This is a genomic window from Homoserinimonas sp. A520 (assembly GCF_054489245.1).
In genome coordinates this window covers 451,479-562,816 of the sequence record NZ_JBTMWX010000002.1, presented here as the reverse complement: position 1 = coordinate 562,816, position 111,338 = coordinate 451,479, and the positions used below count along the sequence as shown (strand labels likewise).

Here is a 111,338-nt window from a genome sequence, read left to right as displayed (position 1 = left end):
CGACCCTCGCTGTAACTCTTTCTCGCCCCACCCTCGCCGATCGCGTCATCTCGCGCAGCCTGGCCACCGATGTCGTCCTGGTCGCCGCGGGCGCCGCCTTGACCGCGGGTGCCGCCCAGCTCGCCATCCCGCTCTGGCCAGTGCCGATCACCATGCAGACGCTCGCCGTACTGCTCGTCGGCAGCAGCCTCGGTGCGACCCGTGGTGCCGCCTCGATGGCCCTGTACCTGGTGCTGGGTGCGATCGGCCTCCCGATCTTCAGCGACGGCGAGGCCGGGTTCGCCGTACTCTTCGGCTCAACCGGCGGATACATCGTCGGCTTCGTGTTCGCCGCAGCACTGACCGGCTGGCTTGCCCAGCGCAACTGGGACAAGAAGTTCCTCGGCGCAGGATTGTCGTTCCTGGCCGGCACCGTCGTCATCTTCGCGTTCGGCCTGGTGGGACTGTCCCTCGCACTCGGCGGAACCCTGGAGCAGACGCTCGCCTGGGGCCTGTACCCGTTCATCATCGGCGGCATCGTCAAGGCGGCCATCGCCGCCGCCCTGATCCCGGGAAGCTGGAAGCTCGTCAACTGGCTGGACAGCCGCAAGAAGTAGTCACTTCTTCGTAACAAACGGGTCGCAATCGCGCTGATTGCGGCCCGTTTGGTTTCATCTGCGTCAATGACGGTGAGAAAACCCGTAGCATTATTGGACTGAGTCAAACAATCTCCCGTCACCCGTCAAGGAATTCCATGCCGTTGCACACGCCTGCCCACACCCGTCGCCGCCTCATCACCACCGCCGCAGGGCTGGCCGCATTCGCACTGCTGGCGACCGGATGCTCGGCATCGCCTACCGCGTCGAGCGAACCCGTCGCAGGTGGCACGCTGGTGTACGCCACCGGAGACGCCGAGCCCACCTGCCTCGATCCCCATGTCGGCGGGAACTACCCACAGGCACTGGTGGCCACGCAGTACCTGGAATCGCTGGTCTCGAAGAACGCGGACGGGGAGATCATCCCCTGGCTGGCAACCGAATGGACTCCAGCTGAAGACGGCTTGAGCTGGGAGTTCACGCTCCGCGACGACGTGTCGTTCACCGATGGCACACCACTGAATGCGGAAGCAGTGCGGGCCAACGTCGCGCACCTCCTCGACCCGGCAACGGCATCCTCCACCGGCTATCTGGCCCTCGGGAAGGTCGCATCCACCGAGGCCGTCGATGAACACACCGTTCGCTTCAACCTGAGTGCGCCAGACAGCGCGCTGCTCGACTCCCTGTCGATGCCGTGGCTGGCAATCCAGTCTCCCGCCGGCATGGAGCGTGGCATGGAGGCCAACTGCGAGAGCCCGATCGGCACCGGGCCGTTCGTGGTCGATGGGTGGGCCAAGCAGGACTCAATCACCATGGTGCGGAATGAGGATTACAACTCACCTCCCGAAGATGCCGCCCACGACGGTGTCGCCTGGCTCGACGAGATCGTCTGGCGTTTCATCCCCGACTCGGCCTCACGCTATTCCGCTCTGCAGGGCGGGCAGGTCGATGTCATCGACAACGCCCAGCCCAGCAACATCGCGGCGGCGGAATCGATCGGGACCATTACCGAGTTGGATGCCCCGAGGCCAGGTGCATCCAACCGCATCGAGCTGAACTCCGGTAAGGCTCCGTTCGACGATGTGCGCGTTCGCGAAGCATTCATCCGTGCCGCCGACGTCAACGACGGCATCGATAGCCTGTTCTTCGGCACCGCAGGGCGCTCGTACTCCGTGCTCTCCAGTGTCGAGGCGCTCGGAGTTTCTGGCGAGGAACACTTCTCCGTGAACCTCGATGAGGCCAATGCGCTTCTCGATGAGGCCGGCTGGACCGAGAAGGACAGCGAAGGCTATCGGGTCAAGGACGGCGTGCGCCTGAGCCTCGACTTCCCGGTGAGCACCAACCAGTCGATCCCCGCCGAGCAGTCCTTATTCGAACAGATTCAGGCAACGGTGAAGGCGGTCGGCTTCGAGGTCAACCTCAAGCCACTGGATCTCTCCAGCTGGTATGGCGCCCTCTTCGTGAACGAGTACAACCTGGTGAGCGCGCCGTATACCAAGGTTGGACCAGACGTGCTGCGCATCCTGTTCCACTCCGACTCGATCGTGCCGGCACCGAGCGGATACTTCGCGAACCTCTCCCAGTTGAGCGACCCTGAGGTGGACGCCCTCCTCAGCAAGGCCAGCCAGGTCTCCGACCCCGCAGAGCGTGCCAGCCTGTACGAGGAGGTGCAGCAGCGGATTCTCAGCGGCTATTACGTACTGCCGCTCTACGACCAGCAGAACCACTTCCTGGTCGGCGATGCAGTCAACGGCTTGCGGGCGATGCCGACGGTGTCCACCCCCACCTTCTACGACGTCTGGCTGAGCCGGTAACGTGCGGTGGGTCGTCAGCCGTGTGCTCGGCGGCGCCTTCGTGCTGTGGGCGGTCGCCACGCTCATCTTCTTCGGCCTGAGGCTGATCCCGGGCGATCCGGCTGAGGCCATCCTCGGCGGCCCGGGTTCCCAGGCTTCGCCGGAGGCCCTGGAAAAGGTCCGCAGGGACTACGGACTCGACCAGCCGCTGCTCGTCCAGTATGTGCAGTCGATGCTCCGGTTGCTCAGCGGTGACCTCGGGTCGTCCTACGCCTTGAAAGCCGATGTCGCGGCCCTACTGGGGGAACTGTTCTGGAGCACGCTGGTGCTGACCGCCTTGTCCCTGATCGTGGCCTGGGCGCTCGCGCTGGTGTTGGCCACCTGGGCGACCCGCGGCGGCAGGGCGGCCCGCATGGTCGGCTCCGGCATGGAGATCGTTGCCGCCGCGGTGCCGCACTTCTGGCTGGCGTCGCTGTTCATCCTGTTGTTCAGTTCGGCGTTGCACTGGCTGCCGCCGATCAGCGTGCCCGGGCCGCTCGGCCTGGTTCTCCCGGTGCTGACCCTCGCCATCCCGCTCGCCGGCTTCCTCGGCCAGGTGATGCGGGAGTCGCTGGCGGATGCGCTCGAGTCGCCTTTCGTGCTCTCCGCACGGGCCCGCGGCGAGTCGGAGACCGGTGTTCGCTGGAGGCACGCCATCCGCCATGCCGCCCTGCCGGCGATCTCGCTGTCCGGCTGGGCATTCGGGTCGCTCATCAGTGGCGCGGTCGTGGTTGAGACGGTGTTCGCGCGCCCCGGTCTGGGTCGCAGCCTGCTGAACGCGGTCACCATTCGCGATGTGCCGATGGTCACCGGGGTGGCGCTGGTCTCGGCTCTTGCCTTCGTGCTGGTCACCATCGCCACCGACGCGGTGGACCGCATCGCCGACCCGAGGCTGAGGTCGTCATGAGCCTGACGGATGCGGAGGCGACACAGAGCGGCACGGTGACACGCCCGACCACGAAGGCGCGGCCGGGATCCCGCCCCACCGTTGGCGAGGTCGTGTCCTTCGCCGCACTGGCGTTCCTCGCCCTGTCCGCCATCGTTCCCGAGCTGTTCACTTCGGTGGACCCGCTGGCGATCAGCCCGCGGGAGGCGTTCCAGTCGCCGAACGCGGCACACTGGTTCGGCACCGACGAGTCCGGTCGCGATGTCTTCTCGCGGACCATCCACGGTGCGAGGCCGTCCTTACTGATCGGGGTGGCGGCAACTGCCATCGGGATCGGACTCGCGCTGATTCTCGGCATCCTGGGCGGGCTCGGGCCCAAGCCCGTCGACTACACGGTCACGCGCATTGGAGAAGTACTGTTCGCCCTCCCCGGTCTGCTCCTCGCGCTCGTCTTCATCGCGATCGTCGGGCCCGGCATCGTGACTTCCACGATCGCCGTCGGCATCTCGGCCGCACCGGGCTACGCGCGCATCATCCGCTCCCAGATTCGTGCTGTCCGTGGCGCCCCCTATGTCGAGGCGGCGACTGTGCTCGGCAGGTCGCGGTTCACCATCCTTCGGCGGCACATCCTCCCCAACGCGGTGGCACCGGTGTTCGTTCTGGCAACGCTGGGGGTCGGGCAGGCGATCGTCTGGGCGTCGTCGCTCAGCTATCTCGGACTGGGCGCGGTTCCACCTGCCGCCGAATGGGGTGCGATGCTCTCGGCCGGGCGCACCTACATCTCGAACGCGTGGTGGCTGACCGTGTTCCCTGGGTTGTTCATCGTTCTTGCCGCCGGAGCGGCAACCTCGCTGGGTCGCAGCCTGCAGGCCAGGACCAGGCAGGTGGAGCAGTGAACCCAGTTGTCTCGGTGCAGAACCTTCGGGTGGCGTTCGGCCAGTCCGCCCGGCAGGTGGTGGCGGTCGACGGCTTGTCGTTCGAGTTGGCTGCCGGGGAGTGCCTGGCGCTGGTTGGTGAGTCCGGTTCGGGCAAGAGCGTTACTGCGCGATCTCTGATCGGTCTCGCTGGCGCCGGAGCGCGGGTCTCCGCCGACCGGTTGCAGGTGGGCGAGCACGCGATCCTTGAGCTTCGGCAAGGCGAGCTCCGCAGCATCCGTGGCAAAGAGGTCGGGTTGGTGCTGCAGGATGCGCTGGTGTCCCTGGATCCGCTGCGGCCGATCGGTCGCGAGATCGATGATTCGTTGCGGCTGCACACCTCCCTGTCGCCGGCGGCGCGGCGGACGCGGGTATTGGAGTTGTTGGAGTCGGTGAGCATGCCGCAGCCGGAGCAGCGGATGCTGCAGCGCTCAGGTGAGCTGTCTGGCGGGCTCCGTCAGCGGGCGTTGATCGCATCCGCTATCGCGCTGAATCCGGGGCTGCTGATCGCCGATGAGCCGACGACGGCGCTCGATGTGACGATCCAAGCCCAGATTCTTGACCTGCTGGCGGAGTTGAAGAATGCCGGTACGGCACTGTTGCTGATCAGCCACGATCTCGCTGTGGTCAGTGGTGTCGCCGACCGGGTCGCGGTCATGCAGGATGGCCGAATTGTTGAGCAGGGGGCGACGGCCGAGGTGCTGGGCTCCCCCGAGCATCCGTACACGCGGGCGCTGATCGCTGCTGTGCCGTCGGCGCATCGGCGGGGCGAGCGGTTGTCTGCCGAGCCGGCCCGGACATTGGAGGCGGATGTTCGGCCGAAGGCCTCCTCGCAGCCTGGGTCGCTCGTGCTGGAGGCGACGGACCTCACCAAGGAGTTCGCGCTGCGTCATGGGCGTCGGTTGCGGGCCGCTGACCAGGTGTCGCTGCAGTTGCGTGCTGGTGGGACTCTCGGCCTGGTCGGTGAGTCGGGTTCCGGCAAGACCACTGTGGCGCGGATGATCCTCGGTCTGACCGAGCCGGATGCCGGTGCCGTGACGCTGTTGGGTGAGCCGTGGGTTCCGCTTCTGGAGCGTGAGCGGCGTGGCCGGCGGGCGCTGCTCGGTGGGATCTACCAGGATCCGCTGAGCTCGTTCGATCCGCGGCACACCGTCGAGCAGGTGCTGACTGACGCGGTCACCTCGGGTCGGAGCATCCGTGATGCCGGTGCGCGGAAGCGTGTCGGGGAGTTGCTGGATGCGGTGGGCTTGCCTTCGACCGTGGGTTGGAGGCGTCCGTTGCACCTGTCCGGTGGGCAGCGGCAGCGGGTGGCGATCGCCCGGGCTCTCGCGGCGAATCCGCGGATCATCGTCTGCGATGAGCCGGTGTCTGCTCTGGACGTCTCGGTGCAGGCGCAGGTGCTCGACCTGTTGACTGACCTGCAGCGTGAGCTGGGTCTCAGCTACTTGTTCATCTCCCACGATTTGGGTGTGGTTCAGCACATGAGTGACACAGTGGCGGTGATGCGGGATGGCCGTATCGTCGAGACCGGTGTTGCGGCGGAGGTCTTCGACTCCCCTGCCCACGATTACACCCGCCAACTCGTTGAAGCAGCCCCACGTCTGCCCGAAAGGACCGAGTAATGAACAATGTCCCAGCCGCCAGAGGGCGACCGCAGTCGGCTTCGCGGGAGTTGCTGCAGGAGGCGGCGCTCGAGTTGTTCCTGGAGAACGGTTTCGCGGGTACCACTGTTGAGCAGATCACCACGCGTGCCGGGGTGAGTCGTAACACCTTCTTCAACTACTTCACCGCCAAGGGCGACGTTTTCTGGGTGGAGCTGGACGATTCGCTGAGCAGGCTGGCGGATGCCCTCGCTGATGGGGCCACGGATGGGTCGCCGATGCAGGCGGTGCTGGATGCGATCATCCGCTTCGGGCGCGAATTCGGCCCCGATCGCGTTCCGCTCGCCCTGACCCAATACGAGTTGATCGGGAGCGTCAACGAGCTGCAGGCGTCCGCGTTGACACGATTCACCCGGCAGTCGGCTGTCATTCGCAGTTTCCTGGTGTCACGAGGGTTCGACCGGTTGCTGGCCCAGACGGCGGCTTACGCGGCGCTCGGTGCGGTGATCGCGGCTGGTCTGGAGTGGGCGGATGCCGGGACGAGTCGTGGCGAGGTTGAGCCCTATCTTCGTGCGGCGTTGGCCCCGGTGGTCGCCGGGTTTGACAGCATGGGGTGATGACCCAGAAGAACGTGCGGACCTGGTTGCGGGAACTGCCTGTATTTCCGGATGCTGTCGCGCCTTTCGACACAGCGACCTTGCCCCAGGACCCCACCACCCTGTTTCTCGACTGGCTCGAGAATGCGGCTGCTGCCGGACAACTTGCTCCCCATGCCGCTTGCCTGTCGACGAGCCGTGCTGCAGCAGTGCCGAGTGGTCGGTTTCTGATCCTCAAGGACGTGGACGATCGCGGTTGGCAGTTCGCGTCGCATCGCACCAGTCCGAAGGGGCTCGACTTGCGGGAGAACCCGGTTGCGTCGCTGACGTTCTTCTGGCCCGCGACGGCGAGGCAGGTGCGGGTTTCTGGTGCGGTGAGCGAGTTGCCTGCGGAGGAGTCGGCACAGGACTTCCTCGCCCGCCCCATCGGTTCGCGGGCTGCGACGCTCGTCGGGCGCCAGAGTTCTCCGTTGGCTGACCCGGATGCGTATGGTGCTGCGCTCGATGCGGCGCTCCGGGAGCTCTCCGGGAACCCGGAAACGGTCGACAGCGACTGGACCTTGTATGCGCTGAACCCGTCCCGCGTCGAGTTCTGGCAGGCATCCGCCGGTCGTGATCACACGCGGGTTCTGTTTGAGCGGCGCGATACAACGTGGGAGAAGACGCTCCTCTGGCCGTGATTGCACCACACCATGGAGAGTCCGTTAGGGAACGTAATACTTTTTGCCGTCCTGGCATCCTTGGTCCTGGCGACAGCCGTACCCTTCCTTTTCTTCTCGAACCGTGTGAGGAACATCTATTCGCGGATCTTTCCTGATGAGCCAAAGCATTTTTGGAGTGTTCGGGCGCCCGGGATTGCCGTCATCCGTTTCGGCGGGGTCTTGATGGCAATTAGCGGCCTCGTGGCACTGTATGGATCGATCTACTGGGCATCCAAGCTCGAGAAGCACCTATCGCCCGAGCCACCCGCATCGGAAAGCAACCGCAGCTCTACAGCAGATCCGCTCGCCGGGTTTTCGACTTGGTGGCGACTCTCCACGGGCTATCCCATTCGATCCAGGGTGGTGCCTTGATTTGGGGGACGCCGGCGACCATCCGGATGAGCCATCCGGAGGTCTCGATACTTCGATGGTGGAACCAGCACAACAAGACACCGTTGTCTGTATGAGTGGGGCCACCCTCCGCATCCGGGAGCACGTGGTGGATCTCCGTCCAACAGGCGGGAATATTGCACCCGGGGATGATGCATCCGCCATCCCGAAGGGTGATCGCCTTGCGTTGGGCCGGTGTGAAACACCGCTGCGGCGAACCGAGCTCGATAATTCGACCCGTTTCATCGAACCGGACCGTCTGGGTGCCTCCGGTGCAGATCGCCTGCTTGACCGTGCGGAACGAAACCGGGGAGTCAACCCCGTCGATCCAGCCTGCACCACGGCCGCGCGCCAGGTCTGACTCCCGAACGCTGACCAGCACTGTCGGCGCGGCGCCACCGATCGTCGGCGCCTCACCACTGCGGGCGAACGAGTCGACCATTGCAGCCACCACATCGTGACGCAACTGTTCCGGCGTGCGAGGGTCTGCCTCGAGCTTCTCTTCCGCGAACTCCTCATCGCGAAGGAACGCCGGTGCTGACTTTGGCGACTGGCAGGCATCGAACATCCGGATGAACTTGCCACCGATCTCGGGCATCAATGCGTACGTTCCGCACAGGAGCCCACCGCGCTCACGCGGAAGGCTGAAGCCTCGCTTGCGCATCATCCGTTCTTCTGAAGGCTCGAGGCCGTCGGGATCGAGAACCGACTTCCACACCTGCGCCTGCGCACGGATCTCATCGGCGGGACACGGTACGGGAGAGTCCGGCGAAGCCCCAGTCGCGGCCGCCACCAGCTCGGCTTCGGCGGCGCCGATCTCATCGATTGCAGCGTTGTCGATGATGGGAACCAAACCGGCCAGAATCGCGTGCGCCGAATCGAAACCGAGGGTGCCCGCCTCCAGTGCCGCCGCGATCCGAGGGAAACGAGGTGAGAACTCAATGCCCGAAAGGGAGAGCTGTGAACGCGTCTGCTCGCCGAGCTTGATCCGGCCGCGAGCGGATGAGGCGGATATCCGGGTGACGCGGGTCACAAGTTCTGCCGCACTGGCGCAGCCCTTCTTGGCAGCCAGGGAGTCAGACCCGAGCGACGCCCGCGAGCGCTCAGCGAGTTCGCCGGCGCACCCCACACGAAGCGCATCCACCTGGCGTCCCAGACGCTCGGTGGAGGCCGTTGTGGTCAAGAGAGCAGTGTCGTCGGTGGAGCGCACAGTAAATGGGAGCACTTCGGTGAGCGCAGCCGAAATCGCGTCGACACACGCGGCGGGACCATCCGCGGTGTCGAACCTGATTACGATTTCTGGCATATCAATATTCTCTCACTGTCGTTGTTAATTACGAAGGGATCTCAGCAATCTGTGGAGAAGATCTTGACGGTTGGGTTGTGGAGGAGAACATGTGATGACCGGTCGCTTCAGGGTGCCAAGTATCCGGTTCGCTAGCATGGAGACAACCCCACACTCAGGCACCTCAGTACATGACACGGTGCCGCACATAGAAGACCGGAGAACCTCATGGCCGACGCCATCCCAGAAAAGCCCGCCCTCGAAGGGCTGGAAGCCAAATGGGACCAGGTCTGGGAGGGCCAGGGGACATACCGGTTCGACCGCGATGCGGCGGTTGCGCAGCGGGTTTCGACAAGCTCAACCAGCTTAAGTAGCGAAAGCGCCCTGAGTCGCCAGGTCTTCTCCATCGACACTCCCCCACCAACGGCCTCCGGCACACTCCACATCGGGCACGTCTTCAGCTACACCCACACCGACGTCATCGCCCGTTTCCAGCGGATGCGCGGCAAGACGGTCTTCTACCCGATGGGCTGGGACGACAACGGCCTCCCCACCGAGCGCCGCGTGCAGAACTACTACGGCGTGCGCTGCGACCCCACCCTTCCCTATGACGCCGACTTCACGCCGCCATTCGAGGGCGGAGACAACAAGTCGAGCAAGGCCGCAGACCAGCTGCCGATCTCCCGCCGCAACTTCATCGAACTGTGCGAGACGCTGACCGTCGAAGACGAGAAGCAGTTCGAAGACGTCTGGCGCAAACTCGGCCTCAGCGTCGACTGGAAGCAGTCGTACCGCACCATCGGCGACGAGGCCCAGCGGGCATCCCAGCGCGCCTTCCTTCGCAACCTCGCCCGCGGCGAGGCTTACCAGGCGGATGCGCCCACGCTGTGGGACATCACCTTCCGTACCGCGGTCGCCCAGGCAGAGCTCGAGGACAAGGACATGCCGGCCGCCTACCACCGGGTCGCCTTCCACAAGCCTGACGGCACCGACGTGCAAATCGAGACGACCCGCCCGGAACTGCTGGCCGCCTGCGTTGCCCTGGTCGCGCATCCGGATGATGAGCGTTACCAGGCACTCTTCGGCACCACTGTGACCACCCCGGTTTTCGGCGTCGAAGTCCCGGTGCTCTCCCACCACCTCGCCCAAAAGGACAAGGGCTCCGGTATCGCCATGATCTGCACCTTCGGCGACGTCACCGACGTCGTCTGGTGGCGCGAACTCGACCTGCCCAACCGCACCATCATCGGCCGCGACGGCCGCATCATCAGCGAAGCACCGGATGTCCTGGCCACCGACCAGGCGAAGGACGCCTACGCACAGCTCGCCGGTAAGACGGTCTTCTCGGCCAAGGCCGCCATGGTCGAACTGCTGAAGGAAAGCGGCGACCTGATCGGCGACCCCAAGCCGATCACCCACCCGGTGAAGTTCTACGAGAAGGGCGAGAAGCCGCTCGAGATCGTCTCCACCCGCCAGTGGTACATCAGCAACGGCGCGCGCGACGAAGAGTTGAAGGCGCGGATGCTGCAGGCCGGTACCGACATCAACTTCGTCCCCGAATTCATGCGGGTGCGCTACGAGAACTGGGTGGGCGGCCTCACCGGTGACTGGCTCATCTCCCGCCAGCGCTTCTTCGGCGTTCCCATCCCGCTCTGGTACCCGCTCGACTCCGACGGCAACCCGGTGTTCGACCAGCCGATCGTGCCATCGGAAGACTCACTCCCGGTCGACCCGTCCTCGGCGGCCGCGCCCGGCTACGAGGAGTCACAGCGCAACCAGCCCGCCGGCTTCATGGGCGACCTCGACGTCATGGACACCTGGGCCACCTCCTCCCTCACCCCGCAACTCGCCGGCGGCTGGGAGCGCGACCCTGAGCTCTTCGACACCGTGTTCCCCTACGACCTGCGCCCGCAAGGCCAGGACATCATCCGCACCTGGCTGTTCACCACCGCCCTCCGCTCGGCGCTCGAGCATGGCGTCGAGCCGTGGAGCAACGCGGCGCTCAGCGGGTTCATCGTCGACCCTGACCGCAAGAAGATGTCCAAGTCGAAGGGCAACGTCGTCACCCCGGCCGCCATGCTGGATCAGCACGGCTCGGATGCTGTGCGCTACTGGGCGGCATCGTCCCGCCTCGGCACAGACGCGGCTTTCGACCCGGAAAATCCGAAGCAGATCAAGATCGGGCGCCGGCTCGCCATCAAGGTGCTGAATGCGGCCAAGTTCGTGTACTCGTTCGAGGTCGCCGGCGGGGTTTCGACGGGCTCAACCAGCCAAACGGGCTCAACCAGCGAAATCGAGAACAACGCGGTCACGCATCCGCTCGACCTGGACATGCTGGCCGAGCTGCACAAGGTCATCGCGACGGCAACCACGGCGTTCGATTCTTACGACCACGCCAGGGCACTGGAGACGACGGAACAGTTTTTCTGGACCTTCTGCGACGACTACCTGGAACTGGTGAAGGAGCGAGCCTACGATTCCTCCGCGCCTGAGGCACAGGCATCCGCCGTCCTTGCCCTGCGCAGCGCGATCGACGTTCTGCTGCGGTTGTTCGCTCCATTCCTGCCCTTCGCTACCGAAGAGGTCTGGTCGTGGACCCACGACGGCTCAGTGCACGTCGCACCCTGGCCCACCGCGCCCGGCAACGACCGGCCGAGCGGGCTGCTGCCGGCCGTCAGCGCCGCACTCATCGGGATCCGCCGGGCGAAGTCGGATGCGAAGGCCTCCCAGAAGACTCCGGTCACCTCCGCGACCATCGCCGCCCCGGCGGCTACGCTGGCGTTGCTCGAGCAGGCCACGGAAGACCTGAAAGCGGTTGGCCGAATCGAGACCCTTACGTTGTCAGAGGGCGCAGAGCTCGCTGTCACCGATATCGTGTTCGCCGAACAGGAGGCCTGATGGTCGACATCCGCCCGATCGATCCTCGCGACGCCACCCGGTGGCGCGAGCTATTCACCGACTACGGCACCTTCTACAAGACCTCCTTCAGCGACGAGGTGCTCGACGGGGTGTGGGCGTGGTTGCTCGACCCGCTGCATCCGGTGAACGGCCTGGTCGCCACCAACGATGACGGCGTCGTGGTCGGGTTCGCCATTTATCGCGAACAGCCCGACACCTTCAGCGCCGGCCCGGGGATGTACCTTGACGACATCTTCGTCGACCCGGCAGCCCGTCGCAGCGGGGTTGCCGGCGCGATGCTGAGTACGTTGCGAGAGCGGGCACGCGCGAAGGGAGTCAGCCAGATTCGCTGGATCACCGCTGCCGACAACGTGCGGGCCCAAGCGGCATACGACCGCATCGCGCGGAAGACCGACTGGGTCACCTACGAGATGGACGCCTGATGCAGCTTGGCACGCGCTGGAAGGTTGGCGATGAACCACCGGCACTCCCGGCATCGGTGGTTCAGGCGGTTCGCCAAGTCGAGGCAGATCTTGCGGGCGTTGACACCAACCAGTGGCGGTGGACCCTCACCTGGCTGGAAGGCAGGCCGGTCGTCGAGCTCGATGACGGCACCACCATTCGCGTCGGCGGCGATGGCACCGTCGTGGTGTCCGAGCCCTAAGGCTGAGCTCGGCGGCCGGCGGTCAGCCGATCACGTGCCAGTTCGCACGACTGGCATAGGCCTGGTCGCGCAGCCGGCTCGCCTCACGATATAGCTCCGCCCGCTCACTGTCGCTGAGCGCGGACAGCGGATGCCGAGTTCGTGCGATCGCTTTCTGGTCGGCGCGATTGCGTGCCCAACTGGCCAGCGCCATCCCGATAACCAGCACCAGACGGTGCAGGCCCTCAGGCCTGGCCCGCCTCGTCGCAGCGCGCGAATCGGGGCACGCCAGTGTTGTTGCATCCAGTGTTGTTGAAGACATTGATTTCACCTCTCCCAAGCTGTCAATCTACGGGCAACCACTGACATTCCTGCGGCTGCCGAAGTGGCAGGATTCGTCCGGAAATTCACTGTTTTTCGTCGCTCCCCGGAGTCATTTCACCGTCCATGATCGGGAACGCGTTGAACTGGATCTGAACCGGCCGGGAACCGGGAACCATCTGGCCGCGGAACTTGTCGAGAAACTCGTCGACCATGGCCATATAGCGGTCCCGGAAGTCGGCCAACTGCTCGACAGTCAGCCTCAGGTTGCTGGAGGTCACCATGCTGGCCTCCACCCATTCAGCCGGGAGCTCGTCGTAGCCGCGCTCCTCGAACGCCCTCAGCAACCGCTCCCGTGCGGCACCCCACTCGCGGATGACCATTCGCGACGCTTCGCGCCCGATCGGGCTGTCGGCGAAGTCTCCCGGCTCGACCGTGATGCCGCCTGGAGCCCGCTCCCACCAGCGCTCGCGCCCGGTCCCCTTGCCGACAACCTCGCGCACGAAAGCATGCTTCTCCAGTTGCCTGAGGTGGTAACTCGTGGCGCCGCTCGACTCCCCCAGCCGTTCCGCCAGGCCGCTTGCCGTGGCGGGACCATACATCGAGAGGGCCTCGAAGAGCTGCACCCTGAGTGGATGTGCCAGCGCCTTCAGCGAGGCAAGGTCGACGACGCGATCACGCGGTGCTTCGGGCTTTCTGTCCATGCCCCAAGCCTAGACATGCAAAGCTTTCTTTGCAACTCCTTCTTTGCAACTTTGTCTTTGCATCTGTTTCTTTGCAACGATCCATTGGCACAGCCAGGGCTCCGGCTCCCGCTGGGCAGCGAGCCTCCGCAATAAGCTCAGATGCATGACCAACCCGTTCTTCGCCCCGAGTCCGCTCTCCTACGGGCTCCCCCCGTTCGCCGAGATAACAGATGACCACTATCGCGCCGCGTTCGAGAGGGGCATGACCGACCAGCTCGCCGAGATCGAGGCGATCACCACCAGCCGGGACGAACCGTCGTTCGCCAACACCCTGATCCCCCTGGAAGCGAGTGGCCAGCTGCTCGATCGGGTGTCCGCCGTCTTCTACAACAAGGCATCCGCCGATTCGAACGACTTCACCAACGAACTGGAGGAGGAGATCGCACCGCTGCTGGCCGCCCACCACGATGCCATCGTGCTGAACCCTGAGCTATTCGGGCGTATCGCCCACCTTCACGAGCGTCGCCTGCAGCTGGGACTGGATGCCGAGAGCCGCTACCTGCTGGAACGCTACTCCACCGAGTTCGCGCTCGCCGGCGCCGGCCTCGGCGACGACGAGAAGGAACGCCTCAAGGTGTACAACCGCGAGCTCTCCACTCTCACCACCCGCTTCGAGAAGAACCTGCTGGCGGACACCAACGAGCTCGCGGTGGTCTTCGACGACGCCGCCGAACTCGATGGGCTGGACGCAGGCGAGCTGTCGTCCGCGGCCGAGGCCGCCGCGGAGCGCGGGCTCGACGACAAGTTCCTGGTGACGCTCGTGCTGCCTACCGGCCATCCGTACCTGTCCCAGCTCACCGATCGCCGTGTTCGGGAACGCCTGATGACTGCGTCGCGCTCCCGCGGAACCCGCGGCGGTGACCATGACAACCGGGAGCTGGTTCTCCAGATCGCCAGGCTGCGCGCAGAGCGGGCATCCCTGCTCGGTTTCACCAGTCACGCAGCATGGGTAACGGCGGATGAGACGGCCGGCACCCCGGAGGCCGTCACCCGGATGCTGGGCAGGCTCGCCCCCGCGGCGGCACGGAACGCCCTGGCCGAACAGGCCGACCTCGAAGCGCTGGCCGGGCATCCGATTTCAGCCTGGGACTGGGCGTTCTACAGCGAGAAGGTGCGCCAGGCGAAGTTCGATGTCGACACCGCGTCGATGCGTCCGTATTTCGAGTCCGAGCGCGTGCTCCGCGAGGGGGTCTTCTTCGCGGCGACGAAGCTGTACGGCGTCACCTTCAGCGAACGCGACGACCTGGTCGCCTACCACCCCGACGCCCGTGTCTTCGAGGTGCGCAATGAGGACGGTTCCGGGTTGGGGCTCTACCTTCTCGACCTCTACACACGCGACTCGAAGCGGGGTGGCGCCTGGATGAACCCGCTCATTTCGCAGAACCGGCTGCTTGGACACCCGACCGTCGTGGTCAACAACCTCAACGTGCCGAAACCGGCCGCGGGCGAGCCGACGCTGCTCAGCTACGACGAGGTGAACACGCTCTTCCACGAGTTCGGCCACGCCCTGCACGGGTTGTTCGCCCAGGTCACCTACCCGAAGTTCGCCGGCACGAACGTTTTCCGCGACTTCGTGGAGTTTCCCAGTCAGGTCAACGAGATGTGGATGCTGTGGCCCGAGGTCCTGGCCAACTACGCGATGCACCACGAGACTGGCGAGCCGATGCCACAGGAACTGGTCGACAAGCTGCACGCGTCCGAACAGTTCAACGAGGGGTTCGCCACCAGCGAGTATCTGGGCGCTGCTTTGCTCGACCAGGCCTGGCACCTGATCGCAGCGGATGCGGACATCACCGACGTTGCTGCGTTCGAGGAGGCCGCGCTCGCCTCCGTGGGCCTCGGCAACCCGGCGGTTCCGCCGCGGTATTCGAGCACTTACTTCGCCCACACCTTCTCGGGCGGCTACGACGCCGGCTACTACTCGTACATCTGGAGCGAGGTGCTGGATGCCGACACCGTCGAGTGGTTCAAGGAGAACGGCGGGCTCACCCGGGAGAACGGCGACCGATTCCGCTCACGGCTGCTCGGCGTCGGCGGTTCGAAGGACCCGCTGGAGGCGTTCCGCGACTTCCGTGGGCGCGACGCCGTCATTGATCCGCTGCTGAAGAGGCGCGGGCTCGGGTAGCGCGTCGGCTCAGGAGCGTTCGACGCTCAGCGCCGTCGGCCCCAGCTCAGCCAGAGCATGAGCACGCCCCCGGCAAGCAGCCCCCAGAGCGCCGAACCGATCCCGAGAATCGTGATGCCGGATGCTGTCACCAGGAAAGTGGCAATCGCCGGCACCCGGTGCATCGGCGCCTCCAGCGCGCTCGTGATCGACGTGATGAGCGCGCCCAGTACCGCGAGCCCCGCGACGGCGATGATCAGGATGGTCGGGGCCGCCGCGACGAGGGCCGTCGCCACCCCGGCACCGAGCCCCAGCAGCAGGTACACAACCCCGGCCGAGAAGGTGGCAATCCATCGTTTCGTCTTGTCCGGATGCGCCTCCGGGCTGGCCATGATCGCTGCGGTGATTGCCGCGAGGTTGATGGCGTGGCCGCCGAAGAACGCGCCGGCCGCTGTTCCCACCCCGGTGCTGATCAGTGCCGGGCGCGCGGGCGTCTCGTAGCCGAAGGTCTTCATCACCACGAACCCGGGAACGTTCTGGCCCGCCATGGTGACGATGAACAACGGCAAACCGAGGCTCACCATGATGACCGGATCGAACACCGGCGCCACGAACGTCAACTGCGGAGCGATCGTCGCGGACTGCAACCAATCGTCCCCGGCGTACAACGCGATCGCCACCGCTGCTGCGACCATGGCCGCCGGCACCGCCCAGCGCGGAGCGAGCCGGTAGAGGATCGCCCACACCAGGATGATCGGCCAGGCCAGCGCGGGCACCTCGATCATCGCCGTCACCGGCGCAAGACAGATCGGAAACAGGATGCCGGCCAGCATCGCGCTTGCCAGCGGGGTCGGAATGCGGGTGATCAGCCGTCCCAGCGCCGGCCACAGCCCGCAGAGGATGATCAGCGCGCCACACAGGATGAAAGCGCCCACCGCAGCCGCGAAATTCGCGTCATCAATGCCGGCCGCCACCAGGAGTGCGGCACCGGGCGTCGACCAGGCCGTGGAAATAGGCATCCGGTACACCCAGGCGAGCACCATCGACGTGATGGCTGTCGTCAGGCAGAGCACCAGAAGGCCCGACGAGGCCTGCCCGTTGGTGGCGCCGACTGCTTGCAAGCCCGCGATGACGAGTGCGAACGAGGTCGCAAAGCCGCTGATCGAGGCGACCAGGCCCGCTGAGACAGACTGGAAGATGGGGTATCGGGCCTTTCTCGACCCGAAGGTCACCGTCGCGAGCAGCTCCAGCCTAGGGGCAGCCACGCCGCCTGCCCGCTCAGACGCTCTGTGCCCGGCTCAGGAAACGGCGGACTCGAGCAGCCGGAACCGATCATCGACCGGATCCAGTTCTGCAAGCACATTGTGCGGCAGGATCCACTGCGGGTCGATGTGCCCGAAGTCGGCTCCAGCGAGCACGGGGATATCTGTGACGCCCCACTCGCCGAGCCGCTCCACGATGATCCGGTCCAGCTCCCGGGTCTGGTCGGCGGTGTAGCCACGAGGACGCCCGAACACCAGACCGCTGATGCGGTTCAGGATGCCCTGGGCTCCGTAATTCCTCAGCCAGAAGCCGACCTGCGCCGGCGTCGGAACGTCCTCCGACGTTTCCAGGAAGAGAATCCGGTCGTCGAAGAACGGGGCAGCCGGCCACCATGGGGTCCCGATCATCATGTCGAGCACCTCAATGCAGCCGCCGGCCAGCCTGCCTCGCGCCGGCGCGGACCCCTGCAGCCAGCGCCAGCCGGCATCCGGCATCCGCTCCCCCGCCTGGTCGCCCGGCTGGTCTGCCCAATCCGGTGCGTCGCCGAGGCGGTAACCGTACGGCCGGTAGTCGTAACTGCCCGCCGGCTCGAACAGGATCGCCCGGATATGTTCCTCCACCCCCGGCTGGCTTCCCAGCTGTGCGAGGCCGGCCATGACCGCCGGGCCGTTGAACGTGGTGAGGCCGGCGGAGGCGAGAGTCAGGAGCTGCGTCGTCGTATCCGAGTACCCCAGGAGCACCTTGGGGTGCGCGATGGCAGCGTCGAGGTCGAGGTGCGGCAGGATGCGAACGGAGTCGTCCCCACCGACCACCGTGAAGATCGCGGCGATCTCCGGGTCGGCGAAGGCGCGATTGAGGTCGGCTGCCCTCGCCTCGGGCCTGCTCCAGGCTTCCTTCGGGGTGAACCTGGTCGACGGGTACTCGACCACGTCAAGGCCGAACACGTCACGAAGCGTTCGCAGGCCATGCTGGTAGACCTTGGGGAACACCGACGACCCGGGCCAACTGGTAGCAACCACGGCGACACGGTCGCCGCGGTGTAGACGGGCTGGGCGCAGACGGGGAGGCCGCAGGGTCAGGCTGACTTCTCCCGGCGCTCCGGCTTGCGCGGCACGATGGTGGGTGCCGCGTTGTTGAGCACCGCTTCCCTGGTGACGACGACGCGCCCGATTCCGTCATCCGACGGCACATCGAACATGATCGAGCCGAGCACTTCCTCCATGATCGACCGCAGCCCGCGGGCACCGGTCTGGCGCAGCACGGCAAGGTCGGCGATGGCCTCGAGTGCGTCAGGCTCGAAGTCGAGTTCGACGTTGTCCAGTTCGAACATCCGCTGGTACTGGCGCATCAGGGCGTTCTTCGGCTTGGTCAGGATGTCCATCAGGGCGACCTGGTCAAGCGGCGTGACTGTGGCCACGACCGGCAGGCGCCCGATGAACTCCGGGATCAGGCCGAACTTGTGCAGGTCTTCCGGCAGCACCTCGCTGAACAGGTTCACGTCGTCGCCCTTGCTGTGCAGCGGAGCTCCGAAGCCGATGCCCTTCTTACCCGCACGCTGGGAGATGATCTCCTCCAGCCCGGCGAAGGCACCCGCGACGATGAACAACACATTGGTGGTGTCGACCTGGATGAACTCCTGGTGCGGATGCTTGCGCCCTCCCTGAGGGGGAACGGATGCGACGGTTCCCTCCAGGATCTTGAGCAGTGCCTGCTGCACGCCTTCACCCGACACATCGCGGGTGATCGACGGGTTCTCGGCCTTGCGGGCGATCTTGTCGATCTCGTCGATGTAGATGATCCCGGTCTCGGCCCGCTTGACGTCGTAGTCGGCGGCCTGGATGAGCTTGAGCAGGATGTTCTCGACATCCTCACCGACGTAGCCCGCCTCGGTGAGTGCCGTGGCATCCGCTACCGCGAACGGAACGTTCAGGCGCTTGGCGAGGGTCTGGGCGAGGTAGGTCTTGCCGCAACCGGTCGGGCCGATCAGCAGGATGTTCGACTTGGCGATCTCGACATCGTCGATGACGGCGTCTGCCGAGGTGATGGTGTTGCGTGCGCGGATGCGCTTGTAGTGGTTGTAGACCGCGACGGAAAGGGCCTTCTTCGCCGGCTCCTGGCCGATGACGTACTCCTCGAGAAAGCTGAAGATCTCTTTCGGTTTCGGGAGCTCGAACGAGCCGGCCGTCTCTTCGCCGGCCTCAGCCAGGCGCTCTTCGATGATCTCGTTGCACAATTCGACGCACTCATCGCAGATGTACACGCCAGGCCCGGCGATCAACTGCTGCACCTGCTTCTGACTCTTGCCGCAGAAGGAACACTTGAGCAGGTCGGCGCTCTCGCCTATCCGAGCCATGTGAACCTCCTTGTGCGGTGAAACCTGGTGCAACGAAATGCTGGTATCGAGCCTAACCCGATACTCCGACACTGTTATGCACCGGAGGCGAATTGTGACCGGCGCGCCGAATGGCCGGCGAGGCGCCAATGCGCGACCAGTCCGATGGCCGGACCGCTCCGAATAGACTGGGATTACAGGTTCCGGTCTGGGGAGAGCATGACGAAACGTTGGGCACGCGTGATTCGCGGCCAGGCCGTCGCAGTTTTCGCCACCTTCGCTGCAGCCTTGTCCCACGGTGTTGCGGATGGCGGGCATCCGCCTATCGCCGCCATCGCATTGGCCCTGGCGTTCTCCAGCGTCGCCTGCGTTGTCCTGGCCGCCAGGCACTTCTCGCGGCGGCGCCTGGCAGCATCCGTCGCCATCAGCCAGCTGATCTACCACGGACTGTTCAGCTTGTTCGGTACGGCAGGGTCTACACCGGGCGCTGTCGTCGTGGGTCACCACGGTTCACTGTCTTTCGCTCCAACCGCTTCAGGGCAATCCCCCGCAGCGCTATCACACGCGGTGTCATCAGACCTGTGGATGCTGGCGGCCCACCTCGGCGCAGCGGTACTCACGTTCGCGCTGGCGGTGCGCGGTGAGCGCTCCCTGATGGCCGTGCGTCGCGTCGCGGAACTGGTCGTTGCTGCGGTGTTCGTTGGGACTCTGCGCTGGCCGCTGCCTCACATTCCCGACCGAGTGCCGGCCAGCAGACGCTTTCCGACCGGCCAGCGGGCCGAGATTCCCCACCGACAACTGATCCTGACCTCGTCGCTGACCCACCGCGGTCCACCCGCAGGCCTGCGGTTTGCGTAACGCTCGCGCGCGAACCAGACGAGTTCACCTTCTCGGCCATCAGGCCACTAGTTAAGGATCATGTGTGAAGAAATCAACCCCGGTCAAGGTCGCGACCGCACTCGGTGCGGCGGCCCTGCTGGCCGTAGCAACCCCGTTGGCCGCCAACGCCCACGTCACCGTGGACCCGACCAGCACCGCAGCACCGTCGTACTCGGTGCTCACCTTTTCGGTCGGACACGGATGCGAAGGGTCACCAACCACCGCCCTCACCTTCTCGGTCCCGGAGAGCATCCAGTCGGTCACCCCGACCGTGAACCCCGGCTGGACCATCGCCCAGCAGGGCAATCAGGTCGTCTACTCGGCTGATCAACCGCTGATCGACGGGCAACGCACCACGTTCGCACTGTCGGTGAAGCTCCCCGACCTGCCGGCCGGCGAGAAGCTCGTCTTCCCTGTGCTGCAGGAGTGCGAGGTCGGATCGACCGATTGGTCCGAGGCGCAGGCCGACGGGGAGACTGAGCCGGAGCATCCGGCGCCGTCCCTCGTGCTGAGCGAGGCGACCGCCGACGGCCACGGGCACGCGGATGCGGCAGCTGCCGGTTCCGATCAGCCGCTTGCCGCCGGGCACTCCGACAGCGAAGCTCTGAGCGCGAGCGTTGAAGACCCGCTCGCCAGGACGCTCGGCATCGCCGGACTGGCGCTCGGAGCGGTCGGCCTGATCATGGGTATTGCATCACGTCGGAAGGAGGTCGGCAAGTGACCACGGTTGCACGGCGCACAGCGTCGCTGGGAGTTGTTGGCCTGCTCGCGCTCGGGATGTCGATCGGCGTCGCGACACCGGCCAGCGCCCACAACTATCTGGTTTCCTCGACACCTGCTGAGGGTGATGTTCTGACCGCACTTCCAGACGAGTTCGTCATCACGACCAACGACGACCTGCTCAACCTGGGTGCCGACGCCGGCGGCTTCGCGCTTCAGGTGCAGGATGCCGACGGGTTGTTCTACGGTGACGGCTGCGTGGCGGTCGATGGACCGTCGATGACCGCGGTCGCCGCGCTGGGCGCACCCGGCTCCTACCTGCTCACCTGGCAGGTTGTCTCCATCGACGGTCACACCGTGTCTGGTGAGATTCCGTTCGCCTGGACCCCGGATGATGTCACCGAGTCGAGCGAAGGATCGGCAACACCGCCGGTGTGCGGTGAGGCGGCCCAGCAGGAGCCGACGCCCGAACCGGACGTCACAGAAGAACCGATCGCGCCGGCACCGGAAGAAGCGGAGGCGCCGGCGCCGAGTGACCTGCTGTGGATCGGGGGTGCCATCGCCGCCGTCGTGATCGCGGCAGCGACCACCATGCTGGTGCTGAGCCGCAGGAAGAAGTAGACAGCGAAAAGCTGGTCGAGCTCGTCGAGACCCGTCCCGAGTAGCTCGGGTGCGGAGGTCTCGACGAGCTCGACCAGCTAAGCGAGCTCGACCAGCTTGAGAACGCTAGCCTGCGATCGCGGGAAGCCCCTTGCGCGAGGTGAGCACCTGGTCGACAAGCCCGTACTCCTGGGCCTCGGCGCCGCTCAGGATGTTGTCGCGGTCGATGTCCTTGTTGACCTGCTCCTTGGTGCGGTTGGAGTGCTTGGCGATGGTCTCTTCCAGCCACTCGCGCATGCGCAGGATCTCGCGCGCCTGGATCTCGATGTCCGACGCCTGGCCGCGGCCTGAGTCACCGGCCGACGGCTGGTGGATGAGGATGCGCGCGTTCGGCAGCGCCAGGCGCTTGCCGGGCGTGCCGGCCGCGAGGATCACTGCCGCAGCGGATGCCGCCTGCCCGAGAACCACGGTCTGGATCTGCGGGCGCACGTACTGCATCGTGTCGTAGATCGCCGTCATCGCGGTGAACGAACCACCCGGTGAGTTGATGTACATGACGATGTCGCGGTCCGGGTCCTGGCTCTCGAGCACCAGCAGCTGGGCCATGATGTCGTCTGCTGACGCGTCGTCGATCTGCACGCCGAGGAAGATGATGCGGTCCTCGAAGAGCTTCGCGTACGGGTCCTGGCGCTTGTAGCCGTAGGCCGTGCGCTCCTCGAAGGTCGGCAGGATGTAGCGGGACTCTGCAGGGCGCGCGACTCCGCCGGCCTGGTGTAGCGAAGCCTGCCCTGAGCGTGTCGAAGGGTTAGTGAATTCCATGTGGTTTATCTACCGATCCCTAGTTCTTGTCCTGGTCGTCGTCGGACGCGGCGGCCTCAGGAGCGGCAGCCTTGGAGGTTGTGACATCAGTTCCGCCGCCACCGGCCACGTCGGATGCGAACTCGCGAAGGTGGTCGACGAATCCGTACTCGAGCGCCTCCTGCGCGGTGAACCAGTTGTCGCGGTCGCCGTCGATCAGGATCTGCTCGACCGACTTGCCGGTCTGCTCGGCAGTCAGCTCAGCCATCCGCTTCTTCATGTCGAGGATGACCTTGGCCTGCGTCTGGATGTCGGCGGAGGTTCCACCGAATCCGCCGGACGGCTGGTGAAGCAGGACGCGTGCGTTCGGGGTGATGTACCGCTTACCCTTGTTGCCGGAGGACAACAGGAACTGTCCCATCGAGGCGGCGAGGCCGATGCCGACGGTCACGATGTCGTTCGGAACGAACTTCATCGTGTCGTAGATCGCCATGCCGGCCGTGATGGATCCGCCGGGTGAGTTGATGTACAGGTAGATGTCGCGCTTTGGGTCTTCTGCGGCGAGAAGAAGTATCTTCGCGCAGATCTCGTTGGCGTTGTCATCGCGCACCTCTGACCCGAGCCAGATGATGCGATCCTTGAGGAGTTGGTCGAAAACACTGCTGACCAATGCCGGTTGGGCCATTGCCTACGCTCCATTTCAGTTATCGCGTATGTCGAATCTATCCGAGCGGGCGGGCCCATTCGGCCGCGTTCGCTGTAGGCAAAGAATGCGGGTGCTGCTCAGAGGTTCAGTGCCTCGGCCAGGATGCGCTGCGTGCGCTCGATGTGCTCCCGAACCATTGCCTGGCTGCCCTCGGAGTCGCCGGCCTCGAGCCTGGCGATGATCTCCCGGTGCTGGTCGTTGGCGATCTTGTTGTCTTCGGCGCTGACCAGGTTCTGGATGGTGAAGTTCCAGTAGCTGATGCGGGTGCGCTGGGAGAACTGGTCGAGCAGGAAGTTGCGGCCTGCCGCGGTCACGATCGTATGGAAGCGCTTGTTGAGTTCGTTGAGTTGGGTGCGCGTCGTGCCGGAGTGGTCGATCTGCTCAACGATCTGCTTGAGTTCGGCGATCTCGTCGGCCGTGATGTTCTTGGCGGCCAACGCCGCTGCAGCACCCTCGATCGCGGCGCGCGCCTCAAGGATGCGCAGGAACTCCTCCGGCGCGTGCTCACGCACGATCCAGCCGCGCGAGCGCTGCACCAGGCCTTCCTGGGTCAGCCTCAGCAGGGCCTCCCTCACCGGGGTGCGGCTGACCCGCAGCCAACTGCCAAGTTCTTCCTCGACGAGGCGCATGTTCGGCCGCAGTTCACCACTCAGGATGGCGTCACGAAGTCTTTCGTGCACCGTGTCTGCGGCCACTGACACCGTCAGCGGCTCAGGCGAGAACTTGAGCGGGTTCGTCACTGCCGGGCCTTTCTGGCCGGATGAAGTCGCGGATGGGTGCTGGTGTGCACCGCGGACGCTATTTGTGGTCGTGTCCGTAGTGCTCGTGGCCTGGGGCGCGGCCGTGACGGTCCTTGCCGCCGTCGGCCGGGGCCTCAGGGGCGATGGCTTCGACGAAATCGTCGCCACCATCATCCGTTGCCGTGAAATCGGTCAGGTCTACTGCCTTGCCCTTGCCGTCGACAACCTTCGCCTTGCCGAGAACGACCGCGAGCGCCTTGTTGCGGGCGACTTCGGCGATCATGCCGGGGATCTGGCCGTTGCCGTCGAGCACCTGGATGAACTCGCCCGGCTCCATGTTGTACTGGGCGGCACCCTGGATCAGGTACTGGGTGAGCTCGTTCTGGCTGACCTTCACGCCTTCCGCCTCCACGATGGAGTCGAGCAGGATCTGCGTGCGGAACGTCTTCTCGCTGGACTCGGTGACCTCGGCGCGGTGGGCGTCGTCCTCGAGGCGCTTCTCGTTCTCCAGGTGGCGGTGCACCTCGTCTTCGACCAGCTTTGGCGGCACCGGGATGTCGACAGTCTCGAGCAGCTTGTCGACGACCTGGTCGCGAGCCTGTGCGCCCTGGCCGAAGACCTTGGATTTCTCGACCTGCTGCTTGAGGTCGGCCTTCAACTCGTCGATCGTGTCGAACTGGCTGGCGATCTGGGCGAAGTCGTCGTCTGCTTCGGGAAGCTCGCGCTCCTTGACGGCGATCAGCGTGACGGTGATCTGGGCGGCCTCGCCCTCGTTCTCGCCGCCGAGCAACTGAGCCTCGAAAGTGGTGGTCTCGCCGGCGCTCAGAGAGTCCAGCGCCTCGTCGATGCCATCGATCAGCTCGCCGGAGCCGACCTCGTAGGAGATGCCCTTCGCAGTGTCGACCTCTTCGCCGCCGATGGTGGCGATCAGGTCGATCTGGGCGAAGTCGCCGGTCGTGGCCGGGCGGTCGACCGTGACCAGGGTGCCGAAACGCTCGCGCAGGCTGTTCAGCTCGGTCTCGACGTCTTCATCCGTCACCTCGACGGTGTCGACGGTCAGCTTCAGGCCATCGAGCTTGGGGAGGGTGAACTCGGGGCGAACGTCGACCTCCACGCTGACCTCGAGGTCGCCAGAGAAGTCCTTCAGCTCGGGAAGCGTGGTGACGTCAGCCTCTGGGCGACCCAGCGGGCGGATGCTGTTCTCTTCGACCGCCTGGCGGTACACCTTGTCGAGGGCGTCGTTGACAGCCTGATTGAGCACCTCGCCGCGGCCGACGCGCTGGTCGATGATGGGTGCAGGAACCTTGCCCTTGCGGAAGCCCGGAATGTTGATCTGCCCGGCGATCTGCGTGTACGCCTTGTCGATGCTCGGCTTGAGCTCTTCCGGCGTCACCGCGATGACAAGCTTGACGCGGGTGGGGCTCAGTTTTTCAACCGTGGTCTTCACGAGGTGGGACTCTCCTGTTTGATCGTTCGCGATTGCGACGCGTGGTGTTCCAATGGTTCACAATTCTGGGTTTTGTCGGGGCGACAGGATTCGAACCTGCGGCCTCTCGGTCCCAAACCGAGCGCTCTACCAAGCTGAGCTACGCCCCGGGTTCGCTGCGAAAATCTCACTGCGGATGTGGCCCCACCGACGTACAAGCTCGTCGCGGCGAAAATGGCCTTGGTAAGTCTAGCTGAGTTGTTCGGCTCGGCTGTCCCCGAGGCCCGCGCGACCTGTATTAGGATTGCAGCGCACTTCTGGCCAACAAGCCGGAAATTGCGGGGATGTAGCTTAATGGTAAAGCCTCAGTCTTCCAAACTGATTACGCGGGTTCGATTCCCGTCATCCCCTCCAGGCCTTCCGCAACGCTCGCGTAGCGCGGCCCCCATCCGAGTTCCTGCCTCGCGAGCTGGTTCGACACCTGCATGTTGACCCGCGTCATCATCATGCCCGCGTACGGGGCCACAGCTCGCAAGAGGCCATCCGGGAGCGCAATCGGCTTTTTCGTTCGGTACACCCGCGCGACGGTCTCGACGAACTCCCGCCAGGACACCGGCGTGTCGTCGACGATGTTGTACGCCCTCCCGGCGGTGCCGCGCTCGAGGGCGGCGACGGTGGCCGCAGCAGCGTCCTCATGGTGGATGAACCCGAGCGTCCCCCGCCACTTGGTGGGCACCGGGAGCGACCAGCGGTTCAGCATGCCGACCATGGTGGCGGCATCCGCACCGTAGAACAGGCCGTACCGCAGCGCGATGCCGTCGATGCCCGGGGCGTGGAAGGCCTGTTGCTCGGCCGACACCATGGCCTGGATCGGCTCGTCGGTCGCATCGCCGGCGGGCTCGCCGAATGGGGCACCTTCGTCGACACTCCCGACATCCTGGTATCCGTAACCGAAGATGATCGACTGGGTCACGAACCGCGTGGCGCCGACCGAGCGAGCCGCCTCCAGCAGGTTCGTGCTGCCCTCGATGCGCAGGCGATTGGTCTCGGCCATATCGGAGAACCTGGCCGGGGCCTTCTTCAACGCGGTCAACTCGTGCAGCACTGCATCGGCACGGACGCCATCGACCGCACGCAGAAGGGCATCCCGGTCCATCACATCGGCGATGACCGCCCGGCCACCGCGTTCATGCACGACCGCCGCGCTCTTCTCGGAGCGGGCGATGCCGATAACCTCGTGCCCGGCATTCCGCAACGCGTGCAGCAGCGGGCCCCCGAGGGTGCCGGTAGCTCCGGCTACAAGTACCTGCATTTCTTCATCTCCTCCAATGGAGCGAGGTCGGATCACGCGCCCGTTGCCGTTGAGGCCCTCTGGCTAACTGAAAGCGTAACCGGGCCGTAGGTCCAGAACAAAAGTGCGACAGACAGCACGGTCCATCCCCCAGCACTTTTCAGGCTAACCCCCCTCCTTCCCTTATAGGACGGGGATCGAAGAGTTGAGTTATTCACGAAAATGTACCCCGACGCCTATTGCAATGTCCCCCGGAGAGGGGGCTAACATCAGAGCTACCCCATCCGATATGCCCGGCACCCGACGGGCACGTCCCCTTCAGGAGTCATCCCCGTGTCTCTCGCAACCGAAACCCAAGCACCCGCCGGCTGGTACCACGACCCGCTCGGTCTCCCCCAGGTCCGCTGGTGGAACGGCATGATGTGGACCAACGACGTTCAGGCGCCCCGCCCCGAGATCCAGGTCTCGTCGGCGTACCGCACGGAGTTGGTAACCGCCCCGTAACTATTCAGCGCCGGCAACGGCGCGAACACAGCCTGCGAAGCCGTCGCCAGCTTCGCGAATGGAGCCCCCACGAGGGGGCTCCATTGTTGTTTCGCCGGCCCTTCAGCAAGGTTGTCCCCAGCCTGGGCCTGACCTCCCGGCTACGGCGCGCCTCTCCACTAACCTGAGCGCAGACCAACTCCAGAGGGGAAACCAGTGCCGCCTGCTGACAACTACGCCGAGTTCAGAAACCACGCCGGCACCGTCCTCTGGCCGACCAGCCCGGGCGCATTGACAGACACCACCCGGTGCCCGGCATGTTTCACCCCGCTGAAGGCCATCGTGTGCACCAAGTGCGGCCTCGACCTCGGGCATCCGGCTGCTGCCGAGCTCGCCGCTGCCTCGCAGGACGCATCCGACAGCCTCTCGCAACGAGTCGCCGTCATCGGACGCATCCGCTACGAAAGCTCCCAGCCGCGCGTCCCTGCTGAGACGGTGCCCGCCGCGGCGACCACCTTCCCGACAGTTGCAGCCCCGACAGCTGCAGCCCAGACACCGGCAGCCGCGGCGCCAGCAGCCGCCGAGCCAGGGACCACAGCGCCGGAGTGGTCACTGCCCACTGCAATCGAGCTTCAGCCAACCCCGCCAGTCAACATCCTGGCACCGGCAGCGGATGCCCCGCAGCAGCCGGGTGCGCCACGGCGTTCCGGCGTTCAGGTGGCACTGCTGATCGCCGGCGTCTCGCTGCTGTCGATCTTCGCCATCTTCTTCCTCGTCTACGCCTTCATCAATTACGGGATCGTCTGGCGGTCGGTCATCATCGCCTCGATCACTGTCGCGGCCTTCGTGTCCGCTTCCCTGCTCAGGCGCAAGTCCCTGATTGCCAGCGCCGAGGGCCTCGCCGTCTTCGCCCTGGTCTTGGTCTACCTCGACGCGTACGCGCTGCGGGCCAACGACTTCTTCGGCCTCGGAGGCGCCGACAGCGCCGTCTATTGGGGCGCCACCGTCTCGATCGCCAGCGTGTTCTTCATCGCCTGGCACCGGCTGTCCCAGGTGCGAGCGGCGAGCATCGTCGGATGGGCCGGAATTCCGGTCGGCATCGGAATCCTGCTCTGGGGACTCATGGATGGCGCGGAGCCGGCGACTCGAGTCTTCACCGCCTTCGCCGCCACCGCCGTCACCGGTCTCGCGCACGGTCTGGTCCCCCGCCCGCCCTTCCACGGCACGCTCGAGCGGATGCTGGTGGTCTCGACCTCCTCGTTCGCATTGCTGGCAGCGTTCATGGTGTCCTGGGCGGTCGAACCGTTCAGCGATTGGGGCGGAACAATGGCCTGCGCCGCGGCTGCGTTGATCGCCTTCGCTCTCGCTGCCTCCGCCACCGCGGACCGCGCGTCCACCCCGGCGGTCCGGGCATTCGGCCTGGCGTTCGCCACCATCGGCGGAGTCGCTGCCGCGTCCGCCGTTTCCGTCGGTGCACTACGCGTCGCGGCAGACGACACCGGCTTCGCGATCTTCGTTCCCGTGATCGCCGCTGCCGCAATCGCGCTGCTGCTCGAGGCATCCGCTGGCCGCTGGTCGGCCACCCGTTTTCGCGCGCCATCGATCTTCGCAACCTGGGGAGCAGCCGGGGTTCTCGCCCTGACCGCGTTGCTGCCGCTCGCAACCGCCGCGATGCCCATCGGCACCGGACTGGTTGCCGGCCTCGGGCATCCGTGGACAGCGGAACCATCACTGAGCCTGACAATCACCGAGCCTCCCACCGACCTCGCCGTGCTCGCACTGGCCTGCGTGGTCGGCCTGGCGGCAGCCGCCTGGCTCTTGACCGGATCAATGCGCCAACGCGGAACAGCATTGGCGTGGGGAACCGGTGTCGTGCTGATCCTGGCAGCAGCCCAACTCCCCCAGCTGTGGCTCGTGCTGGCCGGATGGCTGGGCATCGGGATGGCAGCCTTCGTGCTGCTCCTTCGCACCCGTGCGACGACGGTTCCCGCGGGCTACCGCGTCTCTTTCGCCAGCGTGCTTGTTGCGGCCACCACGCTGATGTTCCTGGTCGGGTGGGCCTCGCTGGACACCTGGTTGTTCACCACCGCAGCAACGATCGTCACCCTGCTGGCCTCGCGTGCGCTCACGGCAAAAGCGGAGTGGAAAGCGATCTTCCTCGGCCTGGCCACCGTGCTGTTGTTCGTCGGTGTCGTCGCAACTGCCCGGTTCGCAACCTGGGAGGAGGGCGCTCCGTGGGAGCTGGTGCTGATCAACGAGACCGTCCTGCTGACGCTGGTTGCGACAATCGTCCTCGCCGCCGCGGCCATCGACTACCGTCGGTTCGTCAGCACCCTGGACCGGCAGACAACATTCTGGATCGCGGGCGTCGTCGCCGGGGCATCCGCTTTCATCGCCCACAACACCGTTGTCGACACCGCAATCAGCCAGCCGGTGCTCATGCTGCCGCAGCCGGTCACCAGCCTCGTCTCGGCCGCGCTGCTGTTGGGCGCGCTCCTGCTGTGGGTCGGCCTGCGGGTCAACGCGTCGCTGCGGCCCGAACGGATCGTCGCATCGATCGCGCTCGCACCGGCGGTGTTCTGGCTTGTCGACTCCTTCGCCCGCGTGCTTGATCTTTCGGAGTTCGCGCAATCGGTGGTTCCCATCACGGCTGCCCTGCTCAGCGCGGCCGGCGCGCTCACCGTGACACTCCTGCGGCCGACCGGAACTCCGCGCTGGGCGCGCGAAGCCGGGGTCGCGATCGTCGGTGTCCCCGCCGTCGTGGCCGCAATCTACATCGACGCTCCGGCCGGCTGGCTGGTGTTGGTGCTCGCCGGTGTCACGCTGCTCCTGATCGCAATCAGTCCGGACGGGCTGTTCGCATCCGGTTCCCCGCGACGGCACCTCGGCTGGGCAGCCCTCGCGGTGGCGACGGCCGGCCTGTGGTGGCGGCTCTCCAGCGCCCAGGTCGAGGCATTGGAACCGTATGTGCTGCCGTTGGCCGGGGCGCTCCTGGCGATCGCCTATCTCATCCATCGCGCCGCGCGGCGAGCCCAGACCACGGGCAAAGCAGCGCCGATCGTCGCACTCTGCGGCCTGCTCGTGGCGATCCTGCCGTTGGCGGCGAACTCCGTCAGCGGCGATCCGACGCGGGCGATCGTGATGTTCGCAGTCTGCGCGGCGCTCCTGCTCGTCAGCAGCCTGGTCGTTCGAAGCGCCGCCCAGCCGTTCCTTGACGCGATGGCGCTCTCGGGTGCAATCGGCGTGCTCGTCACGGCCGGCGGTCGGGCTTCCCTCGCATCGCACCGCGACCTTGAACCGGACGGCTGGATCATCGCGGCCCTGGCGGTGTTGCTCATCGCCGCGTTCGGCCAGTCCAGGGAACGAGCCGATGCAAGCGCCCGTGCGCGACGGCTGGTCGGCCAGGCGCTGGTGATTGTCGGAATGGTGTCCCTTGCGGCCATTGAGACGGAAGGGTTCTTCGACGAGACCCTGGGAACAATGCGAGCCATCGCCACCGTCGCCCTGCTCTGCGCGATCCACATCATCGCCTACGCCTTCGACAGTGCTCCGCTCACCCGCCTCGTCGCAACCGTCGCGGTCGTGGTCGCCTCCCTGGCCGCTCTCATGGGCTTGGTGGTGCAGGCGCTCGATCCGATCGAGCTGGCGTCCGTGCCCATAGCGATCGCCCTGCTGGTGACTGGTCGCATCCGCCTGGGCTCGGAACCGGATGCCCGCAGCTGGCGTTCGCTCGCACCAGCACTCGCCGTCCTCATGGTGCCGAGCCTCCTGAACTCGTTCACCGAGCCCGAACTCTGGCGCCTCGTCGGGCTCGGAGGTGTCGCTGTCACCGTGTTGGTGGTGGGAGCGGTGCGGCGCCTGCAAGCGCCGTTCCTTCTCGGCCTGGTAGTCGCGCTCATTCACGGGTTCGCGACCTTCGCACCGCAGATCCGCGCCGTCTACGAGTCACAGGAGTGGTGGCTGTGGGCGGGCCTCGCCGGAGTGCTGCTGGTGATCCTCGCCATCCGCTACGAGAAGCGCATCCAGAACCTGAAAGACGCCGTCGGAAGGATCGCCGCGCTCAGGTGAGCGAGCGGTGGGTGAACCGGCCGCCGAGCACTGTTGCTGCGACCGGCATCGACCGCAGTTCATCCGGTGTTGACGTGAACGGATCCCGCTCCACGACTGCGAGATCGGCCACCTCGCCGACAGCCACCCGCGTGCGCGTGGAGGCCGCAAGCGCTGCATCGACACCGATAGCCTGCTCCGGATGCCAGGCATCCCGCCCGTCGCGGGCACGGCCGACCGCTGCAGAGATGGTCACCCACGGATCGAGCGGAGCGACCGGGGCATCGGAACCGAGGGCCAGCTCCGCGCCGGCGTCCAGCAGGCTCTTGAGTGCGAAGCTGCGTCCCGTCTTGCCACCCCAATACCGGTCGGCGACATCGCGGTCATCCATGGCGTGCTCTGGTTGCACGCTGGCCACCACGCCGAGCTCGGCGAAACGCTCGAAGTCACTCACGTTGAGCAGTTGCGCGTGCTCGATGCGGCCGCCGCGGCCCAGCTGCTCGAAGGCGTCGAGGGCCAGGGTGTTGGCCAGGTCGCCGATGGCGTGCACGTCGGGGATGATTCCGGCATCCGATGCGCGTCGCATCAATGGCAGAAGCTCGTCGGGCGTGATGGTCTGCAAGCCGTGCGAATCCTCCTGCCCCTCCAGGCCGGGGTACTCGTCGTGGCAGAACGCGGTACGGGTGTTGAGCGAGCCATCCGTCAGCACCTTGTACATGCCGACGGTCACGAGATCGTTGATGGCTCGTCCGGTGCGCAGGCCGAGCTCGATGGCCCGGTCGAGGTGCTGGGTGTAGATGCCGAACTCGACCCGCAGCGAATCGAACCCGGTAGCGGTGCGCCTGGTCCAGTTCTCCAGATTCCACTGCATCTCCAGGTCGATCACCCCGACAACGCCCCGCAGTGCCGCCTGTTCGCCGGCGGCGATCGCCCAACCGTCGAGAGTGGCATCCGGAACCGTGTTGATGCGCCGGGTCACCTCGAACGCGTCGTCCTCCTTGAGCAGCCCGGTTGGATGACCGGCGTGGCCGTACCGCTCGAGCGCCGCCGAGTTCAGCCAGGTGGCGTGGAGGTCGGCGCTCACCAATACGACGGCTGTGGAGCCCGCGGCCTCATCGAGCATGGCCCGGTTCGGAACATCCGGCCACAGTCCGTCGCGAAAGCCGAAGCCGATCAAGGGCCCGTCTTCGCTGGCTGGACGGGCGACGGATGCTGTTGCGACCTGGGCTGCTACCACTGCAGCAGACTCAGCGCCCGAGAGATCAAGCCATTGCTGCACCATCGACCATTGGCTGAAGTGCACGTGGTTGTCCCAGAGGCCGGGGACCAGCCAGCGGCCGTCCAGGTGCACCTCTTCGGCCGTGCAGTCCACTGCGGAGCCGATCTCGGTGATCGTCCCGTCTTCGACAAGCACGTCGAGGACGTCGTTGCCCAGGCGTGCGTTCCGGAAGATCGTGCTCATCGGTCGTGCACCTTCCGCATCTCCGCAGCCAGCCCCGGCTGGGCGTAGACGGGGTTGTGCTCGAGTTCGTCGATCACATTGGAAACGACCTCCTCCGACTTGTTCTGGCTGAGCTTCGCCCGAGCGTCGAACCGGGTGACGACCAGGCGGAAACCGACCGTGCCGGAGAAGATCTCGCGCCCGTACTCCTCGTTGTCGGAGAGGCGGTTCGGATGCGGAAGGTGATCCTCGAAGTGGTCGACCAGTTCGCCGAGCACCCGCCAGTTCTCCTCATCGCTCAGGATCTCTGGCGTGCCGTACAGGTGGGCGGTCACGTGGTTCCAGGTCGGGACGTTCGGGGTACCGTCGTACCACCCGGGAGAGACGTAGCCGTGCGGTCCCTGCACGACCACGAGAACCTCAGCGCTTCCGAGTTCGAGGAGCCGGTCATCCGGTCGCCCAACATGGCTGACGATGCTGATGTCGTCGCGGCCCTCCTCGAGCACCACCGGGTAGTGCGAGGCGACCAGGCCCTTCGCGGTATTGGCGACGATGGTCACCCACGGGTTCTCCCTGATGAGGCGCTTGACCTCATCCGGATCCTCAAGAAGATACGACGGCGTATGTCTCATGTTCCTACTCTGGCACGAGATCAGGGCCGCCTCAGGCGCTCAGGTTCCCTACGCCTGGCACCGGGGGCACCAGTACAGCTTTCGGGCTGCCGCAACCTCCATGACGATGTGGGTTCCGCACACCCGGCAGGGCAGTCCTCCGCGGCGATACACCCAGTGACGGTCGTCGCGACTGGCCAGCGCAGCACGGTAGGCGTCGCCCTCCAGACCGTCCATGGTGAGCATCTGCCCGGTCTCGACGCCGATGGCGAGCAGGTGGGCCCAGTCGCGCCAGAGCTGGCGCAGTGTGTCTTCGGGGATCAGCTTCCCAGGCGTGTGCGGGTTGAGGTTCGCGCGGAACAGCAGCTCTGCCCGGTACACGTTGCCGATGCCCGCGACCACGCTCTGGTCCATCAGCAGCAGGCCGATCGGCGTCGGCTTCTTCCGGACTACCTGGACGAACCGGTCCTCGCCCTCGGCATGATCGGTGGTCATCGGGTCGGGGCCGAGCCTGGCGATGAGAAGGTCGGCTTCGCCAGGGCTCAGCACCTCGCAGGCGGTAGGGCCCCGGAGGTCGGCGACCGCGGCATCCGTCAACAACCGCACCCGCACCTGACCGATCGGCTCCGGCGGGAAGGTGTCGAGTTCCTCCCCCAGCTGTTCCTGCTCCGCCATGCGGAGGCGAGTTCGACGAGGTGCCCCAATGCTGCCCAGCGAGTCCTCGTGCTCCCCCACGACGGTACCGTGCATGGCCGTTTGGCCCATCCGACCGGTGGCGGATGCTGTGGTGGCATCCGCTGTAATGTCGCCGGCGAAATCCCACGCCCCATAAATGCCCAGGTGGACCCGGAGCACCCGGTCGTGCTCGAAGTCGAGGTACAACTGCTTGCCGACTGCCTTCGAACCGGTCATGACGTGGCCGTCGAGCTCGGCGGCTCCGGCAGCGAACCGCCCCTGTGGCGACGATGCGGCGACTCGATGCCCCACGAAGTGCAGGGCGAACTGCCGCGCGATGCGGTGGACGGAATGACCCTCGGGCATCGGTTAGACGATCTCGTGCCCGGCGATGGCACCCGTCGTCTCGTACTCCGCCAGTTGCGCTATGCGGCGCTCATGCCGCTCGTCCCCGGGGAATTCGGTCGCAATGAAGGTGTCGATGAACAGGATGGCCTCATCGACGGTGTGCTGGCGTGCACCGATGGAGATGACGTTCGCGTTGTTGTGCTCGCGGGCAAGCTTGGCCGTTGACACATTCCACACCAGGGCGGCCCGTGCACCCTTGACCTTGTTGGCCGCCATCTGTTCACCGTTCCCGGAGCCGCCGAAGACCACGCCGAGCGCCTCGGTGCCAGCCGACTGGTCCGTCACGACCGCGCGGGCGGCGTTGATGCAGAAGGCCGGATAGTCATCCACCGGGTCGTACGACTGCGGGCCATGGTCGAGGACGTCGTGGCCCGCATCGCGCAGGTACGACTGGAGCCGTTGGCTGAACTCGAGGCCGGCATGGTCGGTGGCGATGTGGATGCGCATGGTTCCAGCTTAGAACGGCGCAATCGGCCGAGGTGGCTACCCCTGGATGAACTCTCGCAGGCCGGCGAGGAGCCTGTCCACCTCATCCGCCGTGCTGTACGGGGCGAGGCCAACGCGCAGGCCGCCGGCATCGCCCAGCCCGAGGTGGCGGGACGCCTCCAGCGCGTAGAAGTTGCTGGCCGGGGCGGAGACCTTCGACCTGGCCAGGTGAACGTAGGCATCCTCGGCGTCACGACCGTCGAAGCTGATGAGCATCGTCGGCGTCCGGTGCTCCGCACGGGAATGCACAGTCACGCCGGCAAGCTCGGCGACGCCGGCCTCCAGTCGGGCTCGCAGCGCGTCTTCGTGCTCACCGAGAGCGCGGTACGAGTTGACAAGACGCTGGCGCCGTGTGGATGCCGTGCTTCCGGACAGTTCGGCCAGGTAGCCGACGGCGGCCGTCACTGCGGCGAGGTGCTCGTACGGCAGCGTGCCGAACTCGAACCGCTCGGGCACGTCATTGGTCGACGGCAGCAGCTTGTCCGGGCGCAGGCCGTCCAGGAGTACCGGGTCGGCGACCAGGATGCCGAGGTGCGGCCCGAGGAACTTGTACGGCGAGCAGGTGTAGAAGTCAGCGCCAAGCTCCCCGACATCGACCGACTCGTGTGCCGTGTAATGCACGCCGTCGACGTAGACCAGTGCACCGAACTTGTGCGCGAGCCGGGAAATCTCGGCAACCGGCGGCATGGTGCCGATGAGGTTGGATGCCGCGGTCACGGCGACCAGGCGCGTCCGGTCACCCAGCACACCGGCCAGCTGGTCCAGGTCGAGTTCGCCGGTCGCCGGGTCGAAGTCGATCCAGCGGATGGTGGCACCAGCCCGCTCGGCGGCCTGCACCCAGGGGCGGACGTTGGAATCGTGGTCGAGCTTCGTCACGACAACCTCGTCGCCGTCGCGCCAGGAGGCTGACAGCATCCGGGAGAAGTCGTAGGCGAGCTGGGTGGCGCTGCGTCCGAAGACGACACCCTGCGGGTCGCCGGCAACCAGGTCGGCGACAGCCAGGCGTGCGTCGGAGACGATCCGTTCGGCGTTCTGCTCGCCCTCGGTGATGGTGCCGCGATTGGAGAGCGGCCGCGCCAGCGCATCCGTGATCGCGTCCATGACCTGCACCGGGGTCTGTGTGCCACCTGGCCCGTCGAAGAAGGCCCAGCCGTTCTTCAGCGCCGGGAAGTCCGCTCGGATGCGTTCAATGTCGAAGGTCATGAACCCACCATATTGAGTTCGGCTGCACCAGGCCGCGCGCGAAAGCAGGAGAAATACCGCTCACGCCGCGAAAAACTCCTTCATTCGATGCGGATGGCGTGAAAGGTCCCTCAATTCGGAGAGGGATTCGGAGAGGGAGAAGGGACGTCGGTCAGGAGTCGAAGCCGAGGCCCACCGCGTCCATCGTGCGGAGGAACGCGTTTCGCTTGCCCTCGTTGTGGTCGGCACGGTCGAGCGCCCACTTCATGGCGGCGACACCGACGGATGCTGCCGGTTCCGGCGGGAACGGAAGCGGCATTTCGCGGACCATCGCCAGCTGCGTGCGCTCGGTCTCCTCACCGGACAGGTGGTCGAGCATCACGTTGGCGGCGAACCGGGTGGCGCCGACGCCCAGGCCGGTGAACCCGGCTGCGTAGGCAACGCGACCCTGCCTGGCCTGCCCATAGAAGGCACAGAACCGGGTGCTGGTGTCGATGACACCAGCCCAGCGGTGGGTGAACTTCACGCCCTCCAGCTGGGGGAACGTGGTGAAGAAGTGGCTGGCCAGCCGACGAAAGCTCTCGGTGCGATCATCGTATTCCCGGCGGATCCGGCCCCCGTAGTGGTAGACCGCGTCGTAGCCGCCCCAGAGGATGCGGTTGTCGGCGCTCAGCCGGTAGTAGTGGAACTGGTTGGCCGAGTCGGCAACGCCCTGCCGGTTCTGCCAGCCGATGCTCGCCAGCTGCACGTCGCTGAGCGGCTCGGTCATCACCACGTAGTCGTACACCGGGACGGTGTGCAGCCGATAGCGCTTGAGGAGCGACGGGAAGGCATTCGTCGCGACGGCGACCCGATCGGCCGTCACGAAACCGCCGGGTACGGTCAGCGTGACCGGACCCGTCTGCTCCTTGCCGGCAGTGTCAGAGTCCAGTTGCGACACCGGTGAGTTCTGGAAGATCTCGACCCCGGCATCCGCACAGGCCCTGGCCAGTTCGGCGACCAGCTTGGCCGGGTGCACCAGCGCCGTCGCCTTTTTGCTCCAGAGGGCGGCGAGGTAGGTGGGCGAGTTCAGCTCCCGTCTGGCCGCGTCAGCGTCGAGGAAGAGCTCGTTCTCGCCGTCGTGGGCTTCCCGCAACTCCGCAACCTGGTACTGCTCGACCGCGACCGTCAGCGAACCGGGTCGCTCGAAGTCGCAGTCAAGGGAGAGCGCTGCAACGGTCGCCTCGATCTCGTCGAGATTCTCCCGCCCCAGCCGCTGGAGCTGAGGGAGCTCGGCCGCGAACCGGTTCTGCCCGTTCACGTCCCCGTGGGTCAGCGTCTCCTCGCAGAATCCGCCGTTGCGACCGGATGCCGCCCAGCCGACGTGACGCGCCTCGATGAGCGCCACCCGCGCATCCGGGTCCCGCTGCTTGGCCTGCAGGGCGGTCCACAAACCCAGGTAGCCGCCACCGACCACCGCCAGGTCGTACCGGGCGGACCCGGTAAACCGTGGCCAGGTCGGCGCCTGGACGTCATCGACCCAGAACGGCTTCAGTCTGCTGCCCGAAAGCGAATCGTCGATGATCCTGCTGTCGGGACGGGAACGCTCGAAAACCGTGGAATGCACGGCCCCAGCATACTTTCAGGCCCAGCTGCCGGCCGGATGCGCTTAGAACTGCGGGTCGCGGGTGCGGCTTCTCTTCAACTCGAAGAAGCCGTCGTAGCTGGCAGCTGCCACCACGCCGTCCCAGAGGGCCAGTGCCTGCTTTCCCTCGGGGGCTGGCGAGATCACCGGGCCGAAGAACGCCGTCCCGGCCACCGCGATGACCGGGGTGCCGACATCCTGCCCCACCCGGTTGATCCCGTCGAAGTGGCTGGCCCGCATCTGCTCGTCGTACTCATCTGATTCCGCGTACCGGGCGTACTCGGCGTTCAGCCCCACCTCGGCGAGCGCAGCGGGAATCACCTCGTCCGGGTTCTTCGACCCGCCTGGGTGGATGAGGATACCGAGCGCGTCGTAGAGCGGCTTGACCACCTGTTGGCCTTCCAGTTCGGCGACGGCAGCCACCAGCCTGGTGTACTTCAACGCTCGCGGGAAGAACGCCCGGTACGCATCGGAGACCTCCTTGTCCTCATTCAGCACGGCCAGGCTCATCACGTGCCAGGTAACGTCGAGGTCGCGGTACCTGGCCACTTCATCCACCCAGCGGCTGGTCATCCACGCCCACGGGCAGGAGGGGTCGAACCAGAAATCGACGGCGGTTGGCTGAGCGGCTGAATCAATGGTGTCCATAGCTTCATTCAACCCCATGCCCAGATGACAGCTTGCCGAGAACACTGGCATTGCGTCGCGAGTGGGGGGACACTGGATGCACGTGGTTTCCGTGCGTTTGGAGGCACTGATGTCAACGACCTATACGCCAGAGTTCACCGGCTCGCCGGACGTCATGCCGGTGCTGTCCCCCGGTAAACATCGCAACCCCCGCCAGGGCGCCTGCTTCATGGAGTTCGCGTCTTACCTCGCCGGGGAGCGCTGGAGCGATCATCCGCCCTGCACTCACCCGCTGCTGGCCTTCCTGGCCAGGGGGGTGAATGACTTCACCTCGGACGCAGCCAGAGGTCGCCTGGTCCCGTTGATCCCCTCCGTAATCGGCCTGAGCGGGAGCGATCCGAGAATCGACCTGATGGTCGCGCTGCGGTCCGCCGCCTGTGCCATCCCGGTCGCGAGCGAGAGCCGTCAGCGTGCGCTGGCCACCGGCCTTCTCTCGTGTGAACAGATGCTGGATGAGCTGGGGATGACGGACGACACCGCCGTCGTCCGCCGTATTTCCGACTCGCTCGCCATGGCACCGCACGCACGCGAGTGGGCGCAGGACTTCGAGGCTCTGCGCGGCAAGCACCGTCGCAGCCTGTCGTTCACTCGCGCGGGCAGGGCGATCGTCAGCACTGCTGTCCTGGGGATCGCGCAGGCCTGCATCGATGATGCGGATGACCGGTTGTACGAACTACTGTCCCTGTCCATCGACGACACTGCCCAGCTGGTGCAGCCCCGCACTGCCGCTCCGATTACACCCCCATCAGCGGCGATCCCAGAATCCGTCACTCGCGAGCCGGTGGGCGTCCGCTAGCCGCACCCTGTCGCGCAGCCGGGTCGGTCGGGTCAGTCACTCCAGCCAGTGGAGTGCCCGGCCGTGAGGCTGCGCGAACGCGATAGGCGTGCCGTCCAGCGCCAGCACGAAGTCTGAGGGCGCACCAGCCTGCCCGCTGTAATGGTCCAGCCGCTCCAGCACGCCTGGGACGATTCCCTGGGCTTCGTTCGCCAGCCAGGTGACCGGCAGGCGTCCCACGATGTCGGCGAAGTCCTTGCGGGCATCCTCGTCGAGGTACGCCAGCACGGCGGTGTGGAAGACCACAACGGATGCCCCAGCCGGCGCCCGGGCGACCAGCGACTCGATGGCGGCCACCAGGTCACCGCGCACGAACTCCACCGGCTCCGCCCTCGCCACTTCAACCGCGGCGTTCAACCGCACCCGACGGTCGTCGTGCTCAGGCCAGATGAGGGCATCAAGCCAGGCAACGTCATCCGCCCTGCTCACATCGAGCGGGTTCAGGTCGATGCCGGCCCTCCAGACAACCTCCGGCATTACATCGGGAATGGGAACCGGCCCGGTCACCTCGCACTCCAGCACCACGGGACTCGGCCCGGCGGCCGGGTCGAGCATCCGCTCGCCGTCAGGAAGCCGGTAACGGTAGCTGTACCGGTCCGGGTAGAGGCAGAGGCCCGCGGATGCGCCCACCTCGATCAGGGCGAGCGGCCCGGGGATGGCGGCGAGCGCGGGGAGCAACGTGGCGCAGCGACCAGGCTCGTTCGTCTGCGTGGCGTGGGACAGGCAGACGGCTTCGACCTCCGCCCAGTGCGCGACAAGCCACTCGGCGAACTCGGGGAAGTCGGTCATCGGGGCACCCACGAACCGGGCGGCGCTGAAGACCAGGTTCGGCTGGCGCTTCGGCGCCGGGAGCCGGTCGATCATGGCGACGACGCCGTCATCACCGGCAACTCCGAGCGCCCAGGACTCGTAGCGAGCGCTCATCCCGTGGGCTTCCACCTCGGCGAACGCCCGGTAGCGTTCCGCCGTCGACACTGCCGGGTCGGTGCTGCGCTTCATGAGTCGAGGTTAGACCGCGCCCGCACCGCAATCATGGTTAAGCTTGACAATCGTGCAACGGCGCCACGAGTGCCGGTCGAGAACCAGATGGAGAACACCAGTGCCAGGAGACAACCTCACCCGCATCGAAGCGCAAGAGCGTAAGGCGATCGTCGACGTGTCGAATTACGATGTCACGCTTGACCTGACCAGCGGAGAGGAGACATTCCTCAGCACCACCGTGGTCACCTTCACCGCGACACCAGGGGCCTCAACGTTCATCGATGCGATCATCCGCACCGCCCGCTCGGTGAACCTCAACGGGGTGGATCTTGACCCTTCGGTGGCGGACGGCGTGCGCATCCAGCTCGACAACCTGGCCGCCGAGAACGTGCTCACCGTCGTCGCCGACGCCGAATACACGAACACCGGCGAGGGCCTGCACCGTTTCGTCGACCCGGTCGACGGCGAGGTCTACCTGTACACCCAGTTCGAGGTTCCGGACAGCCGTCGGGTGTTCGCCGTCTTCGAGCAGCCCGACCTCAAGGCGACATTCACGTTCACCGTCACGGCGCCCGCCTATTGGCAGGTCGTCAGCAACTCTCCGACACCCGAGCCGGTGGTGACCGGAGACTCGGCCACCTGGAGCTTCGCTCCGACGCCCATCCTCTCCAGCTACGTCACCGCTATCGTGGCCGGCCCATACGAGTCGATCCGCGGAGAGCTGACCAGCCGTGACGGCCGCACCATCCCGCTCGGGATCTTCTCGCGCAAGTCGCTCAGCCAGTACGTGGACGCGGACTACATCTTCGAGAAGACCCGCCAGGGTTTCGCCTACTTCGAGGAGAAGTTCGACTACCCGTACCCGTTCGAGAAGTACGACCAGCTCTTCGTTCCCGAGTTCAACGCCGGGGCCATGGAGAACGCCGGAGCGATCACGTTCACCGAGACGTACGTGTTCCGGTCGAAAGTGACGGATGCCGTCAAGGAACGTCGCGTCGTCACCATCCTGCACGAGCTCGCACACATGTGGTTCGGCGACCTGGTCACCATGAAGTGGTGGAACGACCTGTGGCTGAACGAGTCGTTCGCCGAGTGGGCGTCCACCATCGCGGTGGCTGAGGCGACGGAGTGGACCGAGGCCTGGACCACGTTCCAGGCGATGGAGAAGAGCTGGGCGTACCGCCAGGACCAGCTGCCGTCCACGCATCCGGTGGTCGCCACGATCAACGACCTCGAAGACGTGCAGGTCAACTTCGACGGAATCACCTACGCCAAGGGCGGATCGGTGCTCAAGCAACTGGTCGCGTGGGTCGGTCGCGACGCCTTCTTCGGCGGTGTCGCCGCGTACCTGAAGAAACACGCCTGGGGCAACGCTGAGCTCGCCGACCTGTTCACTGAGCTGGAGGCCACCAGCGGCCGCGACCTCGACTCGTGGAAGAAACTCTGGCTGGAGACCGCCGGAGTGAACACCCTCCGCTCGGAGGTTCAGACTGACGCTGCGGGCACGATCACCGGCTTCGCAGTGCTGCAGAGTGCCGCAACCGACTACCCGACCATCCGGCCGCACCGCCTGGCGATCGGGCTGTACGACTTCGACGGCGACAAGCTGGAGCGCGTGCACCGGGTCGAGATCGACGTGGACGGCGAACGCACCGAGGTGCCGGAACTCGTCGGCCGGAAGCGCACTGCGCTGATCCTGGTGAACGATGACGACCTCGCCTACGCCAAGGTGCGCCTGGACGATGAGTCCCTCGCGGTTGCCATCGAGCACCTGAAGAGCATCGAGAACCCGCTGGCCCGCTCCATCGTCTGGGGATCCGCGTGGGACTCGACTCGGGACGCCGAGGTCGCTGCCAGCGACTACGTGCGCCTCGTACTGGGCAACATCGCCAGCGAGACCGAGAGCACGACCATCCGCACCACCCTGAACCAGCTCGCGCTGGTGGCGAGGCAGTACGTCGACCCGTCGACGCGTGCCGAGACGATTACCCGCGTCGGCGACGCCCTGTGGGCGCTGGCCCAGAAGGCGGAAGGCGGGTCGGATGCCCAGTTCCAGTTCGTGAAGTTCTTCGCTCAGCTCGCATCGACCGAGGAGCACTACGCGACCATCACGTCGCTGCGTGATGGCGAGACCTCCCTCGACGGACTCGAAATCGACACGGACCTGCGTTGGGAGCTGCTGGAGGGCCTCGCGCTCGGCAACAAGGCCACCCACGCGGACATCGACGAAGCGCTGGCCGCGGACAACACGGCGAACGGTCAGCAGGCCGCAGCCAGAGCCAGGGCGACCTTCCAGACAGCTGATGCCAAGCTGGCCGCCTTCTCGTCAGTCGTCGATTCGGACACCCTGCCGAATGCCATTGTGCGCAACACGGCGCTGGGCTACCAGCACGTCAACGACGCCTCCGTGCTGGCACCCCTGGTCGAGCGCTACTTCGCAAGCATCAACGGCCTGTGGGAGTCGCGAAGCTACGCGATCGCCGAAGCGCTGGTCGTCGGACTGTACCCTGCGCCGCTCGCCAACCAGGAGCTGGCGGATGCGACGAAGGCCTGGCTTGACGCCAACCACGACACCCCGGCGTTGCGCCGCCTCGTGGTCGAGAACCTGGCCGGCGTCGAGCGGGCGCTGAAGGTTCAGGCCCGCGACAGGCAGAAGTAACCGCACCTGTGGGTTGAGTAGGCCCGCCAGGGCTGCGCGGGCTACTCAACCCACGAAAGCGGCTAGTTGTAGAGCATCCCGCCGTCGACCAGGAGCACCTGGCCGGTGACGTAGTCGGAGTCAGGACCGGCGAAGAACGACACGACCTTCGCGACATCCTCCGGGGTCTCGATGCGTCCGAGGGCGATGCCCTCCACGTTCTCCTTGAGGTTCTGCCCCAGCGGTTTGCCGTTGATCTTGCTCAGTTCCTCGTCGATCAGCTCCCACATGCCGGTACCGACGATCCCAGGGGCGTAGGCATTGACGGTGATGCCCTTCGGTGCCAGTTCCTGGGCAGCGGCCTGCGTGAAGCCGCGCACGGCGAACTTGGACGCCGAGTACGCGCTCAGGATCGGGAAGCCCTGAATCGCCGCAATCGAGGCGGCCGAGATGATCTTGCCGCCGTGGCCGAGTTCCTCGAATTTCGCTGCCGCCGCCTGGATACCCCAGACGACGCTGTTGACGTTGATCTGGAAGATCTTGTTCAGCTCATCCTCGGTGACGTTCAGCAACGGATTGACCTGGGCGATGCCTGCGTTGTTGACGATGACGTCGAAGCCACCGAGCTTGTCGGCTGCCGCATCAACAGCGGCCACGACCTGGTCACGCTGGGCGACATCCGCTGCGACGAAGATGGCTTTGCGACCCAGTGCCTCGATCTCGGTGACGACCGACTCTCCCTTGTCCTTCTGGAAGTCGAGGTCGGCGACCGCAACGTTGAATCCGTCTGCTGCCAGCCGCAGCGCAATCGCGCGCCCGATTCCCTGGCCGGCTCCGGTGACGAGTGCAACCTTGTCTGTGACAGTCATTGTGTTCTCCTTCGCTCGTGACCGCCGCGCTGCTCGCGGCAGTTCGACGGTCCAACCGTGACGTGCGAGCTTCTGCCCACCGCCACTCTTGTCTCCTACAACCGCCCCGACCACCGGAAGATTCCATACGTACGCATATATCGGGATCCGGGCTGCGCTGAGCGCACGCAAAGATGCGCTCAGTAGACTTGGCTGGACATGGATGACACTGCCCCCGCCTTCGACTGGACAGCCTTCTGGGCAGGGGTGTCTTCGTTCATCGACTTATGGCCGGTCAAAGTGGCCCTGGTCCTCGTGGTGGCCGTGCTGCTCAACTGGGTGCTGCGCATCCTCATCCGGCGCACCGTCGATCGTGTTGTCAATGGCGCCAAGAAGAAGCATCGGGTCGACGACACCCAGGCGTTGATCTCCTCACCGCTGGCAGCCGCCCGGATCGTGCAGCGCACGCGGGCACTCGGCACGGTGTTCAACAGCGCGGTAACGGCGATGATCACCATCGTGGTCGTGCTGCTCATCGTCTCAATCGTCTTCCCGAACGCCACCGGGGCTTTCGCCATCGTCAGCGCAGCGATCGGTGCCGGCCTCGGTTTCGGCGCCCAGAACATCGTGAAAGACGTGCTCAACGGCATCTTCATGGTCGCAGAAGACCAGCTCGGCGTCGGCGATATCGCCGATCTGGGCGAAGCGACCGGCACCGTGGAGGAGGTCGGCCTGCGCATCACCAAGGTGCGCTCGGTCGACGGCACCCTGTGGTTCGTGCGCAACGGCGAGATCCTGCGGGTCGGCAACTTCTCCCACGACTGGGCTCGGGTCATCATCGACCTTCCCGCTCCGTACACAGCGGATGTCGCTGCCATCCAGGAGAAGCTGCTGCAGACCGCGAACACCATGGCGAACAGCGCCGCCTGGCGGTCGAAGGTTCTCGAAAAGCCGGAAATCTGGGGAATCGAATCGGTCTCTGCCGAAGCCATCGTCATCCGCCTGGTGATGAAGGCACGGCCGGCCGAACAATGGGCGGTCGCGCGCGAACTGAGGCTCCGTCTCAAGCTGGCGCTCGACGAGATCAACGTCAACCTGCCTGCCCTCAACCGCGTGGTCATCGACAACCGCGGTGCCTCAGCCAAGGTGGATCCGATTCCGGCGAAGACGAAGCCCCTGCCAACGACCGAGGGCAAGCCGGCCGCTGAACGCGAGCCCGCAGCCGAAAGCGAGAAGCGCACGTGACGGATGCGAGCGGCCAGGTGAACCCGGTCACGCTACGGGTCAGCGAGAATGGCCCTGCTGCTGGCGGCAGCCTGTTCGAGCAGATCGGTGGGCACGCCACATTCGAGCGGCTGGTGCGCGCGTTCTATGAAGGCGTGCGCCATGACCCGGTGCTCTGGCCGATGTACCCGCAAGAAGACCTCGAGGGCGCCATCCATCGCCTGACGATGTTCCTGGAGCAGTACTGGGGCGGACCAGGCACCTACAGCGAACAACGCGGACACCCACGGTTGCGGATGCGCCACGTCGCCTTCAAGGTGAACCCCGAGGCCCGGGACCACTGGTTGTCCCACATGCGCGCTGCACTCGACACCCTCGAGCTCAGCCCGTTGCACGACGCCACCCTCTGGGGGTACCTGGACCGCGCCGCGCACGCCCTGGTGAACACCTTCGAGGACTGATCGAAAGGCTGGTCGAGCTCGCCGAGACCCACTGACGAACTTGCTCGCATTGGGTCTCGACGCGCTCGACTGGCTTAGGTATTCAACGCCGGAGCCGCGGCCAGGGTTTCCCGCAGCGGCGTGGTCGGGCGGCCGATCAGGGCGCTCAACTCGCCGCTCGTGTCTGACAGCGCGCCGTTTCGGGTGTTCCCATCGAGCGTGACGACGAAGGCAGCCTGCGCCATCGGCACTCCGGCCTCGGTCAGGATCTTCCGGTGCTCCTTAGGGGACACGCGACGGTACTCCACCTCCCGGCCGAGCAGCTCACTGAGTGTGGCAGTCAGCTCGTCGTAGCCCCAGGCAGTGTCTCCGGCCAGTTCGTAGACCTTGCCCTCGTGGCCGGCACTGGTGAGCACCACCGCTGCCGCCTCTGCGAAGTCGCGGCGGCTGGCGCTGGCGACCGTCCCGTCACCGAGGCTGGCGATGACCAGCCCGGTGTACTGCGCCTGCTCCAGCACCTGGAAGTAGTTCTCGGTGTACCAATTGTTGCGAAGGAACGCGAACGGGATCCCGGAGTCACGGATGAGCTGTTCGGTCGCCTTGTGCTCCGGCGCCAGTGCGAGCTCGGTGCTGTCGGCCTTCGGAGCGCTGGTGTACGCGATGAAGCCGACTCCGGCATCCGTTGCAGCCTTCAGCACGTTGGTGTGCTGTGCGACTCGCTGTCCCACCGCGCTGCCCGAGATGAGCAGGAGCCGGTCGACGCCGTCGAGGGCTGCAGCCAGGGTGTCAGGCTTCGTGTAGTCGGCGACGCGAACCTGCACGCCGCGGGCTTCGAGGTCGGAGAGTTTCCCCACCTGCCTCCCGATGGCCACGATATCTCCGGCCGGAGTGCCGCGCTCAAGCAGCGATTCGACGACGAGGCGGCCGAGTTGGCCAGTGGCACCGGTGATGGCAAGCAGCATGAAGGGTCCTTTCGCGGGGTTCGCTGGGAACAAGTCCTCCCAGCTCGTCAGCATTCCCGGTGCCCGATGGGTGGTCAGATCACCCGGTGGATCAGGGGAACGCCGGCGCGCTGGAGCTTTGGCAATCGCGCCAGCGATTGCGCGACGCCAGCGCCGACTGAGCCTGCGAAGTCGGTGGCTCTGGTCAGATCACCCGGTGGATCAGGGGAACGCCAGGACGATACGCCAGGTGCACATAGCTGGGCGCATCCAGGATGACCAGGTCGGCCTTCTTCCCCACCGCAATCACCCCGACGTCTTCTCGCCAGAGCGCCTTCGCTCCCCCGGCGGTCGCCGCCCATAGTGCTTCGGCCGGTGACATCCGCATCTCGCGGACCGCCAGGGCGATGCAGAAGGGCATCGATGACGTGAAACTTGATCCGGGGTTGCAATCACTGGCGATCGCCACGGTCACTCCGGCGTCGATCAGCCGCCGGGCATCCGGATAGGGCTGCCTGGTGGAGAACTCCACGCCCGGCAACAGCGTGGCCACCGTGCTGCCGGATGCCAGCGCATCAACGTCGGCGTCGCTCAGGAAGGTACAGTGGTCGACGCTGGCGGCGCCAAGCTCGACCGCGAGCCGCACCCCGTCCGATTCGCCGAGCTGACCGGCGTGCATCCGCGCAGCCAGGCCGCGAGCCTTGCCCGCGTCCAGGATGGTGCGTGCCTGGTCGACGTCGAAAGCGCCGTCGTCGCAGAACACGTCGATCCACTTGGCGCGGGATGCGCACGCGTCGAGCATCTCCCCGGTGACCAGGTCGACGTAGCCGGCCGGGTCATCGGCGAACTCGGCCGGCACGACGTGCGCACCAAGGAAAGTGGTGTCCTCGGTGAACTGACCGGCGATGGCGAGGGACCGAGCCTCATCGATCGTGCTCAGCCCGTACCCGCTCTTGATCTCCACCGTTGTGGTGCCCTGAGCCCGCATCTCGGCGATCAGGCGGGCCGTGTTCTCGGCGAGTTCGGCATCCGTAGCCGCCCTGGTCAACCCCACGGTGCGACGGATGCCGCCAGCGGCATACTTCTCGCCGATCATCCGGGCCTCGAACTCGTCTGAGCGGTCGCCTGCGAACACCAGGTGACTGTGACTGTCGACGAAGCCGGGGATGACGCAGCGTCCTTCAGCGTCGATGCGGGTGTCGGCCGACGGCGCGTCAGCCGCGTGACCGACCCACGCGATCCTGCCGTTCTCGATGACGACCGCTGCATCACTGCGTTCGGCTGTCAGGGATCCGTGGGACTCATCGTTGGTGACCAGCAGTCCGATGCGGTCGATGATCGTGCTTGTCATGCACGCAACCTTAAGCCCGCAGCGTGTTCTTTCACTCTGTTTCCTTCATCGGCACCCGGACGCCGAGCCGGTCAGCGACCTCAGCGGCATCCTCGTAACCGGCGTCCACGTGGCGGATCACGCCCATTCCCGGGTCGTTGCTGAGCACCCTGGCGAGCTTCCGCGCAGCCAATTCTGTGCCGTCGGCGACGGTCACCTGTCCGGCGTGGATGGAACGGCCGATGCCGACACCGCCCCCGTGGTGGATGGACACCCAGGTCGCACCGGATGAGGTGTTCACCAGCGCGTTCAACAGCGGCCAGTCGGCGATCGCATCCGAACCATCCTTCATTGCTTCGGTCTCGCGGTACGGCGAGGCGACTGAGCCGGAGTCGAGGTGGTCCCGGCCGATCACGATCGGAGCCGAGATCTCGCCGGATGCCACCATCTCGTTGAACTTCAGCCCGGCCTTGTCACGTTCGCCGTAGCCCAGCCAGCAGATGCGCGCAGGGAGACCCTGGAAGTGCACCCGCTCCCCCGCCATCTTGATCCACTTGGCCAGCGACTTGTTCTCCGGGAACAGCTCGAGGATCGCCTTGTCGGTCGCGGCAATGTCGGCCGGGTCGCCACTGAGAGCAGCCCAGCGGAACGGCCCCTTGCCCTGCTCGAACAACGGGCGGATGTACGCCGGCACGAATCCGGGGAAGGCGAACGCGTTCTCGAAGCCGGCGGTCTTCGCCTCGGTGCGGATGTTGTTGCCGTAGTCGAAGACCTCGGAGCCGGCATCCTGGAAGCCGACCATCGCCTCCACCTGCTTGCGCATGGAATTGCGGGACTTCTCGGCGAAACCAGTCGGGTCAGCCTCGCGGGCCGGGATCCACTCGTCGAAGCTGTACTCGAGCGGCAGGTAGGCCAGCGGGTCGTGGGCGCTGGTCTGGTCGGTGACGATGTCGATCACTGCCTTCATCTCGAGGAGGCGCGGGAAGACATCCGCCGTATTGCCGAGCAGTCCGATGCTCAGGGGCTCCTTCTTGTCACGCGCCGCGTAAGCCAGCTCGAGCGCGTGCTCCAGGGAGGTTGCCTCGACGTCGAGGTAGCGGTGCTCGATGCGCCGGTCGATGCGGCTCTGGTCGACGTCGACGCAGATCGCTACGCCATCGTTCATGGTGACGGCCAGCGGCTGGGCGCCGCCCATGCCGCCGACACCACCGGTCAGCGTGATCGTTCCGGCCAAGGTGCCGCCGAACTTCTGCTCAGCGATGGCCGAGAAGGTCTCGTAGGTTCCCTGCAGGATGCCCTGGGTGCCGATGTAGATCCACGAGCCGGCGGTCATCTGGCCGTACATGGTGAGGCCGAGCTCCTCGAGGCGGCGGAACTCGTCCCAATTCGCCCAGTCGCCGACCAGGTTGGAGTTGGCGATGAGCACGCGCGGAGCCCACTCGTTGGTCTGCATGACACCGACCGGCTTGCCGGACTGCACCAGCATGGTCTCGTCATTCTTGAGGGTCTTGAGCGTGCGCACCATAGCGTCGAAGCTCGCCCAGTCCCTGGCCGCCTTGCCGGTTCCTCCGTAGACGACGAGCTTGTCCGGGTGTTCGGCGACCTCCGGGTCGAGGTTGTTCTGCAGCATCCGCAGCACCGCCTCCTGCTGCCAGCCGAGCGTGTTCAGGGTGGTGCCGCGGTAGGCCCTTACGGGACGCGGTCCGTGCTGTTCGGTCATACGAGTTCTCCTCCTGCTTCAGAAATGACGGATGCTGCGGCAGCCAGAAGGGAGCCGTCAAGCACCATGGAATGGGCTGCTGCAATCTCGGGGGCCAGGTAGCGGTCGCCACCGGCCGGGCCTTCGACGGCGGTGCGGAGCTGGGCGCGGACCGCGGAAGCGACCGGGCCCGGCTCGACGGGTGCCCGAAGGTCCATGGCGCGAGCCGAGGTGAGCAATTCGATAGCGACCACGCGGCTGAGTCCGTCGATGGAACGACGCAGCTTGCGGGCGGCACTCCAGCCCATCGACACGTGGTCCTCCTGCATGGCCGACGACGGGATCGAGTCGACGCTCGCCGGATTCGCCAACCGCTTCAGCTCGCTGACGATGCCCGCCTGCGTGTACTGGGCGATCATGTGCCCGGAGTCCACGCCAGGGTCGTCCGCGAGGAACGCGTTCAGCCCGTGGTTGCGGGCGACATCGAGGAACCGGTCGGTGCGGCGCTCGCTGATGCTGGCCAGGTCGGCCACCGCGATCGCCAGGAAGTCGAGAACATAGCCGAGTGGTGCACCGTGGAAGTTGCCGTTCGACTCGAGTCGGCCGTCGGTGGTCACCACCGGGTTGTCGATGGCGGAGGCGAGCTCGCGCTCGGCGACGGATGTCGCGTGGCTGATGGTGTCGCGCACCGCACCGTGAACCTGGGGTGCGCAGCGCAGGGAGTACGCATCTTGAACCCGGGTGAAGCCTTCCGGCTTGCTGATCATGGTCGAGCCCTGCAACACAGCGCGCATGTTGGCAGCGGAGTCGCGCTGGCCGGGATGCGGGCGAAGCGCCTGCAGGTCGGCGGCCAGGACGGCGTCCGTGCCGGTCAGGCCCTCGATGCTCATGGCTGCGGCCAGGTCGGCGGTGCTGACCAGGGCGTGCAGGTCGGTGATAGCGAGGATCAGCATCCCGAGCATGCCGTCGGTGCCGTTGATGAGGGCGAGTCCTTCCTTCTCGCGCAGCTCGATGGGCGTGATGCCGGCCGCCTTCAGCGCATCCGCTGCCGGCATGAGCGTGCCGTTCGCGTCGCGCACCTCTCCTTCGCCCATCAGCGCCAGGGCGCAGTGGGCCAGCGGCGCCAGGTCGCCGGAGCATCCGAGACTGCCGTACTCGCCGACGATGGGCGTCACGCCGGCGTTGAGCAGGTCGACGTAAGCCTGGGCGACTTCCGGGCGGACGCCGGTGCGCCCGGTGGCCAGCGTGGACAGGCGCAACAGCATGGTGGCCCGCACGACTTCACGCTCGACCTCGGGGCCGCTGCTCGCGGCGTGACTCCGCACCAGGGAGCGCTGCAACTGCGCGCGACGCTCGAAAGGGATGTGCTTGCTGGCGAGGGAGCCGAACCCGGTGGAGACGCCATAGTGCGGCTGCGGGTCGCCGGCGAGCGCCTCGATGATGGCGCGGCTTGCGGCGATCGCCTCCAGGGACTCGGTGCTCAGTTCGACCCGGGCGCCGTTGCGGGCAACGGCCACCACTTCGGCGAACGATGGGCCACCGACCCCGAGTGCCACGGTGTGTGGGGTCGCGGTGCCTGGGGTGCGGGCGCCTCGCGCAGTGTTCACAGTACTCATGACTCTCATTAGAGCCTGTCGACGCCTCAAGTGGACGACCTTTGCAGGATATGCTGTCTGGTATCCCAGACACTCGCACGGAAGGAGCCGGATGAGCAGCGTTCCTGCCGCCACGGACACCCTGCGGGTCATCAAGTACCTGGCTGGGCACAGCGGGCCCGTGCGCGCGTCGACGGTGAGTCGCGACCTGGAGCTGCCACGATCATCCGTCTACCACCTGTTGCGGGTGATGCAGGATGAGGGATTCGTGGTGCACTCGCCCGAACACCAGGGCTATGCGCTCGGCCCGCTGATCGCCGAGCTCGGGTCCTCGGTGAGCGCCTCCGACACCCTCGCCCGTCTCGCGGGGCCCGTGCTGGGACGCCTCGTCGGTGAGACGAAGCTTCCGCTAGTGGCACACCTCGGGGTGCTGCAGCACAGCGATGTGGTCTACGCGTCGAAGGTTGCGGCCGCCCGAGCGCCGGCAGTCGTCACCAGCATCGGCGTGCGGCTGCCCGCTCACCTGACGGCTACCGGGCGCGCGATGCTCGCTGCGCTGCCAGAGGCGCAGTTCGCTGCTATCTACTCCCCCGGCGAACCGCTGCCGCTGCGCACGACGACGGGACCCGCGGATGTCCCCGCCCTTTCGGCATTGCTGGCGGATGCGCGGGAGCGCGGGTGGGCGGTGGAGGACGGCGACATCAACCTCGACTACGCCTCCGTCGCGGCCGTCGTACTCGACCACAACGGGTACCCGGCGGCATCCGTCGGGCTGACTTTCCGACGCACGATCGTCGACGACGCCGAACTGTCCCGCCTCGGGCGTGCGGTGCGCTCTGCAGCAGACACCCTCACCCGGCGCATCCGCGGCCGGCTGTAGCGACCGGTCCTGCCCCGTCAGGCTCGCTTCTGCTGATGCGCGAAGATGCCAGCGATGACCAGCACCACGCCCACGAGCTCCAGCCAGCTCGGAATCTGGAGCAGAACGATGATTCCGATGACCGTAGCCGTTGCGGGCAGCAGCGAGAGCATCAGCGCGAAAGTCGCCCGAGGGATCCTGGCCATCGCCAGCTGATCGCAGACGTAAGGGATGACCGAGGAGCAGACCCCGACACCGACGGCGGCAAGCAGCAAGAACGGGGCGGTGACCGTCGCGAACGCGTCGACGATCCCGAACGGGGCAACGACAATCATGGCGATCAGCATGGCGGCCCCCAACCGATCGATGCCGGACGCTCCCCCGTTCTCCGCCAGCCGATGGCCGAGAACGACATAGACGGCGAAGAGCGCACAGTTCGCAAACGCGAAGAGAAGGCCCAGCGGTTCTGCCTCGAAATGGACGTCGGCCAGAAGGTACACCCCCGCCACGGCCAGGGCGAGTGCCGCGACGTTGCGAAGCGAGCGGATGCCGACGGCTGCCAGGAAGATCGGGCCGAGGAATTCGATGGCGCCCACCGTGCCGAGCGGCAATCGTTCGATCGCCAGGTAGAACACTCCATTCATCGCTCCGAGCACCACACCGAGGGCTACAAGAAGTCGCCGCTGCTGCCAGTTGGACGAAGCCCAGACCCGCCAGGGCCGACGCCAGAGCGCGAAGATCAGGGCAGCTGAGGCGATTCGGAGCCAGGCGACTCCCATGACGTCGATACTCACGAACAGGAGCACAGCAAACGCCGGGCCGAGATAGTGGAACGTCGCACTCGTGACGAAAAACACCGGGGCGGGCACTCGGTCGGTCAGCGCGCTGAGCTGTACCGGGGTTGCGGATGATGTGCTGGACATACCTCAATGCTGCCAAGCAGCAACGGGTCACGACCATGACGAACAATCGCTGCGGAAGCCTTTGGCTTTGCGGATCGTAAGTGCTTTGTGCGTATTCTTTTATGATGACAGAACTCGACCAACTCGATCGATCGATCCTGCGCCAGCTTGACTATGCACCACGGATGCCGGTGGCAGAGCTCGCCAGGCAGGTAGGTGTCTCGGTCCCGACAGCCCGCGAACGGCTGCGGCGGCTCGAAGAGTCCAGGGCGATCAGGGGCTACCGCCTCGACGTGGACCCTGCGGCGTTGGGGCTTCCCGTTGCCGCGTTCGTCCGGGTCAAGCCAGGGCCGGGTCAGCTGCCGAAGATCGCCGAACTCGCGAAGAGCATCCCGCAGGTGAGCGAATGCCACCGCATCACCGGCGAGGACTGCTTCCTGATCAAGGTGCACGCCACCAACCTGACGACGTTTGAGGAAGTGCTCGACCAGTTCTTGCTGTACGGGCAAACAACGACGTCGATCATCCAGTCGACACCCGTGCCGCCGCGCACACCGGGTATTGCTACACCCGTCAGTTAGCGACAGGCCTGCACACGCCCCCGCGGCGCCTGTGTCCGGAACTGACGGGTGAGGGCCGGGTGGCCCGCTTCGACAAGCTCAGGGAGCGGGTCGGCTAGCGACCCGCGCGCCGCAGCAGCTTCTGCGCGTGCTTCAGGATGGGGCCGTCCACCATCTGCCCGTCGAACTGGAAGACGCCGCGCTCGTTTTCGGCGGCCGCCAGCACCGAGCGTGCCCAGGCGAGGTCAGCGTCACTGGGCAGGTACTCGGCGCGAATGACCGCGACTTGCGACGGGTGGATGCACGCTGCCGCGGTGAAGCCGGAGGCGACGGCATCCGCTGCCTCCACTGCCAGCCCTTCCAGGTCGGGGATGTTCGCGTAGATGGCGTCGATGGCCGCCTTGCCGTTCCCGCCGGCGGCCAGCAGCACCGTCGAACGCGCGTGACTCGCAACGTTGCGGTACTGACCGTCCGGGAAGCGGCTCGACGTGCCGCCGAGGGATGCGATCAGGTCTTCGGCGCCCCACATCAGCCCGACCACGTTCGGCTCGGCAGCGATCGCGGCAGCGTTCAACACCCCGGTCGCAGTTTCGATGAGGGCGACGACGTCGAAGCCGGAAAGCGCTTCAAGCTGCGACGGATGCTCGGCCTTCGCCAGCATCACGGTGCGGTAGCTCGTCCGCGAGACAGCGGTGAGATCACAGTCCAGGTCGCCGGTGCTCGCCGGGTTCACCCGGACCATGGTGCGTGCCGGGTCCAGCTTGGAGACGGCAACAGCCTCACGCGCGTAATCTTTCGCTTCGGCCGAGACGGCGTCCTCCAGGTCGAGGATGACGGCATCCGCCCGCTCCGACGCCTTCTCGTAGCGGTCGGGCCGGTCGGCCGGGCAGAACAGAATGGCCGGCCCCATCGAGAAGTCAGCCATTGTGGGCGTCCTTGCACCAGACCATCACCGAGCGCACGGCGGTCGCCACCACGTCGCCGTGCTGGTTCTTCGCGGTGTGGGTGAGGGTGATGATTCCCTGCCCCGGCCGCGAAGAGGACAGGCGCTTGTCGTTGACGACGGTCTCCGAGTACATGGTGTCACCGTGGTAGAGCGGGTGCGGGAACGTCACCTCGGTGAACCCCAGGTTGGCCACGATGGTCCCCTGCGTGAGCTGGGCGACGGATGCCCCGACCAGGGTGGCGAGGGTGAACATCGAGTTCATCAGGCGCTGGCCGAACGGCTGCTCGGCTGACCAGGCGGCATCCAGGTGCAGTGACTGCATGTTCATCGTCATGGTGGTGAACAGCACGTTGTCAGTCTCCGTCACGGTGCGCCCCGGCCGGTGCAGGTAGCGGGTGCCCAGCTCGAACTCCTCGTAGTAGAGCCCGCGCTGTTCGACGACTTTTTGTTCGCTGGACACTTCTGGCTCCGTGGCCATGACTACCTCCTAGAAACCGAGCTCGCGGGCGATCACCATGAGCTGTACCTCGTTCGTACCCTCACCGATCTCGAGGATCTTCGAGTCACGATAGTGGCGTGCCACCAATGACTCGTTCATGAAACCGTAGCCGCCGAAGATCTGGGTGGCGTCGCGGGCGTTTCTCATGGCCGCATCGCTGGAGACCAGTTTGGCGATGGCCGCCTCGGTCTTGTACGGGAGGCCGGCGGATGCGCGGCGCGCCGCCTCATGCCAGGCCAGGCGCGAGACGTGCACCCGGGACTGCATTGTGGCGATCATGAACGAGATCGCCTGGAACGATCCGATCGGCTTGCCGAAGGTGTTGCGCGACTTGGCGTACGCGACGGATTCGTCAACACAGCCCTGCGCAGCACCGGTCGCCAGCGCGGCGATGGCGACGCGCCCGTCATCGAGTGTCTGCAGGAAGTTCGCGTATCCGCGCCCACGCTCCCCCAACAGGTTGGCCTCGGGAACCTTGGCGTTGTTGAAGGTCAGCGGATGCGTGTCAGACGAGTTCCAGCCGAGCTTGTCGTACGCGGGCTCCACGGTGAAGCCTGGCGTTCCGTTCGGAACGATGATGGTCGACAGCTCCTTGACGGCCTTTCCGTCGTCGCGGGTGGTCTGGCCGGTGACCGCGGTGACGGTCACGAAGCGGGTGATCGGGGTGCCGGAGTTGGTGATGAACTGCTTGCTGCCGTTGACCACCCACTCGCCGCCGTCGAGCACGGCCGTGGTACGCGTAGCACCGGCATCCGACCCCGCCTCTGCCTCGGTGAGGCCGAAGCCGGCGAACGCCTTGCCTGCGGTGAGGTCTGGCAGGTACTCCCGCTTCTGCTCCTCGGTGCCGTGCCGGAACACCGGGAGGGCGCCCAGGCCGACTGCGGCCTCGAGGGTGATGGCCAGCGACTGGTTCTGGGTGGCGATCGCCTCGATGGCGAGGCCCAGCGCCATCACGTCGCCGCCCTGTCCGCCGTACTCTTCCGGGAACGGCAGGCCGAACAGGCCCATCTCACCCATCTGGGCGACCACGTCCATCGGCAGCCGGTGTTCGCGGTCGGCCTCGTAGGAGATCGGTGCGATCACTTCGCGCGCGAAGTCGAGAACGGTGTCGTACAGGTCTTGTTCGTCTTCGCTGAGCTGGAAGGTCATGAGTGTGCCTCTTCCTGTTCTGCTCCCTCCTGGGGAGCGATGGTGTGGGGAGCGATGCTGGCGACGACCTGGTCGAGTTTGACCAGGTCGGCTGGTTTGGCGGTGATGGTGACAATGCCGTCGACGGTGGCGAGGAGCTTGTGCTCCATCTTCATCGCCTCGACTGTGAGGAGGGTCTGGCCGACGGTGACGGAGTCGCCGCTGGTCACGTTCACGACGACGACCGTGCCCGGCATGGGCGAGCGTACGTCGGGGTCTGCCGCACCGGCCACCCTGGTGATGGCGTTCAACTGGTCGGCGAGCTGCTGGGAGCGGCTCACCAGTTTCAGGTCGATCGCGAATCCGTGGTCGCCGACCCATACCGTGTCGCCGTCCACGGCCACGCGATAGCGCGTCACGCGTCCGTCGAGCTCCAGGCTGACGGTGGTGTCGCCCTGCCAGCTCAGTGCCGCCGGCCGCCGTGCGCCGTCGCCGATTGCGATGGTGGCGGCATCCACCGCCCCGGAGATGAGGACGTCGACCTGGTCGGTGGCGGATGCGGCGATGCGGTATCGGGAGGCCACGTGTGGGCCGAGGCGCCAGCCGTCGCGGTGCCAGGCACTTCCCGGACTGGTCTCGCGAGAGTGCACGACCAGCGCGGCGACCGCCAGCAGCGCGTCATCCGCGCCACGGAACTCCAGCGATGGCAACATCCGCTCGATCAGCCCGGTCTCCAGGTTTCCAGCCTGCACTGCGGGGTCCGCGATGAGGTGGCGCAGGTAGTCGATGTTGGTCTCGATGCCGAGCACCGTGGTCGAGGCGAGCGCGCCGTCCAGTCGCGCCAGGGCCTCGGCACGGTCTACACCCCAGGCGATCACCTTCGACAGCATCGGGTCGTAGTTCGATGCGACCTCCAGGCCCTGCACCAGCGACGAGTCCACCCGAACGCCGTCGCCCTGCGGCTCGTCGAGCACCAGGGCGCTGCCGGTGGTCGGCAGGAACCCGCGAGCCGGGCTCTCCGCGTAGACGCGCGCTTCGACGGCATGCCCGGTCAGGCGGATATCATCCTGCACCAGGCTCAGCGGCTCACCGGCTGCGATGCGCAACTGCCACTCCACCAGGTCGATTCCGGTCACCAATTCGGTGACCGGGTGCTCCACCTGGAGGCGCGTGTTCATCTCCATGAAGAAGAAGTCGGTCGGCGCGTTGTCGGAGACGAGGAACTCGATCGTTCCGGCGCCCACATAGCCGACGCTGCGGGCCACCTCGCAGGCGGCCTCGCCGATGCGGGCGCGGGTCTCGGAGTCGAGCAGCGGAGATGGTGCTTCTTCGATCACCTTCTGGTGCCGGCGTTGCAGTGAGCACTCCCGCTCACCCAGGTGGATCACGTTCCCTTGGCTGTCGGCGAGCACCTGCACCTCGATGTGGCGCGGCGTTGCCAGGTAGCGCTCGAGGAAGAGGGTGTCGTCGCCGAAGGCTGCGGCCGCGACCCTGCGGGCGGTGACCAGCGTCTCTGCGAGGTCCCCCGACCGCTCGACGACGTGCATGCCCTTGCCGCCACCCCCGGCCGATGGCTTGATCAGCAGTGGGTAGCCGACGTCTTCTGCGGCCGCGATGAGCTGGGCATCCGTCAGCCCCGGTTCGGCGATCCCGGCGATCACCGGCACCTGATGGGACTTGACGTGCGTCTTGGCCCGGATCTTGTCGCCCATGAGATCGAGCGCGTGCACTCCCGGGCCGATGAAGGCGATTCCGGCTGCCTCGAGGGCGCGGGCGAAGTCGACGTTCTCGGAGAGGAACCCGTAACCGGGATGGATAGCTTCAGCGCCGGTGGCCTGCGCTGCGGCGACGACAGCGTCGATGTTCAGGTAGCTGGCCTGGGCCGGCGCCGGTCCGATGCGCACGGCGACGTCCGCCATCCGCACGTGGCGGGCGTTACGGTCGGCGTCGCTGTAGACGGCTACCGAGCGGATGCCCATGGCACGCAGCGTGCGGATGACGCGGCAGGCGATTTCGCCGCGGTTGGCGACGAGGACGGTGGAGAACTCCTGGGGCAACGGGATCACATCCTGAACAGGCCGAAGGCCGGGTCGGCGAGCGGGACGGTGGAGCAGACGTCGAGGGCGAGACCCAGGATGCGACGCGTGTCGCCCGGATCGATCACCCCGTCGTCCCAGAGGCGTGCGGTCGAATAGTAGGGGTTGCCCTGGCTTTCGTACTGTTCGGCGATGGGCGCCTTGAAGGCGGCTTCGTCTCCTGCCGACCACTCCTCGCCACGGCCTTCGAGTTGTTCCCGGCGGATGGTGGACAGTACCGATGACGCCTGCGCGCCGCCCATGACGGAGATGCGGCTGGCCGGCCACATCCAGAGGAATTTCGGCGAGTACGCCCGCCCGCACATCGAATAGTTGCCCGCGCCGAACGATCCGCCGATGACGACGGTGAACTTGGGCACGCGCGTGGTGGCGACCGCAGTCACCATCTTGGCGCCGTTCTTGGCGATGCCGCCGGCCTCATAGTCCTTGCCGACCATGAACCCGGAGATGTTCTGCAGGAAGATGAGCGGGATGCCGCGCTGGTCGCACAACTCGATGAAGTGGGCGCCTTTCAGGGCTGACTCACTGAACAGCACTCCGTTGTTGGCCACGATGCCGACCGGATGCCCGTGGAGGCGGGCGAAACCAGTCACCAGGGTCGTTCCGTACTCCTTCTTGAATTCGTGGAACTCGCTGGCGTCGACCAGGCGGGCGATCACCTCGCGCACGTCGTATGGTGACTGCACATCGGTGGGGACGACGCCGTACAACTCGGACTCGTCGGCGACCGGGTCGCGCGTCTCGATCACCTCCCAGGCGGTCTCGCGAGGCGTAGGGAGGGTCTCGACGATGCTGCGCACGATCTCGAGTGCGTGGGTGTCGTTCTCGGCCAGGTGGTCGGTGACGCCGGAGGTGCGCGAGTGCAGGTCTCCGCCACCGAGTTCCTCCGCCGTGACGATCTCGCCGATGGCAGCCTTCACCAGCGGCGGGCCGCCGAGGAAGATCGTGCCCTGGTTCTTGACGATCACCGTCTCGTCGCTCATCGCAGGAACATAGGCGCCGCCGGCGGTGCAGGACCCCATGACGGAGGCGATCTGCGGAATCCGAGCCGCAGACATCCGCGCCTGGTTGTAGAAGATGCGGCCGAAGTGGTCACGGTCGGGGAAGACGTCGTCCTGTTTCGGCAGGAAAGCGCCGCCGGAGTCGACCAGGTAGATGCAGGGAATCCGGTTCTCGAGCGCGATCTCCTGGGCGCGCAGGTGCTTTTTCACCGTCATCGGGTAGTAGGTGCCGCCCTTGACCGTGGCGTCGTTCGACAGCACCATGACGTGCCGGCCGTTCACCAGGCCGATCCCGGCGATGACTCCCGCGCCCGGGGAGTCGTCGTTGTACATGCCGTTGGCTGCCAGTGGTGCAATCTCGAGGAATGGGCTGCCGTTGTCGAGCAGTTGGTCGACGCGGTCCCGGGGCAGCAACTTGCCTCGGGAGACGTGGCGCTTGCGTGACTTCTCTGGGCCCCCGAGTGCTGTCTTCGCGAGCCGCTCGTGCAGTTCTGCGACCAGCTGCCGCTGGGCGGCATCGTTGTCACGGAAGGTGTCGCTGTTCGGATCGATCTTGCTGACGAGGGTTTCCATCGACGCTGCTTTCCGCTCCCGTCGCGCGTGCGCGAAATGGTTTCAGTTAGTGCTGGTTAACTAGATTTAGGTTAGTGTTCATTAACTGATTTGTCTAGGACGGGAGCGAGCATGAGCGAGACGACGTTTCCGACCGCCCGCGAGCAGGCGAAGGCTGACCGTCGTGCGGTGCTGCTCGCATCCGCTGCCCGCCTGTTCGCCGAGCGTGGCTTCGATCGGGTGTCGATGGAAGACCTGGGGGCCGCTGCCGGCGTGAGCGGTCCGGCGGTGTACCGGCACTTCCCCAGCAAGCAGGCGGTGCTCGCGGCGTTGCTCGTCGAAGTCAGCGAGCGCCTGCAACAAGGCGGCCATCGGGTGGTGACGGCGGCGCGAGACGATGCGACCGCCCTGCGTGCGCTCATCCGCTTCCATGTGGACTTCGCACTCGCCAACCCGCACGTCATCCGGGTGCAGGATCGCGACCTGGATTCGCTGGCGGATGCCGATCGGCACGCCGTTCGCGCCCTGCAGCGCGGATACGTCGAACTCTGGGTCTCGGTACTGGCACGCCTCGAGCCCGGCACCGACCCGGTCGAGTTGCGCATCCGTTCGCACGCCACCTTCGGGCTGATCAACTCGACGCCGCACAGCGCGCGCCCCTCCCCGCGCGGCGCTACACGCGACCTGCTCGAGCAGATGGCCTGGGCGGCGCTCACCAGCTGAGCGCTGCCGCACTCACCGCTCCCCCGGCACAATTGAGAGAGCTTTTCGGCCATCCGCACTCTTTGAGGGAAGTTTTTCCACCGCGGGACGAGTTTCTCCTCCCATCAGGCGCGATGCGCGGCGGATGCGCGGGAAATCATTCCCATCGTGTGCACGGCGGCGCATAATGGCCGCATGACGGAGCAGGCGGCTGTGCCGCCCGAGGACGTTCACCCGGTTCCACTTTCGATGCGGGCACAACTGCTCGCCACCGAGCATTGGAGCCTGCTCGCGTCGCGCAGCACCACCCAAAGCGAGGTGCTTACCCGCATCAACATGTTCCTGACCCTCGTTTCCGCCGGGCTCGTCAGTCTCGCGCTGGTCGGCCAAGCAACCGGATTCTCTGACGCTTTCATCGTCTTCGCGGTAGTTGTCCTCGGCTTCGTCTGCCTCGTCGGGGTCCTCACCCAGCTGCGCGTGATGAATGTCGGACTGGAAGACCTCGGGTACGTACTGGCCATGAATCGACTGCGTGCCGCCTACGTCGACCTCGATCCGGGTGTTGCGCCGTACCTGATGACAAGCCAGCACGATGACCTCGCCGGCTCGACCCGCACCTACTACTTTCTCGGGAAGCGGAGTGCGTTCAGCCACGTCGCCGGCAGCAGCATGGTCTTCATCTCCGTCGTCAATGCGGCCCTGGGCGGGCTCCTCGTCGCCACCATCACCGGCGCTCTGGCCGCACCTGCGCTGCTCAGCGTGGTGGCTGGTTTCATCTACGGGCTTACCTACTTCATCGTCTCCGCCGAACGTGGACGGGCAGGCTACCTGAGGACGTGGGACAACAACACTCCGCTCAACCCCACACCGCCGGAGTAAGTAGTGACATACCCGACGAAGCTCATCCCGTAGCCCTTTGCTCGCCGCAGGGCGCCCGTCAGAAGGCACCGGGGAGCGTCGCATTCCCTTCGGAGCGATCGTCCTGGATGTCCGGGTCGAGTCCCATCACCGCAATGTCGACTCCGGCAGTGATCAGCAGCTCAGCCTCATGGAGCGTGCCCTCGCCGTGGTTGACGGGAAGCCAGTGGGGAATACCGCTGGTCACGGCATCCGTGATCTCCGCTTTCAGCTCCGCCACCTCACGATTGGCGATGGTGTAGCGAATGCCGCCGTAAATCACGTCGATGCGCTTCATCGTGCACCGTTGTCGTTGGCCGACGGCGCTGCCGGCTCAGGTTCACGCACGATCTGGAGCCCGCCCGGCGTGTTGGCCGACAGCGTCAGCTCCTCAACCCATGCCCGGTTGATCGCAGGCATCCGGCTGCCGAAGTACTTGTAGACCAGCGGGATAGCGGGATGCAACCAGATGGTCGTGCGCCCATCACCGATGCGCGCATCGTCCTTCCAACTGAAGTAGAACGACTCGTTTCGGCGAAGCTTCGCCCCGATCACGATCTGCAGGTGCGCGAGCACACGGTCGTCGAAATCAGCAGTGAACGTTGAGTCATACGACAGCGTCCCCATGGCCTCGCCTCCGTAGCGTGTGTTGTCTCACCCCTTTCCTACCCGCAAACTGCGCACAAAGGTACCCCTTGCCTGCGCCGTCGCACCGTTGAAGACTGGCGGGCATGAGACGCCTCTACTTCGCCGGCGGAAGCATGTTGATGGCAGACAACACCTGCAAGGCCGTGCTCCGCTATGCCCGCGCTTTGGCCGATGCGGGCAAGGCGGATGTGGTGATGCTCCCGGTCGTGACAGAGGGGGGAAGCCTCGCCTACGCCCACCTGCTGATTGGGCCGGCCAGCCAGATGTTCTCGACACCGGTGGAGAACAGCCAGGATGAGCCGTTTGACACCGAGGCCATCGCAGAACTGGAGACGCGGACACTGAAACTCCAGCCGTCACGCCCAACCTGGCCGTCAGAGATGACCGACGTTCCCGACATGAAGGACCTCGGACTCGACTATCCCGACCTTGACGCGGCGACCGGGCACGCCTGACCGACGTCACCGGTGCAGCAGCGGCTGCCCGGTCCGGCGTTCAGGCGTCTGACGTGCAGATGCAGAGCTCGTTGCCCTCGATGTCGGCCAGCACCCACCAGTCGGGGGCGAACTCGTCGGTCAGCAGGAAGCCGCCGGCTGCGACCACGTCCCGCACTCGCTGTTCGGCATCCGCGGTCGGCACGTAGACGTCGATGTGGATGCGGTTGCGATCGGTGCGCGGGGGGTCCATGTGCTGGAACCACACCTTCGGGCCTTGGCCGGTCGGGTCGACGAGGTCGATGTCGCCGTCGCCGTCGGACTCCGATTCCACGTAACCCATTCCAACCCGCCAGAAATCGCGCACCGCGTCGGCATCCACGCAGTCGATCGCCAGTTCGTGCCGCTGGCGCTGAACCGGTTCGACGGTCGCGCCGAGTGCGTCCGCGAGCCCATGGATGCCGCGAGCCAGCTTTATGTCGCGCTCGGTGACACCCCCGGCATCGTGTGAGCTGAGTTCAAACTCGGCCGACCCGTAGCCGAGGCGGATGTCCGGGTGGTGATTCTGCGTATCCGCCAGTTGCGCGACCTGCGCCACCAGGGCCGCCGCGCCCTCGAAGTCGTCGGTCTTGTACTTGCCGTACAGCACGCCGTCGAGGTGCACGAATGCGGTGCCCTCGAGCTCGCTCGCGCTGTTCTGCGGACCCAGTGTTGCCTTCGCGTCGCTCATGTCCCCAGTCTGAGCACCCGGTCGGATGCGGTCAAGGGCGTGAACTCCTAGACCATCGTCAGGATCATGCCCGGGTTCGAGACGATGGTGCCGACATCCGCCAGGAAGCGCGACCCCTGCTCACCGTCGACCAACCGGTGGTCGAACGACAGGCTGAGCGTCATGACGCTGCGCAGCGCGACCTCACCCTGGTACTCCCACGGCTGGCGGCGGATGGCTCCCATCGCCAGGATGGCGGCCTCCCCCGGGTTCAGGATGGGCGTGCCGGCGTCGATGCCGAAGACACCGATGTTGGTGATGGAGATCGTTCCACCACCGAGATCGGCCGGGCTGGTGCTTCCGGCGCGTGCGGTCTCGGTGAGGGTGCCGATGGCATCCGCCAGCCCGACCAGGTCGAGCTGGTCGGCGTCCTTGATGTTCGGCACGATCAGGCCGCGCTGCGTCGCCGCCGCGATGCCGAGGTTGACGTAGCCGAACTGCACGATCTCGCCCGCCGCCTCGTCCCACCGGGAATTCACCGACGGGTTGCGGGAGATCGCGATGAGAATCGCCTTCGCGACGACCGTGAGGATGTTGATGCGGTGTCCGGCGAACGCACGGTTCGCCTTGATCGACTCGAGCAGCTCCATCGTGGGTGTCACATCGACGGTGAGGAACTCGCTGACGTGCGGCGCGGTGAACGCGCTCGACACCATGGCAGCGGCGGTGTGCTTGCGCACCCCCTTGATCGGAGTGCGCGTCTCCCGCTCGCGAGACGATGCAGGTGCAGCGGATGCCGTCGGAGCCTCCGAATGCGCCTTGACGTCGTCGCGGGTGATCAGGCCGTCCGGGCCGCTGCCGGTGACTGTGGCGAGGTCGATGCCCAGATCTGCTGCGAGTTTGCGGACCGGTGGGGTGGAGCGCGGGCGTTCCTTCACCGGTGCTGGGGAACTTGCCGTTGCGACCGGGGTCTCGACGGGCTCGCTCCCCACCGCACGGCCGACCGATGCTGGCGCACCGTTCGGAACCGGCGGCGTGGGCCCAAGCTTTTCAGGCTGGGCCGGCGCGGCCGGCGCGGCCCCACCGCTCCGAGCACGGCGCGTCGGCCGTCCGGTGCCCTCAACGGGCGGCCCGTAGCCGACGAGCACCGAGTTGCGCTCGCCTGACGGCGAGGCTTCGGCGACCGGCTTGCCCGAGGCATCCGTTCCCTCTCCGCCTTCAACCTCGATAGCCACGATCGGCGACCCGACCAGCACTGTGGTGCCCGGCTCGACGAAGAGCTGCGACACCGTTCCGGCGAACGGCGACGGCAGCTGCACGAGCGCCTTCGCGGTCTCAACCTCGGCGATCACCTGGTTGAGCTCGACGGTGTCTCCGACGGCGACGTTCCATGAAACCAGTTCCGACTCGGTGAGACCTTCACCGAGGTCCGGCATTGCGAATTCTTTGACTGCCATGGTCAGGCGCTCCAGCCGGTGAGGGAGTTCTCGCGGCCCATGACGCGGTCAACCGCGTCGAGGATGCGATCGAGGTCGGGAAGGTAGTGCTCTTCGAGCTTCGCCGCCGGGTATGGAACGTCGAAACCGGTGACCCTGGCCGGTGCAGCCTCCAGGTGGAAGAAGCAGCGTTCGGTGATGCTGGCAGCCACCTCGGCCCCGATTCCGCCGTATTGCGAGGCTTCGTGCGTGATCACCAGGCGGCCGGTCTTGCGAACGGATGCCTCCACGGCGGCGAAGTCGATGGGCGCAAGCGACCGCAGGTCGATGACCTCAACCGAGATTCCCTCATCGGCTGCGGCGAGCGCAGCATCCCGAGCGGTGATCACCAGGGGTCCGTAGGCGACGAGCGTGACATCCGTCCCCTCCTGCACCACGTGTGCGCGCTCCATGGAGGGTGCGTTGCTGATGTCTTCATCGACGTCGCCCTTGACCCAGTAGCGGCGCTTCGGCTCGAAGAACAGCACCGGGTCGTCGCAGGCGATCGCCTGGCGGATCATGGTGTGCGCATCCTGCGGGTTCGAGCAGGTGACCACCCGCAGTCCGGCAGTGTGGGCGAAGTACGCCTCAGGCGATTCGGAGTGGTGCTCGACCGCGCCGATGCCACCGCCGTACGGAACTCGGATGGTGATGGGCATCTTCACCTTGCCGCCCGTGCGGTAGTGCAGCTTGGCCACCTGGGCGACGATCTGGTCGAACGCCGGGTAGATGAAGCCGTCGAACTGGATCTCGACCACCGGGCGGTACCCGCGGAAGGCGAGACCGACGGCAGTTCCCATGATTCCGGCCTCGGCGAGCGGGGTGTCCATGACGCGGTCGGCGCCGAACTCCTTCTGCAGGCCATCGGTGACGCGGAATACGCCCCCGAGCGTGCCGATGTCCTCACCGAGGAGCACCACCTTGGGGTCGTCGGCGAGCGCACTCCGAAGTCCGGAGTTGATGGCGGCGGAAAGTGACAACAGGCTCATTTCGCGCCCCCTTCGTACGACGCGAGATAGGCCGAGTACTGGCTCTTCTGCCGCTCCAGCAAGGAGTGCGGCGTCGCGTACACATTGTCGAAGACGGTGAGTGCTTCCGGAGCCTCGAGCCCGTAGCATCCGTCGCGCATCTCCCCCGCGACCGCGTCTGCCTTGGCCTTGACCGCTGCGGACACCTCGTCGGTGAGCAGGCCCCTGGCCTGTAAGAGGCGTTCCAGGCGGATGATCGGGTCTTTGGCCGCCCACTCCTCCTGCACCTCGGGGTCGACGTACCGGCTCGGGTCGTCGGAGGTGGTGTGCGGGCCCATCCGGTAGGTGACCGCTTCGATGAAGGTCGGGCCGTCGCCGCGGCGGGCGCGATCGAGTGCCACCCGGGTGGCCGCCATGACCGCGAGAACGTCGTTGCCGTCGACTCGCATGCTGGGGATGCCGAAGCCTGGGGCACGGTCGGCGATCGGGCGGGTTGCCTGCAGGCCGACCGGTTCAGAAATCGCCCACTGGTTGTTCTGGCAGAAGAAGATCACCGGGGCCTTGAAGCTGGCGGCGAAGACCATGGCCTCGTTCACATCGCCCTGGCTGGTCGCCCCGTCGCCGAAGTAGGAGATGGCGACCGAGTCGACCCCATCCTTCTTGCAGCCGATGGCGTAGCCGGTGGCGTGCAGTGTCTGGGCGCCGATGATGACCGCAGGCGTGGCCATGTTGATGTCGAACGGGTTCCAGCCGTGGTGGCCCACTCCGCGCCAGAGTCGAATCATGTCGGTGAGGTCGGCGCCCCGGCAGTAGGCAACCCCGTTTTCACGGTAGCTGGAGAAGACGAAGTCGTCGGAGCGGAGGGTGCGGGCGGAGCCGATCTGGGCAGCTTCCTGCCCGAGCAGCGGCGGCCACAGTCCCAGCTGGCCCTGGCGCTGGAGGGCTGTCGCCTCCGTGTCGATACGACGAACGACCACCATGTCTTCGTAGAGGGAGACCAGTTGCTCGTCGGTGACGTCGGAAACCCAGCTGTCGTAGCTCGGGTCCGTCACCCGCTCACCCGTCGGGGTGAGCAGCTGGATGAGGTCTTCCGGGTGGCCGAGAAGGTTGAGGTCGGTTGTGGCCTCAGGCACGTTGGTTGCACGCAACATTTGTTTGCTCCGTTGTCGGCGGTTCCCGCTCTTGTGGAGCTCGGGCACCGTTGCCAGATGTTGCTCCAGAGTACGTCGATATGGCAGGAGGTTCAAGCATCCGCAATTTGACTGAGCATAATGCTCTATCGCAAGGCTTTCGACAGTGCTAACGTCACGTTATGCGACGAGTGGACACCACCGACATCCGGCTCCTTCGGGCCATGATCACCGACCCTCGAGGCACCGTCGTGGCGCTCGCCCAAAGACTCGGACTGTCCAGGAACACAGTGCAGGCGCGGATGTCCGGCCTCGAGTCGCGGGGCGCCCTCTTCCCTTTCGATCGCCGCATCAACCCGGAAGCACTCGGCTATCGGCTGACCGCCTTCATCACGGTGCACCTGCACCAGCCCAGCCTGCCGGAGATCGTTGAGCAGATTGCTCAAATTCCGGAGGTCATCGAGGGTTTCGGCCTCAGTGGACCTGCCGACCTGCTGGTGCGCGTGGTGGCCGCCGACGCCGAGGACCTGTTCCGGGTCAACGGCAAGGTGCTCGCCGTTCCCGGTGTCGAACGCACCGAAACCTCGCTCGCGATGGGCGAGCTGATCCCCTTCCGCATGGACCCTCTGCTCGAGGTCGGGCCGCGCCTCACCGACTGAACTCGGCGATAGCATCGAACAACGTCAGCGATCGACGATGACGACGTGCGAAGGAGCGACGGATGCCGGACCAGTCCCTGAAAACCCAGGACCAACCGCACGCGATCGTCGTCGGAGCAGGCTTGGCCGGGCTGGTCGCCGCCGCAGAGCTGGTGGACGCCCGCAAGCGGGTCATCATCGTCGAGCAGGAACCGGAAGCCAGCTTCGGCGGGCAGGCGTGGTGGTCGTTCGGCGGCCTGTTCCTGGTCGACAGCCCGGAGCAGCGCAGGATGGGCGTGAAGGACAGCCGCGCGCTGGCCCACCAGGACTGGTTCGGCACGGCGGGCTTCGACCGCGACGAAGACGATTGGGCGAAGAAGTGGGCTGAGGCCTACCTCGAGTTCGCCGGCGCCGAAAAGCGCGAGTGGCTAGCCGGCTTGGGGGTCAAGTTCTTCCCCGTGGTCGGCTGGGCGGAGCGCGGCGGATACACCGCGAATGGGCACGGCAACTCCGTCCCACGGTTCCATATCGTGTGGGGCACGGGCCCTGGCATCCTGGAGCCCTTCATCGCCCGGGTGCGTGCCGGGGTGGGTGCCGGGCTGGTCTCACTCGCCTTCCGTCACCGGGTCGACGAGCTGATGGTCGAGAACGGCGCCGTGGTGGGCGTGCGCGGTTCGGTGCTGGCGCCGGATGACGCCGAGCGCGGCGAGGCGAGCAACCGCGAGTTCGTGACCGATTTCGAGTACCGCGCCGACGCTGTCATCGTCGCCAGTGGCGGCATCGGCGGCAACCACGACCTGGTTCGTGAGCAGTGGCCGAAGCGCATGGGCACTCCCCCGAAGTCCATGCTCTCCGGCGTTCCGGCGCACGTGGACGGGCGGATGCTGGCCATCAGTGAGAAGGCGGGCACTCGCCTGGTCAATGGCGACCGCATGTGGCACTACGTCGAGGGCATCGAGAACTATGCGCCTGTGTGGGCCAGGCACGGCATCCGCATCCTGCCCGGCCCGTCCAGCATCTGGCTGGACGCAACCGGCAAGCGCCTCCCGGTTCCCCTGTTTCCCGGGTTCGACACGCTCGGCACACTCGAGCACATTCTCCAGGCCGGCCACGAACACAGCTGGTTCGTGCTCACCCAGAAGATCATCGAGAAGGAGTTCGCCCTCAGCGGCAGCGAGCAGAACCCCGATTTGACCGGTAAGGACCTGAAGCTGCTGTTGCAACGCGTGAAGAAGGGCGCTCCGGGCCCGGTGGAGGCGTTCAAGGAGAAGGGCGCGGACTTCGTGGTCGCCGACACGCTCGACGAACTGCTCGCAGGAATGCAGCGCCTCTCCCCCGAGGTGACCATCGACGCCGAGCAGGTGCGCCTCGAGGTCGAGTACCGGGATCGCGAGATCGACAATGCCTTCTCGAAGGACGCGCAGGTGAATGCCCTGCGCCAGGCCCGCAAGTATCGCGGCGACAAGCTGATCCGGGTGGCGAAGCCGCACAAGGTGCTCGACCCGAAAGCCGGCCCGCTGATCGCGGTCAAGCTGCACATCCTGACCCGCAAGAGCCTTGGCGGCATCCAGACCGACCTGAATGCGCAGGCGCTGAATTCTGCCGGCAAGCCGGTGCCGGGGCTGTACGCGGTAGGCGAGGTCGCCGGTTTCGGGGGCGGCGGCATGCACGGCTACCGGTCACTGGAAGGCACCTTCCTGGGCGGATGCCTGTTCACCGGTCGCACAGCCGGCCGCGCCGTCGCGAGACTGTAGGGTTCCACGGAGCTAGTGCAGCAGGGTCCACGACTTCCGACGCACCAGGGTGTGTCCGCCTAATGAGGTGAGCCGCGTCCACGGGCCGGTCTCGTAAATGCTGACCGGGGCATCCGTCGCCAGGAAACCAAGGGTCATCGCCGCGAAGGCCGCTCCGGCCGGAACGTGTTCGAGGGTCGGGATCGGCCGACTCCACACCTCGGAGCGCACTCGACGAAGGATCTGCTCGCCGATCTCATCCGGAACAGCCTCCTTGATCTCGTCGATTCCCGACTTGGCCACCTCTTCGAGCATCCGCGGCTCCGTCGGCTCCAATTGCAGCCAGCCACCTCGCGGAGGCGAGATCGCCGCCCAGGTCGCCGTGTTCACCTCGATCGGAAGCCCGACCGTCACCGTCTCGGAGCGGTCGCGCTCAGCGTTCTGAAGGCGCACCAGCCTCTCGATGAGGCTCCTCAGCGGAACGACGGCATCGAATGTCGACTGATCGGTGAGGGCGAAGGTGCGGAGGCCCAGCACCGTCGGGCTCTCGTCGCGCAGGCCGACCGGATAGAGCACCGCGACGTATGCCGCGAGCACGCCGGAACCTGCGATCAGGCGCACGGAGCCCTCCTCAATGCGACCGGCGCGGCTGAGGAAGGTGTGCAGATCGTCGAGTGCGAGGGAATCCACGAGGGAGAATGTGTTGCTCATCTGCAACCTAAACTACCTATCAACGGCGGTAGTCGGGTATCCCGGCCGTGTGAACCCCCCCAGAATCGCAGGAGATGGCATGACTCGACCGCTGGACAAGCTGCTCACGGCACTCGACCTGACCGACACCGGAGCGAGGACCAGCGAAGACATCTACACCGGTCACAGCCAGTGGACACCGCTCGGACGGGTTTTCGGCGGGCAGGTTCTCGCCCAGTCGCTGGTGGCGTCGATGCGCACCGTCGCCGAAGACCGCCCGATCCATTCCATGCACGGCTACTTCCTGCGCCCCGGAGCCGTCGATGAGCCGATCACCTTCTCGGTCGACCGCATCCACGATGGACGATCCTTCTCCACCCGCCGGGTGCAGGCGTACCAATCGGCGTTGCCGATCCTGTCGCTCATCGCATCGTTCCAGGATGAGGATGAGGGCCTGGACCACCAGACGCCGATGCCAGAAGGCTTCCCGGACCCGGAATCTCTGCCCTCGGTCACCGAGGTGCTGGGTGACAACACGGATGTGGTGGCCCGCAGCTGGGCGAGCGACCGGCCTTTCGACATCCGCCACGTTCCCTCCCCCATCTACTTCTCGGTGGAGGGCGAGCATGTGGCGCACCAGGCGGTCTGGATGAGGTCGACCGACCGTTTGCCCGACGATGAGAACCTGCACCGCGCGGCACTCGCCTACGTGAGCGACTATTCGCTGCTCGAACCGATCTTCCGGCGGCATGGCGTCGCCTGGTCCACCCCCGGCATCAAGGTGGCGAGCCTGGACCACGCCATGTGGTGGCATCGCTTCGGGCGGGTGGACGAGTGGATGCTCTACGTTCAGGAATCCCCGACCGCCACCGGAGGGCGCGGGCTCTCCCTCGGCCGCATCTACAGCCGTGACGGCGTGTTGCTGGCCAGTGTCGCCCAGGAGGGCATGGTGCGGGTGCCCCGCGCCGACTGACTGTATTGACGCCTCACGGGGTCCCGCGCAGCAGTACCGTTCCGTCGGCGACGGAGCGAACCTCGACAGAGCGGATCTCGGCCAGCCCGACCGACGCCGTTCCGGACGGCGTCACGGTCTGCCCCGGTGCCGCCGACCAGGTGGCGACCCTCACCTCGTCACCGGCATCATCCGTCACGTACATCGCGTACTCGACCGGCTCCGAGTACGGATCGCCGGCATCGTAGCGGCACTCCATCTCGACGAGCGTTCCCCATTGCTCTTCCACCAGGCGGATGCTCGCCACCAGTGGCGACGGCGTCACCCGTTCCAGCTCCAGGGCAACGCTCGCCGGCTCGGGTTCCATGGTCGCCAGGAGCCCCGGGACGACAACGGCACCGATCGCCCCCGCAGCCACGGCGGCGGCGACTGCGAGCGCGACCGCCCACCGCCGCACCCTGCGGCGCTTCTGGCTACGACCGCGTGCAACGTGGCCGGCCAGCTGCGGCATGAGGTCGGGAGCCTGCGGAGGAACGCGTTCCAGCAGGTCGTCCGCGTCGGCGGCCGGCACCTTTCCGAGCAGGCCCGGCATCCCGGCCAGTTCAGCCATCGACGACGCACACTCCTCGCAGTCGGCGAGGTGCCGCTCGTACCGTCGCCGGTCATCCGTCGACAGCGAGCCGAGCAGATAGGCGGCATCCCAGTCGCGAAGCTCATCGTGTTCGCTCATTCGGTCAGCCCCCTCTCCTGCAGCGCGAGCCGCATCGACCTCAGCGCATAGTGGAGCCTGGACTTGACGGTCCCCTCCGGAATTTCGAGGATGCGGGCGATCGCCGCCACCGAGAGCCCCCGGTAGTAGGCGTGCACGACGACAACGCGATGCTCAGGCGAAAGCTGGGCGAGAGCATCCGATACCAGCCAGGCGTCCAGGACGCTGTCGGTGTGATCTGCGCTCACCCGTTCCGGCATCACGGCGGCAGGCGATTCGTGCCGGGAGTGCGCGCTCCGGTACTCGTCGATGACCAGGTTGCGGGCGACAGTGAACAGCCACGCACGAGCGGATGTTCCGGAGGCCTCGAGCTGCACCGGACGCTTCCACGCGCGCAACAGTGTCTCCTGCACCACGTCCTCCGCCAGCTCGCGGTCTCCGCACAGCCACACGACGTAACGCCACAGGGCGGGCGCGTGCTCGTCGTGAAGCGCGCGCAGCGCCTCCGCCTGGCTGTCGGCCATCACACACCTCCCACCTGAGATACGTCACGGCGGCACCGAAAGTTCACTCACAATGAACCGGATGCGAGCGGCTCTCGTTCATAGAGTAAGCACACAGCCCTTGCGATTGACGAGAAAGTAGAGATTCGTGACTGAACTTCCGATCCTGACCCGGCGTGGACTGATCGTGGCCGGCAGCGCCACCGTGGCCGGGGCATCCGTGCTGGCACTGGCAGCCTGCTCCCCCGCGGCTGAAAGCCCTGAACCCGGCGCATCCGAACCGACCGGCCTGCAGCCGGGCACCGAGTTGGCAGTGCTCGCCGATATTCCCGTCGGCGGCTCGCTGGGCGTTCAGGTGGATGGTTCTGCCGTGCTCCTGTCCCAGCCGGAGGAGGGCAAGGCGATGGCGTTCAGTGCGATCTGCCGCCATCAGGGTTGTGTCGTGGCAGCAGCGGGAGCGTCCTTCGACTGCCCATGCCACGGGTCCCGCTACGACGCGGCGACCGGCGACGTGTTGAACGGACCGTCGACCCGCCCCCTTATCGAAATCGAGGTCACGGTTGCCGACGGGCGGGTGGTGGTCGCCTGATGGATTGGGTGTTCGGGGACCTGCCACTGCACCCATTGCTGGTGCACCTCACCGTTGTCCTGATTCCGGTCGCCGCGCTTGCCGTGGTGCTCGCCGCAGTCTGGCCGGCCGCCCGCCGGCGCCTCGGCCTGCTGCCTCAGGTCCTCGCGTTGGCCGCATTGGTCATGGTTCCCATCACCACCACGGCCGGAACCTGGCTGGCCGAGCGGGTGGGACGCACGCCCCTGGTCGACCGGCACGAGGCGCTCGGCAACTCGATCCTCCCCTGGGTGATCGCGTTGTTCGTTGTCGCACTCGCAATCTGGGCCTGGCACCGGTTCGCTAAGACGACCGGACGGGCTCGAATGGTGGTGTCGGTGATCCTGGCGGCAGCTGCGGTCGCCGTCGCCGCCGGATCGGTGGTGATCATTGTGCAGATCGGCGAGTCCGGTGCCCGCGCCGTGTGGACCGGGAACTTCAGTGACGAGCCGGTCCCGGCATCCTGACCCGCTCGCGTCTACTCGTGCTCAGGCTCGCTTGGCAAACGTCAGCGGTTCTTCGACGTAGGGCGCCCAGGCCGCGCGCAACTCGTCCGGAATGCGCTTCGGACGGCCGGTTGCCGCGGTGACCATCACCAGCGTGGTGGCGGCCCGGGTGAACAGCTGGCGCGGTTCGACACCGCTCGGCGAGTAGAGCTCGTAGCAGATCTCCAGGCTCGCCCCGCCGATGCGGCCGATCCACATCTCGATGTCGATCGGCGCCCGCATGTACGGAATCGGCAGCAGGTACTCGATCTCTTGGCGAGCGATCAGGGTCATGGTTTCGGCACCGGGGCGGCCGTCGAGAACTGCGGTGGCCGGCACCGGCCCGGCATCCGTGACCGCGCCTGCGTCCGGCGGCCAGAACGCCTGGATGCGCGCCTCCTCCAGCAGGCGGAACATCTCCGCGTTGTTGACGTGCGCGTACGCGTCGAAGTCCGACCAGCGCAGCGGGATCGAGACGTGCAGGCGCACGGTCAGTCCCTGGTGAGCTTGCGGTACGCCGCCCGGCTCGGCTTGGCGGCATCCGGCCCCAGCCGCTCGATCTTGTTCTCTTCGTAGGATTCGAAGTTGCCCTCGAACCAGTGCCAATACGACGGGTTCGACTCGGTGCCCTCCCACGACAGGATGTGCGTGGCGATACGGTCGAGGAACCACCGGTCGTGAGTGATGACCACTGCGCAGCCTGGGTATTCGAGCAGAGCGTTCTCCAGGCTGGAGAGGGTCTCGATGTCGAGGTCGTTGGTCGGTTCGTCGAGCAGCAGCAGGTTGCCGCCCTGCTTCAGCGTGAGCGCCAGGTTGAGCCTGTTCCGCTCACCACCGGAGAGCACTCCGGCCTTCTTCTGCTGGTCGGGCCCCTTGAAGCCGAACTGCGAGACGTAGGCGCGCGACGGGATCTCGGTCTTGCCGACCTGGATGTAGTCGTGCCCTTCCGAGACGACCTCCCACAGCGTCTTGTTCGGGTCGATGCCTCCGCGGCTCTGGTCGACGTAGGAGATCTGGACGGTCTCGCCGATCTTCAGCTCGCCGCCGTCCAGCGGTTCCAGGCCGACGATCGTCTTGAAGAGGGTCGTCTTTCCGACGCCGTTCGGCCCGATGATTCCGACGATGCCGTTACGCGGGAGGGTGAAGGAGAGCCCGTCGATCAGGATGCGATCTTCGAAGCCCTTCTTGAGGTCCTTCGCGTCGAGCACCTGGGACCCGAGCCGCGGCCCCACCGGGATCACGATTTCCTCGAAGTCGAGTTTCCTGGTCTTCTCCGCTTCCGCAGCCATCTCCTCGTAGCGCGCAAGACGCGCCTTCGACTTGGTCTGGCGGCCCTTCGCGTTGCTGCGCACCCAGTCGAGCTCTTCAGACAGCCGCCTGGCGAGCTTCTGGTCTTTCTTGCCCTGGATGTTCAGCCGCTCGGCCTTCTTCTCCAGGTAGGTCGAGTAGTTGCCCTCATACGGGTAGAGGCGTCCGCGGTCGACTTCGGCGATCCACTCCGCGACGTGATCGAGGAAGTACCGGTCGTGAGTGACGGCGAGAACGGCACCGTGGTACTGGGCCAGGTGCTGCTCGAGCCAGAGCACGCTCTCGGCGTCGAGGTGGTTGGTTGGCTCGTCGAGCAGCAGCAGGTCGGGCTTTTGCAGGAGGAGCTTGCAGAGTGCGACGCGACGCTTCTCACCACCGGAGAGGTGGGCGACGGGTGAGTCCGGCGGCGGGCAGCGGAGGGCATCCATCGCCTGCTCCAGCTGGGAGTCGAGGTCCCAGGCATCCGCCGCGTCGATGGCTTCCTGCAGGGTGCCCATCTCGGCAAGCAACGTGTCGAAGTCCGCGTCGGGCTCGGCCATGGCTGCGGAGATCTCGTTGAAACGGTCGACCTTCTCCTTGATCTCGCCGAGGCCCTCCTGCACGTTCTCCAGCACCGTCTTCGACTCGTCGAGAACGGGTTCCTGCATGAGGATGCCGACGGTGTAGCCCGGGGTCAGCTTGGCTTCACCATTGCTGGGGGTGTCGAGCCCCGCCATGATCTTGAGGATCGTGGACTTTCCGGCACCGTTCGGGCCGACCACACCGATCTTCGCTCCCGGCAGGAAAGCCATCGTGACGTCATCGAGAATGAGCTTGTCGCCGACCGCTTTGCGGGCGCGGACCATCGAGTAAATGTATTCGGCCATGCACCCCAGTTTAGCCGGGTGCCATCACCAGTCGATCGCCCGAGCGTTCCCCACCAGGCAGCCACCGGATTGGAGTGCCGGCGCCACCGTGCTGACGTAACCGCCGCCATCCGCCTGCCCGATGAGGCACTCTTCACCGATCTGCACCGAGAACTGCACAGAGTCCACAGCACTCCCGCGCGGGGTGCGGTCGGCGGTCACCTGCATCGCCGCCTTGTCGAAGCCTGCCGCCACCAGGTTGTCGATGATCGGACGAGCTCCCGCGTTGACGCCTGCCAGGAATGCGGCGTTCACGAAGTCGAAGTACGAAAGGTTGTCTTCGGCAGTCCCGCCGGGAAGCAGTTCCGGATCAGCTTCGGGCTCCGGCTCTGGGCCTGGCGTCGTGGACGGCGTCTCGACCACGGAGGTGGGCTCTGGAGGTTCGGCAGGGGCCTGGGTGCAGGCCACCAGCGTTGTGGAGGCAAGCAGGATGAGAGCTCCGACCGCGCTCCAGCGAATCGCTCCCATGTCACCTCTATCCCCGGCAGACGCGCCTGCGCCCGCCGAGGTCGAGTCTAGAGGCGACAGGCGCGGGCGCGGTCAGCCGAGTGCGGTTGGGCTAGAACGGTGTTGCAGCGGTTTCGCGTTCGTCCTCCACCGCGGCCGGGAATTCCGATTCCTGGGGAGCCTCTGGCGAATCCCCCAGCGAGTCAGGTACCGGCTCGCCCTCAGCGGAAGCAGCAGGGTCCTCCTGCGCAGGCGCGGCACCGTCACTTGCCGACATCGTCCGCATGTACTTGGCAGTACCCCAGTTGAGGTCGTGGCCGAGCGCGTCGGCATCCACCTCAACTGACTTGCCGGTCTTTTCTGCGCTCGTCCAGTCGCGGAGGCGGAGCCGACCGGTGACGATCACCCGGTCGCCCTTGGAGATGGATGCCGCAGCACCCATTGCCAGGCGGCGGAACGCCGAGACGGTGTACCAATTCGTTCCCGCATCGACCCACTGGTTGGTCTTGCGATCGAAGCGGCGCAGGGAGGATGCCAGCCGGAAGCTGGTGATGGGCAAGCCTTCGCCCGTGGTCAGGTGCTTGGGCTCGGTCGCAACCAGTCCCGTGAGTGTGATGGTGTCAGTCATTCCGCCAGTCTCGGCGACCGGAAAAGCCAGTGGCCGGACTACCCACGAACCGTGGAAAAACGTCTCTCGCGCGCCCTGGGGAGGGCGGACTAATGCTCTCGGAACTCCGGCCAGTCCGACCCCGGAAGCATCGCCGCGTAGAGCGCACTCTTCGCCACGTCGAGGCTTTCGTAGACGCCGCGGTGCGTCGAGTCGTCCAGCATCCGCACGGCGTAGCCTTCTTCGCTGCGGCGGATCGTTCCGATAGCGCCGACCGGTCCGAAGGCCACCCAGGTCTTCTCCGTCACTGTGGATGGGCTCATCGTTGAGCTCCTTTCCTCTTGGCTTCGACCATACGACTGAGCGAGTCAGGTGTCGATGGGCAGCGGTTGCTCGGCTGGCTGCGTCCGCGGTCGTAGGCTTTCCCCATGACCTACCTTCCAGCATCCGACCGCTACGACTCGGTCGAATACCATCGCGTCGGCCGCAGCGGATTGACGCTGCCGAGAATCTCCCTTGGACTCTGGAACAACTTCGGCCACGACCGCCCACTCGATACCCAGCGTGCGATCATCCGCCGCGCGTTCGACCTCGGCGTGACCCATTTCGACCTGGCCAATAACTACGGCCCCCCGGCCGGTTCGGCGGAGACCAATTTCGGGCGGATCCTGGCGGAGGACCTGCGCCCGTACCGGGACGAGCTGATCATCTCGAGCAAGGCCGGTTTCGACATGTGGCCCGGCCCCTACGGCGAATTCGGTTCGCGCAAGTACCTGTTGGCGTCTCTCGACGCGAGCCTGTCGCGCCTGGGCCTCGACTACGTCGACGTGTTCTATTCGCACCGCCCTGACCCGAACACGCCGATCGCGGAGACGATGGGCGCATTGGCGACCGCGGTGAACTCCGGCAAGGCCCTGTACGCCGGAATCTCCAACTACGACCCGCAGCAGACCCGGGCGGCCTATGAGGCGCTGGCCGTGCACAACATCCCCCTGGTGATCCACCAGCCCAGGTACAACATGTTCGATCGCCACATCGAGGATGGTCTGTTCCCCGTTCTCGACGAGCTGGGAATGGGCAGCATCGTCTTCTCGCCTTTGGCTCAGGGGCTGCTCACTGACCGCTACCTGGCCGGCATCCCGGCCGGGTCCCGCGCCTCGGAGGGCCGCTGGATCTCGGCCGAGAACATCAGCGACACCTACCTGGACCGTGCCCGTGCCCTTCAGTCGCTCGCGACCGATCGCGGGCAGACGCTCGCGCAGCTCGCCCTGAGCTGGGTGCTGCGCCACCCGCAGGTCACCTCCGCACTGATCGGTGCCAGCAGCGTTGCCCAACTGGAGAGCAATATTGCGGCAGCGGATGCCCGGCCACTGTCGACGGAGGAACTGGCAACCATCGAGCCACTCGCCGTTCACGGCACCGGCCTACGCTGACCGGTCGGCTTCCTCCGCTCACCGGCCGGCTTCCTCCGTTGGCTGGCACCTGGCGCCGCTGAACGGCAATGCTCCGGATGTCAGTGGCCACGCTTAGCGTTGAATCACCAACAAGCGGGCCGGCTCAGTCACGGGAGTATAAGATGATCACCCTCGATTTCGTGGGAACCAGCCCAGCCGTCCGTCCAGGCGTCACCCTGGTCCAGCTGCACAACGAATTGTGGCGTGTCACCCGGTCAACCGGTGAAGTGCTCGGATACATCGAGAGGTTCACTGAGGCGCAAGGTGACCGTTTCCGCGCCAAGCGCCTGCTCGTGCGACAGCGCCGTTTCATCGTCATTGGCGAGTTCTGGGGCATTGATGACGCAATCGACTGCTTCGCCTGAGTCTCAGTTCCGGCAGGGCGGCCGTCGCACCAGGTGACAGGCCTGCTGGTGCGACACGCGCCTGCGGGACCACCTGTACCCCATCCGCGGGGTAATGTTCCCTCATGCAATGGTGGAATAACTTCGTCGACTGGTTGACTTCCGAAGACGGGTGGCGCGTCCTCTCCGCCGTCGTCTTCCCGTTCCTGGCGATCGTGGTGGCCGGATTCATCGCCGCCATGATCGGTCGGGCAGCCACCCGGCGCTTGATCCTGCTGCATGACCGTGAACAGCGGGTGTCGACCGTATCGGCCCTCATCGGTGCCGCCCGCCGGGCATCCAGGTGGAACACGCTTTCCGCACCTGAGCAGCAGCACGCTGAACACCTTGCCCACGATGCAGACGTCAGTGTGCGCCTTCTGCCGCTCGCCGGCGCGTCGATGACGGCCGACTGGGCCGCGCACGAGATCGCCGAGATGAAGAAGAACTCCGTCTCGTTCAGCTTTCAGGCCGAACAGTCGCTGATGGACTTTCGGGACCGCCTGGTCGAGTGGCAGTCGAGGCCGTCACGCGCCAAGAAGCTCTTCAAGGCAGACCTGGACCTGTGGGCATACGAGTCAGCTCAGGAGGACAAGGGCCTCGTCGAGAAGCAACAGGAGTGGGCCAAGCAGCAGGTGGCAACAGAGACCGGGCCGATCAACACAGGGCCGATCAACACAGGACAGCCGGAATTGACTCGCACGGAAACACCGGAGCCGGAACCGTTGCACACACCCGCAGCCCAGCGACCAGTCGAACGCCCCACCTACGGTTTGCCGGCTGCGGCCAGCGTGCCCCCTGCAACTCAGCCCGGTTCACCCACGAATACGGGTGAACAGGGGCAGGTGGAGATCCCCAGCCCGGTCTCCGCCCAGACGGTGCGCCAACGCGTCCTGCCGGAGAACTACCAGGAAGACGACCCGCGCTAGCTTTGAGCTTTTCGACCGGCCTCCTCGGCCGGCCTGGCCGGCTCAGGTTCCGACGTACGCGGCCAGGTGCTCTCCGGTGATTGTCGACCGGGCCGCGATCAATTCGGCCGGCGTGCCCTCGAAAACAATGCGTCCGCCGTCGTGGCCGGCACCCGGTCCCAGGTCGATGATCCAGTCGGCGTGAGCCATGACGGCCTGGTGATGCTCGATCACGATGACAGTCTTGCCGGAATCGACGAGCCGGTCGAGAAGGGCGAGCAACTGCTCGACGTCAGCCAGGTGAAGGCCGGTGGTCGGCTCGTCAAGAACGTAGGTGTCGCCGTCCTCCCCCATCTGCGACGCCAGCTTCAGCCGCTGCCGTTCCCCGCCTGACAGCGTGGTCAGTGGCTGGCCGAGACTCAGGTAGCCGAGGCCGACATCCGCCATTCGCTCCAGAATCTTGTGGGCGGCCGGGATGCGGGCCTCGCCGGTCGCGAAGAACTCCAACGCCTCGGCCACCGGCAGGGCCATGACCTCGCTGATATCCTTTCCGGCGAGACGGTACTCCAGCACCGAAGCGGCGAAACCCTTGCCCTCGCACTCCTCGCAGGGGCTCGAGACGGTGTCCATGAAGCCCAGCTCGGTGTAAATGACGCCAGCGCCGTTGCAGACCGGGCAAGCGCCGTCGGAGTTGGCGCTGAACAGCGCAGGTTTCACTCCGTTCGCCTTCGCGAACGCCTTGCGGATCGGCTCGAGCATGCCGGTGTAGGTTGCCGGGTTGCTGCGCCGTGAACCGCGGATGGCACCCTGGTCGATCGATACGACACCCTCTCGGCCGGCCACGGAGCCGGTGATCAGGGAGCTCTTCCCGGATCCGGCCACCCCGGTGAACACGACCAGCTGGCCGAGCGGGATGTCGACATCCACGTTCTTCAGGTTGTGAAGGTCGGCGCCGCGCACCTCCAGCGCCCCGGTGGACTTCCTCATCTGCGGTTTCAGCGTGACCCGGTCGTCGAAGTGCCGGCCGGTGAGAGTGTCGCTCCGGCGGAGTTCGTCGACGCTTCCCTCGAAGCAGATCGTTCCGCCGGCGGTGCCTGCGCCTGGACCGAGGTCGACGACGTGATCGGCGATCGCAATCGCCTCCGGCTTGTGTTCGACGACCAGAACCGTGTTGCCCTTGTCACGAAGTTGCAGCAGCAGGTCGTTCATCCGCTGGATGTCGTGCGGGTGCAGGCCAATGGTGGGCTCGTCAAAGACGTAGGTGACATCGGTGAGCGACGACCCCAGGTGCCGGATCATCTTGGTTCGCTGGGACTCTCCGCCGGACAGCGTTCCGGTCGGCCGATCCAACGAAAGGTAGCCGAGCCCGATCTTCACGAACGCGTCGAGGATGTGCCGGATGCCCTTGAGCAGTGGCTCGGCGGATGGTTCGTCGAGGTTGCCCAGCCACTCGGCCAGATTGGTGATCTGCATGGCGCAGGCATCGGCGATGCTCAAGTCCGCGATCTTCGACGACCGGGCACCCGCATTCAACCGGGTTCCGTCGCACTCCGGACAGTTCGCGAACGTGGCAATGCGGTCCACGAATTCCCGGATGTGCGGCTGGAAGGCCGCGCGATCCTTGGACAGGAACGACTTCTGGATGCGCGGAATCAGGCCCTCGTAGGTGGCGTTGAATCCCTGCCACTTGATCTTGGTCGGCTCCTTGTACAGGAAATCGTCGAGTTCGGTCTTGGTGAACTGGCTGATCGGCTTGTTCGGATCGAATAGCCCGGAGTCGGCGTACTGCTTGACCGCCCAGCCTCCGGACTTGTAGCCGGGCACCGTGATGGCGCCATCATTCAGCGACTTGGAGTCATCGAAGAGCTGCTGGAGGTCGATGTCGCTGGTGGTTCCGCGACCCTCGCAGCGTGGACACATGCCTCCGGTGATGTTGAAGTCGCGGCGCTCCTTGACCGTCTTGCCGCCCTGCTCGAAGGTGACCGCGCCCGCTCCGCTGATCGAGGCGACGTTGAACGAGAACGCGTTCGGCGAGCCGATATGCGGCTGGCCGAGCTTGCTGAACAGGATGCGCAGCAGAGCGTTCGCGTCTGTTGCGGTACCGACCGTGGACCGGGGGTTCGCCCCCATTCGCTCCTGGTCCACGATGATCGACGTCGTCAGTCCCTCGAGCACGTCAACGTCCGGTCGAGCCTGGCTCGGCATGAAGCCCTGCAGAAACGCGCTGTAGGTCTCGTTGATCATCCGCCGCGACTCTGCGGCGATGGTGGCGAAGACCAGCGAGCTCTTGCCGGAGCCGGAGATCCCGGTGAACACCGTGAGCCGGCGCTTTGGAATCTCGACGCTCACGTCTTTGAGGTTGTTCTCGCGCGCGCCCTGGACGCTGATCACGTCGTGGGTGTCTGCCTGGTGAAGCGCGGTCGGCTGGGCATCCGTCGTCGTTACTGTGCTCATCGTTCTCCGTCGTGTGGGCGGGCCGCCTGGCGCGGTTGTCGCTCGACTAGTTTTACCCATCGCGGGTCGAGGGGTCAGCGCAACTCCTGGATTCGCACCATGTTTCCTGCAGGATCGCGGAAGGCGCAGTCGCGAACGCCGTAGGGCTGGTCGGTCGGCTCCTGGACGACTTCGGCTCCGCTCGCCTCCAGCTTCGCGAACGTGTCGTCGAGGTCGGGTGTGGCGAGGTTGAACCCGAAATAGCTGCCCTTGGCAATCAGTTCGAGGATGGTGCGTCGCTCATCGTCGGTGATTCCGGGAGTAGCCGCCGGCGGATGCAACACAACGGATGTGTCCGGCTGACCTACTGGCCCAACGGTGATCCAACGCATCCCCTGGTATCCCACGTCGCCCCGCACCTCGAATCCGAGGACGTCCCGGTAGAACGCAAGTGAGGCATCCGGATCGGTGTGCGGAAGGAAGCTTGAGTGAATTGTGATGTCCATGGCATTCACGCTAGCTGTGGTGTGGGCGCCTTTGCTTCTCGATTCCTGACCGGTCTGGTCACCTGTTTCGTCACGCACGACGGCATTCCGGCGGTCGGATGCTCGACCGGGTGTGCGTTCTGGCGCTGGTAGACGCTGGGCGCCACGCCGACCAGTTCGGAAAAGCGGGTGCTGAAGGTGCCGAGCGATGCACAGCCGACGGCGAAACAGACCTCGGTGACGCTCAGGTCTCCCCGGCGCAGCATCGCCATGGCACGCTCGATCCGACGCGTCATCAGGTAGCTGTACGGCGACTCACCGTAGGCGAGGCGGAATTGACGGCTGAGGTGACCGGCAGACAGGTTCACGCCGCGGGCGAGTGCCTCGACGTCGAGCGGCTGGGCGTATTCACGGTCGATTCGATCACGCACCCGACGCAACAGGGCAAGGTCGCTCAGCCGTTGCTCGGGAAGGGTTGTGGTCACCACCTGCGCGATCCTGCCACCTCGGGTTCACGTTGTCCAGCGATCGATTTGACACCACTGGCACTTGACGTGACACCATCGTGGTGTCAGTATGGTGACATGGAACTTGGAGTGTACGTCACCGACCTGCAGCGCCAATTGGTGGACACCGCGGCGAACGGCGCGGAAGACACTCGCCTTATCGCCGAACGACTTGCCACCGGATTGGATGCGGCGACGCGGCTCGTCCTGCTCGACGCCCTGTCAGCTGCGGTGGGCGAGATCACCCGTGACCTCGCCCCCGGCTCGGTGGACCTGCGGCTGCGTGGACGTGAGGTCGAGTTCGTGGTCATCCAGCCGAACAACGAGCCGGACACCGACGACCGGCCAGCGGCATCCGCCGACCTCGACGATGCGAGCACCTCGCGCACGACGTTGCGCCTACCGGACGCGCTCAAAGTGCGGGTGGACGAAGCCGCGGCGGCTGATGGCCTGTCCGTCAATTCCTGGCTGGTGCGCGCCGTCGCATCCGCTCTCCAACCCAAACAACGACGAACTGCACAGCGCACGCTGCGCACGGGCGACAATTTCGCGGGGTGGGCGCGCTAACCCGCCTCCCAGCCCAACACACTCACCAGCCGCGCAGACCCGCGAGGCCGAACAACCACGCCCCAGAGAAAGGCAGCTTCAGCATGCCCACATACGACACCCCTGACCCCATCGACCTCGCGATCAACCTTCAGGTCGGCGCGGTCGAGGTTTTCGCCAGCGACCGGACAGACACGGTCGTGACCGTGTCGCCGACCAATCCGGCGAAGGCTGTCGACCGCCGGGGTGCGGAGGAGACCAAAATCGACTTCGACGGCAAGCGGCTCACCATCACCGGCCCGCGGCCCCGCATCAGCTGGATCGGGCCCACAGAGTCGGTTGACCTGAAGGTCGAGTTGCCGACCGGGTCGAGGTTGACCGCCGAGATCGCGGTCGGCGGCCTGCGCGGCGTCGGCCGGCTCGGTGCGACCCGCATCAAGAGCTCGATGGGCCCGGTGGAACTCGACAGCACAGGCGACCTGTGGCTGCGGGCCTCGCACGGCAACGCCACCCTGGGCAGCGCGGACGGTGGCGTTGAGATGACTGCAGACCACGGCCAGCTTCGGGTCGGCACGGTCACCGGCTATGCGATCCTCAATGCTTCGCACGGCAGTGTCCTGGTTGGGGAGTCCGGGGGCGACCTCGAGGCGAAGCTCTCCTATGGCGACCTCGAGGTCACGCGGGCGCTCGCATCCGTGACGGCGAAGACCGCGTACGGCAGCATCCAGTTGCGCGAGGTTTCCAGTGGCTCGATCCAGATTGAGAGCGGTTTCGGCGCGGTCACCGTCGGCGTGCTGCCGGGCGTACCCGCCTGGCTCGACCTGTCGTCGAAGCAGGGGCATGTGCGCAACCAGCTGGACGGCGACCACGCCCCCGACCCGTCTGAGCAGACCGTCTCGGTGCGTGCCCGCACCCAATATGGCGACATCAGCATCCAGCGCGCCCAGTGAATTCAACCGACCCAAGAAAGGAAAGCACCATGTCGACCACAGCTATTGAGGTCCGCGGACTGCGGAAGTCCTACGGCGCCAAGGTGGTTCTCGACGACGTCGACCTCACCGTGAGGGCGGGCACCGTCACTGCCCTGCTCGGCCCGAACGGAGCCGGCAAGACGACGACCGTGCACATCCTCTCCACGTTGGTGCGACCCGATGGCGGCACAGCGTTCGTGAACGGATGCGACGTGGTGCGCGACCCGGACGGCGTTCGTGCCGCGATCGGCCTCACCGGCCAGTTCTCCGCCGTCGACGGCCTGCTGAGCGGCGAGGAGAACCTGTTGCTGATGGCTCGGCTGCGTCATCTCGGGCCGAAACACTCGAAGACGCGGGTGGCAGAGTTGCTTGAGCAGTTCGACCTGGTCGAGTCCGCTCGCAAGCCGCTCGCCACCTACTCCGGTGGCATGCGCAGGCGGCTCGACCTGGCGATGACCCTGATCACGAGCCCCAGCGTGATCTTCCTGGACGAGCCGACCACCGGCCTCGACCCGCGCAGCCGCCACACCATGTGGGACGTGGTGCGCGGCCTGGTCGCGGAGGGCACCACCGTGCTGCTCACCACCCAATACCTGGACGAGGCGGACGAGCTGGCCGATCGGATTGCGGTGCTCGACGGCGGCCGGATCGTCGCGAACGGAACGCCGGACGAGCTCAAACGGCTGGTTCCCGGCGGGCACATCAGGCTGAAGTTCGCGGATGCTGCGTCACTCGACAGGGCCTCTCACCTGCTTGACGGGTCGACTGGAGACGACGTCGGGCTTGCGCTGACCCTTCCCAGCGACGGCGGTGTCACTGTTCTGCGCGCCGTCCTGGACCGCCTCGATGCGGCAGGCCTCGAGGTCGACGACCTCAGCATCCACACCCCGGATCTCGACGACGTGTTCTTCGCCCTCACCGACAAGGCGGATCATGCAGGCCCGGTCAATACGAAAGACACAGCCGACACGAAAGACACTGCCGACACGAAAGGCACTGCATCATGACCATCGCCACTGTCCACCGCCCCACCACGAACAGTGCAATTCAGTCGCACGTCGTCGCCGACGCGATCACCATGCTGCGTCGCAACCTGCTGCACATGATCCGCTATCCGGGCCTTTCGGTGTTCACCATCCTCGGCCCGGTAGTGATCCTGCTGCTGTTCGTGTTCGTCTTCGGAGGCACGCTCGGGGCCGGCCTTCCCGGCGTGGACCCGGCCGGCGGACGGGAAGCGTATCTGGCGTACGTCGTGCCGGGCATCCTGTTGATCACCATCGCCGGCACAGCCGGGGGTACCGCGACCACCGTCTCCATGGACATGACCGAAGGGATCACCGCGCGGTTCCGCACGATGGCGATCTCCCGGGCCTCGGTGCTGGCCGGCCACGTGCTCGGAAACACCATCCAGGCACTGATCGCCGTAGCGCTCGTGCTCGGTGTCGGCCTGCTGGTCGGATTCCGCCCGACCGCCGGACCGATGGAATGGCTCGCGGCTGCCGGCCTGTTCGTGCTCGTCGCGTTCGCGATCAACTGGCTCGGTGTTGCCATGGGGATGCAGGCGAAGTCGGTGGAGACAGCGAGCAACTGGCCCCTCCTGCTGACCATCCTGCCGATGCTCGGCAGCGGCTTCGTGCCCACCGAGTCGATGCCGGCGGGCCTGCAGTGGTTCGCGGAATACCAGCCGTTCACTACGTTTATCGAGACCGTGCGCGGGCTGCTGCTCGGCACACCGCTCGGCTGGAACCCCGTACTCGCCGTCGCGTGGGGTGTGGTGATCATCACCATCGGCTACGCCTGGTCGATGACGATCTACGAGCGGAAGTCGGTGCACTGAGACGTTTTTAACGCACGTTTGCCATCACCACAGCAATTTTTATGCACAAAAGTCACCGCGAAGGGGACTGCAGACCGCTACCTTCGGACTACGAACGCGACCACGGGCTCGGGCGTCGCCGCCGTCGAAGGAGTCCACCTCAGGATCCTCCGACCCGGCGAGCTGTTCGAACTTCCAGACGTTGACCACCATGCAGCGGCCGGGGAAGTTGCCGAGCCGTCCTTCCTCGACACAGCCGCTGCTGCCGCCGCCGACAACTGATCGGGGGCGTTCGCCTCAACTCCGACTCTAGGCAGGATGGTACAAAAACCTTGGGACAATCAGAAAGGGCGATCCAACCAAGACGGCGATAGCCGACCACGACGCCCACATCGCGGCAGCGCCCGAGCCCCTCCCGCCGTCGCTGAAGCGGGTGCGCGCGACCCATACCCTGCCGGAGCGGAGGACATCCCGGCAGGACGTTGTTTACCCCCGACGGGTAAGTTCGATGCTCGATCGTCCTCGATGGCTCGGTAACCTGATGGCGTGCACGTTAACGCGGTGCTATTCGATTGGCGCGGGACGCTAGTTGTCGCGCCGACCCTCGAGCTGTGGGCCGCCGATGCCCTTGAACGTGCCCATCGAGACGCAAGTCGGCATCCTGTCGATGACCTCGTGGCGCGGATCAGCGAGAGTAACGGGCCACACGACCGGATGGACGCGCCGGGTCTCGATTCCGATAGAGATCTTCATCGGGTCGCGTTCATGGGGGTTTTCGCGGACGCCGGTGTTGACGACGAACTCGCGGAGGCCCTCTACGAGTCGGAGCTTGACCACGCGGTCAATCCGTTTGCGACCGACGCTGCGCACACTATTTTCGCTCTGAAGAGCGCCGGACTGCAGGTAGGAATCGTTAGCGACATCCACTTCGACCTTCGTCCGGCCTTCGCGGCAGTTGGGCTAGCCGACGCGATCGATTCCTACTCCCTGTCGTACGAAGTGGGAGTGCAGAAGCCCTCGAAAGCGATCTACGCACACGCGCTCGAGGCGCTGGGAACCGGGCCGGATCTCGCCTTGATGGTCGGCGATCGTGCCGGACCCGACGGAGGAGCAGTGACGCACGGGATCCGAACGCTCCTGCTTCCCCCTCTTCTGTCTACCCACGATGAGCGACTGCACGACGTGCTCAAACTGGCCCTTTGACGCCCCGCCGGATGATCCGCCTCGCTGGGCTTGCTTCACCCAGAAATGTAACCAACGCCTCTGCTGGGTAAGAAGGGCATCGCAAGTGCAAGGCCGCTTTCGCACCGACGGACGTGGTGCACCATCCGGTCTTGCTCAGTTAGCTGGCTAATTTTCCGAACAAGACTGGCAAGTGACAAGTGCCCTCGGCAGGATTCGAACCTGCGACCAAGAGATTAGAAGGCTCCTGCTCTATCCCCTGAGCTACGAGGGCGGGACAGCGTGTCAACGATACCGCAGCTGCCTCGGCGCGAAGCGTGGGCTCAGACGGCTTGGGCGAGCGCGGTCAGCACCTGGTTGACGGTGGGCACACCCTCCGCGCGGAACACTTCGACGTTGTCCTCCCCCACCACGACGATCGTCGGCGTCGACATCACGCCGGCCTGCTTCGCGACGTCCTCATCCCGGGCGATATCGAGTTCCACGATGGTCGCCGCGGGCACCAACTTCGAGACCTTGTCCAGCACGAAACGGGTGTGGATGCACGGGTCACAGAACGCCGAAGCGAAGAAGAGCAACTTCACGATTCTCCTGCCGGTGGTGGTTCGCGCGGACTAGTCTTCCCGGTCGGCAGGATCTTCGACCTCTTCGCTGTCACCGGCATCGAAAGCGTAAGTGACGTGCACAGCATCACCGACCGATCGCCAACTCGTTGCGTCGTAGTTCATCATCGTCTCGTGACCGTGGGCTTCGGCCAGCACCGTGATCGACTCATCCCAGCCGCCATCAGTGCTGATGCGCTTGTCGGTCTGCCCGTCGAATGGGCCACCCGAGAACAGCACAATGTACTCGGATCCGTGTTCCAGGGTCGGCTTCGCATCAGTCATGTTCTCTTACTACCACGCAACACCTGCGGATGCGATGGAAGCTCCTCATCGAAGATCGGGTGGAGGCCGTAATCGGACGGTCGGTGCACGCCCGTAGAATTGCCCCATGTCTAGCACCTCAGATCGTCTCGTCTGGATCGACTGTGAAATGACCGGACTCGACGTCGAGGTCGACGAACTCGTCGAGGTTGCGGTCGTCATCACCGACTTCGACCTGAACATCCTCGATCCTGGCCTGTCGATCGTCATCAAGCCGGACCAGGCGGCGCTCGACGGCATGAGTGACTTCGTGCGCGCGATGCACGTCGAGTCGGGCCTGATCACGGAGATCCCGAACGGCGTGAGCCTGGCGGATGCAGAATTCGCCGTCAACGAGTACATCCTGAAGTTCGTCCCCACCGCGGGGCAGGCCCCCCTGGCCGGCAACACTATCGGCATGGACCGCGCGTTCCTGGCCCGCTACATGCCGCGCGTCGACGGCCACCTGCACTACCGCAACGTCGACGTGTCCTCGGTGAAGGAACTCTCCCGCCGCTGGTTCCCGCGCATCTACTTCAACGCCCCGATCAAGGGCGGCGGCCATCGCGCGCTCCCCGACATCCTCGAATCGATCCGCGAACTCGATTACTACCGGAAAGCGGCCTTCGTTTCCGACCCCGGCCCCACCACTGAAGAGGTGCAGGTCATCTCCGCAGCCGTGGTGGAAGAATTTGCTCCGCACCTGTAATAGGATCTATGCGATGTGATTTCGCAGCCCCGGTTGCGAAGTCGACAACATGGTGGGCGTAGCTCAGTTGGTAGAGCGCTGGCTTGTGGAGCCGGATGTCGCGGGTTCGAGCCCCGTCGTTCACCCCAATAGTGATCGAAAACACGTAGATCGCGGTCACCCGCGTTCGTGGGAACACAGGATCGGCCCGAGACTCTCGGGCCGATCTTCGTTTAACCCGCCAGCACCCGGAACGGTGCCCTCCCCAGACCTCCTAGGCTGGAAGCATGCCCCAGACCATGGACCGAACGGATGCGCGCACTACCGCTGCGCTCGACTCCGCCTGGGTCACGCTGGTCTGGAACGACCCCGTCAACCTGATGTCGTACGTGTCCTACGTCTTCCGCACCTACTTCGGGTACTCGGCAGTCGAGGCGGAACGGCTGATGCTCCAGGTGCACCTGGAGGGGAAGTCGGTCGTCGCGACAGGCTCTCGCGAGGAGATGGAGCGGCACGTCGAGGCCATGCACGACTACGGGCTCTGGGCGACACTGAGCAAGGCCGACGCATGAGACGCTTCGAACGTAAACCGGACGGAACCCTGGAGGCGCTGCTCGACGCGGAGGAAGCCGTGCTGCTGCAGTCGCTGGCTGGGCAGGTCGCGGAGTTGGTGTCGGACGGAACCCTTCGACAAGCTCAGGGGGTCTCGACGAGCTCGACCAGCCTCACCCCAGACGTCGCATTGGCGCGATTGCTGCCGGACGCCTACCCGGACGACCCGGAAGCATCCGCCGAATTCCGCCGCTTCACCGCCGGCGGCCTGGCCGAACGGAAGGTCGGGAACGCCGAAACCCTCATCCGTTCACTGGACGGAACGGGGGTCACCGGGCGCGTCATCCTCGACGAGTCGGAGGCGCTCAGCTGGCTGAGGTGCCTGACCGACATCCGCCTGACCATAGCGAGCAGGCTGGGCATCGAGTCCGAGGACGACGACGCCGGTCGCACCATCGACCCGCTGATGCGCGAGATCTACGACTGGCTCGGGTTCGTGCAGAACTCGCTCATCGAGGCGCTCGACGACCGGGTATCGCATGGATGACCTGTCCGAGGAGGAGTTCGAGCGGCTCGTCATCGACGAACTCGACCTGCTCCCCGACGACATGGTCGACGGCCTCGACAACGTCGTCTTCGTGACGGAAGCCCGACCCGAGGACGGCAGCCTCGACCTGCTCGGCCTTTACGACGGTGTCGCCATCACGGACCGCGGACAGTACGGTTTCGGCGAGCTGCCCGATCGCATCATCCTGTATCGCGAACCACTGGTCGCGATGTGCGCGGACCTCGACGAGCTGAAAGACCAGATCCACGTGACCCTTGTGCACGAAATCGCCCACTTCTATGGCATCGACGATCGCCAGTTGCACGAGCTGGGCTGGGCCTGACGTCAACCGGGCCCCACTGGCTGCGCGTCGAGATGGCGTGACCGCTGACTGCGGCCAACTCGCGCGAGGAGGCTCCCATGGGCAAGTTGACGACGGCTCTGGCCGGTTGTGCCGTGACCATTCTGCTGCTGAGCGGATGCTCGGGCGGCACCCCCGACGAACCGCCCAGTCCGGCCGAAGGCGTTCCGGCAGCCGAGACTGAGGACGGTTCCGGCTCTCCGACCGATTGCCTGATCGACCGCAATTGGATGGTCGACGTCGACGACCTCGCCGGACAGCTGAAGCACCAGATGGAGTCGCTGGGCTCGCCGGTTTCGTCGGTGACCGGAACAGGCACGATGACGATCATGTTCGCGGAGGAGTCGCTCGTCACCACGGCGGTCGACCTGACCTTCGTCGTCGTGGTGCCGGTGGAGGATGCCCCGACCTTGACCGTCACCCAGACGCAGAAGGGCAGCGGCTACGGTTCCTGGTTCTGGGATGGCGGTGTCGACAACCTCGTGGTGTTCGAGGACTGGGTGGGTGAGTACGACATCCAGATGACGATGACGAGCGCCGGCGTGACCATCGAGTCGCCGATCGAGTTGCCGACATCCGCTGCCGGTGGTTCGGATATGACGGTGACCTGCGTCGGCGAGACTCTCACCACGAATGCGGAAGGCAACCCGTTCACCCAGTTCTGGACTGAAGGCTGAGCGGGCCTAGCCTTCGATGAGCTCGTCAGCCAACTGCTGCGGCCGCTCGCGATCGATGAACGCCTGCTCCTGGGCTGCCCAGCGCTCCCAGTGGGGAACGTAGGCGTCGCCGTCGCGTACCAGCGCGCGCGCCTTGCGTGTCGGCTCGTCCAGTTCGACCCAGATGCCGTAGTCGGCGAGCGCGCGGTTGGCGCGGCTGAGCGCTCCGCAGCCTTCGATGATGATCGGCCGGGAAGGGTCGAGCGGATGCCATTCCACCCATGCGTTCTCGGTCCAGTCCCAGCGTTGCCAGCGGGGTGCGGATGCCGCCAGCACGTGGTCGTGCACGTGGCGGCTTCCGGCTTCCAGCCCGTCCCAACCCGGATAGATGTCGTCCAGGCGCACCAGCTGGGCGCCCGGGATTTCGAGCGCCATCCGCTTGGCCAGTTCGGTCTTGCCTGACCCGCTCCGGCCGTCGATCAGGATGCGAGTCGCACTGAGGTCAGCCAAGGACGAAGTTCCATTCCCCGGTGGCGATGGCTATCGCCAGAGCTGAGAGGCCGGCGACCAGCCCAGTTGCGGAGAGCGCCCATTCCCGGGCACCGAACCGGGACGGCCTCGCCCAGGTGCGTTCGATGCTGGAGCCGAAACCGCGGGCTTCCATTGCTGTGGCGAGCTTGCTTCCGCGCCTGATCGACAGCACAAGCAGGGCGAAGGCCTGCCCGGGGAGCCGTCTGATCCTGCCTCGGTCCCCCACCCCGCGGGCACGGCGCGCCACCTCCAGTGACCGCCAGTCGTCGAGGAACAGGCCGACCAGTCGCAGCGCGGCCAGGGCCCCGAGCACGAACCGGCTGGGAAGCTTCCAGACCTGGGCCAGTCCGTCGGCCAGGGCCGTCGGGTCAACCGTGAGGAAGAGGACCACTGCGGGCAGGCCGATGGCGAGCACCCTCAGCACCGTCGCGACAGCCAGTTCGAGCGAACCGTCGCTGACCCGCATCGCCCAGAACTCGAAGTAGACGGCGCCGGATGGCTCACCGTAGAGGGCGATGGTCAAGCCGGTGAGCGGGGCAGCGATCCACACCGGCAGCGTGCGCAGCCAGAATTTCCGTGGCGGGACACCCGCGAACGGCAGCAACACGGCCTCGAAGGCCAGCGCCACCGTGCCGGAAACCCAATCGAGCGACAGGATGAGGCACACGCTGAGCAACATCACCGCCGCCAGTTTCGCCACCGGGTTGATGCCCTCGAACGTCGCGGTCACAGTTGCACCTCGCGATCGGCAATGGCCTGCACCAGCTGGCGGTCGTGCGTGATCGCCACCACCGAGGTTCCGTCAGCCATGAGGTCGGCGAGCAGCGCCACCAGCTCCTGCCAGGTTCGGGAGTCCTGGCCGAATGTCGGTTCATCGAGCACCAGCATCCGCGGCCTGGTTGCCAGCACGGTCGCAACGCTCAGGCGTCGTTTCTCGCCGCCGGAGAGGGTGAACGGATTCGCCGCCGCCAGGTGGTGGAGGCCCAGGCGGTGCAGCAATTCGTCAACGCGTTTGGCAACGTCCTGTTCCGGGAGCTTCAGCGCCTGCGGGCCGATCGCGAGCTCCGCGCTGACGCTCGCCGTCAGGAACTGGTGCTCTGGGTGCTGGAAGACCGTGCCGATGCGGGTTAGCAGCTCACGCGACTTCCACCGGATCGGATGCGGTGCCGCTCCCCGGCGCAGGAGCTCGCTGGCCCTGACCTCCCCGGCCAGGGGCGGGAGCAGTCCGGCCAGGGTGAGCCCGAGGGTCGACTTGCCGGCGCCGTTGGGCCCGGTGATGGCGGTTGCGCTGCCTTCCGGCAGTTCGAGGTGAAGCTCCGAGCGCACCGGCGTCGTCTTTGTGCGGCCGACCGCGAGCCCGTGGGCCGTCAGCAGGGTTTCACCCGGCGTCCACAGCCGCTCCGGATGCTGCGGCGGATGCTCGGGAACCCACACGCCGCTCTCGGCAAGAGTTGCGCCCTGTTCCGTGAGGACAGCATCCGGATGCCCGTCGGCCAGCACTCCCCCGGAGGCCGACAGCACGATCACCCGGTTCACCAGGGACCGCCAAACCTCAACCCGGTGCTCGACCACCACGAACGTCGCGGACGAATGCTGAAGCAGCCCGGCGACCGCGTCCCGCACCTCCGTGACGCCGGCTGCGTCGAGGTTCGCGGTCGGCTCGTCCAGCAACAGCAGCCCCGGCCGCATGGCGAGCACCCCGGCCAGCGCCAGGCGTTGCTTCTGCCCACCGGACAGCGCAGAGGTCGAGTGATCCAGCGGCAGGTGGAGCCCGACGGCTTCCAGCGCCCGGGGCACCCGACGCCAGATCTCCTCCCGCGGAATGCCCAGATTCTCGCACCCGAACGCGACATCGTCGCCGACCCGGGGCAGGATGACCTGGCTGTCCGGGTCTTGCAGCAACAGTCCGGCCCGGCCACGTTCGCCGGCCGGGGCCTTTCCATCAAGCAGCAACTCACCGCGCTGGTCGCCCTCGTCATCCCCGCCGAGCACGCCGGCCAGCGCGTGCAGCAGCGTCGACTTGCCGGCACCGGAGGCACCCAGGAGGAGCACCCGTTCTCCCGGCTCGATCACCAGGTCGAGGTCGGAGACCGCCCAGGCGTGTCGACCGGCGTGACGCCAGCCCCAGCCGCGCGCGGTGATGCACACGGCTGGAGCCGGCTCTGAGACGTTCAGGTCAGACTCTCCCGGCGCGCTCTCGTCCCGCTGCGAAGCGGCTGAGCACCCCGGTCTCGGCAAGCCCGCGAACGGCGATCCACGACAGCAACCCCGCGATGATGGCACCGCTGATCATCGCCGCGACGATGTAGACCACGGTGAAGAGGGTGTCCGCACCGGCGTACCAGGCGATCAGGTCGTTGACGGCCATGGCGACACCTGCACCGATGCCGGCAAGCACGGCAACGCCGACCTTCCAGACGCGGTACCGGAAAGCCAGGAACACGACCTCAGCACCCAACCCCTGAATGAGTCCGCTCACCAGGACGGTCACGCCCCACGAGCCGCCGCCGAACAGCACCGAAACGCAGGCCGCGACCAGTTCGCCGAAGAGGGCAGCTCCCGGCTTTCGGATGATCAGCGCAGTGAGCGGGCCGGCGAAGAGCCAGAACCCGCCGCCGAGTGCCTGCAGTCCGGGGAGCAAGGCCTTGAGCGGGCCGGTGATCGGCTCGGATGCGACGTTCCAGACGATGAAAATGACACCGGATGCGACGCCGATGACGCTGGCCACCACGATGTCGACGACGCGCCATCGATAGGAGGCCGGCGCAGAAACTGTGCCGTGTGAATGGAGCTTTTTGGTATTGGTCACTTGTCGTGCCCTTTCATTCAGTGAAATAGGCACGGGTTAGAGAATTGTCTGCCTCCCTGCGCTGGCATTATCCAGATCAGGTTCGACGGTCGAAGCTTGGATCAGCTTCCTCTCAGCCCGGCTCACCGGACTCCCGTGTTCGACATCCATTCTACTCACGCTTGCGCAGGAGTGCGGCCGGTCCCACGGCACCCCTGCCGAACTTCTCGCTTACCCCATCGATGGCGCGTTCGGCTTCACGCCAGCCTTCGTCGGTGTCCCACAGCCCGACCTGGCCGGGCGTTCCGTCAGCGAGCTGCTCGACCCGGACGCCGATCAGCCGCACACCGCGGTGGGCACCCAGCGCCTCGTAGCTGCCACGGACCTCTTCGTAGATGCGGCGGGCGAGGTCGGTCGGCTCGGCAAGCTTGCGCGATCGGGTGATGGTGGTGAAGTCGCCGTAACGCAGTTTCAGAACCACCGTGTGCCCGGTGACTCCGGCGTCACGCAGTCTGGCGGCGACCTGGGTCGACAGCCTCAGCAGCTCCCGGCGCAGGAGGTCGGAATCCGTCACATCCGTCTCGAAGGTCATTTCGTGGCCGACGCTTTTCTCTTCTGCCCGCGTGGTCACGCTGCGTGGGTCAACTCCGTTTGCAAGGTCGTGAAGTTTGCGGCCGGCCGCCTCCCCCACGGCGCGCTGAAGGGTCACCAGCGGGGTGGCCGCGATGTCGCCGATGGTGCGAAGTCCGCGCTTGGTCAGCGCCTCCTCCGTCACCCCCCCGACACCCCACAGGGCACCGACCGGCAGCGGATGCAGGAAGGCCAGCGTTTCGCGCTCGGGGATGACCAGGAGCCCGTCAGGCTTTGCCCGGCCGGATGCCAGCTTGGCGACGAATTTGGTTGCCGCTGCCCCGATCGAGCAGGTCAGGCGCGTCTCCTCCTCCACGCGGCGGCGGATGATCGTGGCTACCTCGGCAGGCGACCCGATCAGGGAGCGGGCGCCAGAGACATCCAGGAACGCTTCGTCGATGCCCAGTCGCTCCACCAGCGGCGTCATCTCGTCGAAGATGGTCATCACTCGCTGGGAGTAATGGCGGTACTTCTCGAAGTGGGGCTCCAGCACGATCGCCTTGGGGCACAACCGCATGGCCTGGCCCAGGGGCATGGCCGAGCGCACCCCGTACTTCCGCGCCGGATAATTGGCGGCGGTGACCACCGAACGCAGCGACTTTCCGGCAACCACGACCGGCAGGTCGACCAGCTCAGGATGGTCCAGGAGCTCGACCGAAGCGAAGAAGGCGTCCAGGTCGACGTGCAGGATCGGCGCCGTCGAACTGTCGACGGAGCTGGCACTCACCTGGCGAGTGCTGCCGTCCTGTTTGCTCACCCGTTCAGGTTAACCTGCGCCGCTGACTAAAGCGGCAGTGCGCGGAGGCGGTTAGATGCGGGCGGCGAGCCAGGCGTACGGGGGAACAGCGGCGCCTCCGCCCGGGCGAATCTCGAAATGCAGGTGGGCGCCGTATGCGCGACCGGTTTCGCCGACCGCACCGAGCTGCTGCCCGATGCCCACGTGCTGCCCGGCCGACACGGCCATCGTTCCAGGCGCCATATGCGCGTAGAGGCTGGTGACCATTTGACCATCGATCACATGCTCCACGACGACGTGGTTGCCGTAGGCGCCAGCGCCGGAAGCCGTGACCACGGTTCCCGCGGCGATGGAGTAGATAGGGGTTCCATAGCCCGGGAAGAGGTCGTCACCCTCGTGCATGCGGCCGCCACGCGGTCCGAATGCGCTGGTGATCCCGGTGCCGGTGAGCAGCGGGTACTGGAGCTTCGGGGGGATCACCACGGTGTAGCTGTCCCGCACGATCTCCGTGACCGGGCTGGCGCTCACCACGGTGAGCGATTGCGCCCGCGGCTGTGGTTCGGCTAACTGTTCGGCTTCAATCGTGGACGCGTAGGAGGGCAGGCCGACACCTGCCCCTGCGATCACGAGCAGCGAGGCTGCCCCGGCCGTGATCCGCCGACCGAAGCGCTTCACCATTGCGGCGTGGTGGACCCGGCGCTGGAGGGCTGGCGGGAGAAGGGGGGCGGATGTCGCCGCGGCGTTCGACGGCATGGCGATGCCGCCGGAGTGTTTGGGAGTCAAATTGAAGCTTCCTGGTCTGAGACGCGGCGCCACACGGCAGGAGTGTGGACCGGGTCTATGGACTGGTTCGGGGAGGCGCTCTAGCGACACACATGGTCAGCGCATGACGTGAGCGACGCTGTGGTGTCGGTGACAGGTTCCACCGGCAGGTAGTCCAACGCGCGTCGCTCTGCTACCAGTGAACGGGGGAAAGCTCCGCACTCCCTGTGAAGACGCTCCCTTACTCGTCTCTGATCAGGGCTTTTTCTGATCCTCCGAATGTAGTGAGAACGTTATAAAGGCTGGAAACGGCGGGATGACCGGCCGCGGTGGGTGGTTTTTAGGCCGACTTCCTGGACTTTGCCGGTTCCTTTTTCGTCGACGCTTTCTTAGCCGGTGCCTTCTCGGCTGCCGGCTTCCTGGCTGCGGGCTTCGTCGCATCCTTCGCCGCGTCTTTCTTCACCGCGGTCTTCTTTGCCGGCGTCTTGGTGGACGACTTCTCCGCCGTGCCGGCGGAGGCTGAACCCTTGCGGCTCTTCTCGACGCTCCGGCGCAACGCCTCCATGAGGTCGAGCACCTCACCGCCGCCCTCGTCTTCATCCGCATTGCCGAAGGTCGCGTCGGTGTCGAGGGCGTCGCCTTCCTTCAGCTTCGCGTCGATCAGTTCGCGAAGCTGCACCTGGTAATCGTCGGTGTACTTGTCCGGCTCGAAGTCGGCCTCGAAGGACTCCACCAGGGATGCCGACATCTTCAGCTCCTGCGGTTGGATGCGCACCTTCTCATCGAGCGAGGGGAATGCCGCCTCCCGCACCTCGTCGTCCCAGAGCAGGGTCTGGATCATGAGCACGTCACCGCGGACCCGCAGCGCGGCAAGCCGGGTCTTCTGGCGCAGGGCGAAATGGACGATCGCCGTGCGGTCGGTCTCCTCCAGCGTCCTCCGGAGGAGGACATACGCCTTCGACGACTTCGAATCCGGCTCCAGGTAATAGCTGCGGTTGAACATGATCGGGTCGACCTGCTCGGTGGGCACGAACTCGAGAACATTGATCTCGCGACTGCGCTCCTCCGGAAGCGACTTCAACTCCTCGTCGGTGAGGATGACCGTGCGGTCACCATCGTCGTAGGCCTTGTCGATGTTCTCGTAGTCGACGATCTTTCCGCACACCTCACAGCGACGCTGGTAGCGGATGCGCCCACCGTCCTTGTCGTGCACCTGGTGCAGCGAGATGTCGTGGTCTTCCGTCGCGCTGTAGACCTTCACCGGCACGTTGACCAGTCCGAAGGTGATGGCGCCCTTCCAGATGGATCTCATCCGTCAATCATTCCCCCAAAACGGCCGTTTGTCCCGGGTTCGGGGGCAACATGGAGCCATGCCATCGAACCAGCAGTTCGTCGACATTGACGGGAACCGGCTCAAGCTGACCAGCCTCGACAAGGTGCTCTACCCGGAAACCGGCACCACCAAGGCCGATGTGCTCGACTACTACGCGCGGATAGCCGACGTGATGATCCCGCACATTGCCAACCGTCCGGTCACCCGCAAGCGCTGGGTGAACGGTGTCGGCACGGCCCAGAAGCCCGGGCAGGTGTTCTTTCAGAAGAACCTGGGCGATGGGGCACCGGACTGGGTGGCCACGCGAACGATCCAGCACAAGGACCATGTCAACGAGTACCCGCTGGCCAACGACAGGGCCACGCTGGCCTGGCTGGGGCAGATCGCCGCCCTGGAGGTCCACGTTCCGCAATGGCAGTTCGGCCGCACGGGTGTTCAGAAGAATCCGGACCGGCTCGTGCTCGACCTCGACCCGGGGGAAGGGGCTGGACTCGCCGAGTGCGCCGAAGTGGCGCAGCTCGCCCGCGCCATCCTCACCGACATGGGGCTCGACCCGCTCCCGGTGACCAGCGGAAGCAAGGGAATCCACCTGTACGCCGCCCTCGACGGCAAGCAGAACTCTGAGACCGTCTCGGCGATTGCCCACGAATTGGCACGCGCGCTGGAGGCCGACCACCCGGAGCTCATCGTCAGCGACATGAAGAAGGCGCTGCGGGGCGGCAAAGTCCTCGTCGACTGGAGCCAGAACAATGCAGCCAAGACTACGGTTGCGCCGTACTCCCTACGCGGAAAACTGCATCCCATGGTTGCCGCACCGCGCACCTGGCGCGAACTCGCATCCGCCAACCTGAAACAACTCGACTACACCGAGGTTCTGGCCAGGGTGAAGCGGCGTGGCGACCCGCTGGCCGGGCTGACCAGCGGCCACCTCCAGTCGCTGGAGCCCACCGAAGAGCACCTGGCTAGCTTCGAGGCGACGGAAGCCAGCCGCGACCGCTTGGCCGTCTACCGCGCCAAACGCGACCCGACCAAAACGAAGGAACCGATGGGCGCGAAGCCCGGTTCTGCGCAGAAACAGCGTTCAGGGGACGATTCTCCTTCATTCTCTGGACAAGCATTGCCGGCGGGAGCAGAGTCGGCACCCACCTTCGTGATCCAGGAGCACCATGCGCGGCGGCTGCACTACGACTTCAGGCTGGAACACGACGGCGTGCTGGTGAGCTGGGCGGTGCCGAAGGGGATGCCCACCGACCCCGCAAAGAATCACCTGGCCGTGCAGACAGAGGACCACCCGCTGGAGTACGGCACCTTCGAAGGAAGTATTCCCGCCGGAGAATATGGTGGCGGCGAGGTGACCATCTGGGACGCCGGAACCTACGAATTGGAGAAGTGGCGCGAGGGCAAGGAGGTGATCGTCACGCTGCACGGCGAGAAGCACGGCAGCCATCGCTACGCCCTCATCCACACCGGCGGCCGCGACGGCGACGACAACAATTGGCTGCTGCATCTCATGAAGGACGACGCCCCGGCGAGCAAGCCGCGCCGGAAGGTGATCGGCGCGGCACGGCGCGGCCCCAAGGCGATCTCTCCCATGCTGGCAACGCTCGGCACGGAGGCGAGCCTGGGCGACGAAGACGGCTGGGCCTTCGAGATGAAATGGGACGGCATCCGTGCCATCGCCGTCGTCGAAGACGGCCAAGTGCGCTACATCAGCCGCAACGGCATCGACCTGACGGTGAGTTACCCCGAGTTGGCGGAGCTGGCGGACGCGATCCAGTCGGATGCCGTGGTCGATGGTGAGATCGTCGCACTGGACAAAGGCGGCCGGCCCAGCTTCGGACTCCTGCAAAGCCGGATGAAGCTGACCAGGAAGCCGGACGTCGACAGGGCCAGGCAGGCCACACCGGTGCACTTCATGGTGTTCGACCTGCTGGAGCTGGATGGAGAACCGCTGCTGTCACGCAGTTACGACGACCGGCGTGCGGCGCTGGAGGATGCCGTCAACGAAACGGACCGCATTCGCGTGCCACCGGCATTCGATGGCGACAGCGGCGCCGCCATGGCCAGCAGCCTGGGGCTCGGGCTCGAAGGCGTCATGGCCAAGAAACGGGATGGACGGTACCGTCCAGGCGTCCGCTCGCAAGGCTGGGTGAAGATCAAGCACCACAGCACCCAGGAGGTGGTCATCGCCGGATGGAAGCCGGGGAACGGTCGGCGGTCGGGCACCATCGGCTCGCTGGTGCTCGGCATCCCGGATGACGCCGGATTGCGCTACGTCGGCAGAGTCGGCACCGGGTTCGGCGACAAGGAGCTCGACGACCTGCTGGCCAAGCTCACTCGGCTCGAGCGGAAGACCACGCCGCTCCACAACGTCCCGGCAGCGGATGCGCGCGGGGTGAACTGGGTCACGCCCAGCCTGGTCGGCGAAGTGGAGTTCGCCGAGTGGACTCACACCGACCGCCTGCGCCAACCGAGCTGGCGCGGCCTGCGGCCGGACAAGGCACCGGAAGACATCGTGCTCGAAGCGCCGGTCGCCGGCTAGAGGCGATCGAAGCCAGGCGAGGCCGCAGCTACGCGAGGCTGAAGCTACGCAAGGCTGAAGCTACGCGAGGCTGTACCTACGCAAGCACGTGACGCTGCGCGCTGGACAGGCTGGCGAACTCGCCGACCACCCGACCCGCGCAGTCAGTTGCCCGATAGCCCGCGCCCCACAGCTTCTCGATCAGCCCGGCGAAATCGGAGCCGCACTTGGCGACCCACAAGCCGGGCCCAACCTCGGTCCAGACCAAATCTGATCTGCGAGTTTCCGTTGCCGGAATCGCATTCGCGATGTCGGTCATGCCTGCCTCCTCCACCACCCTGGCCTGGACCGAAGGTTATTGCTCGCCCGGCCCGATCCGGACGTTACCCGAAAGCTACCCCCAAACAGGGGGGCTTACAAGTGGGAGGTAACTGAGAGTATTTTTCGCCCCTCCGGCGTAGCCTCTGCGGCATGAACGACCGTAGTGAAGACCCCACAACGGCACATCGCACTTCCGGTCACTGGAGGGAAGGGACTCTGATCATGTCGCCGAAGGGCAAGAACTCGCCGCTGAAGGACCCGGAACTGTATGAGGAGTTGCGGGATGACGGCGCGAGCAAGCAGAAGGCAGCGCGCATCTCCAACGCGGCCGCGGCGAGAGGCCGGTCGGCTGTCGGGAGGAAGGGCGGCAAGGCCGGTGACTACGATGACTGGACCGTCCCGGAGCTCAAGGGCAAGGCGAAGGAGATCGGCCTCACCGGCTACTCCAGGAAGCGGAAGCATGAGCTCATCAAGGCACTGCGCAACAGCTGAGAGCAGCCACCGGAACTGGCGGTGCGCCCCGCTTGACAGTCGCATGGGGGCACGGCACGCTCGACAGGTGGGCCACGCCGAGTACTCCGCTACTCCATTCCTTGTTACTACTGGGCGGGCCTGCTGATGACCAGGCCACCCGATACCGAGGCCGCGCGCGCGCTCGAACGCGCGGAGAGCGACCCGGAGTTCGAGGCTGCCCTGCAGGCTGCTTACATCGGCCGTCACGACCTGCTGGACGCGTTGTGGTGGGCGGCGCATCCGCTCACCAGCTCTCCGCGAGGGGTAGCCGACCCGGCGACCGGCCTTCCGGAACTGCAGCGGGCGGTGTTCTCCCGCGCTGCGACCGACTCCCCGCTGATCGAAGTCGTCGACCCGGAAACCGGGGAGAACGCAAGACTTCGGGAAAGCGAGCACCGGCTGCGCCAGGAGCAGCGACTGCTTTCCGAAGATGCCCAGCACCTCAGAGATGCGTTGCGCACCGTCGGGATGGCTGCCGCCCCGGCCGCCATCGCAACGCACGAGCCGCCGTCCGCAGCAGTATCGGCGCGAACCACCGCAGCCAGTACGAAGATCAACCACAGCGTCGGCGAGCGGGTGGGCCTGGTGCCGCCCGAAGCTCCTACCCCGGCCGGGACAGCTCCGCGTCAGAGGATCCTGCTTCCCGCCCTGGCCGGCATGGGCATCCTCAGCATCATCCTGCTCCTGCCGACGCTTTCTGAATTGAATGCGGGGGCGGATGGCGAACCATCGCCCGCGCAGACCTCGGCGCCCAGGATCAAGACGGAGATCGTGACCTTGGGTACGACGGGGAACATAACGGATCCGCTGGCGATCCTGGAACGGCCCCAGGGCGAAGCCGACCGCCCGCCCGCCACCTTCCCGACCAGCATGCCGCTGGAGAACTTTCGGGCACTTCCTGACCTGGTCGCGCAGGTAAAGCTCTACCTCACCCGGAGCGAAGATCCTGAATCCGTGTGCCTCGTCGTCGTGCAGCCGGACGACCTGGGGATGACCGGGTGCATGCCGGAGTCCAACTTCATCGAGGATGGCATTCAGGTGAGCGGCGGCCGCTATGAGGTCGACGCCTTCATGACGATCCTCACCGAGTCATACTCGCTGCTTTCGACCGGGGAGTTCCACTACGAGGCGACGGCGAGAGTACGCGAAGGGGGCGCTCCACCAACGGTTGGAGGCCCCGTGGTGGTTCCCTAGACTGGGCGGGGTGCCGCTCCACCCGTCCTGCCCGCTCGATGCTGACCAGCAGCGCGTCGTCGACCACCTGGATCGGCTCGGTGAAGCGATCCTCGGCGGCGACGCTCCTCCCGGGGTCTACCTGCATGGCGCAGTGGGGCGCGGCAAGACCTGGCTCTGCGACCAGTTCTTCGAGCAGCTCCCGGTGAGCGGGAAGCGTCGGGTTCACTTCCACGGCTTCATGCATCGCCTCCAACGAGACGTGTGGAACCAGCGCCTGCAGGATCCTTCGGCGGCCGGGAACGCAGTCGATCGCGCTGTCGCCGCGCTGCTGGAAGGCATCGACCTGCTCTACTTCGACGAGTTCCACGTGCACGACTCCGGCGACGCGGCCCTCGTGCTGCGAGTGCTGGACGACGTGCTGGCGAGCAATGTGACGCTGCTCGCAACCTCCAACTACCGCCCACATGCCTTGCTGCCCGGCCCGTTCCATCACGTGTTCGAGCGGGGGATCCGCCTCATCGAGGAGAACCTCCAGGTGGTGCAATTCGGTGGCTCCCACGACTACCGCCGCCACGGTGCGGGCGTGGCGAAGACCGGGTTCGCCGCAGGAAGCTGGCTTCATCCCGGCAGCGTCGACCAGCTGGGCGCCGTGGGCCTGACCCTGCCTGTGGCATCCGAACGTCAGCGGTTGACCGGCGGCGGTCACCGGTTCGCCGCTCGCCGGGCGAGCGGCCGACAACTGTGGTTCACCTTCGCCGAACTCTGTGAGCGTGACTCGGCCGTCGCCGACTACCTGGGATGGGCAGCCGACTACGACACCTGGGTGCTCGAAGGCGTGCCGCGCCTGGCCGACGCCAGCCCGCAGGCGGCGAAGCGGTTCGGGAACCTCATCGACGTGTTGTGCGATCAGGGTGCAATACTCCACGTGCTGAGCGAGCACTCACTAGACGCCGTTTTCGGTGGTACCCGGCTGCCGCTCGACAGCGACCGCACCGCCAGCCGCCTTGCCATGCTGCAAGGCTCGGAAGCGATTCACACGCAACCCTGAGCACGCGTGCCTACACTCCGCGGTGACCGAAAAGGAGTATCACCCATGAAGGCGAACAAGGAACTCGCAAACAACATGCAGGCCGTGCTGGTCGACCTGATAGAGCTGGGCATCCAGGGCAAGCAGGCGCACTGGAACGTGGTCGGAACGAACTTCCGCGACATGCACCTGCAACTCGATGAGATCATCGAGGTCGCACGAACCCTCTCCGACCAGGTGGCTGAGCGGATGCGCGCGCTCGAGGTACTGCCCGATGGACGGTCGGAGACGGTGACAAAGACGAGTTCGCTGCCGAAGTTCCCCGCCGACCAGGTGGACACCAGCCACGTCACCGACCTGATTGTCGAACGTCTAGACGCCGTGGCGGAAACCTGCCGCCGAGTGCACGACCCGGTCGACGAGGCCGACCCGACGACGGCCGACATCCTGCACGTCGTCATCGAGAAGATCGAGCAGTACTCCTGGATGGTGGGTGCGGAGAAGCAGAAGCCGCGCAAGCGCAGCGCCTGAGAATTCTCGGCGGCTAGGGTTGTTCGGTGAGCATCGAGACCCCCCGCCCCTGGCTGAAGAGCTACGCGCCGTCAGTTCCGCACGACATCGAATTGCCCAGCGGCTCGCTCCTGGACATCGTCGAGGGGTCGGTTGCGGACTACCCGAAGAACGTTGCCCTCGAGTTCTTCGGCAAGACAATGACGTACGCGGAACTCGGCGACCAGGTTGCCCGGGCTGCTGAGGGCCTGAGGGCGCTCGGGGTGAAGAAGGGCGACCCGGTCGCCATCATCCTGCCGAACTGCCCGCAGCACATCGTCGCGTTCTACGCGGTGCTGCGTCTCGGCGCGATCGTCGTCGAGCACAACCCGCTCTATACCCCGCGCGAGTTGCGTCACCAGTTCGAAGACCATGGCGCGAAGGTTGCCATCGCCTGGAACAAGGTCGTCGCAACGCTCCAGGACTTTCCAGCGGATGTCGCGGTGCGCACCATTGTGTCGGTCGACGTCACCCACGCCATGCCGGCCGTGACCCGGGCGATGCTGCGCCTGCCGGTCGCGAAGGCGCGCGAGGCGCGCGGCAACCTGACCACGCGGGTGAGCGGCACTGTGAAGTGGAACACCCTCACGAAGGCCGAAGCGATTGCGGCGGATGCTCCGAGACCGTCGGCCGAGGATGTTGCGGTCATCCAGTATACCAGCGGCACCACCGGCCACCCGAAGGGTGCCATGCTCAGCCACCTGAACCTGGGCGTCAACGCGGCGCAGGCCAGGGCGTGGGTGCCTGCCATCGAGCGCGGCACGGCCGTCGTCTACGCCGTGCTGCCGATGTTCCACGCCTACGGCCTGACCCTCTGCCTCACGTTCGCGATGAGCATGGGGGCGCGCCTGGTGCTGTTCCCCAAGTTCGACCCGGACCTGGTGCTGAAAGCCGTGCGCAAGCATCCGCCCACCTTCCTGCCAGCCGTTCCGCCGATCTACGAGAAGCTGATGGCCGCCGCCAAGGCGAAGGGCGTGTCGCTGGCCGGTATCCAGATCGCCATCTCCGGTGCGATGCCGCTCACCGCCGCGCTCGTCGAGCCGTGGGAAGCCGAGACCGGTGGCTACCTGGTGGAGGGCTACGGCCTGTCTGAAACCGCTCCGGTGCTGATGGCGAACCCGGTGGCGACCACCCGGCGCGCCGGCACCGTCGGACTGCCGCTGCCGAACACCGAAGCGCGTGTCGTCGACCCGGAGAACCCGATGGTTGACCGCCCGGACGGCGACGAGGGTGAGTTGATAGTGCGCGGCCCGCAGGTGATGAGCGGCTACTGGCTGAAACCGGATGAGACGGCGGCAGTCTTCGTCGCCGACCCCGCCGGGGGTGCACCGTGGTTCCGCACCGGCGACATCGTCACGATCGACCTGGACGGTTTCGTGCGCATCGTCGACCGCATCAAGGAACTGATCATCACCGGCGGCTTCAACGTGTCGCCGAGTGAGGTGGAGGAAGCCCTGCGCACCCACCCGGACGTCGACGATGCCGCCGTCGTTGGACTGCCCAGCGAGCACAGCGGTGAGGACGTCGTGGCCGCCGTGGTGCTGCGGCCGGGATCGGAGCTGGACGCTGAAGGCATCCGCTCGTACCTTCGCGAATCGCTCACCGCCTACAAGGTGCCGCGGCGCGTCGTCGCTGTCGACGAACTGCCCAAGTCACTGATCGGGAAGACCCTGCGCCGGGTGGTGCGCGACAACCTGCTGACACAATAGGCGCCATGCGCTACATCATCGCGATCGACCAGGGCACCACCAGCTCTCGGGCCATCATCTTCGACGCGGCGGGCACGGTGGTCAGCGTCGGGCAGAAGGAACACGCGCAGCTGCTTCCCCGCGCCGGTTGGGTCGAGCACGACCCGATGGAGATCTGGGGCAACGTTCGCGAGGTGATCGGGCAGGCGCTGTCCAAGGCGAGCCTGACAAGGCATGACATAGCGGCGATCGGCATCACCAACCAGCGCGAGACGACCGTCGTCTGGGACAAGAACACCGGCAAGCCGGTCTACAACGCCATCGTCTGGCAGGACACCCGCACGCAGCCGATTGTCGACCGGCTGGCGGCGGATGGGGGCACCGAGCGGTTCAAGGAGACGACCGGGCTGCCGCTCAGCACCTACTTCGCCGGCACCAAGATCGTCTGGATCCTGGAGAACGTCGACGGTGCCCGCGAACGGGCGGAAGCCGGAGAGCTGCTCTTCGGAACGACCGACACCTGGGTGCTCTGGAACCTGACCGGGGGGACGGATGGCGGCGTGCACGCCACCGACGTCACGAATGCCAGCCGCACGCTCTTCCTCGACCTGCGCACCCTCGAATGGGACGAGCAGATTCTCGGCACGTTCGGGGTGCCGGTTTCGATGCTGCCGGAGGTGCGGTCATCCTCCGAGGTGTACGGCACGGCCCACGGATCCAGCCTGCTGCGGGAGGTTCCGGTGGCCGGCATCCTCGGCGACCAGCAGGCTGCCACTTTCGGTCAGGCGGCCTTCGACAAGGGCGACGCGAAGAACACCTACGGAACCGGCAACTTCCTGATCGTCAACACGGGCACCGAGATCGTCTCCAGCAGGAATGGCCTGCTCAGCACGGTCGCCTACAAACTGGGTGACGGCGAGACGCATTACGCGCTCGAAGGATCGATTGCGGTCACCGGGTCGCTCGTGCAGTGGCTCCGCGACAACCTCGGACTCATCGGTTCAGCCGACGAGATCGAGGCATTGGCGAACACCGTCGACGACAATGGCGGCGCCTACCTGGTGCCGGCATTCTCCGGCCTCTACGCCCCGCATTGGCGACCGGATGCTCGCGGTGCGCTGGTCGGCCTGACCCGTTTCGTGAACAAGGGGCACATCGCCCGTGCCGCCCTGGAGGCGATCGCGTTCCAAACCCGTGAGGTGCTCGACGCCGTCAACGCGGATGCCGAGGTTCCGCTGACCGAGCTGCGGGTGGACGGCGGCGCCACCGCGAACGACACCATGCTGCAGTTCCAGGCCGACATCTTAGGTCTGCCAGTGGTGCGGCCGGTGGTTGGCGAGACGACGGCGCTCGGCGCGGCCTACGCAGCCGGGCTGGCCGTCGGCTTCTGGAAGAGCCTCGACGAGTTGCGCGCGAACTGGAAGGAAGACCACCGCTGGGAGCCGCAGATGGAGGAAGCCGAACGAGGTCGACTCAACCGGAGCTGGGACAAGGCCGTGACGAAGACCCTCGACTGGGTCGATGAGGACGTGCGCTAGCGCTCGATCCACTTCAGAACGTGAGCGGGGATGGCCACCGCGAGCGAGATCACCAGGATGCCACCGAGGAACATGACCAGCTCGAGCCCCTGCATCTCGAACGAGTAGCCCATCATCAGCAGTCCGACGACGAAGATGACGAACGAGAAGAACCACACGACGATCTGCATGCTTCGACTTTAGCCGGTTTCCTCACCGAATTCGGTCAGCTCTTCCTGTGTCACGAAATCGATGAGCTCCTCCACCCGACCGAGCAACACCGGCTCGAGGTCGGCGTAGGTGCGCACCGTGCCGAGGATGCGCTGCCAGGCCCTGGCGACATCCGCCTGATCACTGTGCGGCCAGCCGAGCGCCTCGCAAATACCGTGCTTCCAGTCGATCCCACGAGGAATGGTCGGCCAGACATCGAGCCCGAGCCGCGACGGCTTGACCGCCTGCCACACGTCGATGAACGGATGCCCGACCACCAGCACCTGGCGTCCGAACGGGCCTTTCGCCACAGCGTCGGCAATACGGCTCTCCTTCGAACCGGCGACCAGGTGGTCGACCAGCACCCCAACGCGTCGCCCAGGTCGTGGGGCGAACTCGGCGATGATGGCCGCCAGGTCGTCGACACCCTCCAGGTACTCGACCACGACGCCCTCGACCCTGAGATCGTGACCCCACACCTTCTCGACCAGCTCAGCGTCGTGCCGCCCCTCGACGAAGATGCGGCTCGCGCGTGCGACACGTGCCTGGTGATTCGTCACGGCAAAGGAACCGGATGCGGAACGCCCCGCGCCGGTCGGCGTCGACTCCGGCACAACCAGCTCGACCGGCTTACCCTCCAGCAGGAACCCCCGACCGAGGGGAAACGTGCGCACCTTCCCGAAATAGTCCTCCAGCTCGACGAGCCGCCCCTCCAGCCGCACGACAGCCCCGCAGAAGCCTGACTCCGACTCCTCGATCACGAGACCCTTCACCGCCTCCGCGCGAGGCAGTTCGCTGGGACCACGCTGCCTGGAGAAGCCGGCGAGCACATCCGTTCCGTAGCGGTCTTCCATCACCCGTGAAGGCTAACCGCTTCGATGAGCGCGACCCGCGCAAACACGCTGGGCCGGCAAGTTCGGCAATACCCAGCAGATTCGTATGGACTTTTCCGGCAACGCGGTTACCGTGGCAGGCCCAGTGCACGACCCGTGAGCGCACTCGACTGTGTGCAACGGACGGGTGCATCCGACCGAAGGAGAACGACTATGGCCCAGGTGATGGAATCTATCGACGTGGACGTACCAGTCACCACCGCGTACAACCAGTGGACGCAGTTCGAGTCCTTCCCGCACTTCCTCAGCTACGTGGAGAAGATCGACCAGATCGGTGACACCCTCACCCACTGGAAGGTGAAGATCGGCGGCGTCGAGCGGGAGTTCGATGCCGAGATCACCGAGCAGTTGCCGGATGAGCGTGTCGCCTGGAACAGTATCGCCGGCGAGGAGAACCATGCCGGGGTGGTCACCTTTCACAAGCTGAACGACTCGACGACGCGCGTGACCGTTCAGCTCGACTGGGAACCGGAGGGGCTGCCCGAGAAGGTCGGCGCCGCGCTCGGCGTTGACGACAGGGCGATCAAGGCCGACCTGAAGAACTTCAAGGAATTCATCGAAAGTTCCGGTGGAGAAACGGGCGCCTGGCGCGGAGAAGTCCCCCGCGAATAATCGCTGAGCGGCTACGTGCAGGCTTGGAACACCGCGGCTAGAACAGCGTGGGCTGGGGCATGGCCCGGGCGGCAAGCGCCGGAGGCAACTCTTCGGCAATGATGGAGCGCTCACCGTTCGGGCCGCGCATCCCGTCCCATGCCCCAGTGCGACCGACGGCACTGGAGCGGACGCCGCCCGTTGCCGGGTCTTCGCGCCCTCGCTCCAACCCGTAGCGCCGGATGAGCGGCTTCACCTTCGCGGCCAGCCAGCTGCGGTATTCCTTCGGCGCGTAGGCACCTCGCGAGTACAGTTGCCGGTACTTCTGGACCAGTTCCGGATGCTCGCGCCCCAGCCACTCCATGAACCACTCCTTGGTTCCCGGCCGCAGGTGGAGCGCGGAGTACACGACTGAGGTGCCGCCGGCATCCTTCACCTGCTTCATCGCCCGGTCGAGGTGGTCTCGCGAGTCGGTGAGGAACGGCAGGATCGGCATGAGGAACACCGAGCAGTCGAGGCCGGCTTCGCGCACAGCCGTCACGGTGGCCAGCCGCGCCTTCGCGGTCGGCGTTCCCGGCTCGACTGACTGCTGCAGGTCGTCGTCGTAGATGGCGATCGACATCGCGAGGTCGACCGGAACGTGCTCACTCGCCTCGGCCAGGAGCGGGATGTCGCGGCGAAGCAGGGTGCCCTTGGTAAGGATGGACAGCGGGGTTCCTGAGCTGGCCAGCGCCGCGATGATGCCGGGCATCAACCGGTAACGGCCCTCGGCACGCTGGTACGGGTCGGTGTTGGTTCCGAGGGCGACCGGGTCATGCCCCCAGCTCGGCTTGCTGAGTTCCTTGGCCAGCACGTCGCCCACATTCACCTTGACGATGATCTGGGTATCGAAGTCGCGACCCGCGTCGAGGTCCAGATAATTGTGCGTCGGACGGGCGAAGCAATACGTGCACTGGTGCAGGCAGCCGCGCATCGGGTTGATCGTCCAGCCGAACGGCATATGGCTGGCGGTCGGCACCTTGTTGAGCGCGCTCTTGGCCAGCACCTCGTAGAAGGTGACCCCGTCGAACTCAGGTGTTCGCACCGTGCGCACCAGGTTGTTCAGCCTCGCCAACCCTGGCAGGGCATCCGCCTGTTCGCCGTCCAGTTGCTGGGCACTCCATCGCATGCGCTATTCGAACATAGTTTCGAATTCTGCGCAAGCGTCTCTATCTCAAACCATTCGCCTCAGTCAATTCGCGGACGAGAGCGGGCCCGCGCGCCTTCAATTCGGCAACGGATGACACCCCGACCAGCGTCATCGCACGCCTCAACTCGTCGGCGAGGATGTCGATCACCTGACTGACGCCGGCCGTCCCTGCCGCTGCCAGCCCGTAAAGGTACGGCCGCCCAATCGAAACCGCATCGGCTCCGAGCGCGATTGCCTTGAGAATGTCACTCCCCCGCCGGAATCCGGAGTCTGCGTAGAGCTCGAGCTGGTCACCGACCAGCTGCCGCGACTCCTGAATGACATCCATGGGGCTCAGCATGTGGTCAAGCTGACGGCCACCATGATTGCTCAGCTGCACGGCGTCGATGCCGAGACTGGCTGCCCTGGCAACGTCGTCGGGGTTGACAGTGCCCTTCAGGATGATCTTGCCTGGCCAGTCCGCGCGCAGCTGCTCAATGTCGTCCCAGCCCTGAGTGGACTCGGAGTGGCCGAGAATCTGCTCCCACATGGACGGCGTCACCATCACCCCGGTGGCATCGGCCGGCTCCAGATTGGGAAAGCGGATGCCTTCGGCCCGCAGGAAGTTCAGCCACCAGCGCGGGCGCACGGCAATGCCCATCAACGAGGAGAGCGTCAAAGCGGGAGGTGCGGTGAAGCCGTTGCGCCGGTCGCGCTCCCTGGATCCCAGCGCACGCGTGTCGACCGTGACAATGATCGCGCGATAGCCGGCCGCACCGCACCGCTCCAGCTTGGCGCGCAGCGCCCCCTTGTCCGGCGACAGGCTGACGTTGAACCATCGGTCGAGCTGCGGGAAGCCTTCGGCAATCCGCTCCATCGACACCGTGCTGAGCCCGGCCAACGCGTACGGCAGCCCAGCGGCGTCGGCAGCCTGCGCTACCGCCCACTCGCCGTCCGGGTGGAACAGGCGAGTGGCTCCGGTCGGCGTAAGCGTGATGGGCAGGGCTGCAGGCCTGCCCAGCAGGCTGGCAGTGGTATCCGGACCGGCCACCGGGCCCCAGGACGGCATGAGCCCCCACCGGTCGAACACCGTGCGGTTGTGGCGCAGGGTCGCTTCGTCCTCCGACCCGCCTTCCAGGTAGTCGAAGATACCCCGCGGAAGAACTCGCGCGGCTGCCAGGCGAAATTCGGCCACGCTGTAGGAATCCCGCAGCACCCGACGCCGTCTCGACACCACAGGCATCCTCACCTGGACAAGTTGCCTGACATCGCTCAGCTTCACGTGCGCCCCTTCGCGGTTCTGATGCGCTTGACGTGGCGCGCTGCTCGTCAGCCTAGAATCACCATCAGGCACACACTATGGAGAACCTGACGAAATGGCGGCGGAGCGACTGTTATGAGCTACCAAGCTGTTTCCGGCGACATTGACCCGGCGGATGTCGAAGCGGCCGGCGGAAGCGGTCGGTTGCCGACTCTTGCCGAGGTAGCACGCTCGATCGGAGCTGAAATCGCCAGCCTGGTGGAAACGCCATCCGGTGACGAACACGTCGTCTCCGGATCTGCGATCTACGACCCCTCTGCACCACCATCGCCGTTTCCCGGAGCAATTGCCCTCGGCATCGGCCTGGCCACCAGCGGCGGTCAGGTGGAAGCTCAGCTGGCAGCGCTCAAGTCGGCCGGATATGCCGCACTCGTGTACAAGCCCCATGGCGAGCCGGACGATCAGCTTCGCAGCGGAGCTCGCACGGCCGGTCTCGCCCTGTTCAGGGCCTCCGACGCCGTGCCCTGGGATCAACTCATGGAGTTCTTCCAGGCTGGCGTCCTGCCCCAGGGCGATGCCCCCTCGCTCGTGGACATCCGACCTGGCGATCTGTTCGAACTGGCCAACGCTGTTGCTTCACTGGCCGGTGGCGCTGTCGCCATTGCCGACCCTGACCAGACCGTGCTGGCGTATTCAACGGTGGCGGATCAGCCGATCGATGAAACGCGCCGACGGTCCATCCTGCAGCTGCACGTGCCGCACACCGACCAGAATGACCAGGACTATCGGCGCGTGCACGCGTCGCACAGCGTTGTCAGCGTCGCGCCGGTCAAGGATTCCCTCACCCGCTCAGCCGTTGCCATCCGCGCGGGAAGTGTCGTGCTGGGGTCCCTCTGGCTGATCGACGCCGATGCCGTGCGCGGTGACGACACCAATCGGATATTGATCGAGGCGGCCAACGTTGCTGCTCTCCACCTGCTGCATCGACGGAACAATCACGATGCCGGGCGAATGCGACAGATCGAATTGGTCAAGCCGCTGCTCTTCGAGCCCGACCGCGCAGAGCTCGCGGGGGTGCAGCTGGGGATCTCCGCGGATGTCCTCCAGGTCGTCGCCCTGGCCGCTAGTGGACAGGCGGCCAACGCTCCGGAAATGCTGCGCTCCAGCATGATGCTCTTCGACACGGTGCGCACCGCCTGCGCGGTGTGGCTGCCGACA

The 111,338-nt window shown here is 66.0% G+C and carries 113 protein-coding genes, 4 tRNA genes and 1 riboswitch (2 of these 118 cut by a window edge); of the genes, 54 read left to right on the top strand and 63 right to left on the bottom strand.

The window, feature by feature from the left end; all coding sequences use genetic code 11:
* The 7 genes from ACX3PH_RS07290 to ACX3PH_RS07260 all read left to right on the top strand — a co-directional run.
* Positions 1-596, top strand: the 3' portion of a protein-coding gene (locus ACX3PH_RS07290) for a biotin transporter BioY (RefSeq protein WP_459090916.1). Its footprint begins 4 nt before the window's first position; only the last 596 of its 600 coding nucleotides appear in the window; the start codon falls outside the window, past its left edge; the stop codon is at positions 594-596.
* Between the two features lie 137 nt (positions 597-733).
* Positions 734-2,389 carry an ABC transporter substrate-binding protein gene (locus ACX3PH_RS07285; protein WP_459090914.1) on the top strand — a complete coding sequence of 552 codons (1,656 nt, stop codon included), beginning with the start codon at positions 734-736 and terminating at the stop codon, positions 2,387-2,389.
* A gap of 1 nt (position 2,390) precedes the next feature.
* The gene (locus ACX3PH_RS07280; protein ID WP_459090912.1) at positions 2,391-3,314 is read left to right on the top strand and encodes an ABC transporter permease; all 924 of its coding nucleotides are present in this window, start codon (positions 2,391-2,393) and stop codon (positions 3,312-3,314) included.
* Complete coding sequence (locus ACX3PH_RS07275; protein WP_459090910.1) at positions 3,311-4,189, top strand: ABC transporter permease; 879 nt, start codon at positions 3,311-3,313, stop codon at positions 4,187-4,189. Before ACX3PH_RS07280 ends, ACX3PH_RS07275 begins: the two co-directional genes overlap by 4 nt.
* Complete coding sequence (locus ACX3PH_RS07270; protein ID WP_459090908.1) at positions 4,186-5,829, top strand: dipeptide ABC transporter ATP-binding protein; 1,644 nt, start codon at positions 4,186-4,188, stop codon at positions 5,827-5,829. Before ACX3PH_RS07275 ends, ACX3PH_RS07270 begins: the two co-directional genes overlap by 4 nt.
* Complete coding sequence (locus tag ACX3PH_RS07265; RefSeq protein ID WP_459090906.1) at positions 5,829-6,425, top strand: TetR/AcrR family transcriptional regulator; 597 nt, start codon at positions 5,829-5,831, stop codon at positions 6,423-6,425. The genes ACX3PH_RS07270 and ACX3PH_RS07265 overlap by 1 nt, the downstream gene beginning before the upstream one ends.
* Positions 6,425-7,084 carry a pyridoxine/pyridoxamine 5'-phosphate oxidase gene (locus ACX3PH_RS07260; RefSeq protein WP_459090904.1) on the top strand — a complete coding sequence of 220 codons (660 nt, stop codon included), beginning with the start codon at positions 6,425-6,427 and terminating at the stop codon, positions 7,082-7,084. The genes ACX3PH_RS07265 and ACX3PH_RS07260 overlap by 1 nt, the downstream gene beginning before the upstream one ends.
* A gap of 310 nt (positions 7,085-7,394) precedes the next feature.
* On the opposite strand, the gene ACX3PH_RS07255 is transcribed toward ACX3PH_RS07260, so the two are convergent.
* Positions 7,395-8,801 carry an HNH endonuclease signature motif containing protein gene (locus ACX3PH_RS07255; protein ID WP_459090902.1) on the bottom strand — a complete coding sequence of 469 codons (1,407 nt, stop codon included), beginning with the start codon at positions 8,799-8,801 and terminating at the stop codon, positions 7,395-7,397.
* A 207-nt stretch (positions 8,802-9,008) separates the two neighbouring features.
* Between ACX3PH_RS07255 and valS the strand changes: the two genes are divergently transcribed.
* From valS to ACX3PH_RS07240, 3 genes are read left to right on the top strand one after another with little or no spacing between them, the layout of a single operon-like run.
* Positions 9,009-11,678 (top strand): valine--tRNA ligase, encoded by a 2,670-nt coding sequence (gene valS / locus ACX3PH_RS07250; RefSeq protein WP_459090900.1) that lies wholly within the window; start codon positions 9,009-9,011, stop codon positions 11,676-11,678.
* On the top strand, positions 11,678-12,121 hold the full coding sequence (locus ACX3PH_RS07245) for a GNAT family N-acetyltransferase (RefSeq protein WP_459090898.1): 444 nt from the start codon (positions 11,678-11,680) through the stop codon (positions 12,119-12,121). Before valS ends, ACX3PH_RS07245 begins: the two co-directional genes overlap by 1 nt.
* Positions 12,121-12,342 carry a hypothetical protein gene (locus ACX3PH_RS07240; protein WP_459090896.1) on the top strand — a complete coding sequence of 74 codons (222 nt, stop codon included), beginning with the start codon at positions 12,121-12,123 and terminating at the stop codon, positions 12,340-12,342. Before ACX3PH_RS07245 ends, ACX3PH_RS07240 begins: the two co-directional genes overlap by 1 nt.
* 22 nt (positions 12,343-12,364) lie before the next feature.
* On the opposite strand, the gene ACX3PH_RS07235 is transcribed toward ACX3PH_RS07240, so the two are convergent.
* Both ACX3PH_RS07235 and ACX3PH_RS07230 read right to left on the bottom strand, forming a co-directional pair.
* On the bottom strand, positions 12,365-12,643 hold the full coding sequence (locus ACX3PH_RS07235) for a hypothetical protein (protein ID WP_459090894.1): 279 nt from the start codon (positions 12,641-12,643) through the stop codon (positions 12,365-12,367).
* A gap of 85 nt (positions 12,644-12,728) precedes the next feature.
* A complete protein-coding gene (locus ACX3PH_RS07230; RefSeq protein ID WP_459090892.1) occupies positions 12,729-13,346 on the bottom strand; it encodes an ArsR/SmtB family transcription factor in 618 nt (205 codons plus the stop codon).
* A gap of 145 nt (positions 13,347-13,491) precedes the next feature.
* Here ACX3PH_RS07230 and ACX3PH_RS07225 point away from each other — a divergent pair, with 145 nt between their 5' ends.
* Entirely contained in the window at positions 13,492-15,513 is a 2,022-nt protein-coding gene (locus ACX3PH_RS07225) for a M3 family metallopeptidase (RefSeq protein ID WP_459090890.1), read from the top strand.
* A 26-nt stretch (positions 15,514-15,539) separates the two neighbouring features.
* Here the strand turns inward: ACX3PH_RS07225 and ACX3PH_RS07220 are convergent, their stop codons facing one another.
* From ACX3PH_RS07220 to clpX, 3 genes are read right to left on the bottom strand one after another with little or no spacing between them, the layout of a single operon-like run.
* Complete coding sequence (locus ACX3PH_RS07220) at positions 15,540-16,757, bottom strand: benzoate/H(+) symporter BenE family transporter (protein ID WP_459090887.1); 1,218 nt, start codon at positions 16,755-16,757, stop codon at positions 15,540-15,542.
* Between the two features lie 33 nt (positions 16,758-16,790).
* Positions 16,791-17,774, bottom strand: coding sequence for a S66 family peptidase (locus tag ACX3PH_RS07215; protein ID WP_459090885.1), 984 nt, complete (start codon positions 17,772-17,774; stop codon positions 16,791-16,793).
* 56 nt (positions 17,775-17,830) lie between these two features.
* Positions 17,831-19,108: an ATP-dependent Clp protease ATP-binding subunit ClpX gene (gene clpX / locus ACX3PH_RS07210; RefSeq protein ID WP_459090883.1), complete on the bottom strand. Its 1,278-nt coding sequence runs from the start codon at positions 19,106-19,108 to the stop codon at positions 17,831-17,833.
* Between the two features lie 198 nt (positions 19,109-19,306).
* Here clpX and ACX3PH_RS07205 point away from each other — a divergent pair, with 198 nt between their 5' ends.
* The 3 genes from ACX3PH_RS07205 (at position 19,307) to ACX3PH_RS07195 (ending at position 21,307) form a co-directional block, all read left to right on the top strand.
* On the top strand, positions 19,307-19,945 hold the full coding sequence (locus ACX3PH_RS07205) for a hypothetical protein (protein ID WP_459090881.1): 639 nt from the start codon (positions 19,307-19,309) through the stop codon (positions 19,943-19,945).
* A gap of 64 nt (positions 19,946-20,009) precedes the next feature.
* Positions 20,010-20,687, top strand: coding sequence for a YcnI family copper-binding membrane protein (locus ACX3PH_RS07200; protein ID WP_459090879.1), 678 nt, complete (start codon positions 20,010-20,012; stop codon positions 20,685-20,687).
* Entirely contained in the window at positions 20,684-21,307 is a 624-nt protein-coding gene (locus tag ACX3PH_RS07195; protein ID WP_459090877.1) for a copper resistance CopC family protein, read from the top strand. The genes ACX3PH_RS07200 and ACX3PH_RS07195 overlap by 4 nt, the downstream gene beginning before the upstream one ends.
* A 105-nt stretch (positions 21,308-21,412) precedes the next feature.
* Here the strand turns inward: ACX3PH_RS07195 and ACX3PH_RS07190 are convergent, their stop codons facing one another.
* The 5 genes from ACX3PH_RS07190 to ACX3PH_RS07170 form a co-directional block, all read right to left on the bottom strand.
* Positions 21,413-22,105: an ATP-dependent Clp protease proteolytic subunit gene (locus ACX3PH_RS07190; protein ID WP_459090875.1), complete on the bottom strand. Its 693-nt coding sequence runs from the start codon at positions 22,103-22,105 to the stop codon at positions 21,413-21,415.
* 19 nt (positions 22,106-22,124) lie between these two features.
* Positions 22,125-22,769, bottom strand: a complete 645-nt coding sequence (locus tag ACX3PH_RS07185) for an ATP-dependent Clp protease proteolytic subunit (RefSeq protein ID WP_459090873.1) — start codon at positions 22,767-22,769, stop codon at positions 22,125-22,127.
* Positions 22,770-22,867: 98 nt separating this feature from the next.
* Positions 22,868-23,530 carry a GntR family transcriptional regulator gene (locus ACX3PH_RS07180; protein ID WP_459090871.1) on the bottom strand — a complete coding sequence of 221 codons (663 nt, stop codon included), beginning with the start codon at positions 23,528-23,530 and terminating at the stop codon, positions 22,868-22,870.
* Positions 23,531-23,588: 58 nt separating this feature from the next.
* Complete coding sequence (tig, locus tag ACX3PH_RS07175) at positions 23,589-24,977, bottom strand: trigger factor (RefSeq protein WP_459090869.1); 1,389 nt, start codon at positions 24,975-24,977, stop codon at positions 23,589-23,591.
* 75 nt (positions 24,978-25,052) lie between these two features.
* Positions 25,053-25,126: transfer RNA gene (locus ACX3PH_RS07170), tRNA-Pro, on the bottom strand.
* 170 nt (positions 25,127-25,296) lie between these two features.
* Here ACX3PH_RS07170 and ACX3PH_RS07165 point away from each other — a divergent pair.
* A tRNA-Gly gene (locus ACX3PH_RS07165) sits at positions 25,297-25,370 on the top strand.
* Here ACX3PH_RS07165 and ACX3PH_RS07160 read toward each other — a convergent pair.
* A complete protein-coding gene (locus ACX3PH_RS07160; protein ID WP_459090867.1) occupies positions 25,339-26,268 on the bottom strand; it encodes an NAD-dependent epimerase/dehydratase family protein in 930 nt (309 codons plus the stop codon). The genes ACX3PH_RS07165 and ACX3PH_RS07160 overlap by 32 nt on opposite strands.
* A 312-nt stretch (positions 26,269-26,580) precedes the next feature.
* On the opposite strand from ACX3PH_RS07160, the gene ACX3PH_RS07155 reads away from it, so the two are divergent.
* Both ACX3PH_RS07155 and ACX3PH_RS07150 read left to right on the top strand, forming a co-directional pair.
* Positions 26,581-26,751 carry a DUF2510 domain-containing protein gene (locus tag ACX3PH_RS07155; RefSeq protein ID WP_459090865.1) on the top strand — a complete coding sequence of 57 codons (171 nt, stop codon included), beginning with the start codon at positions 26,581-26,583 and terminating at the stop codon, positions 26,749-26,751.
* A gap of 195 nt (positions 26,752-26,946) precedes the next feature.
* Positions 26,947-30,798, top strand: coding sequence for an SCO7613 C-terminal domain-containing membrane protein (locus ACX3PH_RS07150; protein WP_459090863.1), 3,852 nt, complete (start codon positions 26,947-26,949; stop codon positions 30,796-30,798).
* Here the strand turns inward: ACX3PH_RS07150 and ACX3PH_RS07145 are convergent.
* The 7 genes from ACX3PH_RS07145 to ACX3PH_RS07115 all read right to left on the bottom strand — a co-directional run bounded on the left by ACX3PH_RS07145 (position 30,791) and on the right by ACX3PH_RS07115 (position 37,852).
* Entirely contained in the window at positions 30,791-32,239 is a 1,449-nt protein-coding gene (locus tag ACX3PH_RS07145; RefSeq protein WP_459090861.1) for an amidohydrolase, read from the bottom strand. The two genes, ACX3PH_RS07150 and ACX3PH_RS07145, sit on opposite strands and share 8 nt — an antisense overlap.
* On the bottom strand, positions 32,236-32,850 hold the full coding sequence (locus tag ACX3PH_RS07140; protein WP_459090859.1) for an FMN-binding negative transcriptional regulator: 615 nt from the start codon (positions 32,848-32,850) through the stop codon (positions 32,236-32,238). The genes ACX3PH_RS07145 and ACX3PH_RS07140 overlap by 4 nt, the downstream gene beginning before the upstream one ends.
* 48 nt (positions 32,851-32,898) lie before the next feature.
* Positions 32,899-33,870: an Fpg/Nei family DNA glycosylase gene (locus ACX3PH_RS07135; RefSeq protein ID WP_459090857.1), complete on the bottom strand. Its 972-nt coding sequence runs from the start codon at positions 33,868-33,870 to the stop codon at positions 32,899-32,901.
* 3 nt (positions 33,871-33,873) lie between these two features.
* Positions 33,874-34,359 (bottom strand): ribose-5-phosphate isomerase, encoded by a 486-nt coding sequence (locus ACX3PH_RS07130; RefSeq protein ID WP_459090855.1) that lies wholly within the window; start codon positions 34,357-34,359, stop codon positions 33,874-33,876.
* A 36-nt stretch (positions 34,360-34,395) separates the two neighbouring features.
* Positions 34,396-35,601, bottom strand: a complete 1,206-nt coding sequence (locus tag ACX3PH_RS07125) for a cysteine desulfurase-like protein (protein WP_459090853.1) — start codon at positions 35,599-35,601, stop codon at positions 34,396-34,398.
* A 151-nt stretch (positions 35,602-35,752) separates the two neighbouring features.
* A complete protein-coding gene (locus ACX3PH_RS07120; protein ID WP_459090851.1) occupies positions 35,753-37,186 on the bottom strand; it encodes an NAD(P)/FAD-dependent oxidoreductase in 1,434 nt (477 codons plus the stop codon).
* A gap of 42 nt (positions 37,187-37,228) precedes the next feature.
* A complete protein-coding gene (locus tag ACX3PH_RS07115) occupies positions 37,229-37,852 on the bottom strand; it encodes a mycothiol-dependent nitroreductase Rv2466c family protein (RefSeq protein WP_459090849.1) in 624 nt (207 codons plus the stop codon).
* Between the two features lie 109 nt (positions 37,853-37,961).
* On the opposite strand from ACX3PH_RS07115, the gene ACX3PH_RS07110 reads away from it, so the two are divergent.
* Entirely contained in the window at positions 37,962-38,687 is a 726-nt protein-coding gene (locus ACX3PH_RS07110) for a hypothetical protein (protein ID WP_459090847.1), read from the top strand.
* A 36-nt stretch (positions 38,688-38,723) separates the two neighbouring features.
* Here ACX3PH_RS07110 and ACX3PH_RS07105 read toward each other — a convergent pair whose 3' ends face one another.
* Complete coding sequence (locus tag ACX3PH_RS07105) at positions 38,724-39,725, bottom strand: DUF2332 domain-containing protein (RefSeq protein WP_459090845.1); 1,002 nt, start codon at positions 39,723-39,725, stop codon at positions 38,724-38,726.
* 100 nt (positions 39,726-39,825) lie between these two features.
* Between ACX3PH_RS07105 and pepN the strand changes: the two genes are divergently transcribed.
* Positions 39,826-42,366, top strand: a complete 2,541-nt coding sequence (pepN, locus tag ACX3PH_RS07100) for an aminopeptidase N (RefSeq protein ID WP_459090843.1) — start codon at positions 39,826-39,828, stop codon at positions 42,364-42,366.
* 62 nt (positions 42,367-42,428) lie between these two features.
* Here the strand turns inward: pepN and ACX3PH_RS07095 are convergent, their stop codons facing one another.
* Positions 42,429-43,214, bottom strand: coding sequence for an acetoin reductase (locus ACX3PH_RS07095; protein ID WP_459090841.1), 786 nt, complete (start codon positions 43,212-43,214; stop codon positions 42,429-42,431).
* Positions 43,215-43,412: 198 nt separating this feature from the next.
* Here ACX3PH_RS07095 and ACX3PH_RS07090 point away from each other — a divergent pair, with 198 nt between their 5' ends.
* Positions 43,413-44,438, top strand: a complete 1,026-nt coding sequence (locus tag ACX3PH_RS07090) for a mechanosensitive ion channel family protein (RefSeq protein ID WP_459090839.1) — start codon at positions 43,413-43,415, stop codon at positions 44,436-44,438.
* 71 nt (positions 44,439-44,509) lie between these two features.
* Positions 44,510-44,878: a globin gene (locus ACX3PH_RS07085; RefSeq protein WP_459091456.1), complete on the top strand. Its 369-nt coding sequence runs from the start codon at positions 44,510-44,512 to the stop codon at positions 44,876-44,878.
* A gap of 74 nt (positions 44,879-44,952) precedes the next feature.
* On the opposite strand, the gene ACX3PH_RS07080 is transcribed toward ACX3PH_RS07085, so the two are convergent.
* The 4 genes from ACX3PH_RS07080 to hutH form a co-directional block, all read right to left on the bottom strand.
* Positions 44,953-45,819 carry an SDR family oxidoreductase gene (locus ACX3PH_RS07080; RefSeq protein ID WP_459090837.1) on the bottom strand — a complete coding sequence of 289 codons (867 nt, stop codon included), beginning with the start codon at positions 45,817-45,819 and terminating at the stop codon, positions 44,953-44,955.
* Positions 45,820-46,003: 184 nt separating this feature from the next.
* A complete protein-coding gene (gene hutI, locus ACX3PH_RS07075; protein ID WP_459090835.1) occupies positions 46,004-47,149 on the bottom strand; it encodes an imidazolonepropionase in 1,146 nt (381 codons plus the stop codon).
* A 31-nt stretch (positions 47,150-47,180) separates the two neighbouring features.
* A complete protein-coding gene (gene hutU / locus ACX3PH_RS07070; RefSeq protein WP_459090833.1) occupies positions 47,181-48,848 on the bottom strand; it encodes a urocanate hydratase in 1,668 nt (555 codons plus the stop codon).
* On the bottom strand, positions 48,845-50,443 hold the full coding sequence (gene hutH, locus ACX3PH_RS07065; RefSeq protein ID WP_459090831.1) for a histidine ammonia-lyase: 1,599 nt from the start codon (positions 50,441-50,443) through the stop codon (positions 48,845-48,847). Before hutH ends, hutU begins: the two co-directional genes overlap by 4 nt.
* Before the next feature lie 91 nt (positions 50,444-50,534).
* Between hutH and ACX3PH_RS07060 the strand changes: the two genes are divergently transcribed.
* The gene (locus ACX3PH_RS07060) at positions 50,535-51,302 is read left to right on the top strand and encodes an IclR family transcriptional regulator (RefSeq protein ID WP_459090829.1); all 768 of its coding nucleotides are present in this window, start codon (positions 50,535-50,537) and stop codon (positions 51,300-51,302) included.
* A 17-nt stretch (positions 51,303-51,319) separates the two neighbouring features.
* Here ACX3PH_RS07060 and ACX3PH_RS07055 read toward each other — a convergent pair whose 3' ends face one another.
* The gene (locus tag ACX3PH_RS07055) at positions 51,320-52,204 is read right to left on the bottom strand and encodes an EamA family transporter (protein WP_459090827.1); all 885 of its coding nucleotides are present in this window, start codon (positions 52,202-52,204) and stop codon (positions 51,320-51,322) included.
* A 104-nt stretch (positions 52,205-52,308) separates the two neighbouring features.
* Between ACX3PH_RS07055 and ACX3PH_RS07050 the strand changes: the two genes are divergently transcribed.
* Positions 52,309-52,764 (top strand): Lrp/AsnC family transcriptional regulator, encoded by a 456-nt coding sequence (locus tag ACX3PH_RS07050; RefSeq protein ID WP_459090825.1) that lies wholly within the window; start codon positions 52,309-52,311, stop codon positions 52,762-52,764.
* 94 nt (positions 52,765-52,858) lie between these two features.
* On the opposite strand, the gene ACX3PH_RS07045 is transcribed toward ACX3PH_RS07050, so the two are convergent.
* The 5 genes from ACX3PH_RS07045 to ACX3PH_RS07025 are packed head-to-tail and all read right to left on the bottom strand — an operon-like array spanning position 52,859 to position 58,986.
* Positions 52,859-53,668, bottom strand: a complete 810-nt coding sequence (locus tag ACX3PH_RS07045) for an HpcH/HpaI aldolase/citrate lyase family protein (RefSeq protein ID WP_459090823.1) — start codon at positions 53,666-53,668, stop codon at positions 52,859-52,861.
* Positions 53,661-54,167 carry a MaoC family dehydratase gene (locus ACX3PH_RS07040; RefSeq protein WP_459090821.1) on the bottom strand — a complete coding sequence of 169 codons (507 nt, stop codon included), beginning with the start codon at positions 54,165-54,167 and terminating at the stop codon, positions 53,661-53,663. The genes ACX3PH_RS07045 and ACX3PH_RS07040 overlap by 8 nt, the downstream gene beginning before the upstream one ends.
* A 9-nt stretch (positions 54,168-54,176) precedes the next feature.
* On the bottom strand, positions 54,177-55,337 hold the full coding sequence (locus ACX3PH_RS07035) for an acyl-CoA dehydrogenase family protein (protein ID WP_459090819.1): 1,161 nt from the start codon (positions 55,335-55,337) through the stop codon (positions 54,177-54,179).
* Positions 55,334-57,382 (bottom strand): acetyl/propionyl/methylcrotonyl-CoA carboxylase subunit alpha, encoded by a 2,049-nt coding sequence (locus ACX3PH_RS07030; RefSeq protein ID WP_459090817.1) that lies wholly within the window; start codon positions 57,380-57,382, stop codon positions 55,334-55,336. Before ACX3PH_RS07030 ends, ACX3PH_RS07035 begins: the two co-directional genes overlap by 4 nt.
* Entirely contained in the window at positions 57,379-58,986 is a 1,608-nt protein-coding gene (locus tag ACX3PH_RS07025; RefSeq protein ID WP_459090815.1) for a carboxyl transferase domain-containing protein, read from the bottom strand. Before ACX3PH_RS07025 ends, ACX3PH_RS07030 begins: the two co-directional genes overlap by 4 nt.
* Positions 58,987-59,097: 111 nt before the next feature.
* Here ACX3PH_RS07025 and ACX3PH_RS07020 point away from each other — a divergent pair, with 111 nt between their 5' ends.
* Together ACX3PH_RS07020 and ACX3PH_RS07015 are read left to right on the top strand one after the other, a co-directional pair.
* Complete coding sequence (locus tag ACX3PH_RS07020) at positions 59,098-59,688, top strand: SACE_7040 family transcriptional regulator (protein WP_459090813.1); 591 nt, start codon at positions 59,098-59,100, stop codon at positions 59,686-59,688.
* A gap of 174 nt (positions 59,689-59,862) precedes the next feature.
* Positions 59,863-60,546 carry a hypothetical protein gene (locus ACX3PH_RS07015; protein WP_459090811.1) on the top strand — a complete coding sequence of 228 codons (684 nt, stop codon included), beginning with the start codon at positions 59,863-59,865 and terminating at the stop codon, positions 60,544-60,546.
* Positions 60,547-60,604: 58 nt separating this feature from the next.
* Here the strand turns inward: ACX3PH_RS07015 and ACX3PH_RS07010 are convergent, their stop codons facing one another.
* Entirely contained in the window at positions 60,605-60,862 is a 258-nt protein-coding gene (locus ACX3PH_RS07010) for a hypothetical protein (RefSeq protein ID WP_459090809.1), read from the bottom strand.
* Positions 60,859-61,191 carry a DUF7882 family protein gene (locus ACX3PH_RS07005; protein WP_459090807.1) on the bottom strand — a complete coding sequence of 111 codons (333 nt, stop codon included), beginning with the start codon at positions 61,189-61,191 and terminating at the stop codon, positions 60,859-60,861. The genes ACX3PH_RS07010 and ACX3PH_RS07005 overlap by 4 nt, the downstream gene beginning before the upstream one ends.
* A 104-nt stretch (positions 61,192-61,295) precedes the next feature.
* On the opposite strand from ACX3PH_RS07005, the gene ACX3PH_RS07000 reads away from it, so the two are divergent.
* Entirely contained in the window at positions 61,296-61,667 is a 372-nt protein-coding gene (locus ACX3PH_RS07000) for a hypothetical protein (RefSeq protein WP_459090805.1), read from the top strand.
* Between the two features lie 40 nt (positions 61,668-61,707).
* Here ACX3PH_RS07000 and ACX3PH_RS06995 read toward each other — a convergent pair whose 3' ends face one another.
* Genes ACX3PH_RS06995 through pdhA form a run of 4 tightly spaced genes read right to left on the bottom strand, consistent with a single transcriptional unit; the run spans position 61,708 to position 65,949 of the window.
* Positions 61,708-62,376 carry a VOC family protein gene (locus tag ACX3PH_RS06995; RefSeq protein ID WP_459090803.1) on the bottom strand — a complete coding sequence of 223 codons (669 nt, stop codon included), beginning with the start codon at positions 62,374-62,376 and terminating at the stop codon, positions 61,708-61,710.
* 47 nt (positions 62,377-62,423) lie between these two features.
* The gene (locus ACX3PH_RS06990) at positions 62,424-63,812 is read right to left on the bottom strand and encodes a dihydrolipoamide acetyltransferase family protein (RefSeq protein ID WP_459090801.1); all 1,389 of its coding nucleotides are present in this window, start codon (positions 63,810-63,812) and stop codon (positions 62,424-62,426) included.
* A 2-nt stretch (positions 63,813-63,814) separates the two neighbouring features.
* Positions 63,815-64,819: an alpha-ketoacid dehydrogenase subunit beta gene (locus tag ACX3PH_RS06985; protein WP_459090799.1), complete on the bottom strand. Its 1,005-nt coding sequence runs from the start codon at positions 64,817-64,819 to the stop codon at positions 63,815-63,817.
* Positions 64,816-65,949: a pyruvate dehydrogenase (acetyl-transferring) E1 component subunit alpha gene (gene pdhA, locus ACX3PH_RS06980; RefSeq protein WP_459090797.1), complete on the bottom strand. Its 1,134-nt coding sequence runs from the start codon at positions 65,947-65,949 to the stop codon at positions 64,816-64,818. Before pdhA ends, ACX3PH_RS06985 begins: the two co-directional genes overlap by 4 nt.
* 161 nt (positions 65,950-66,110) lie before the next feature.
* Here pdhA and ACX3PH_RS06975 point away from each other — a divergent pair, with 161 nt between their 5' ends.
* A complete protein-coding gene (locus tag ACX3PH_RS06975) occupies positions 66,111-66,587 on the top strand; it encodes an Lrp/AsnC family transcriptional regulator (RefSeq protein WP_459090795.1) in 477 nt (158 codons plus the stop codon).
* Positions 66,588-66,649: 62 nt separating this feature from the next.
* A complete protein-coding gene (locus tag ACX3PH_RS06970) occupies positions 66,650-68,320 on the top strand; it encodes an FAD-binding dehydrogenase (RefSeq protein ID WP_459090793.1) in 1,671 nt (556 codons plus the stop codon).
* 12 nt (positions 68,321-68,332) lie between these two features.
* On the opposite strand, the gene ACX3PH_RS06965 is transcribed toward ACX3PH_RS06970, so the two are convergent.
* Positions 68,333-69,010: a hypothetical protein gene (locus ACX3PH_RS06965; RefSeq protein WP_459090791.1), complete on the bottom strand. Its 678-nt coding sequence runs from the start codon at positions 69,008-69,010 to the stop codon at positions 68,333-68,335.
* A 79-nt stretch (positions 69,011-69,089) separates the two neighbouring features.
* Between ACX3PH_RS06965 and ACX3PH_RS06960 the strand changes: the two genes are divergently transcribed.
* Complete coding sequence (locus ACX3PH_RS06960; protein WP_459090789.1) at positions 69,090-69,962, top strand: acyl-CoA thioesterase; 873 nt, start codon at positions 69,090-69,092, stop codon at positions 69,960-69,962.
* Positions 69,963-69,975: 13 nt separating this feature from the next.
* Here ACX3PH_RS06960 and ACX3PH_RS06955 read toward each other — a convergent pair whose 3' ends face one another.
* The gene (locus ACX3PH_RS06955) at positions 69,976-70,671 is read right to left on the bottom strand and encodes an anti-sigma factor family protein (RefSeq protein ID WP_459090787.1); all 696 of its coding nucleotides are present in this window, start codon (positions 70,669-70,671) and stop codon (positions 69,976-69,978) included.
* Positions 70,668-71,174: a sigma-70 family RNA polymerase sigma factor gene (locus ACX3PH_RS06950; protein WP_459090785.1), complete on the bottom strand. Its 507-nt coding sequence runs from the start codon at positions 71,172-71,174 to the stop codon at positions 70,668-70,670. The genes ACX3PH_RS06955 and ACX3PH_RS06950 overlap by 4 nt, the downstream gene beginning before the upstream one ends.
* Before the next feature lie 127 nt (positions 71,175-71,301).
* On the opposite strand from ACX3PH_RS06950, the gene ACX3PH_RS06945 reads away from it, so the two are divergent.
* Together ACX3PH_RS06945 and ACX3PH_RS06940 are read left to right on the top strand one after the other, a co-directional pair.
* Positions 71,302-71,742: a QcrA and Rieske domain-containing protein gene (locus ACX3PH_RS06945; protein WP_459090783.1), complete on the top strand. Its 441-nt coding sequence runs from the start codon at positions 71,302-71,304 to the stop codon at positions 71,740-71,742.
* A complete protein-coding gene (locus tag ACX3PH_RS06940) occupies positions 71,742-72,227 on the top strand; it encodes a DUF2231 domain-containing protein (protein WP_459090781.1) in 486 nt (161 codons plus the stop codon). Before ACX3PH_RS06945 ends, ACX3PH_RS06940 begins: the two co-directional genes overlap by 1 nt.
* Positions 72,228-72,248: 21 nt before the next feature.
* Here the strand turns inward: ACX3PH_RS06940 and ACX3PH_RS06935 are convergent, their stop codons facing one another.
* The 5 genes from ACX3PH_RS06935 to ACX3PH_RS06915 form a co-directional block, all read right to left on the bottom strand.
* Positions 72,249-72,734, bottom strand: coding sequence for an acyl-CoA thioesterase (locus tag ACX3PH_RS06935; protein ID WP_459090779.1), 486 nt, complete (start codon positions 72,732-72,734; stop codon positions 72,249-72,251).
* A 2-nt stretch (positions 72,735-72,736) separates the two neighbouring features.
* Positions 72,737-74,419 carry an energy-dependent translational throttle protein EttA gene (gene ettA / locus ACX3PH_RS06930; protein WP_459090777.1) on the bottom strand — a complete coding sequence of 561 codons (1,683 nt, stop codon included), beginning with the start codon at positions 74,417-74,419 and terminating at the stop codon, positions 72,737-72,739.
* A gap of 24 nt (positions 74,420-74,443) precedes the next feature.
* Positions 74,444-74,926, bottom strand: a complete 483-nt coding sequence (locus ACX3PH_RS06925) for a DUF6993 domain-containing protein (RefSeq protein ID WP_459090775.1) — start codon at positions 74,924-74,926, stop codon at positions 74,444-74,446.
* Positions 74,927-75,017: 91 nt separating this feature from the next.
* Entirely contained in the window at positions 75,018-75,533 is a 516-nt protein-coding gene (locus ACX3PH_RS06920) for a single-stranded DNA-binding protein (protein ID WP_459090773.1), read from the bottom strand.
* An 89-nt stretch (positions 75,534-75,622) separates the two neighbouring features.
* Positions 75,623-75,835 (bottom strand): methyltransferase, encoded by a 213-nt coding sequence (locus ACX3PH_RS06915; protein WP_459090771.1) that lies wholly within the window; start codon positions 75,833-75,835, stop codon positions 75,623-75,625.
* Between the two features lie 105 nt (positions 75,836-75,940).
* Between ACX3PH_RS06915 and ACX3PH_RS06910 the strand changes: the two genes are divergently transcribed.
* From ACX3PH_RS06910 to ACX3PH_RS06900, 3 genes are all read left to right on the top strand, one after another.
* On the top strand, positions 75,941-76,945 hold the full coding sequence (locus tag ACX3PH_RS06910) for an aldo/keto reductase (RefSeq protein WP_459090769.1): 1,005 nt from the start codon (positions 75,941-75,943) through the stop codon (positions 76,943-76,945).
* Positions 76,946-77,088: 143 nt separating this feature from the next.
* Complete coding sequence (locus ACX3PH_RS06905) at positions 77,089-77,331, top strand: hypothetical protein (RefSeq protein ID WP_459090767.1); 243 nt, start codon at positions 77,089-77,091, stop codon at positions 77,329-77,331.
* Between the two features lie 104 nt (positions 77,332-77,435).
* Entirely contained in the window at positions 77,436-78,278 is an 843-nt protein-coding gene (locus tag ACX3PH_RS06900; protein ID WP_459090765.1) for a hypothetical protein, read from the top strand.
* A 42-nt stretch (positions 78,279-78,320) separates the two neighbouring features.
* On the opposite strand, the gene ACX3PH_RS06895 is transcribed toward ACX3PH_RS06900, so the two are convergent.
* From ACX3PH_RS06895 to ACX3PH_RS06885, 3 genes are all read right to left on the bottom strand, one after another.
* Positions 78,321-80,711 (bottom strand): ATP-binding cassette domain-containing protein, encoded by a 2,391-nt coding sequence (locus ACX3PH_RS06895; RefSeq protein ID WP_459090760.1) that lies wholly within the window; start codon positions 80,709-80,711, stop codon positions 78,321-78,323.
* A gap of 74 nt (positions 80,712-80,785) precedes the next feature.
* A complete protein-coding gene (locus tag ACX3PH_RS06890) occupies positions 80,786-81,196 on the bottom strand; it encodes a VOC family protein (RefSeq protein WP_459090758.1) in 411 nt (136 codons plus the stop codon).
* A 5-nt stretch (positions 81,197-81,201) separates the two neighbouring features.
* Positions 81,202-81,660: a helix-turn-helix transcriptional regulator gene (locus ACX3PH_RS06885; protein WP_459091454.1), complete on the bottom strand. Its 459-nt coding sequence runs from the start codon at positions 81,658-81,660 to the stop codon at positions 81,202-81,204.
* Positions 81,661-81,759: 99 nt separating this feature from the next.
* Between ACX3PH_RS06885 and ACX3PH_RS06880 the strand changes: the two genes are divergently transcribed.
* The 5 genes from ACX3PH_RS06880 (at position 81,760) to ACX3PH_RS06860 (ending at position 86,217) form a co-directional block, all read left to right on the top strand.
* Positions 81,760-82,248 carry a histidine kinase gene (locus tag ACX3PH_RS06880; protein WP_459090756.1) on the top strand — a complete coding sequence of 163 codons (489 nt, stop codon included), beginning with the start codon at positions 81,760-81,762 and terminating at the stop codon, positions 82,246-82,248.
* Between the two features lie 83 nt (positions 82,249-82,331).
* Positions 82,332-83,177 (top strand): DUF4097 family beta strand repeat-containing protein, encoded by an 846-nt coding sequence (locus tag ACX3PH_RS06875; RefSeq protein WP_459090754.1) that lies wholly within the window; start codon positions 82,332-82,334, stop codon positions 83,175-83,177.
* A gap of 29 nt (positions 83,178-83,206) precedes the next feature.
* On the top strand, positions 83,207-84,205 hold the full coding sequence (locus ACX3PH_RS06870; protein ID WP_459090752.1) for an ATP-binding cassette domain-containing protein: 999 nt from the start codon (positions 83,207-83,209) through the stop codon (positions 84,203-84,205).
* Positions 84,202-85,035 carry an ABC transporter permease gene (locus ACX3PH_RS06865; RefSeq protein ID WP_459090750.1) on the top strand — a complete coding sequence of 278 codons (834 nt, stop codon included), beginning with the start codon at positions 84,202-84,204 and terminating at the stop codon, positions 85,033-85,035. Before ACX3PH_RS06870 ends, ACX3PH_RS06865 begins: the two co-directional genes overlap by 4 nt.
* A 525-nt stretch (positions 85,036-85,560) precedes the next feature.
* On the top strand, positions 85,561-86,217 hold the full coding sequence (locus ACX3PH_RS06860) for an HAD family hydrolase (protein WP_459090748.1): 657 nt from the start codon (positions 85,561-85,563) through the stop codon (positions 86,215-86,217).
* Positions 86,218-86,397: 180 nt separating this feature from the next.
* Here ACX3PH_RS06860 and ACX3PH_RS06855 read toward each other — a convergent pair.
* The 3 genes from ACX3PH_RS06855 to ACX3PH_RS06845 form a co-directional block, all read right to left on the bottom strand.
* Positions 86,398-86,470: transfer RNA gene (locus ACX3PH_RS06855), tRNA-Arg, on the bottom strand.
* A 49-nt stretch (positions 86,471-86,519) separates the two neighbouring features.
* Positions 86,520-86,780: a thioredoxin family protein gene (locus ACX3PH_RS06850; protein ID WP_459090746.1), complete on the bottom strand. Its 261-nt coding sequence runs from the start codon at positions 86,778-86,780 to the stop codon at positions 86,520-86,522.
* Between the two features lie 30 nt (positions 86,781-86,810).
* Positions 86,811-87,083, bottom strand: a complete 273-nt coding sequence (locus tag ACX3PH_RS06845) for an oligoribonuclease (RefSeq protein ID WP_459090744.1) — start codon at positions 87,081-87,083, stop codon at positions 86,811-86,813.
* Between the two features lie 106 nt (positions 87,084-87,189).
* On the opposite strand from ACX3PH_RS06845, the gene orn reads away from it, so the two are divergent.
* From orn to ACX3PH_RS06815, 6 genes are all read left to right on the top strand, one after another.
* Positions 87,190-87,810 (top strand): oligoribonuclease, encoded by a 621-nt coding sequence (gene orn / locus ACX3PH_RS06840; protein WP_459090742.1) that lies wholly within the window; start codon positions 87,190-87,192, stop codon positions 87,808-87,810.
* Between the two features lie 52 nt (positions 87,811-87,862).
* Positions 87,863-87,938: transfer RNA gene (locus tag ACX3PH_RS06835), tRNA-His, on the top strand.
* 138 nt (positions 87,939-88,076) lie between these two features.
* Positions 88,077-88,361 (top strand): ATP-dependent Clp protease adapter ClpS, encoded by a 285-nt coding sequence (gene clpS, locus ACX3PH_RS06830; RefSeq protein WP_459090740.1) that lies wholly within the window; start codon positions 88,077-88,079, stop codon positions 88,359-88,361.
* The gene (locus tag ACX3PH_RS06825) at positions 88,358-88,888 is read left to right on the top strand and encodes a DUF2017 domain-containing protein (RefSeq protein WP_459090738.1); all 531 of its coding nucleotides are present in this window, start codon (positions 88,358-88,360) and stop codon (positions 88,886-88,888) included. Before clpS ends, ACX3PH_RS06825 begins: the two co-directional genes overlap by 4 nt.
* Complete coding sequence (locus tag ACX3PH_RS06820) at positions 88,881-89,231, top strand: metallopeptidase family protein (RefSeq protein ID WP_459090736.1); 351 nt, start codon at positions 88,881-88,883, stop codon at positions 89,229-89,231. The genes ACX3PH_RS06825 and ACX3PH_RS06820 overlap by 8 nt, the downstream gene beginning before the upstream one ends.
* Positions 89,232-89,308: 77 nt before the next feature.
* Entirely contained in the window at positions 89,309-89,926 is a 618-nt protein-coding gene (locus tag ACX3PH_RS06815; RefSeq protein WP_459090734.1) for a hypothetical protein, read from the top strand.
* A gap of 6 nt (positions 89,927-89,932) precedes the next feature.
* Here the strand turns inward: ACX3PH_RS06815 and ACX3PH_RS06810 are convergent, their stop codons facing one another.
* The 7 genes from ACX3PH_RS06810 to ku all read right to left on the bottom strand — a co-directional run bounded on the left by ACX3PH_RS06810 (position 89,933) and on the right by ku (position 96,664).
* Positions 89,933-90,415: a nucleoside/nucleotide kinase family protein gene (locus tag ACX3PH_RS06810; protein ID WP_459090732.1), complete on the bottom strand. Its 483-nt coding sequence runs from the start codon at positions 90,413-90,415 to the stop codon at positions 89,933-89,935.
* Positions 90,408-91,166: an energy-coupling factor transporter transmembrane component T family protein gene (locus tag ACX3PH_RS06805; protein ID WP_459090730.1), complete on the bottom strand. Its 759-nt coding sequence runs from the start codon at positions 91,164-91,166 to the stop codon at positions 90,408-90,410. The genes ACX3PH_RS06810 and ACX3PH_RS06805 overlap by 8 nt, the downstream gene beginning before the upstream one ends.
* Positions 91,163-92,578: an ABC transporter ATP-binding protein gene (locus ACX3PH_RS06800; protein ID WP_459091452.1), complete on the bottom strand. Its 1,416-nt coding sequence runs from the start codon at positions 92,576-92,578 to the stop codon at positions 91,163-91,165. Before ACX3PH_RS06800 ends, ACX3PH_RS06805 begins: the two co-directional genes overlap by 4 nt.
* Positions 92,579-92,612: 34 nt before the next feature.
* Complete coding sequence (locus tag ACX3PH_RS06795) at positions 92,613-93,245, bottom strand: ECF transporter S component (RefSeq protein ID WP_459090728.1); 633 nt, start codon at positions 93,243-93,245, stop codon at positions 92,613-92,615.
* A 36-nt stretch (positions 93,246-93,281) separates the two neighbouring features.
* Positions 93,282-93,392: riboswitch (TPP riboswitch) on the bottom strand.
* Between the two features lie 4 nt (positions 93,393-93,396).
* Positions 93,397-94,611, bottom strand: a complete 1,215-nt coding sequence (gene dinB / locus ACX3PH_RS06790) for a DNA polymerase IV (protein ID WP_459090726.1) — start codon at positions 94,609-94,611, stop codon at positions 93,397-93,399.
* Positions 94,612-94,662: 51 nt separating this feature from the next.
* A complete protein-coding gene (locus ACX3PH_RS06785) occupies positions 94,663-95,373 on the bottom strand; it encodes a M23 family metallopeptidase (protein WP_459090724.1) in 711 nt (236 codons plus the stop codon).
* 319 nt (positions 95,374-95,692) lie between these two features.
* On the bottom strand, positions 95,693-96,664 hold the full coding sequence (ku, locus tag ACX3PH_RS06780) for a non-homologous end joining protein Ku (protein WP_459090722.1): 972 nt from the start codon (positions 96,662-96,664) through the stop codon (positions 95,693-95,695).
* A 58-nt stretch (positions 96,665-96,722) separates the two neighbouring features.
* On the opposite strand from ku, the gene ACX3PH_RS06775 reads away from it, so the two are divergent.
* The gene (locus ACX3PH_RS06775; protein ID WP_459090720.1) at positions 96,723-99,227 is read left to right on the top strand and encodes an ATP-dependent DNA ligase; all 2,505 of its coding nucleotides are present in this window, start codon (positions 96,723-96,725) and stop codon (positions 99,225-99,227) included.
* 76 nt (positions 99,228-99,303) lie between these two features.
* Here ACX3PH_RS06775 and ACX3PH_RS06770 read toward each other — a convergent pair whose 3' ends face one another.
* A complete protein-coding gene (locus tag ACX3PH_RS06770; RefSeq protein ID WP_459090718.1) occupies positions 99,304-99,525 on the bottom strand; it encodes a hypothetical protein in 222 nt (73 codons plus the stop codon).
* A 224-nt stretch (positions 99,526-99,749) separates the two neighbouring features.
* Here ACX3PH_RS06770 and ACX3PH_RS06765 point away from each other — a divergent pair, with 224 nt between their 5' ends.
* The 6 genes from ACX3PH_RS06765 to glpK all read left to right on the top strand — a co-directional run bounded on the left by ACX3PH_RS06765 (position 99,750) and on the right by glpK (position 106,018).
* Entirely contained in the window at positions 99,750-100,019 is a 270-nt protein-coding gene (locus tag ACX3PH_RS06765; RefSeq protein WP_459091450.1) for a DUF7218 family protein, read from the top strand.
* Positions 100,020-100,145: 126 nt separating this feature from the next.
* Positions 100,146-101,234: a hypothetical protein gene (locus ACX3PH_RS06760; protein WP_459090716.1), complete on the top strand. Its 1,089-nt coding sequence runs from the start codon at positions 100,146-100,148 to the stop codon at positions 101,232-101,234.
* 10 nt (positions 101,235-101,244) lie between these two features.
* Positions 101,245-102,264, top strand: coding sequence for a cell division protein ZapE (gene zapE, locus ACX3PH_RS06755; RefSeq protein ID WP_459090714.1), 1,020 nt, complete (start codon positions 101,245-101,247; stop codon positions 102,262-102,264).
* 45 nt (positions 102,265-102,309) lie between these two features.
* Positions 102,310-102,774: a Dps family protein gene (locus ACX3PH_RS06750; protein WP_459090712.1), complete on the top strand. Its 465-nt coding sequence runs from the start codon at positions 102,310-102,312 to the stop codon at positions 102,772-102,774.
* 26 nt (positions 102,775-102,800) lie between these two features.
* The gene (locus tag ACX3PH_RS06745; RefSeq protein ID WP_459090710.1) at positions 102,801-104,501 is read left to right on the top strand and encodes a long-chain-fatty-acid--CoA ligase; all 1,701 of its coding nucleotides are present in this window, start codon (positions 102,801-102,803) and stop codon (positions 104,499-104,501) included.
* A gap of 5 nt (positions 104,502-104,506) precedes the next feature.
* Complete coding sequence (gene glpK, locus ACX3PH_RS06740; protein ID WP_459090708.1) at positions 104,507-106,018, top strand: glycerol kinase GlpK; 1,512 nt, start codon at positions 104,507-104,509, stop codon at positions 106,016-106,018.
* On the opposite strand, the gene ACX3PH_RS06735 is transcribed toward glpK, so the two are convergent.
* Both ACX3PH_RS06735 and ACX3PH_RS06730 read right to left on the bottom strand, forming a co-directional pair.
* Entirely contained in the window at positions 106,015-106,188 is a 174-nt protein-coding gene (locus ACX3PH_RS06735) for a hypothetical protein (protein WP_459090706.1), read from the bottom strand. The genes glpK and ACX3PH_RS06735 overlap by 4 nt on opposite strands.
* Positions 106,189-106,197: 9 nt before the next feature.
* Positions 106,198-107,061: a DUF3097 domain-containing protein gene (locus ACX3PH_RS06730; RefSeq protein ID WP_459091448.1), complete on the bottom strand. Its 864-nt coding sequence runs from the start codon at positions 107,059-107,061 to the stop codon at positions 106,198-106,200.
* A gap of 192 nt (positions 107,062-107,253) precedes the next feature.
* Between ACX3PH_RS06730 and ACX3PH_RS06725 the strand changes: the two genes are divergently transcribed.
* Positions 107,254-107,712, top strand: a complete 459-nt coding sequence (locus tag ACX3PH_RS06725; protein ID WP_459090704.1) for an SRPBCC family protein — start codon at positions 107,254-107,256, stop codon at positions 107,710-107,712.
* Between the two features lie 37 nt (positions 107,713-107,749).
* Here ACX3PH_RS06725 and ACX3PH_RS06720 read toward each other — a convergent pair whose 3' ends face one another.
* Positions 107,750-108,859: an Rv2578c family radical SAM protein gene (locus ACX3PH_RS06720; RefSeq protein ID WP_459090702.1), complete on the bottom strand. Its 1,110-nt coding sequence runs from the start codon at positions 108,857-108,859 to the stop codon at positions 107,750-107,752.
* A gap of 40 nt (positions 108,860-108,899) precedes the next feature.
* A complete protein-coding gene (locus tag ACX3PH_RS06715; protein WP_459091446.1) occupies positions 108,900-110,102 on the bottom strand; it encodes an alpha-hydroxy acid oxidase in 1,203 nt (400 codons plus the stop codon).
* A 153-nt stretch (positions 110,103-110,255) separates the two neighbouring features.
* Here ACX3PH_RS06715 and ACX3PH_RS06710 point away from each other — a divergent pair, with 153 nt between their 5' ends.
* Positions 110,256-111,338, top strand: the 5' portion of a protein-coding gene (locus ACX3PH_RS06710) for a PucR family transcriptional regulator (protein WP_459090700.1). 582 nt of this gene lie beyond the right edge of the window; only the first 1,083 of its 1,665 coding nucleotides appear in the window; its start codon is at positions 110,256-110,258; the stop codon falls past the right edge of the window.

Bases quoted from the DNA above. Each gene is read 5' to 3' on its own strand.
- ACX3PH_RS07285 (WP_459090914.1), top strand. From the start codon at position 734: ATGCCGTTGCACACGCCTGCCCACACCCGTCGCCGCCTCATCACCACC.
- ACX3PH_RS07275 (WP_459090910.1), top strand. From the start codon at position 3,311: ATGAGCCTGACGGATGCGGAGGCGACACAGAGCGGCACGGTGACACGC.
- ACX3PH_RS07265 (WP_459090906.1), top strand. From the start codon at position 5,829: ATGAACAATGTCCCAGCCGCCAGAGGGCGACCGCAGTCGGCTTCGCGG.
- ACX3PH_RS07260 (WP_459090904.1), top strand. From the start codon at position 6,425: ATGACCCAGAAGAACGTGCGGACCTGGTTGCGGGAACTGCCTGTATTT.
- ACX3PH_RS07255 (WP_459090902.1), bottom strand. From the start codon at position 8,801: ATGCCAGAAATCGTAATCAGGTTCGACACCGCGGATGGTCCCGCCGCG.
- valS (WP_459090900.1), top strand. From the start codon at position 9,009: ATGGCCGACGCCATCCCAGAAAAGCCCGCCCTCGAAGGGCTGGAAGCC.
- ACX3PH_RS07245 (WP_459090898.1), top strand. From the start codon at position 11,678: ATGGTCGACATCCGCCCGATCGATCCTCGCGACGCCACCCGGTGGCGC.
- ACX3PH_RS07240 (WP_459090896.1), top strand. From the start codon at position 12,121: ATGCAGCTTGGCACGCGCTGGAAGGTTGGCGATGAACCACCGGCACTC.
- ACX3PH_RS07235 (WP_459090894.1), bottom strand. From the start codon at position 12,643: ATGTCTTCAACAACACTGGATGCAACAACACTGGCGTGCCCCGATTCG.
- ACX3PH_RS07230 (WP_459090892.1), bottom strand. From the start codon at position 13,346: ATGGACAGAAAGCCCGAAGCACCGCGTGATCGCGTCGTCGACCTTGCC.
- ACX3PH_RS07225 (WP_459090890.1), top strand. From the start codon at position 13,492: ATGACCAACCCGTTCTTCGCCCCGAGTCCGCTCTCCTACGGGCTCCCC.
- clpX (WP_459090883.1), bottom strand. From the start codon at position 19,108: ATGGCTCGGATAGGCGAGAGCGCCGACCTGCTCAAGTGTTCCTTCTGC.
- ACX3PH_RS07205 (WP_459090881.1), top strand. From the start codon at position 19,307: ATGACGAAACGTTGGGCACGCGTGATTCGCGGCCAGGCCGTCGCAGTT.
- ACX3PH_RS07190 (WP_459090875.1), bottom strand. From the start codon at position 22,105: ATGGAATTCACTAACCCTTCGACACGCTCAGGGCAGGCTTCGCTACAC.
- ACX3PH_RS07185 (WP_459090873.1), bottom strand. From the start codon at position 22,769: ATGGCCCAACCGGCATTGGTCAGCAGTGTTTTCGACCAACTCCTCAAG.
- ACX3PH_RS07160 (WP_459090867.1), bottom strand. From the start codon at position 26,268: ATGCAGGTACTTGTAGCCGGAGCTACCGGCACCCTCGGGGGCCCGCTG.
- ACX3PH_RS07145 (WP_459090861.1), bottom strand. From the start codon at position 32,239: ATGAGCACGATCTTCCGGAACGCACGCCTGGGCAACGACGTCCTCGAC.
- ACX3PH_RS07140 (WP_459090859.1), bottom strand. From the start codon at position 32,850: ATGAGACATACGCCGTCGTATCTTCTTGAGGATCCGGATGAGGTCAAG.
- ACX3PH_RS07135 (WP_459090857.1), bottom strand. From the start codon at position 33,870: ATGCCCGAGGGTCATTCCGTCCACCGCATCGCGCGGCAGTTCGCCCTG.
- ACX3PH_RS07130 (WP_459090855.1), bottom strand. From the start codon at position 34,359: ATGCGCATCCACATCGCCACCGACCATGCCGGCCTCGAGTTCAGCCAA.
- ACX3PH_RS07125 (WP_459090853.1), bottom strand. From the start codon at position 35,601: ATGACCTTCGACATTGAACGCATCCGAGCGGACTTCCCGGCGCTGAAG.
- ACX3PH_RS07115 (WP_459090849.1), bottom strand. From the start codon at position 37,852: ATGGACACCATTGATTCAGCCGCTCAGCCAACCGCCGTCGATTTCTGG.
- ACX3PH_RS07110 (WP_459090847.1), top strand. From the start codon at position 37,962: ATGTCAACGACCTATACGCCAGAGTTCACCGGCTCGCCGGACGTCATG.
- ACX3PH_RS07105 (WP_459090845.1), bottom strand. From the start codon at position 39,725: ATGAAGCGCAGCACCGACCCGGCAGTGTCGACGGCGGAACGCTACCGG.
- ACX3PH_RS07095 (WP_459090841.1), bottom strand. From the start codon at position 43,214: ATGACTGTCACAGACAAGGTTGCACTCGTCACCGGAGCCGGCCAGGGA.
- ACX3PH_RS07090 (WP_459090839.1), top strand. From the start codon at position 43,413: ATGGATGACACTGCCCCCGCCTTCGACTGGACAGCCTTCTGGGCAGGG.
- ACX3PH_RS07080 (WP_459090837.1), bottom strand. From the start codon at position 45,819: ATGCTGCTTGCCATCACCGGTGCCACTGGCCAACTCGGCCGCCTCGTC.
- hutI (WP_459090835.1), bottom strand. From the start codon at position 47,149: ATGACAAGCACGATCATCGACCGCATCGGACTGCTGGTCACCAACGAT.
- hutU (WP_459090833.1), bottom strand. From the start codon at position 48,848: ATGACCGAACAGCACGGACCGCGTCCCGTAAGGGCCTACCGCGGCACC.
- hutH (WP_459090831.1), bottom strand. From the start codon at position 50,443: ATGAGTACTGTGAACACTGCGCGAGGCGCCCGCACCCCAGGCACCGCG.
- ACX3PH_RS07060 (WP_459090829.1), top strand. From the start codon at position 50,535: ATGAGCAGCGTTCCTGCCGCCACGGACACCCTGCGGGTCATCAAGTAC.
- ACX3PH_RS07055 (WP_459090827.1), bottom strand. From the start codon at position 52,204: ATGTCCAGCACATCATCCGCAACCCCGGTACAGCTCAGCGCGCTGACC.
- ACX3PH_RS07050 (WP_459090825.1), top strand. From the start codon at position 52,309: ATGACAGAACTCGACCAACTCGATCGATCGATCCTGCGCCAGCTTGAC.
- ACX3PH_RS07045 (WP_459090823.1), bottom strand. From the start codon at position 53,668: ATGGCTGACTTCTCGATGGGGCCGGCCATTCTGTTCTGCCCGGCCGAC.
- ACX3PH_RS07040 (WP_459090821.1), bottom strand. From the start codon at position 54,167: ATGGCCACGGAGCCAGAAGTGTCCAGCGAACAAAAAGTCGTCGAACAG.
- ACX3PH_RS07035 (WP_459090819.1), bottom strand. From the start codon at position 55,337: ATGACCTTCCAGCTCAGCGAAGACGAACAAGACCTGTACGACACCGTT.
- ACX3PH_RS07025 (WP_459090815.1), bottom strand. From the start codon at position 58,986: ATGGAAACCCTCGTCAGCAAGATCGATCCGAACAGCGACACCTTCCGT.
- ACX3PH_RS07020 (WP_459090813.1), top strand. From the start codon at position 59,098: ATGAGCGAGACGACGTTTCCGACCGCCCGCGAGCAGGCGAAGGCTGAC.
- ACX3PH_RS07015 (WP_459090811.1), top strand. From the start codon at position 59,863: ATGACGGAGCAGGCGGCTGTGCCGCCCGAGGACGTTCACCCGGTTCCA.
- ACX3PH_RS07010 (WP_459090809.1), bottom strand. From the start codon at position 60,862: ATGAAGCGCATCGACGTGATTTACGGCGGCATTCGCTACACCATCGCC.
- ACX3PH_RS07005 (WP_459090807.1), bottom strand. From the start codon at position 61,191: ATGGGGACGCTGTCGTATGACTCAACGTTCACTGCTGATTTCGACGAC.
- ACX3PH_RS07000 (WP_459090805.1), top strand. From the start codon at position 61,296: ATGAGACGCCTCTACTTCGCCGGCGGAAGCATGTTGATGGCAGACAAC.
- ACX3PH_RS06995 (WP_459090803.1), bottom strand. From the start codon at position 62,376: ATGAGCGACGCGAAGGCAACACTGGGTCCGCAGAACAGCGCGAGCGAG.
- ACX3PH_RS06990 (WP_459090801.1), bottom strand. From the start codon at position 63,812: ATGGCAGTCAAAGAATTCGCAATGCCGGACCTCGGTGAAGGTCTCACC.
- ACX3PH_RS06985 (WP_459090799.1), bottom strand. From the start codon at position 64,819: ATGAGCCTGTTGTCACTTTCCGCCGCCATCAACTCCGGACTTCGGAGT.
- pdhA (WP_459090797.1), bottom strand. From the start codon at position 65,949: ATGTTGCGTGCAACCAACGTGCCTGAGGCCACAACCGACCTCAACCTT.
- ACX3PH_RS06975 (WP_459090795.1), top strand. From the start codon at position 66,111: ATGCGACGAGTGGACACCACCGACATCCGGCTCCTTCGGGCCATGATC.
- ACX3PH_RS06970 (WP_459090793.1), top strand. From the start codon at position 66,650: ATGCCGGACCAGTCCCTGAAAACCCAGGACCAACCGCACGCGATCGTC.
- ACX3PH_RS06965 (WP_459090791.1), bottom strand. From the start codon at position 69,010: ATGAGCAACACATTCTCCCTCGTGGATTCCCTCGCACTCGACGATCTG.
- ACX3PH_RS06960 (WP_459090789.1), top strand. From the start codon at position 69,090: ATGACTCGACCGCTGGACAAGCTGCTCACGGCACTCGACCTGACCGAC.
- ACX3PH_RS06955 (WP_459090787.1), bottom strand. From the start codon at position 70,671: ATGAGCGAACACGATGAGCTTCGCGACTGGGATGCCGCCTATCTGCTC.
- ACX3PH_RS06950 (WP_459090785.1), bottom strand. From the start codon at position 71,174: ATGGCCGACAGCCAGGCGGAGGCGCTGCGCGCGCTTCACGACGAGCAC.
- ACX3PH_RS06940 (WP_459090781.1), top strand. From the start codon at position 71,742: ATGGATTGGGTGTTCGGGGACCTGCCACTGCACCCATTGCTGGTGCAC.
- ettA (WP_459090777.1), bottom strand. From the start codon at position 74,419: ATGGCCGAATACATTTACTCGATGGTCCGCGCCCGCAAAGCGGTCGGC.
- ACX3PH_RS06925 (WP_459090775.1), bottom strand. From the start codon at position 74,926: ATGGGAGCGATTCGCTGGAGCGCGGTCGGAGCTCTCATCCTGCTTGCC.
- ACX3PH_RS06920 (WP_459090773.1), bottom strand. From the start codon at position 75,533: ATGACTGACACCATCACACTCACGGGACTGGTTGCGACCGAGCCCAAG.
- ACX3PH_RS06915 (WP_459090771.1), bottom strand. From the start codon at position 75,835: ATGAGCCCATCCACAGTGACGGAGAAGACCTGGGTGGCCTTCGGACCG.
- ACX3PH_RS06910 (WP_459090769.1), top strand. From the start codon at position 75,941: ATGACCTACCTTCCAGCATCCGACCGCTACGACTCGGTCGAATACCAT.
- ACX3PH_RS06905 (WP_459090767.1), top strand. From the start codon at position 77,089: ATGATCACCCTCGATTTCGTGGGAACCAGCCCAGCCGTCCGTCCAGGC.
- ACX3PH_RS06900 (WP_459090765.1), top strand. From the start codon at position 77,436: ATGCAATGGTGGAATAACTTCGTCGACTGGTTGACTTCCGAAGACGGG.
- ACX3PH_RS06895 (WP_459090760.1), bottom strand. From the start codon at position 80,711: ATGAGCACAGTAACGACGACGGATGCCCAGCCGACCGCGCTTCACCAG.
- ACX3PH_RS06890 (WP_459090758.1), bottom strand. From the start codon at position 81,196: ATGGACATCACAATTCACTCAAGCTTCCTTCCGCACACCGATCCGGAT.
- ACX3PH_RS06880 (WP_459090756.1), top strand. From the start codon at position 81,760: ATGGAACTTGGAGTGTACGTCACCGACCTGCAGCGCCAATTGGTGGAC.
- ACX3PH_RS06875 (WP_459090754.1), top strand. From the start codon at position 82,332: ATGCCCACATACGACACCCCTGACCCCATCGACCTCGCGATCAACCTT.
- ACX3PH_RS06870 (WP_459090752.1), top strand. From the start codon at position 83,207: ATGTCGACCACAGCTATTGAGGTCCGCGGACTGCGGAAGTCCTACGGC.
- ACX3PH_RS06865 (WP_459090750.1), top strand. From the start codon at position 84,202: ATGACCATCGCCACTGTCCACCGCCCCACCACGAACAGTGCAATTCAG.
- ACX3PH_RS06845 (WP_459090744.1), bottom strand. From the start codon at position 87,083: ATGACTGATGCGAAGCCGACCCTGGAACACGGATCCGAGTACATTGTG.
- orn (WP_459090742.1), top strand. From the start codon at position 87,190: ATGTCTAGCACCTCAGATCGTCTCGTCTGGATCGACTGTGAAATGACC.
- clpS (WP_459090740.1), top strand. From the start codon at position 88,077: ATGCCCCAGACCATGGACCGAACGGATGCGCGCACTACCGCTGCGCTC.
- ACX3PH_RS06825 (WP_459090738.1), top strand. From the start codon at position 88,358: ATGAGACGCTTCGAACGTAAACCGGACGGAACCCTGGAGGCGCTGCTC.
- ACX3PH_RS06820 (WP_459090736.1), top strand. From the start codon at position 88,881: ATGGATGACCTGTCCGAGGAGGAGTTCGAGCGGCTCGTCATCGACGAA.
- ACX3PH_RS06815 (WP_459090734.1), top strand. From the start codon at position 89,309: ATGGGCAAGTTGACGACGGCTCTGGCCGGTTGTGCCGTGACCATTCTG.
- ku (WP_459090722.1), bottom strand. From the start codon at position 96,664: ATGAGATCCATCTGGAAGGGCGCCATCACCTTCGGACTGGTCAACGTG.
- ACX3PH_RS06775 (WP_459090720.1), top strand. From the start codon at position 96,723: ATGCCATCGAACCAGCAGTTCGTCGACATTGACGGGAACCGGCTCAAG.
- ACX3PH_RS06770 (WP_459090718.1), bottom strand. From the start codon at position 99,525: ATGACCGACATCGCGAATGCGATTCCGGCAACGGAAACTCGCAGATCA.
- ACX3PH_RS06765 (WP_459091450.1), top strand. From the start codon at position 99,750: ATGTCGCCGAAGGGCAAGAACTCGCCGCTGAAGGACCCGGAACTGTAT.
- ACX3PH_RS06760 (WP_459090716.1), top strand. From the start codon at position 100,146: ATGACCAGGCCACCCGATACCGAGGCCGCGCGCGCGCTCGAACGCGCG.
- ACX3PH_RS06750 (WP_459090712.1), top strand. From the start codon at position 102,310: ATGAAGGCGAACAAGGAACTCGCAAACAACATGCAGGCCGTGCTGGTC.
- glpK (WP_459090708.1), top strand. From the start codon at position 104,507: ATGCGCTACATCATCGCGATCGACCAGGGCACCACCAGCTCTCGGGCC.
- ACX3PH_RS06735 (WP_459090706.1), bottom strand. From the start codon at position 106,188: ATGCAGATCGTCGTGTGGTTCTTCTCGTTCGTCATCTTCGTCGTCGGA.
- ACX3PH_RS06730 (WP_459091448.1), bottom strand. From the start codon at position 107,061: ATGGAAGACCGCTACGGAACGGATGTGCTCGCCGGCTTCTCCAGGCAG.
- ACX3PH_RS06725 (WP_459090704.1), top strand. From the start codon at position 107,254: ATGGCCCAGGTGATGGAATCTATCGACGTGGACGTACCAGTCACCACC.
- ACX3PH_RS06720 (WP_459090702.1), bottom strand. From the start codon at position 108,859: ATGCGATGGAGTGCCCAGCAACTGGACGGCGAACAGGCGGATGCCCTG.
- ACX3PH_RS06715 (WP_459091446.1), bottom strand. From the start codon at position 110,102: ATGCCTGTGGTGTCGAGACGGCGTCGGGTGCTGCGGGATTCCTACAGC.